The following is a 112,122-nucleotide window of genomic DNA, read 5'->3' on the forward strand; positions in this document are numbered from 1 at the left end:
TACCGCTCGGCCACCGCGCGGGCGACGCCGAGCTTGGAGCGGGCGAAGTCCAGGGCAGCAAGCAGGGCCGCACCGACACCGGCCGGGCCGACTGCCCGCCACCAGCCCGGGTCGAGCCAGAGGTCGACCAGGTCACCGTCGGTGTCGACCAGGCAGGTCACCGAGCCGGTGACGTCGGTGCCGGAGACCGGGCCGTACCCGCCGACGTCCTCACCGGGGCGCGCCTGGCCGAAGTGGCGCTCCATCCGGGCCAGGAACTCCCGGGCGTCGTCCAGGCGCGGGTCGTCCGCGCCGTGCTGCTCGTGGTAGGGCATCCGCTCCCCCGCTGGCCGGCACGGGTCCGGCGGCCGGCCACGCGACCGTGCGGCCACGCACCCCCGTGCTGAGTGACGCCGACGACCATAGTCGACCATCGCCACCGCGCGGTGCCCGCACCACCGATCAGGGGGCCGGATATCGCCGGCGCAGGAAGGCGACCAGCCCGCCCTGCTCCAGATTGACCAGCTCCCAGTTGCGGGTCTCCAGGAACTCCACGGCGGCGAGCAGCCGGTCGACCTCGGCGAGCGTGCCGGCGCCGAGGGAGAGGGTGTTGCTCACCATCGCGCCGGGTGACGGCGTCACCATGATGTACCGGAACGGGTACGGGTCGAGGTTCACCCGACCGCTGAGGATGTCGTCGGAGTGGAACCGGCGCGGCGGGCGCTGCGGTACGGGATGGGCCACCCCCCGAGCGTAGGACCCGGCCGCCCGCGGGCCGGCGCGGACGCACTTCCCGTCGACGGGCTTCGATCGCCGCAGCCTCTGGCGTCCGACCGCCGTTGGCAATATCCTCCACTGCACGCGTAGCTGTTGGAGTTCCTTTTCACGCACCCCGGCGTGCCCGCGCTGGCCACTGAGGAGACGTCATGCACTTCGACCACCCCGAACTCGACCGCCGGACCCTGCTGCGGGCCGGTCTCGGCGCCGCCGCGGTCGCGGTCGTCGGCAGCGAGCTCGCCCTTCCGTCGGCCGCCCGGGCCGCCGCGGGCGCCGACCTCGACTGGATCATCAGCTGCGACGAGTGGGGCGCCCGCCCGCCGGCCGACCCGCTGTCGATCAGCGCCATCGCCACCAACAAGATCATGCTGCACCACATGGCGTTCCCGAACGTCACCGACTACTCCGAGGAGCACGCCAAGCAGCTCGCCCGCGACTGCCAGGACCTGCACCTGGACGTCAACCACTGGTCCGACACCGGCCAGCACTTCACGGTCAGCCGGGGCGGGTACGTCCTGGAGGGACGGCACGGCAGCCTGGAGCGCCTCGGCGTCGGCGACCGGCAGATGATCTCGGCGCACTGCCCCGGCGAGAACGGCCGGGCGATCGGCATCGAGAACGAGGGCACCTACGTCACCGACACCCCGCCGCAGCAGCTGCTCGACTCGCTGGTCACGCTCTGCACCACCATCTGCCGGCAGTACGGGCTGCACGCCCACGACATCTTCGGCCACTGGGACTTCCGCGCCACCCAGTGCCCCGGCGCGATGTTCTACCGGGAGTTCCCCGCCCTGCGCCGCCGCGTCTTCACCGCCCTCGGCACCGACCTGGCCGACGTGCCCGCCCGGCGCTGGCCGGACATCTGGCGCTTCGTCGGCGGCCCGGTGGTACGGGTGGCGCAGTACCTGCTCACCTACCGGGGCTACCCCGTGCCGGTCACCGGCGTCTTCGACGCGGCCACCGTGGCGGCCGTGCAGGACTGGCAGTCCCGCAACGGCATCCCGGTCGACGTCGACGCGACCCTCACCGGCCCCACCTGGGAGACGCTCGCCCCGGAGCTGGGCAAGGACGCCACCGGGATCCCCGTGCAGGCGGTGCAGTTCATGCTCAACTCCAAGGGCTGGACCGATGTGGCGGTCACCGGCCAGTACGACTGGGTGACCAAGAAGGCCCTCCAGGACCTCCAGGAGCTGCACGGACTGGACACCAACGGCAAGGTCTCCACCACCACCTGGTGCGCCCTGGTCGGCGGGGTGGTGCGCCAGTCGTTCACCCAGGACTGACCGGGTGAGGCGGACGGCGGTGGGGGCGTCGACGAGGCCGCCCCCACCGCGTACAGCCGACGTGGCAGCCCTCGGGCCGATCCTGGCCCTGGGGACGGCCTGGCTCGGCGGCGAACTGGTCGAGCGGTTGGGCGTCGGGGTGAGCGACGAGGCGGGCGTCGACGCGCCGAGCTCACTGTCGCACCGGGCCGCCCGCCGGGCCTGAGCCGGACCGGTCAGCCCGCCGCGCCCTCCTCCGGCCGGGAGTCGGGGCAGCAGACGGTCAGCGCCCGCGGCACCACCCGGACCTTCAGCCGGTCGGTCTCGCCGCGGGCGCCCCCGTCCAGCTCATAGGTCATCGGCGCGCCGAACCGCACCGTGATCCGGCGGCCCCGGGTGATCCGCACGAACGGCGAGTCCTCCGACCGGCCGCCGGCCATCCGGCCCAGCGTGCGGGCCCACTGGATCGCGCCGGTCGCGGTGGTCACGCCGACGTCCAGGCATCCGTCGTCGGGACGGGCGTCGTCGAAGGCGGGGATGCCGCCGGTGATCGTGCCGACGTTGCCGAACAGCACGCAGGTGGCCTCGCCGTCGAACCAGTCGGCCCCGTCGACCCGGACCCGCATCCGCACCGGCTCGCCGCGCACGTGCCGCAGGCCGGTCCAGACGTACGCGAGACGACCCAGCCGGCCCTTGAGTTTGCGGTCCGCCTCGGCGATCATCTCCCCGTCGAACCCGGCGCCGGCCATCACCGCGAAGTGCTCGCCGTTGACCCGGCCCAGGTCCAGGGCGCGGCGCCGGCCGAGCAGGCCGATCCGGACCGCCTCGGTGAGGTCGTGCGGGATGCCGAGGTTGGTGGCGAAGAGGTTGGCGGTGCCCGCCGGCAGGATCGCCATCGTCGCCCCGGAGCCGGCCAGGGCGTCGGCGCAGCGCTGCACCATGCCGTCGCCGCCCCAGACGAAGACCAGCTCGGCGCCCTTGCGCACCGCCTTGCGGGCCGTCTTCGGCGCCTTGCGGCTCTTGGGGACCTCGTACCAGATCGGGTCGGTGATGCCGGCGTCGGCGAGCGTGGCGCGCAGCTCGGCCAGCCCACCGCCGAGGGTCTTACGGCGGTGGGCGACCACGGCGACGGTGCCCACCCGCTCGGCGGTCGACGGCACGGCGCGCGGGTCGGCCAGGCTGCTGCTCATGGCGGCCGTGGTACCCACTCGGCAAGGTCGGCAAGCCCGGGTGAGCCGTGCGGACCGCCACGATCACGGGGAGACTGACGGGCATGACCTGGGCCCGCCGAGCCGTACCCGTCGCCGCCGCCGCTCTCGCGGCCCTCGCCGCGCGCGACCTCACCCAGCGCGACCACGCGCTGCTGCGCAACTTCCCGCTGCTGGGCCGCGCCCGCTACCTGCTGGAGTCGATCGGGCCGGAGCTGCGGCAGTACATCGTCGCGGCCAACGACGAGGAGCGGCCGTTCACCCGCGACCAGCGCCGCTGGGTGTACGCCTCGGCCAAGCAGGAGAACAACTACTTCGGCTTCGGCACGGACAACGACATCGAGCACACCCCCGGATATCCGATCATCAAGCACAAGACGTTCGGCGCGGCGGTTCCGCCGTCCACGCCGGCCGCCGGGCACGACGTGCGGCTGCCCTGCGCCAAGGTGCTCGGCGGCGCCCGGGGCCGGGCGAGGGCGTTCCGGCCCGAGTCGGTGGTGAACATCTCCGGGATGAGCTTCGGCTCGCTGTCCGGCAACGCGATCCAGGCGCTCAACAAGGGCGCCGCGCTGGCCGGCTGCTGGCAGAACACCGGCGAGGGCGGCCTTTCGCCGTACCACCGCAACGGCGGTGACCTGGTCTTCCAGCTCGGAACGGCGTACTTCGGGTGCCGCGACGAGCACGGCCGGTTCAGCCTGGACCGGCTCAAGGAGGTCGTCGCCGGGGCACCGGTGCGGGCCCTGGAGGTGAAGCTCAGCCAGGGCGCCAAGCCCAGCCTCGGCGGGCTGCTGCCCGGGGCGAAGGTGTCGGCGGAGATCGCGGCGACCCGGGGCGTCCCGGCCGGCCGGGACTGCGTCAGCCCGTCCCGGCACGCCGAGTTCTCCGACTGCGACAGCCTGCTGGACTTCGTCGAGCTGCTCGCCACCGAGACCGGCCTGCCGGTGGGGATCAAGTCCGCCGTGGGTGACCTGGGCTTCTGGACCGAGCTGGCCGACCTGATGCGCGACACCGACCGGGGGGTCGACTTCGTGACCGTCGACGGCGGTGAGGGCGGCACCGGCGCCGCGCCGCTGATCTTCACCGACTCGGTGTCGCTGCCGTTCCAGCAGGGCTTCTCCCGGGTCTACCGGACCTTCGCCGAACGGGACCTGCACGAGCGGGTGGTCTTCGCCGGCGCCGGCAAGCTCGGCCTGCCGGACAACGCGATCGTGGCGTTCGCGCTCGGCTGCGACCTGGTCAACGTGGGCCGGGAGGCGATGCTGGCGATCGGTTGCATCCAGGCCCAGAAGTGCCACACCGACACCTGCCCCACCGGCGTGGCCACCCAGAACGCCTGGCTGGCCCGCGGCCTCGACCCGGCCAGCAAGTCGGTGCGCGCCGCCAACTACCTGCGGACCCTGCGGCGGGACCTGGTCAAGGTCGCCGAGGCCTGCGGCGTGGAGCACCCCGGGCTGATCGACACCTCCGCGGTGGAGATCCTCGACGGCCGCACCGGCTCCCGGCCACTGCACGAGGTGTACGGCTACCGCCCGGAGTGGGGGCTGCCGTCCGCCGCCGACCGGGCGGAGATCAGCCGGCTGATGGCCGGCGAGGCGCCGCGCGGCGGCAGCGCCCCTCCCTCGCCGACCGCGCAGCGCTGACCGGCCTGGGCCGATGGTGACCGAGCACCGGCGAGACCGTCCGCATCGGACGTCCGGAGCGGATGCCGCCGCGGGGCTTACCAGGAAGGCCCTGATCACGCAGAATGTGGGCACGTCAATGCGGGTGCCGCGTCATGGCCTGGCTACCCCCGGTTCGAGCTGCGGGACCGACGGGGCAATACTGCCGGAACCCGCACCCCGCTCACCAGGCCCGCGAGTGGCGTGGCCCGCGCACCACGGGCCGGCCGACCCGCCTGCCGACTGCGCTGGATCACCGCGACGCAGGCCAGCACCACCACCGCCGCCGCGACGGAGGCCGGCGTGACCCGCTCGCCGAGCAGCAGCGCCGACCAGACCAGGGTCAGCACCGGCTGCGCCAGCTGGACCTGGCCGACCCGCGCGATGCCGCCCCGGGCCAGGCCCGCGTACCAGGCGACGAAGCCCAGGAACATGGAGACGACGGTGAGATAGCCGAACGCCGCCCAGGTGGTGGCGTCGGCGGTCGGCGGGTGGGCGACACCGGCCAGCACCGTGACCGGCACCGTGACGGGCAGGGCCAGCAGCAACGCCCAGCAGATCGTCCTTGCGCCACCCAGGTCGCGGGCGAGCGCGCCGCCCTCGGCGTACCCGAGGCCACAGAGGACGACCGCCGCGAGCAGGAAAAGGTCGGCCGGGGACGGGCCGCCGTGGACCGCGCCGCTGGCGGCGAGGAAGGAGAGCACCGCCAGCAGCCCGCCGGCGCTGGCGAGCCAGAACGGTCGGGGTGGGCGCTCACCGGCGCGCAGCACCGCGAACACGGCGGTCACGGCGGGCAGCAGGGTGATGACGACCGCGCCGTGCGCGGAGCTCTGGTGCCGCAGGGCCAGCGACGTGAACAGCGGGAAGCCCACCACCACGCCGAGGGCGACGACGCAGAGCCGGCGCCACTGGTCGCGGGTGGGCCGGGCCGCGCCGACGACCCACAGGTACGCCCCGGCGAGCAGGGCCGCTCCGACGGCCCGGCCGAAGGCCACGAACCACGGGTCGAGCTGCTGCACGGCGACCCGGGTGGCCGGCAGGGACATGCTGAAGCCGACCACGCCCAGCGCCCCGAGGGCCAGGCCCGCCGCCCGGCCCGCCGTTACCGATCCGGGCGCAGTAACGCTACTCTCGTCTCTCATGGACCAGGGTAACGCGGCGGAACGCGTCGTCCAAGATCTGCTCCGCGTCGTGGCCGCCGCGACACCCGGGGCCCGGCTGCCCTCCGTACGCGAGTTGAGCGCCCGGCACCAGGCCTCCCCGGTCACCGTCACGGCGGCGATCCGTCAGCTGGTGGCCCGGGGTGTGGTGGAGGCGCGGACCGGCCGGGGCACCTTCGTGGCCGCCCCGCCGGAGCACCGCAGCGCCCCCGACCTGTCCTGGCAGACCGTCGCGCTCGGACCCCGCCCGGCCGGCGAGGCGGAGATGCAGGCGCTACTGGCGTTACCACCGCCGGGCGCGATCCCCCTCTCCGGCGGCTACCTCGACGCGGACCTGCAACCGGCCGCCGCGCTCGGCGCCGCCCTCACCCGTGCGGCCCGGCAGCCGGCGTCCTGGCAGCGGGGTCCGGCCGAGGGGCGGGCGGACCTGCGGGCCTGGTTCGCCCGCGAGGCCGGCGGCGGGTTGCGCGCCGACGACATGGTGATCTGCCCCGGCGGGCAGGCCGCGCTCTCCTCGGCGTTGCGCGCCCTCACCGCGCCCGGCGACACCCTGCTCGTCGAGTCGCCCACCTACCTGGGCGCGCTCGCCACCGCCCGGGCGGCCGGCCTGCGGATCGTGCCCGTGCCCGCCGATTCCGACGGGGTACGCCCCGACCAGCTCGCGGCGGCTTTCGCCCGCACCGGCGCCCGGCTGTTCTACTGCCAGCCGCTGCACGCCAACCCGCACGGCGCCACCCTGGCCCCGCACCGCCGGGTCGCGGTGGCCGAGGCGGTACGCGACGCCGGGGCGTTCCTGATCGAGGACGACTACGCGCGCGACCTGACCGTCGACGGCGAGCCACCGCCACCGCTGGCCGCCGACGACCCGGACGGACACGTCGTCCACCTGCGCTCGCTGACCAAGTCGGCCGCTCCCGGGCTGCGGGTGGCCGCGATCGGCGCGCGCGGCCCGGCCGGCGCCCGGCTGCGCGCGGCCCGACTGCTCGACGACTTCTTCGTCGCCGGCCCGCTCCAGCAGGCCACCCTGGAGTTCGTCACCTCCCCGGCGTGGGAGCGGCACCGCCGCGCCCTGCGTACCGCGCTGCGGGCCCGGCGGGAGGCGCTGCTGGCCGCGCTGCACAAGCACCTGCCCGACCTGCTCCCCCGGTCGGTCCCCCGCGGCGGCCTGCATCTCTGGGTCCGCCTGGCGGACGGCGCCGACGACGTCGCGGTGGCCGCCGCGGCGGCCGCCGCGGGCGTGATCGTCTTCCCCGGCCGACCCTGGTACGCCGCCGAGCCACCGGCCGCCCACCTGCGGCTGACCTACGCCGCGGCCTCGCCGGAGCAGATGGACGAGGCCGTGCGCCGCCTCGCCCGGGCGCTGTGACCGCTGGGCGGCCGCTCAGGCCGCCGCCCGGTCACCCGTCGGTCGGCGGCGCCGGGCGGCATCGACGAGAGCTGCGGGCTGCCACACCCCATCGGGCGGATAGATGTTGGCGCCGGGCGGGACGATGGCGTCGATGCGATCCAGCGTCGCGTCGTCGAGCCCGACGGTGGCGCCGTCGAGCAACCGTTCGAGCTGATCCATGGTGCGCGGTCCGATGATGGTGGCGGTCACCGCCGGGTGGGCGGAGGTGAAGGCGAGCGCCAGCTCCGGCAGGGTACGGCCCAGCTCGCCGGCCAGGTCGATCAGCTGCTCCACGGCGTCGTACTTGGCGACGTTGCCGGGCAGGTCCGGGTCGAACCGGCCGGGCGTGCGGGCGGGCCGACCGCTGGTCAGGTCGACCGGCCAGCCCCGGCGGTAGCGGCCGGTGAGGAAGCCCGAGGCGAGCGGGCTCCACACCAGCACCCCGATGCCGTACCGCTGGCAGACCGGCAGCACCGACGCCTCGATGCCGCGCGCCAGCAGCGAGTACGGTGGCTGCTCGGTGCGGAACCGGCCCAGCGCCCGCCGCTCGGCCACCTGCTGCGCCTCGACGATCTGCTCCGCCGGGAAGGTCGAGCAGCCGAACGCCCGGATCTTGCCCGCCCGGACCAGGTCGGTCAGCGCGGACAGGGTCTCCTCGATGTCGGTCCGGTCGTCCGGCCGGTGCACCTGGTAGAGGTCGATCCAGTCGGTGTCGAGGCGGCGCAGGCTCTCCTCCACGGCCCGCACGATCCAGCGGCGGGAGTTGCCGCCGCGGTTGCGTCCCTCCCCCATCGGGAAGTGGACCTTGGTGGCCAGCACGACGTCGTCCCGGCGTCCGCGCAACGCCTTGCCCACGATGACCTCGGACTCACCGGCCGAGTACATGTCCGCGGTGTCGACGATGTTGATCCCGCGGTCCAGGGCGGTGCGGATGATCCGGCCGCACTCGTCGTGGTCGGGGTTGCCGACGGAGCCGAACATCATGGTGCCCAGGCAGTAGGTGCTGACCTCGATGCCGGTGCCGCCCAGGGTGCGGTAGCGCATGACGGATCTCCCCCGATCGTCGTCCCGCGGCCGGCTCCGGCCACGGGGTCGGACGTGGACGGTAGGGGCTCCAGTGCACTCGAAGTCAACCGGTCGTGACGGACCCGCCGGGCTCAGGTCTCCAGCAGCCGCCGGATCGCCGCTTCGAGCACCGGGTCCACCGGGAACCGGGCCGCCAGCCAGTCCAGGGTGGTCCGGGCGGCCTCCCGGTTGCCCCGGTAGCCGGGGACCATCGCGGCCAGCGGCAGCACCTGCGCCGGCCACGCCTGCTCCACCCGCCGGCTCGGGTCGAACGGGTCGCGCCGGTGGGTGGCGTCGGTGGTCAGCCGCAGCAGCGAGATCACCCGGTCCACGGCGTACGACTGGATGAAGCGGGACGCGGTGAGCCGTTCGCCGCGCAGCTCCCGGTGCAGCCCGACGTAGAGGTTGGTCAACGCCTCGTTGAGGTGGAACTCGGCCGTGTCGTACGGCGTCGGGGCCGGTGGCGCCGGCCGGTCGGCCAGTCCGGTGGGGGCGTCGGGCCGCTGCCAGATGACCCGGGCGCCGGTGAACGGCAGCCCGGCCAGCTGCGCGACGGTGAAGACGGCGTACTCGACGAAGATGCCGTCGGCGTAGAGCGCCTTGCGGCCGTTACGCCCGTTGGCGAAGCTCCACGCCACCGGGTGCGGCGCGGCCAGCCAGGCGACGTCGTCGACGTAGCGGGCCACCGCGTCGTCGTCGACGATGAGGAAGAAGTCCAGGTCGGAGTGGTCGTCCAGGCGGTCGTGCTCGACTCCGGCGGAGCCCAGGCCGAGCAGGGCGATCACGTTCGGCCGGGTGGCGAGGTGGGCGGCGAGGTCGTCGAGTCGACGCAGCATCGGGTGCATGTCGTCGTCCCTTCCGTGAAGAGTCGACGTTTCATCCCGTACGGCCATGGTTTCCGCCGGGGTCGCGACACCGATCCCGCCATTCTGGCCGGGCCAGGGGCGATGGTTCAACCGACCAGCACGACGTGCAGGTTCCGCGGCCCGTGCCCGCCCTGCACCCGGTTCAGCTCGATGTCGCTGGTCGGCGGGGCCGCCGCCGCCCGGCGCGGCTCAGCCCGGGACGGTGATCAGGTAGTCGTCGGCCTCGTCGCTCCAGCGCAGGTCGACCGCGCCGCCGGTGGCGGCGGCCCGGCAGAACTGGAGGAAGCCCCGGTAGCCGAGCTTCTTCTCGCTGAAGTCCGGTCGTACCCGGCGGAGCTGGTTCTTCAGCCCGGACAACGCCACCGTGCCGTCCGCGCCGGCCAGGTCCTGCACCACGCTGCGGACCAGCGCGAAGGCCGCCTCCCGGTCGCCGTGCTCGGGGAGGGTGACCTCCGGGTCGCCCTTCGCCGGCCCCTCGGCCAGCTCGATCACGTTGCGGCCGGCGAGGTGCCGCAGCAGCTCGCCGAAGGTGCGGAAACCGTAGTCGGACTCGCTGAAGGTGGGGTCCTTGCGGCGCAGGGCGCGCTTGAGGGTGGAGGCGGTCACCTCGCCACCCGAGCTGCCCTGCATGCCGGCCACGGTCTGCGCGACCAGCACGGCGAGGCTGTCGACGTCGCGGGCCGGCTCCTCGGCGGCGGCCTGCGCCTCGATCTCCTGCTCCACCGGCTGCGGCTCCGGGCTGGGGGTCCGCGCCGGACGGCCGCGCTTCGGGCGGGCCGGCGGCACCTCCACCCCTTCCAGGCGGTCGTAGTAGAGGAACTCGTCGCAGGCCGGCGGCAGCAGCTTCGAGGTGGACTTCTCCACCCCGACGCCGATCACCCGCTTGTTGAGCTCGCGCAGCTTGTGCACCAGCGGCGTGAAGTCGCTGTCCCCGGTGCCGATCACGAAGGTGGAGATGTAGTCCCGTTCGAAGGCCAGCTCGATGGCGTCCACCGCCATCTTGATGTCGGCGGCGTTCTTGCGGGAGGCGCCCATCCGCTGCGGGATCTCGATCAGCTCGACGTGCGAGCGGGTCAGCATCCGGCGGTCCTCGTCGAAGTACGACCAGTCCGCGTACGCCCGGCGTACCACCACCCGACCCCGCTCGGCCAGCGCGTCGGCGATCGGGCGCAGGTCGAAGGTGCCGCCGCCGAGGTGCTCGCGGGCGCCGAGGGCGAGGTTCTCGTAGTCGAGAAACAGGGCGATCCGGTCTTCTTGATCCACCCGGTCAGCGTACGCCCGGGCCCGGCCGGACCGTCGGCGGCGCGTAAGGGTTTCGCAAGGTTCGCCGGCGGGGGTGGCCGCTACGCTGGCCGGCACCGGGGAGGAGGTACGCGTGGCGCAACGGGTGCTGGTCGTCGACGACGACCGGACGGTCGCCGACGTGGTCTGCCGCTACCTGGAGCACGCCGGCTACCAGGTGGAGCACGTCGGGGACGGCGCCGCCGCGCTGGCCGCGGTCGCCGCCGCCCCGCCGCAGCTGGTCGTCCTGGACGTGATGCTGCCGGTGCTGGACGGGCTGGAGGTGTGCCGGCGGCTGCGGCAGCGGCCGGACGGCGTACCCATCGTGATGTTGACCGCCCGCGGCGACGAGGCGGACCGGATCCTCGGCCTGCAACTGGGCGCGGACGACTACCTGGGCAAGCCGTTCTCCCCGCGTGAGCTGGTGCTGCGGGTCGCCTCGGTGCTGCGCCGCTGCGGCGGCGAACCGACCCCGGGTGCGGCGCGGGAGCTGACCGACGGTGGGCTGGTGGTGGAGACCGGCGCCCGGGTGGCCCGGCTGCACGGCCGGGAGCTGGCGCTGACCCTGCGCGAGTTCGACCTGTTGGAGTTCCTGATGCGGCACCCGGCGCGGGCGTTCCGCCGGGCCGAGCTGCTGGACCGGGTGTGGGGGTGGCGCTTCGGCGACCAGTCCACGGTCACCGTGCACGTGCGACGGCTGCGGGAGAAGATCGAGGCCGATCCGGCCGACCCGCGGCGGATCGTCACGGTGTGGGGCGTCGGCTACCGGTACGAGCCGGCCGATGGCTGACCTCGCGCTGATCTTCGGGGTGGCGCTCGCCGCGGCGTGCGGGGTGGGGCTGCTGGGCGCGGCGGCGTTGCGGCTGCTGCGCGGCCGGTCGATCACCGTACACATCTCGGTGCTGCTGGCCACCACCGTGACCGCGGTCGTCGCCGGCGTGGCGGTGATCGCCGAGGCGATGTTCCTGTCCCCGCACGACCTGGAGGTCGTGCTGATCACCGTGTCGGCGGCGGCGGTGGTCAGCGTGGCCGTCGGCTGGCTCTCCGGGCGCCGGCTGGCCGCCGCGGCGGTCTGGGCCGACCAGGCGCGGGAGCGGGAGCGGCGGATCGAGAAGGGGCGCCGGGACCTGGTCGCCTGGGTGTCGCACGACCTGCGCACGCCGCTGGCCGGGCTGCGGGCGATGGCCGAGGCGCTGGAGGACCGGGTGGTCGCCGACCGGGCGACGGTGGACGAGTACCACCGCCGGATCCGGGTGGAGACCGACCGGATGACCCGGCTGGTCGACGACCTGTTCGAGCTGTCCCGGATCAACGCCGGCGCGCTGCGGCTGTCGCTGTCGCCGGTCCCGTTGGGCGACGTGGTCTCCGACGCCCTCGCCGGGACCGCGCCGCTGGCCGCGGCCCGCCGGATCCGGCTGGTCGCCGCCGAGTCGGGCTGGCCGATGGTGGCGGCCAGCGAACCGGAGCTGACCCGGGTGGTGGGGAACCTGCTGCTCAACGCGGTCCGCTACACCCCGGCCGACGGAACGGTCCGGGTCGAGGCGGGCCGGGACGGCGAGCAGGCCTGGTTCGCGGTGGCGGACACCTGCGGCGGCATCCCCGAACCCGACCTGCCGCGGCTGTTCGACGTGGCGTTCCGGGGCGAGCCGGCCCGCACTCCGGCGCCGGGCAACGGCGGGCTGGAGGGCTCCGGCGGCCTGGGCCTGGCCATCGTGCGGGGGCTGGTCGAGGCGCACGGCGGCCGGGTGGAGGTGGGCAACGTCGGCGACGGCTGCCGGTTCGTGGTGCGGCTCCCCCTGGCCGCCTGACCCGCCTGACGTGAGCGTCGGGGCCGGCCCGGCGTCAGCCTCGGGCCAGCTCGGCGAACCACCGCCGGCCGGCCGCGAAGACCTCCCGCACCACCAGCCCGGCGGCGCCCGCCGGTTGCCCGACGGCGGCGGTGTCCAGGCCCGCCCAGCGGAACGCCGGCCCCCGCCGCCCGCCGGAGAGCACGTGCGCCGACCCCTGCCACGCGCCGGCGCCCGGCGGGTCGACCTCCACCAGGACGGTGCCCCCGGCCCCCAGCAGCGTCCGGCAGCGGCGCAGCAGCGCCACCGGGTCCCCGCCGATGCCGATGTTGCCGTCGAGGAGCACCAGGTGCGCCCATCGGCCCTCCGCGGGCAGCGGGTCGAACAGGTCGGCCCGTACCGCGACCGCGCCACGCGCCCGGGTCAGGGCGACCGCCCGGGCGGAGACGTCCACGCCCACGGTGGTCAGGCCGGCCCGGGTCAGGGCGGCGGTGAGCCGGCCCGGCCCGCAGCCGAGGTCCAGCGTCGGGCCGGTGCAGCGGGCGACGACCGGTGCGGTGGCCGGCTCGGCCGGGCCGTGCCAGCGTTCCACCGGCAGCCGGCGGCGCACCCCGTCCGGGCCGACCAGCCAGTGCCCGCCCTCCCGGTCGCGCAGCGCGGTGCCGAAACCGTCACCCGTCACCGCCGGCCGTCCCGGCGCGGTCGCCGTCGGATCGGCGAGCCGGTGCACCGGCGCGGGGTCGACCGGCCCGGGTCCCGGCGGGTTCGGCGCCGGCGCGGCCAGCCGCTGTCCCCGCCCGCTCACGGTCGGCCGCCGGTGAGCGCGCGCCGGCGGGGGACGGTGGTCGGGTGGCGCAGCGCGGCGACCTCCCGGGCGAACCGGCCGCCCGGCGCGAGCGCGGCCACGGCGAGAGCGTCGGCCCAGACGTCCACGTCGCGCAGCACCGGCAGCGGTGCCACCCGCAGGCCACGGCCGCGCAACGCCGCCCAGGTGAGCCGGCAGGTGTCCGGGGTCGAGGTGGGCACCGTGCGCAGCGCGCCGGCCTGCCGGGGGTCGCGCAGGCCCAGCCCCCACCAGCCACCGTCGGTGGCCCGGCCCAGCACCGCGTCACCGTCGGCGAGCCGGCGTACGGCGGCCGACAACCGGGCCGGGGTCAGTTGCGGGGTGTCCATGCCGATCTGGAACACCGGCCGCCCCGGCCAGGCGTCCGCCACGTCGGCGTGCGCGTGGGCGATCCGGTTCGCCAGGTCGTCCCCACGCTGCGGCAGGACCGGCCAGCCGGCGGTCGCCTCGGCCAGCTCGACCGCGCCGACGCCGTCGGACAGCCGGCCGGCCAGCGCCAGCACCGGGGTCACCGCCTCGGTGCCGTGGATCGCGTCGACGGTGTCCAGCAGCGCCGCGGCGGCGAGCCGGGCCGCCCGGCGGGGGGTGGCGGGCGGGCAGAGCCGGGTCTTCACCGCCCCGGGCACCGGCGCCTTGGCCAGCAGCAGCAGCACGGTCACCGGGGGCCGTCCACGGTGCGCAGCACGGCGGCGAAGTCCCGGGTGGCCCGCAGGGTGCCGCGGACCGAACCGGAGACCTTGGAGCGGGTGCCGGCCGCCCGGGGTGCGTAGCTGACGTCCAGCTCGTGGATCCGCCAGCCCGCCGCGGCGGCCCGGATCAGCAGCTCCAGCGGATAGCCGAAGGCCCGGTCGGTGACGCCCAGGCCGAGCAGCGCCTCCCGGCGGGCCACCCGGATCGGGCTGAGGTCGCGCAACGGCACCCCCCGGTGCCGCAGCAGGGCGGCGACCAGCGCCGTACCGGCCCGGGCGTGCCAGGGCCAGACACCGAGGCGTACCGGCCGGCGGCGGCCCACGGCCAGGTCGGCGACGCCCCCGGCGACCGGAGCGACCAGGGCGGGCAGCTGTCGGGGGTCGAACGAACCGTCGGCGTCGAGCACGCAGACCAGCTCGGTGTCGGCGGCCTCGATCCCGGCGTGCACGGCGGCGCCGTACCCGCGTCGGGGTTCGTGGACCACCCGGGCGCCGTGCCGGGCCGCCACCTCGGGCGAGCCGTCACGGGATCCGTTGTCCACCACGATCGCCCGGTAGCCGGGCGGCAGCGCGGTCAGCACCCCGGGCAGGGCGGCGGCCTCGTCGAGGCAGGGCAGCACCACGTCGATCTGAGTCGGCATGCCGCCGACGCTAGGTCCCGGCGGGACCGTCGGGACGCCGATCGGTCTTACGGAAGCCTTACCGCGCACCGATTCCTTACCGTCCGGTGACGAGCCGGTGATTCGGCGGACGGGAGCGCCACGGGGTGCGTACCGTCCGGTCGTCATGAGGCCCGCCACGCTGCCGCACCGCTCCCCCCCGCCCCGAACCCGGCCCCGCCGCGACCGGGGTGACCTGGTCGTGCTCGGCGTCGAGGCGGCCCTGCTGGCCGCCGCGGTGGCCGTCGGCGCGCTGCTCAACCACCGGGGCGTCGGCCTGCACGCCGACGCCGCGCCGCTGTACGCCACCTGGTGGCCGCACGTCGGCTGGGGCACCCCGGCCGCGGTGGCGGTGGCGGTGCTGGTGCTCGGTCCCGGACTGCGCTGGGCCGGCACCGCCCGCTGGGGTCCGCTGCTGGCCGCCGGCTGGGCGGCGTCGGTGGCCTGGACGCTCGCCCTGGCCCTGGTCGACGGCTGGTCGCGGGGGCTGGCGCGGCGGCTGACCGTGCAGGCGGAGTACCTGCACGAGGTGCCACGCGTCGGCGACGTCGGGGCCACCCTGGCCGGCTTCACCGACCGGATCCTGGACTTCCAGCCGGACTCGTGGTCCACCCACACCGCCGGGCATCCGCCGGGCGCGCTGCTGGTCTTCGTCGGCCTGGACCGGATCGGCCTGGGCGGTGGGACCGCGGCGGCCCTGGCCTGCGTGCTGGTCGGGGCGACAACCACCGTGTCGGTGCCGGTGACGCTGCGGGCCCTGGGTGCGCAGGCGCAGGCCCGGGCGGTGCTGCCGTTCCTGGTGCTGCTGCCCGGCGCGGTCTGGGTCGGCGCCTCCGGCGACGGCGTCTTCGCCGGGGTGGTCGCCGCCGGCCTGGCCCTGCTCGCGGTACGCGGACCCGTGACCGCGATGCTGGGTGGGCTGCTGCTCGGCTACGCCCTCTACCTGTCGTACGGTTTCGTGCTGCTCGGGCCGCTGGCCCTGGTGGTGCTGGCGCTGCGGCCGACCCGGCGGCGGGCCGCCCTGCTCGCCGGCGCGACCGGGGTGGCGCTGGTGGTCGCGGCGTTCACCCTCGCCGGCTTCTCCTGGTGGCAGGGGTACGACCGGGTGGTGGTCCGCTACTACCAGGGTTGGGCCACCGACCGCCCGTACGCCTACTGGGTGTGGGCGAACCTCGCGGCACTGCTGCTGTCGGCGGGGCCGGTGCTGGGCCCGGCGCTGCGTCGGGCCACCCTCGCCGGCCGGGACCGGTGGCGGTCGACGGCGCGGCGGTTCCCGGCGCGGGTGCGCGACCTCGGGCCGACCGTGCTGCTGCCGGCCGCCGCCGCCCTGGCGGTGGTGGCGGCCGACCTGTCCGGGATGAGCAAGGCCGAGGTGGAGCGGATCTGGCTGCCGTTCGCGGGATGGCTGCTGGTGGCCGTGGCGCACCTGCCGCAGTCCTCCCGACGCTGGTGGCTGGCCGGGCAGGCGCTGACCGCCCTGGTCGTCAACCACCTCCTGCTCACCGTCTCCTGACCTCCGCGACCTGCGGCGCGGACGACGGACCGGGCGGTCAGGCCGCCACGGCGGCCGGCTCGCGCAGCGGGTCGGTGGCGAACGCGGTCACCCCGTCGACGAAACCGACCCGGGCGGTGTAGCCGAGCAGCTCCCGGGCTCGCCGCGGATCGGCGGTGACGTGCCGGACGTCCGCGGCCCGGGCACCCCCGACCACCTGCGGCGGCGGTCCGCCCATCGCCCGGGCCAGCTGACCGGCCAGCTCACCGATGGTGTGCGGCTCGCCGGAGCAGACGTTGACCGGCACCAGCCCGTCCGGGGTGGGCGCGGTCAGCGCCAGGACGTTGGCCCGGGCCACGTCGGTGACGTGCACGAAGTCGCGCCGCTGCCCGCCGTCCTCGTACACCCGGGGTGGCTGCCCGGCGGCGAGCGCCGAACGGAAGATCGAGGCGACCCCGGCGTACGGGGTGTCCCGGGGCATCCGGGGACCGTAGACGTTGTGGTAGCGCAGCGCCCACACCCCGCCGCCGGTCTGCCGCGCCCACGCGCCGGCCAGGTGCTCCTGGGCGAGCTTGGTGGCCGCGTACGTGCTGCGCGGCTCCAGCGGGGCGTCCTCGGGCACCAGGTCGGGTCGCAGCGGGCCGGAACAGTCCGGGCAGGTCGGGTCGTACCGGCCGGCGGCCAGGTCGGCGGGGCGGCGCGGGGCGGGCCGGACCACGCCGTGCCGGTCGCAGCGGTAGCGGCCCTCGCCGTAGACGACCATCGAGCTGGCCAGCACCAGCCGGGACACCCCGGCCCGGTGCATGGCGGCGAGCAGCACCGCCGTGCCGTAGTCGTTGTGGCCGGCGTAGTCGGGGGCGTCCGACGGGTCGAGCCCGTGGCCGACCATCGCCGCCTGGTGGCAGACCGCGTCCACGCCGGGCAGCAGCCGGTCGAGCAGCTCGGCGTCGCGCACGTCGCCGATCACCGGGTCGTGCCGGCGCGACCAGTCGGGCAGCGTGCCGCCGTGCGCCTGGGGCAGCAGAGCGTCCAGGCAGACCACCTGGTGCCCCTCGGTGACCAGCAGGTCGACGACCTGCGATCCGATGAAACCGGCCGCGCCGGTGACCAGTACCCGCATTCCGGTCACGGTAGGGCAGGCCGGGGTCACCGGAGGCCGGTTCCGGGTGGACGTCAGCACTCCGTAAGACCCGCGCGGCGGTAAGGCTTCGGTAATGCGGCGAAGCGGACCGGCGGAGCGCGGCGGCGGCTAGCGTCCGGCGCAGGACCGCCGTACCGACGTGAAGGAGGGGCCCGTGTCACCGCACCCGCCACCCACCGGGTCCGACGAGCGGGCGACCGCCGGCCCGGCGTACGGCTTCCCCACGGGACTGTGGCGCGGCCTGGAGCGGCGCCGCCCGCCCGGGGTGGACGCCGTGGCCGCCGCCTGGCGCAGCCCGGTACGCGGCCCGTGGCTGACCTCCGTGCTCGGCGCCGCGCTACTGGTGGCGCTGCCGCTGGTGGTGGTGACCGGGCTGCTCGACTGGATCGCCTACGGGCCCCGGCTGGGGCAGGCCTTCCCCCGGGACGTGGGCTGGCTGCACCCGCCGGTCTTCGACTGGCCGACCCGGCCGGCGTGGCTGTTCCGGGTCACCCAGGGGCTGCACGTGACGCTGGGCATCGTGCTGGTGCCGGTGGTGCTGGCCAAGCTCTGGTCGGTGGTGCCGAAGCTGTTCGACTGGCCGCCGGCCCGCTCGCCGGCGCAGGTGCTGGAGCGGCTGTCCCTGCTGCTGCTGGTCGGCGGGATCCTGTTCCAGACGGCCACCGGCCTGCTCAACATCCAGTACGCGTACCTGTTCGGCTTCGACTTCTACACCGCCCACTGGTACGGCGGGTGGATCTTCACGGTGGCCCTGGTCAGCCACGTGGCGATCAAGCTGCCCCGGATGGTGACCGCGCTGCGCGGGCCGGGGTTCGCGCGTACCCCGGTGGCGGCGACCACGCCGGAGCCGCCGGATCGGGACGGCCTGGTGGCCCGCCGGCCCGGCCCGGCGACGGTCAGCCGGCGCGGCGTGCTGGCGCTGACCGGCGGCGGGGCGCTGCTGCTGGCCGCGCTGACCGTCGGGCAGAGCGTCGACGCGCTGCGCCGCACCGCGCTGCTGCTGCCCCGCGGCCGTCGACCCGGTCCCGGCCCGAACGGCTTCCCGGTCAACCGCACCGTTTCCGCGGCCGGTGTCGCGCCGGCCGACACCGGCGCCGGCTGGCGGCTGACCGTGCGCGGCGCCGACCGCACGGTGGCACTGGACCGGGCGGCGCTGCTGGCCCTGCCGCAGCACACCGCCCGGCTGCCGATCGCCTGCGTGGAGGGCTGGTCGACCGAGCAGACCTGGACGGGGGTACGCCTGCGCGACCTGGCCGCGCTGGTCGGCCCGTCCGACCCGGCCACCGCCCGGGTCCGGTCGCTGGAACGCGCCGGCCTGTTCAACCAGGCGGTGCTGCACGCCGGGCAGGTCGGCGACGGCGACGCGCTGCTGGCCCTGCGGGTCAACGGCGTCGACCTGGCCCCCGACCACGGCTTCCCGGCGCGGATCATCGTGCCGGCGCTGCCCGGCGTGCACTGCACCAAGTGGGTCCGGGAGATCACCTTCGGCGGGCGCGGAGATGCGTGACCTGCGCCGCGGCTACGGCGCCGCACCGTGGCACCTGCTGCTCCTGCTCGGCTGCTTCGCCGTCGCCGGCTGGATCGCGCTGCGGTTGGCCGGCGAGGCGTCCGCTCCCCGGATGCTGCTGTGGTTCCTCGGCGCGGTGGTCGCCCACGACCTGGTGCTCTTCCCGCTCTACGCCGTGGCGGACCGGGGTCTGCGCGCCGTCACGGCCGACCGGGTGCTGGTCAACCATCTGCGGGTACCGGCGCTCGGCGCCGGGCTGCTCTTCCTCGTCTACCTGCCCGGCGTGCTGGGTCTCGGCGACGGGACGTACGTCGCGGCGACCGGCCTGACGCCGCGGGTGCTGGTGGGCCGGTGGCTGGCGGTCAGCGCCGGGCTGTTCGCGGTCAGCGCCGCCGGGTACGCGCTGCGCCGACGACGGCGCTGACCGACCCCCGTCACCGGGCGATCGGCGGGCGGGTTCGACCGCGCTTGAGTTCGAAGAACCCGTCGGCGCCGGTCACCTGGAGCACCCCGTCCCAGAGCCCGCCGGCGTCCTCGCCGCGCGGGACGGGGGTGAGCACCGGCCCGAAGAAGGCGTTCACCCGCCCGTCCGGGCCGGCCACGTGGATTGTGGGCGTGCCCAGGTCCTCGCCGACCGGGTCCAGTCCGGCGTGGTGGCTGGCGAGCAGCGCCTCGTCGTGGTCGGTGGTGTCGGCCGCGTCGGCCAGCTCCACCGGCAGCCCCACCTCGGTCAGGGCGTCGGCGTACAACGGCCGGCCGATCGGGGTCCGCTGGTGGTGGATCCGGTTGCCCAGCGCCGTGTAGAGGTCGCGCAGCACGTCGCTGCCGTGGGCCACCTCGGCGGCGACGGCGACGCGGACCGGGCCGAGGCCGGGGCGCAACCACTCCCGGTACCACTCTTCCAGGCCCTCCCGGCCGTCGTTGAGGACGGTCAGGCTCATCACGTGGAAGCGCACCCGCACGTCGCGGACCCGTTCGACCTCGAGCAGCCAGCGGGAGGTGTTCCAGGCCCAGGGGCAGCGGGGGTCGAACCACATGTCGACGTCGGTCACGGCGTTCCTCTTCCTGTGTCGGGCGGTACCGGATCAATCTAGGAACGAGATTGGCACCAGCCAAGCGCCAATCAAAGGACCATCGGCTGGGCCAATGTAGGCTGCCGCCGTGGAGATCCAGATCAGCCTGGCGGGCCGGGGCGACCGGGCGGCCCGGATCTACCGGCACCTGCTCGAGGCGATCCTCGACGGGCGACTGCCGCCCGGGGACCGGCTCCCGCCGACCCGTGAGCTGGCGGAGCGGCTGGCCGTCTCACGCAACACCGTCGCCGCCGCGTACGACCGGCTGACCGCCGACGGCTTCCTGGCCGCACGGGTCGGGGCCGGCACATTCGTGGCCGACGCGCCGGTCGGGCCGGCGCGGGAGCGCCGGGCGCCGGCCGGGCAGGGCGTACGGCCCCGCGGGTACTGGCGCTCACCGTCCGGCGCGGCGAGCACCCCCGCCCCACCTGGGCGGTACGACTTCACCGTCGGCACACCCGACCCCCGGCTCTTCCCGCTGGACACGTGGCGCCGGTTGGTGGCGAACCAGTTGCGGGTCGGCGCGATGGGCGGGGGCGGCTACGGCGACCCGGCCGGCCACTCCGGGTTCCGCGAGGCAGTCGCCCGGTACGTCGGGGTGGCCCGCTCGGTGCGGGCCCGGGCCGACGACGTGCTGGCCACCACCGGGGCGCAGCAGGCGCTGGACCTGGTCGGCCGGGTGCTGATCGAGCCCGGTGACTGCGTGGCGGTCGAGGATCCCGGCTACCCGCCGGCCCGGGCGCTGTTCCGGTCCCTGGGTGCGGTGGTGGCCGGGGTGCCGGTGGACGACGAGGGGCTGGTGGTGGACCGGCTGCCCGCCTCGGCCGGACTGGTCTACACCACGCCGTCGCACCAGTTCCCGCTGGGCACCCCGATGTCGCTGCGCCGACGGGCGGCGCTGCTCGACTGGGCGCAGCGGCACGGAGCGGTGGTGGTCGAGGACGACTACGACAGCGAGTTCCGCTTCTCCGACCGCCCGCTGGAGCCGTTGCAGAGCCTGGACCGCGGTGGCCGGGTCGTCTACGTCGGGTCGTTCTCCAAGACGATGCTGCCGATGCTGCGGCTGGGTTTCCTGGTGGCGCCGGAGTCGCTGCGGCCGGCCCTGCTGGTCGCGAAGCGGCTCACCGACTGGCACGGTGACCTCACCACACAGGGCGCGATGGCGCAGTTCATGGCCGAGGGGCTGCTGGCCCGGCACATCCGGCGGGCCAGCCGGGAGTACGCCGCCCGGCACGAGGAGATCGCCGCCCGGCTGGACCGGGACTTCGCCGACTGGCTGGTCCGGGTACCGTCGGCCGCCGGCCTGCACCTGGCCGCCCGGCTCGCGCCGGGCACCGGCGTCGACGTGGCCGCGGTCGCGGTGGCGGCCCGCTCAGGTGGCGTCACCGTCGAGAGCCTGGACCGCTACCGGCTGGACGCGGACGTGTCGGGCCTGGTGCTCGGGTACGGGCGGGTCGACCCGGCCGGGATCGGGCCGGGGCTGGACCGGCTCGCCGCCGCATTCCGGGCGGTCGCGGACTGAGCGGTCCCGGCTCAACCGACGGTGTCGTCGGCGAGGATCGTCCGCAGCCGGGCTCGGCACTCGGCGACGAACTCCGGACAGGTGTGCCGGTAGGTGTTCCTCGGCCGGGTGCCGGGCCGGCGGGCGGGAGCCCGCCGGCCCGGGTGGCTCAGTGGATGGCGACCGGCACCGGCGGCTGCTGGCCGCCCGGCTCGCCGTCGAGCAGGTGCGACGGCTCGCTGCGCCGGGGCAGGAACGCCGCCGGGATGAAGGTGAGCAGCACCAGCGCGAAGCCGACCCAGAAGGTGGTGGCGAAGGAGTTCGAGGCGAAGTCCAGGCCGCGCTCGATCAGCGACGGCGGCACCGGGAACTGCTGGGCGAGCTCGGGCCGCTGCTGCACGGCGATGGCCAGCCCGGCCTCGCTGATCGGGTTGCCGCTCGGGTCGGTCGCCCCGGGGATCGTCGGAGAGCCGTTGAGCTCGTTGGTGAGGATCACCGACATCACCGCGGCCCCGATCGAGCCGCCGATCTGCTGGAGGATGTTGACCAGCGTCGAGCCGCGGGCGACCTCCTGGGCCTGGAGCGTCTTGAGCGCCGAGGTCATGATGGGCATCATCGTGCCGCCCATGCCCAGCCCCATCACGAACAGCGCCCCGCAGAGCAGCCAGTACGAGGTGTCCGGGTCGACCTGGGTGAAGGCGAAGAAGCCGGCGGCGATGAGCACCAGGGCGAACGGCACCGTGCGGCCGACCGGGATCCGGTCGGCGAGCGTGCCGGCGATCGGCATGGTGACCATCGCGCCGATCCCCTGCGGAGCCATCAGCAGGCCCGCGGTCAGCGTCGACTCGCCCCGGATCTGGAGGAAGTAGCTGGGGAAGAGCAGTCCGGCGCCCATGAACGCGATGATGAACACGAACATGGTGACCGAGGCGATGGTGAGGCTGCGGTTGCGGAACAGCCGCAGGTCGAGCAGCGGGTGCCGGGGCTTGAAGGAGTAGGCGACGAAGGCGATCAGCAGCGCGGCGCCGACCAGCATCGGCAGCCAGACCTCGGGGTCGGCGACGGTGCCCGCCTCGGGCAGCGACGAGACGCCGTAGAGGAACAGCGCCAGGCCCGGGGAGAGCATCAGCATGCCGAGGAAGTCGAACGACTCGGACGGCTCGGGGGCGTCCTTCGGCAGCGCCAGCGCGGCGTAGACCAAGCCGACCGCGCCGATCGGCAGGTTGATCAGGAAGATCCAGTGCCAGCTCGCGGTGTCGATCAGCCAGCCGCCGAGGATCGGGCCGGCGATCGGGCCGAGCAGCATGGGGATGCCGAGGACGGCCATCAGCCGGCCGATCCGCGCCGGGCCGGCGGCCCGGGTCATGATCGTCATGCCGAGCGGCATCAGCATGCCGCCGCCCAGGCCCTGGAGGACGCGGAAGCCGATCAGCTGGCCGATGGAGTCCGCGGTGGCGCAGAGCCCGGAGCCGATGGTGAACAGCGCCAGCGCGACCATGTAGAGCCGCTTGGTGCCGAACCGGTCGGCGGCCCATCCGCTCAGCGGGATCACCGTGGCCAGCGCGAGGGTGTACGCCGTCATCGTCCAGGCGACCCGGGCGTACGACGCGTCGAACTCGGTCTGGAACGTCGGCAGCGCGACGCTGACGACGGTCACGTCGAGGATCGACATGATCGCGCCCAGCACGACGACTCCGGCGATCTTGAGCACCGCCGCGTCGAGCTTGTCGGATGTTCCGATGGGTTGTGAGGTCACGGAAACGGTCTCCTGGTTTCGGTCCGGTCGCTGGCGGTGACGGCAGCACGCCGACGGGGGTGGGCGGTCACGCCTCGTGGCCGACGTCCGCAGGCAGACTAACGACCGCGACCGACACCCGACGCCCGAATTCCGGTTCCGTGGTCGCGCGACCGGCCCCGCGGGGCGTCACGCCGCCGGGATTGTCCCTTCGCACCCCGTTCGGCGCGGGCCGATGTGTTGGAGCGCACACTCCACTTCGCGCACCGCGTCCGACCACCATCCGGGCCCCGGACCGGGTTCCGGTTTGTCACGCGACTGTCATACCGCCGCGCGGTGACCGCCACACGGGCCGGTGAGGGTGGCATCCGGAAGAGCCCGCAACGGAGAGGACGGAGCCGTGACACCGCCACCGCCGCCGCGCCGGCTCGCGCTGGTCGAGGTGCGGATCGACGAGGACGACCTGCACCAACTGCGGGAGACCCGGGCCTGCCTCGACCGGTTGCTGGCCCTGCGGCCGGGCCGGGTGGAGGTCGACCTGTCCGGCTGTCGGCGCCTGGACCTCGCCGCGCTCCACCTGCTGCGGGACGTGCACCGGCGGCTGGCCGAGGTCCGGGCGGTGCTCGCCGTACGGGCCGCCGACCCCGAGGTACGCCGCTCGCTGCGAGCGGCCGGACTCGAGCCCTCGCTCCCGGCCCCGGCCGATCAGGAAGGAAGAGTGCGATGACCGTCGTGCCGAACGACGACCGGATGGCGCTGATCTGCGACAGCTGCGGCGACACCGTCACGGCCGCCGCCACCGTGCTGCCGGACCCCGAGGTCGTCTGGACCCTGATCGCCGAACTCGGCTGGAGCGGCTCGCCGTTCGCCACCGGGTCGCACCGCTGCCCGTACTGCAGCCTCAAGGAGCCGGCCGACGCGGGCCGAGCGGCCTGCGCCGGCCACGGGCCGGGCGGCATCGTCGGCATCGACCACCTCGGCGACGTCACCGTGGTCACCGCGACCGGCGACATCGACCTCGACAGTGGCGACACCCTGCGCGCCGCCCTGCGGCACGCCGCCGACATGGGCGGTGACGTGGTGGTCGACCTGAGCCGGGTGCACGTCATCGACTCGACCGGGCTCGGCGTGCTCGTGCGGGCCCACCGCGACGCCCGCGACCGGGGAGCCCGGGTCTGCCTGGCCGGACCGTCCCGGTTCGTGCGTACCGTCCTGCACACGATGCGCCTGGACGGGCTCTTCCCGGTCTTCGACACCCCGGCCGGCGCCGTCGCGGCCCTGTCGGCCACCGGAAGGTCGCCGGCGTACACCCGCTCCTGAGTTCCACCGCGCCGGCCCGGCGGCCCGTCGCGGCATCCGTCCCCGCTGCCGAGGAGGCTGTTCCCCGTGGTGGGTGATGTTCTGGCCTGGCAGGCCCCGGGCGTCGCCGACGTGTGCGACGCGCTGCGGGCGCCCCGTCGGCGGGCCTGACCGTCGCGGGTGGGTGGCCGCGACGACGCCGGCCACCGGCCGTACGCTGAAGAGATCATGGCAGAGCGCCGCACTCACAACCTTCGTGTCGTTCTCGGGGCGCCCGCGTTCCGCCGACTGCTGGGTGTCCGGCTCGGCGGACAGTTCACCGACGGGGTGTTTCAGGCCGCCCTGGCCGGCAGCGTGCTGTTCAACCCCGACCGGCAGGCCACCCCTACCGCGATCGCGCTGGCCGCGGCGGTGCTGGTGCTGCCGTACTCGCTGGTCGGCCCGTTCGCGGGGGTGCTGCTGGACCGGTGGAGCCGCCGGTCGGTGATCTGGTGGACGAACGTGCTGCGGGCCGGGCTGGTGCTGCCGATCGCCGCGCTGGTCCTCGCCGGTAACGAGGGCGGACTGTTCTTCACCGCCACGCTGGTGGTGATCGGCCTGGGCCGGCTGCTGCTCTCCGGCCTGTCGGCGGCCACCCCGCACGTGGTGACCGACGACCGGCTGGTCACCGCCAACGCGGTGGCCGGCACCGCCGGCTCGGTGGCGTACTCGCTGGGCCTGGGATGCGCGCTGGCGCTGCTGCGTACCGTCTTACCGGCCGGCAACCACGGCTACGCGGCCCTGGCCCTGCTGGCGCCGGTGGGCTACCTGGCCTGCGCCGCGGCGGCCCGGGCCTGCTTCACCCGTGGGCAGCTCGGCCCGGACGAGGTGGTGCCGCACCGGCCCGGACTGGCCGGGGAGGCCGGCGCGGTGCTGCGCGGCATGGTCGACGGGATCCGGCACCTGGGGTGGGCCCGCGGCGCCGCGTACGCGATGGCCGCGCAGGCCGGCTACCGGGTGCTGTTCGGGGCGCTGGCCCTGGCGCTGCTGCTGCTCTACCGCAGCGTCTTCGGCGCCGACGACCTGACCGGGGTCTCCACGCAGCTCGGGCTGGTCTTCGCCGCCGGGGCGCTGGGGGTGCTGGCCGCGGCCACGGTCACCCCGCCGGTGTCCCGGCGGATCGGTGGCTGGCGCTGGGTGACCGGGCTGCTCGCCGCGGTCGCGCTGGCCGTACCGGTCTTCGGCCTGCCGTTCGCTCCACCGCTGCTGATCCTGCTGGTCCTCGTGGTCAACGTGGCGGGGCACGGAATCAAGATCGTGGTGGACACGATGGTCCAGCACGAGTGCGCCGACGCGTTCCGGGGCCGGGTCTTCGCGGTCAACGACACCGTGTTCAACCTGGCGTACGTGGTGGGCATGGTCGGCGCGTCGAGGATCCTGCCGCTGGACGGGCGCTCGCCGGCGCTGCTGGTCGCCGCCGCCCTCGGCTACGCCGCGCTGGCCGGGGCGTACGCGCTGGCGGCGGGACGGTGGGCCCGGCGGGCCGGGGACGACATCGCCGACCCGGAGCGGACGGCGGCGCTCAGCCACCGCTGAGCCGTCGCGGCCGGTCAGGGACGGTCGCGGCAGGCTTCGCCGGGGGTGGCGACGCGGGCCAGCAGGCCGACCAGCAGGTCCCGCTCGGCCGGGGTGACGGCTGCGACCCGCCGTCCACGCCGAACTGCCGTTGACCGCCGCCGCCGAGGCGCACCGGGGCATCGAGGGCCGGACCAACCTCGGCAAGGTAATCCTGCGCCCCCGACCACCGGTCCGGTCAGCGCGGCACCGCGTACGCCAGTGCCGTCGACCGGCCGTCCCAGCTGCCGGTGAGCCGGGCGCCCCGCAGGCCGGGGTCGACGCCGAGTCGCCGTAGCACCGACAGCTCGACGGTGTCGGCGACAACCCGGGTCGGATCGCCGTCGTCCACCCGCTCGACCGTTGCCACCCGGGGCGCGTCCGCCCCGGCGCCCTCGACGGCGACGGTCATGCTGGGGGTCCGCGCCTCCAACCGGCCGTCGACCTCGAAGTGCTCGTCGGCCTGGCCGCCGTCGGCGAGGATCGCGTGGGCCAGCGCGGCGGCGTAGACCGGGTCGCCGCAGGCGTCGTACACCCAGCGCCGGCCCAGCACCGAGTGCTCGCAGGTGCCGACCAGCCATTGGTCCGCGCCGGCCAACGGCGCCCCCCGGTAGGTCAGCGGCACCTGGTGGACCGGCCCGTCGCCGGCGCGCACCAGCATGGTCTCGATGCCGACCTCGCCGGCCGGGTCGTCGAACCGGTACGCCGCCACCCGCTCGACCGGGCCGTCACCGCCGGCGAACCAGGACCGACGGGGCAGCCAGGCCGCCAGGAGTTCGAGCTTGGAGGGGCGCAGTTCCGCGCGGTGCAGCAGGGCCATGACCGCGATCCTAGATCCGGTGCGGCCGCCCCGACCGCCCGCGTCCGGCGGTTGTCGGGGCCGGGACCGGCGTGGTCGAGTCCGGTGTCAGCCCCCGGTGCCGGCGAACCGCCCGGCCAGGTGCTCGGCGAGGACCGTCAGCTGCCGGACCCGCTCGTGGTACGCCGGGTCGGGGATCAGGTCGGGAAAGTCGACGAGGACGGTACGGCCGTCGGGCACGTCCGTCGAGTGCCGCTCCAGCTCGCCGTCCGGACCGGCGGGCAGGGTGGTCCAGTTGCCGGTGGAACCCGGCAGGATGTGGATGTCGGCACCGCCCAGGGCAACGAGGGCGTCGACGCAGGGCGGCACGGCCTCGGCCGGCACCTCGATTCGGTACGTGTTCCGCCGGGGCGACGCCTCGGGGTACGGGTCGTCGCCGTCGCCCATCGCCCAGTGCATCCGCTGGGCCAGGTCTTCCAGGAGGAGGGCCAACTCCCCGGCCGACGCGCCCGGCCGCAGCGGCCCGTGCTCGGTCAGCCGCCGGACCAGCCCGTCGACGAGGCCGACGGGGAGCGCGCCGGCCATCAGGTGGCCGGACAGGATCGACAGTACGCCGAGCAGGGCCGCGTGATCGGATTTCGGCAGGGCACGTCCCGACGGCTCCACCGGCTCACTGTATCCGCGGGGTCAGTCCTCGGTGACCGGGCCGATCAGCCGGATCTCCTCGATGTCCAGGGCCGCCTGCACCTCCCGCAGCACCACGTCGTCGATGGCGTTGGTGTCGCGCAGCCGGGTGACCTCGCGGCGCTTGTGTTCCAGCACGCCGAGGCGCAGCCGCCGGGCGACCTCCCGTTCCTGTTCGGTCTCCTCCCCACCGGAACGACGGACGTCCTCCAGGTGGTCCTGGTAGTCGGCGCGGAGCCGTTCGACGGCCTCGGGCGCCGCGCCGACCTCGGCGGCGACCTGCGGCAGGGCGGCCAGGCCGGCCTCGGTGGCCCGGATCCGGGTGGCCCGCAACTCGTCCTCGCGCCGGCGGTCGCCCTGCAGGCCCGCCCAGCCGACGACCGCCGGCAGGGTGGTGCCCTGGATCAGCATGGTCAGCACGATGACCGTCACGGTGACGAAGATGATCAGATCGCGCTCGCGCACCGGCCCGCCGGTCGTGGTGGTCATCGGCACCGCCAGGGCGGCGGCCAGGGAGACCGCGCCCCGGAAGCCGGCCCAGCCCATCGCCGTACGGACCCGGCCGTCGAAGCGGCGTTCCTGCCGGGAGGGGCGCCGGTCGACGCCCTGGAGGGTGGCCAGCGCCAGGTGCACCCAGCCCATCCGCACGGCCACCACGACCACCGTGACGACGGCCGCGATGCCCAGCGACTCCGTCGGCGAGTGGCTGGTGATGCCGCGCAGGGAGCGGGGCACCTGCGTGCCGAGCAGCACGAAGAGACTACCGTTGATCATGAAGGTGGAGATGTCCCAGAAGGCGTAGGCGGCCACCCGGGAGCGGGCCCGGATGATCCGTGGGCCGGTCCAGGACAGGATCAGTCCGGTGACCACCACGGCGAGCACGCCGCTGGCGTGCACGCTCTCGGCGAGCAGGAACGCGATGAACGGCACCAGGGCGCTCAGCCCACCCTCGCGCAGCGGGTCGTCGAGCCGGCGGCGGATGAGCACGACGACGCCGCCGACCAGCAGGCCGGCGGCGATCCCGCCGGCCGCCGAACCGCCGAACCGGCCGGCCAGCCGGAAACCGCCGGGCACGGCGCCGCCGACGATCACCGCGACGGCGACGGCGTAGAGCACCAGGGCCGTGCCGTCGTTGATCAGGCTCTCGGCCCGCAACGTGGTCAGGATGTTGCGGGGCATCCGCTTGGCCAGGCCCGCCACGGCGGCGGCGTCGGTCGGTGCGAGCACCGCGCCGAGCACCCAGGCCGCGGCCGGTTCCACCCCCAGGGCCTGGGCGGCGTACGACACGGCGGCCATCGTCAGGACCACCAGCGCCACCGCCAGCAGCGTGATGACCAGGAAGTTCGACCGGATCTCCCGGATGCTGGTCACCAGGGTCTCGCGGTAGAGGATGGCCGGCAGGAAGAGCAGCAGCACCACCTCCGGCTCGAGGCTGATCCGGTCGAAGGGCGGCACCAGCCCGATCAGGGTGCCCAGGCCGATCAGCAGGACGGGCGGCGCGACGCTGTACCGGCCGCCGAGCGTGGTGCCGATCAGCACCGTCACGCCCAGCACCACGATCAGTTCGAGCCCGACCACGTCACCCCCGTCAGCTGCGCGGTCCCCGCCGTGCCCGCCTCCACATGGTCGTACCGGCCGGACCGCACCGGTGGGCGAAACAACCGAATTGCCGGTCGCCCCGGCCCGGGTACGGGAGATTTTTTCCGACGGCAGGTTTCGGGCCGGACCCGGCTGGAAACTGGAGGTGCCGTTGAAAGAGGGGGGACCACGCGTGTCCAGTTCCAAGTCTGAGCAGCCGCGCCAGGGCGACGAACGTCCGGCCGAGGTGCGAGACCCGCTGCTGTGGAAGCTCGCCCTGGGGGTCGCCGACGCCCACGGGCCCGACGACGACGGCACCTGCAACAACCTCGGTTGCGCCGGCCAGAGCTGGCCCTGCACGGCCTGGAACAACGCGCAGCACGCGTTGAAGATGGCCCGGACCGAGCCGGCCGGGCAGTCCCCGGCGACCCCGGCCGAGCCGCCCGCCCAGCGCCCCGAGCCGATCATCGGCTGGTCCACCGACCTGACCAGCCGGCCGGCGTCCCGCGACGAGCGTGCGGTGGTCGTCAGCTCCGCGGCGTAGCACCCCACCGCCGCCCGGCCACCTAGAGTGACCGGGCGGACGGCACACCGCCGGCCGTACCCGTCTCGACAGGGGGCCCGGCCGTGTCCGAAGCCGTCGGCGTCTCCACCCGCACCGGCAAGGACCGGGCCGCCCGGCTGGTGACCGAGGTCTTCGCCCCGGCCGTCTGGGCCGCCGCGATGCCGCTGGTCGTCGCCGTGCAGGCCGCCGGTTGGGTACGCGGACCGCTCTGGGGCCTGCTCGCCGTGTTCTTCTCCGCCGCGCTGCCGTACGCGGTCGTCCGGCTCGCCGTACGCCGGGGGCGGTTGACCGACCACCACATCGGCGTACGCGAGCAGCGCCGCGGCCCGCTGCTGTTCGGCATGGTCTGCGTGCTGGTCGGCCTGGCGCTGCTCACCGCGTTCGACGCGCCCCGGCAGCTGGTCGCCATGGTGGTGGTGATCCTGGCGGTGCTGGCGGTGGTCACCGCGGTCAACCAGGTCTGGAAGCTCAGCGTGCACTGCGCGGTCGCCGCCGCCTCGGTGACCGTGCTGGCGGTGCTCCTCGGACCGGCCCTGCTGGCCGGGTACCCGCTGGTCGCCCTGGTGGCGTGGTCCCGGGTCCGGCTCGGTGACCACACGAGGGCGCAGGTCGTGGCGGGGACGGTCGCCGGTGTGGCGGTCGCCGCGCCGGTCTTCCTCGCCCTGGTGTGATGGCGGCGTCGTCCCCGCCTAGGCTGCACGGGTGACCGAGCCCGCACTGACCCGCCTGGACGTCGAGCCCTCCGGCCTGGCGGTGCTGACCATCGCCGCCGGCCCGCTCAACCTCTACACCGCCGAGCTGCACGACGCGTTCGACGCCGCCCTGGACCGGTTGCCCGCCGACACCCGGGCCCTGCTGCTACAGGCGGAGGGGCGGGTGGTCAGCGCCGGCGTGGACGTCAACCTGTTCGCCGCCCAGCAGACCCCCGAGCAGGCGAAGGTGCTCTTCGACCGGATGTTGGAGCTGCCCCGGCGGATCGCCGACCTGCCGGTCCCGACCGTCTTCGCCGCGCACGCGCTCTGCCTGACCTGGGCGTTCGAGGTGGCGGTGGCCTGCGACCTGATCGTGGCCGCCGAGCGGGCCAGCTTCGGCCTGGTCGAGAAGGTGGTGGGGCTGACCCCCACGATGGGCGGCACGCAGCGGCTGGCGGCCCGGGCCGGGGTGGGCCGGGCCAAGGAGTTCGTGATGACCGGGGACCGCTACCCGGCGTCCGTGCTGCACCAGTGGGGTGTGGTCAACCAGGTGCTGCCGAACGAGGGGTTCGACGCGGCGGCCCGGGACTTCGCCGCCGGGCTGGCGGCCGGGCCGACCCGGGCGCACGCCGCCACCAAGCGGGTCCTCGACCACTTCGGCGACGGCGGGGTCGAGGCGGCGGACCGGGCGGTCACCTCGATCGCCGCCGACCTCTACCGGACGGAGGACCTGCGCAACGCCGTCCGCTCGTTCCTCGCCGACGGTCCGGGCAGGGCGACGTTCACCGGCCGCTGACCGGCCCGCGCGGCGCGCCGGCCTGACCGGGCGTCACCAGGCGCAGGGGGCGTAGTCCTTGAGGAAGCAGCCGTAGACGTCCTCGCCGCGCTCGCCGCGCACGATCGGGTCGTACACCCGGGCGGCGCCGTCGACCAGGTCAAGCGGGGCGTGGAACCCCTCGTCGGCGAGGCGCATCTTGGTCGGGTGCGGCCGTTCGTCGGTGATCCAGCCGGTGTCGACGCTGGTCATCAGGATCCCGTCGGCGAGCATCTCCTCGGCGCTGGTGCGGGTCAGCATGTTCAGCGCAGCCTTGGCCATGTTGGTGTGCGGGTGGCCCGCACCCTTGTAGCCGCGGCCGAACTGCCCCTCCATCGCCGACACGTTGACGATGTAGGTGCGCCGGGCCGGCGACGCGGCCAGCGCCGGACGAAGTCGGCTGACCAGCACGAACGGCGCGGTGACGTTGCACAGCTGCACCTCGAGCAGCTCCACCGGGTCCACCTCGTGCACCCGCTGCACCCAGCTGTTGACCGGCCCGAGGTCCGGGGCCAGGCCACCGGCGTCGACGGCGGTGGCCGCGGCGATCCGCTCCGGCGAGGCGGAGCCGGTGGTCAGCGCCAGCGCGGTGAGGGCGTGCGGGGTGATCGTCGGGGAGCCGGTCAGGGCGCCGGCCGGGGTCTGTCGGTCGGCGCCGGGCTTGGCGAAGGTGAGCAGTTCCGGCAGCGGACCGTCCGGCAGGGCCGCGGACTCCGCGGCGACCAGGTGGGCGTACGCCCCGGGGGTGCGCCGGACGGTCTGCGCGGCGTTGTTGATCAGGATGTCCAGCGGTCCCTGCGCGCTCACCGAGTCGGCGAGGGCGACCACCTGGGCCGGGTCGCGCAGGTCGATGCCGACCACCCGCAGCCGGTGCAGCCACTGGTCGCTGTCGGGCATCGCGGTGAAGCGGCGGACGGCGTCGTGCGGGAAACGGGTGGTGATGGTGGTGTGGGCGCCGTCGCGGAGCAGCCGCAGCGCGATGTACATGCCGATCTTGGCGCGGCCGCCGGTGAGCAGCGCGCGCCGGCCGGTCAGGTCGGTACGCGCGTCGCGGCGCTCCCGGTTGAGCGCGGCGCAGGCCGGGCAGAGCTGGTGGTAGAACGCGTCCACCTCGCGGTAGCGGACCTTGCAGATGTAGCAGCCGCGCGGGTTGATCAACGTGCCGGCGCTGGCCCCGGCGGTGGCGGAGACGAGCGGGATGCCCCGGGTCTCGTCGTCGATGCGGCCCGGCGCGCCGGTGGCGGTGGCCGCGGTGACCTGTCGGTCGTGGGTCAGGACGGCCTCCCGCCGTTCCTCGCGCCGCCGCTGCTTGATCACCTTGTACAGCCGTGCGGTGGCGCGCTGGACCCGCACCACGTCGGGATGGTCCGACGGCAGCGCCTCCAGCGCCTCGAAGACGCTCAGGCAGGTGGCCAACTGCTCCGGACCGATGCCCCCGTCCGGTCCCGACTGTCCGACCTTGTCCTCAATCATCCCGCTACCGTCTCGCCCTCGTCACCGCGCCGATCGACCCGGGAACTCTACGCACCGAGGGCCCCGACGCGCGACGCCCGGGACGGTGATCTCGCCCGCACCGGCCGGCCGGCCGCGCCGCCACCCGGGCGGCCGGGTCACCGGGTGGCGGTCACCAACCGGACCACTGCACGGGCGGCACGACGGCCAGGTTCGGCTCGCCGCTGATCGGCTCCAGGGCGTACCTGATGCGCAGCTCACCCTCCTCGTCGGTGAGCACGAGGCCGCTGCTGCCGTCGGCGGCGACGAGGATCCACCGGTCGGGGTGGCTGCTGTGGTCGTCGACCAGCGCCCGCACCCCGAACACGGGTGCCAGGGCGGTGGCCAGCTCCCACTCGTCCTGACCGGTGGCCTCGAACAGGTCACGGTCGCCGGCCAGCAGCCAGCCGAAGTTCTCCCCGTCGCGCGGCGGCGTGCACATCACCACCGGACGCGGGTCGCCGGGCGGCCGGTCCTCGATCCGGCCGCAGTACACGTCCTGCGGCCGGATGCCGTACCGGTCCCGCAGCACCTGGCGCAGCCGCTGCGCCGGCAGTTCTTCCTCGAAGTGGATCTGATAGAGCATCCCCGCACCTCACCGCCTCGTCCGCCGCTTCGTACAGTGTGGAGCAGGTCGGCCACCGCGGCGCGGGCATCACCATCCCGGGGGTGTCGTCCACCCCGCGAAGCGTCCGGCTGCTCACGCCGGCCCGGCGACAGTGGACGGTCACTCCTCGATGGCGCCACCGATCGCGCGCAGATGCTCACGGAAGGTCAACGCCGGGTCGCCGGTCCGGGCGGCCAGGAAGGCGGCGAAGCCCACCTGCTCGCGCAGCGGCACCCCGGCGCGGATCCGGTCGGCCTGCCGGCGTTCGGTGCCCCGGATCGACTCGGCGACCTCGAACAGTTCACCGGCCCGACTCACCGGCAGGAAGAGCACCCCGTCGTCGTCGGCCACCGCCAGGTCGCCGGCGTCGACGGTCCACTCCCCCACGGTCGCGCTGGTCAGGGCGGACGCCGCCCGGGGGTCCAGCCGCTGCGGCCCGGTGGGGACCGCGCCGAGGCTGAACACCGGCAGGCCGACCGCGCGGATGTCGGCGGTGTCGCGGTGCAGGCCCCAGATCACCACGCCGGCCAGGCCGGCGGCGGCGGCCTCCAGCACCACCAGGTCGCCGACGCAGGACTCGTCGACGCGTCCGGCGTTGTCGACGACCAGGACGGCGCCCTGCCGGGCGCCGTCGATCGCCTCCAGGAAGACGTCCACGCTGCCCGCGTGCCGGGCCGGCGCGACCCGCCCGAACAACTGCCCGCCGGGTACGACCGGTCGCAGCGCGGCGGGTCCGCAGCGCACCGGCACTCCGGCGCGCAGGCAGGCGTCGGCCAGGTGGGCGGTGGTCAGCGTGGCGCGGCGGCGTCGCAGGTCGTCGAGGTCCATGGGCCGACCGTAGTCAGCCGGAGCCTGCCGGTGGCGGGCCACTTCGCGGCCGGTGGCCTGCCGGTGGGCGGCGTCCCGGGCGGCTGCGTCGCCGGGGGGCGGGCCGGCGGGGTCGGTCCAACCGCGCCCGCGCTGGCGGATGGGCCGAGGCCTCCCCCACGCCGGCGGCCCGCCGCACCATCCGGTTCGCGTCGTCCGGATCGCAGCCGGTGGCGCGCAGCAGCTCACTGTCGGCGGTCCTCAGGTCGATGATCAGACCGTCGCCGTAGGGACGTACCCCCGCTGCCCAGGCCTGTCCGGCGAGCTCGGCGCTCTCGCGGACCCGCCGCCTGCTGTCGGGGAAGTCGGTGTCGCCGGCCCGGCACTCGCGCCGCAGGTCCTGCACGGCCACGCCGAGCCGCTCCACCGCCCGGGACAGCTGAGCCGGAACGGGCTCGCCGTACTGGAGGGCGGTGGCGGACCGGCGGGCCAGCGACCGGACGTAGAGGGTGAGGCGTTCCAGGTGTGCCGCGCCGTTGGCGTAGCGGTGGTACTGCTGCCGGCGGTGCCAGCGAGCCGGTGCGATGGTCACCACCTCCTCGGCGCCGCTGAGCGCCTCGTTGAGCCGGCCGATGTCGGCGTCGAGGCCGCGAAGCTCCTCGAGCACGCGTACGGCGGCGTCGGCGTCACGGGTCTCCAGCGCCCGGGCCACCGCGCCGAGCTGGGCGGAGAGGGCCGCGTAGATCGGTTCGGACGCCCGGTCGAGCACCCGCAGCGGGTTGACCGGTAGCAACAGTCCGACCACCAGCAGGCCGATCACGCTGCCGACCAGCGCGTCGAAGATGTGGGGCGCCTCCAGACCGCGCTGGTGCGGCGCCAGGGTGGCGAACAGGACCGCCGTGCCCCCGGCCTGCCCGACCAGGGGGCCACCACGGCCCGCCACCAGCAGTGCCACCGCGATGGCCAGGCTGACGATCAACCCGGTCTGCCAGGCGCCCGACCCGATCAGGTAGCGCAGCACGTCCCCGACGGTGATGCCGAGCCCCACCCCGGCCAGGAGTTCGACGGTGCGTCGGGCCCGTTGACCGATGGCGGCGGCGATGGTGCCGACCGCCGCCGCCGGCGCGAACACGTGCGCGCCGGGGCCGAGCAGGCGGTTCGCCACCAGGGCGGCGAGCGCGGCAGCGAGCCCGGCCTGCACGGCGATCACGACGGTGATCTCCAGCTGGCGCAGCCGGAGCCGGCCGGCCTGCTCGCCCTCCCGTCTGGCCCGGGTCACCGCCTCGCGCCCGCGCCCGGCGACCGCGCCCAGCGGTGACCGGGCAGGATCCGGGTCACGGCGTTCCTCGGTCATGGCGGCGGTTACCCGACGAGCGGCGGGCGAACCGTCGCCGGCCGCAGGGGCGGCTCGCCGGTCGCGCGTAGCCGGCGCTGTCGCGGGTAGGCGGGGCGTCCGGGACGTGACCGTGACCGCGGAGGGCCGGGATGACCGAATGGGACGAGCAGGCGGATCCGCTGCGGCGACCGCCGGAAGCCGACGCGCAGGAGCAGAACCAGGACCTGACGGTGGTGGGTCCGCCCGACGCCGTCGGGTCCGCCGTCGCGGAGGCGGCCGAGGCGGACCTCGCCGAGCAGGGCAAGCTGGTTGCGCCGAGTGCCGGGGCCGACCTGGCCGCGTCGGTGCACGGCGGCACCGATGCGGCGGACGCGCTGGAGCAGAACCAGGAGATCCCGGTACCGGACGAGGACCGCCGGGGCTGAGGACCGGGCCGGCCGGTCAGTGCGTGGCCACCACCACGGCGGGCGGGTCCAGCTCGGCCAGGCGCGCCGGTCGGACGACCAGCAGCAGCACGGCCACGGCGGCGACCATGCCGCCGGCGACCACCACGGCCATCGCCACGGCGCCGGTGCCGAGCACGCCGACCAGCGGCGCGGAGAGGGCGCCCACCCCGAACTGCACGGCACCGAGCAGCGCCGCGGCGGTGCCGGCGGCCTCGCCGTGCCGGGACAGGGCCAGCGCGGGGGCGTTGGGCATCGCCAGGCCGGCGGCGGCGAGCACCACCCACAGCGAGGCGAGGACGGCGGCGAGACCGCCGACGCCGGTGGCGGCGAAGGCCACCAGCACGAGCCCCGCGACGGCGCCCACGGCCAGGGCGGTGACCAGGATGCGCTGCGGCGTGAAGCGGCGCAGCAGGCGTACGTTGAGCTGGGTGGCGGTGATCAGGCCGACCGCGCCGGCGCCGAAGGCGAGGCCGAACTGCTGCTCGTCCAGGCCGTACTGCTGCTGGAAGACGAACGACGACCCGGCGACGTACGCGAAGAGCGCGGCCATGGCCAGGCCGGCGACCAGGACCAGTCCGACGAACGTCCGGTCGCGCAACAGCGTGCGGTAGTCGCGCAGGGTGCCGGCCACGCCACCGTGGCGGCGGCGGTGCGGCGGCAGGGTCTCCCTGATCCCGACCGCCGCGACCACGACCAGCAGGGCGCCGAAGACGGCGAGGGCGGCGAAGACGCCCCGCCAGTCCGACCAGCGCAGCAGCGCGCTGCCGAGGGTTGGGGCGAGGATCGGGGCGGCGCCCATGACCAGCATCAGGCGGGAGAAGAGCCGGGCGAAGGCGGAGCCGCTGAACAGGTCGCGGACGATCGCCATGGCCACCACGGAGGCGGCGGCGACGCCGAGGCCCTGGAGCACTCGCAGCACGCCGACGGTGGCGATGGTCGGGGCGACCACGCAGAGCAGCGAGGCCACGATGTGCAGGCCGATGCCGGCGAGCAGCGGACGGCGACGGCCGACCGCGTCGGAGAGCGGTCCGATCAGCAGCTGGCCCAGGGCCAGTCCGGCGAGGGTGCCGGTGAGGGTGAGCTGCACGGCCGCGGAGGTGGTGTCCAGGTCGGTGGCGATGGCCGGCAGCGCGGGCAGGTACATGTCGATGGTCAGTGGGCCGATCGCGATCAGCGAGCCGAGGACGAGCACCAGCCGCAGGCGTTCCCGCCCGGTCATCAGGTCACCGGGGGTCTCCACGGTCTCGGCGGCGGCGGTTGTCGGGGCTGGTCCGGGCGGACCTCGGCGAGCAGACTGGGCAACGGTCACACCTGGCAGCAAATCCTCGTCTCGCTGATCCATTCCCGCCGGTGGGTCAGCTCACACCGGTCAGTCGGTGTGGTCCTCGGGCTCGCTGTCGGCGGTCAACGCCCCGGTGCCGGGCTCGGCGGGCAGGAAGACGTGGGCGTGGCCGAAGCCCGCGTCGACGTTGACGGCGTCGAGTTGGGTGGCGGCGGTGGACCAGGTGGCCACGGCGGTCCGGCACGGCTGCACCTGTCGTTCGAGGGGGTGGCCGGGGCGCGCCCGTGCGCCCCGGCCACCGCACCGGTCACTCGTTCGGTTCGCAGTTGAACTTCGCCTGCCCGGCGGCCATCCTGATGCTGCCGAGCAGGTGGGTCAGGAAGAACGGCTCGGAGTACGAGGCGTCGGTGTGGCCCAGCGCCGTGTAGACGGCACGGCCGCCGTCGTAGTTGTGGCACCACGCCATCGGGTGGTCCTCGCCCATCGACCCGCCGGTGTAGCCGACCGGGTTGTAGGTCGACTCGTCGATGCGGGCCAGCACCCGAACCTCACCGCGCGGGTTGGTGCGGAAGTTGTACCACTCGTCGGTGCGCCACCACTTGCTCGGCAGTCCGCGGGTGGCCTCGGTGCCCTGCCCGACGACGCGGACCAGGGCCGGCTGGATGGCCGGGTGGTCCCGGAAGTACGCGCCGACCAGGCCGCCGTACCAGCTCCAGTTGTAGCCGCTGTCCGAGGCGGCGTGGATGCCGAGGTAGCCACCGCCGGCCTCGATGTAGCGCTGGAAGGCGGCCTTGGACTCCGGCCGGGTCACCGGGTCACCGGTGGTGGACAGAAAGATGACGGCGTCGTACTTCGCCAGGTTGGCGTCGGTGAACTGGGTGTCGTCCTCGGTGGTGTCCACCCCGAAGCCGTTCTCCGCGCCGAGTTCCTTGATGGCGGCGATGCCGACCGGGATGGAGGCGTGGCGGTAGCCGGTCGTCCTGGAGAAGACGAGGACCTGGTAGTCGCCGCCGTCGGCCGCGGCCGGGACGGCGGGCCCGACCAGCCCGACGACGAGCGCCAGTACGGCGAGCGCTCTGGACGATCTCTTCATGGCTCTCCTTCGGCGTGCCGGGATTATGCCTGTCGGCTGAACAAACTATTCGCTGGTCAGCGCGACCACAAGGGATTCGTGCGAACTTTTGTTGATGTAGAGAAAAGTTGAGCGCGGTTCACCGGAAGGTATGGACACATCGACGCCGGTTTTGTAGCGTCGCCCGGGTGACGAACCCGTTTCGTCGATGTGAACCGCTGATCGCCTGCCGCGCGGCCTCCACAGCGGACCCCATCCCTCCGACGGCACCGCACGTCCCGACCCTGCCCCGTTCCCCTCAAGAGAAAGAGAGGCAGATGAAGAGACGACTCGCGCTCGCCGTGGCCGGCCTGACCGCCACGGCGCTCGTCGCCACGCCCACCCCGTCCATGGCGGAGCCCACCGTGGCCGCCGCCCCCGCGGACGCGGACTTCCAGAAGGTCACCCTCAACGACCACCCGGGCGAGCCGATGGACCTCGCCGTGCTGCCCGACCGCCGGGTGCTGCACGTGACCCGGGCCGGCCAGGTGTGGATGCACCACCCGGACAGCGGCCGCAACTCCCTCGCCGCCACCCTGGACGTCTACCGCCACGACGAGGAGGGCCTGCAGAACGTCGCCATCGACCCGAACTTCGGCAAGGGCGGCAACAACTGGGTCTACCTGTACTACTCGCCGCCCGGGAACACCCCGGTCGACGACCCGGCCACCCCGAACGTCAACGAGGGCGACGCGCCGACCACCGGCACCGCCGCCGACTTCGCCAGGTTCAAGGGCGCCCTGCAACTGTCCCGGTTCCGTCTGGTCAAGGACACGCTGGACCTGAGCACCGAGCAGAAGATCCTCCAGGTGCCGGTCGACCGGGGCATCTGCTGCCACGTCGGCGGTGACATCGTCTTCGACTCCAAGGGCAACCTGTACCTGTCCACCGGGGACGACACCAACCCGTTCGAGTCCGACGGCTACGCGCCGCTCGACGAGCGGGCCAACCGCAACCCCGCGTTCGACGCCCAGCGCAGCGCGGCCAACACCAACGACCTGCGGGGCAAGATCCTGCGCGTCAAGCCGGGCGCCAACGGCGGCTACACCATCCCGGAGGGCAACCTCTTCCCGGTCGGCACGGCGAAGACCCGCCCCGAGATCTACGTGATGGGGCTGCGCAACCCGTACCGCATCGAGCTCAACCGGGTCACCGACGAGCTCTACATCGGCGACTACTCCCCCGACGCCCGCCAGCCGAACCCGCAGCGCGGGCCGGCGGGTCAGGGCCGGTGGATCGCCACCCGGAAGGCGGCGAACTTCGGCTGGCCGTACTGCGTCACGCCGGACCAGCCCTACCAGGACTGGGACTTCGCCACCAACACGTCCAAGGGTCCGTTCAACTGCGCCGCGCCGGTCAACGACTCGCCGCACAACACCGGGCTGCGGGAGCTGCCGCCGGTGGCGCAGCCGGACGTCTGGTACGGCTACGGCCTGTCGCCGCGGTTCCCGGAGCTGGGTACCGGTGGCATCGGCCCGATGGCCGGGCCGGCCTACCGGTTCGACCCCAGGACCACCAAGGGTCGCGCCCCGGTCGCCTGGCCGGAGTACTACGACGGCAAGCCGCTGTTCTACGAGTGGACCCGCGACTACGTCAAGGCGTTCACGCTGGACGCGCAGCGCAACCTGGTCGGCATCGAGCCGGTGGTGCCGTCGATCGTCACCGACAACCCGATGGACATGGAGTTCGGCCCCGACGGCGCGCTCTACGTCCTGGAGTACGGCGACGGCTACTTCAGCGAGAACCCCGAGGCGCAGCTCGCCCGGATCGACTACATCGGCTGGAAGGGCAACCACACGCCGGTGCCGCAGGTCTCCGCCGACCCGCTCAACGGGACCACGCCGCTGACCGTGCGGTTCTCCAGCGAGGGCACCACCGACGCCGACGGCGACACGCTGAGGTACGCGTGGGACTTCGACAACGACGGGAAGGTCGACTCCCGCGAGGCGAGCCCGACCTTCACGTACACCGAGAACGGCCGCTACGACGCGACCCTCAACGTCAGCGACCGGGGCGGGCTGTCCGCGTCGGCGTCGGTGCAGGTCGTGGTCGGCAACGCCGCCCCGGTGGTGGAGCTGGTCAAGCCGACCGAGGGGCAGCCGTTCCAGTTCGGTGACACCGTCGCGTACGAGGTCAAGGTGACCGACGACCAGCCGGTGGACTGCGCCAAGGTCACCGTCACCTACATCCTCGGCCACGACCAGCACGGTCACCCGCAGACCACCGCGACCGGCTGCACCGGCACCATCCAGACCACCGTGCCCGGCGGTCACGACCCGGCGAACGACAACCTGTCCGCCGTGTTCGTCGCCTCCTACACCGACCCGGGCGGCGACGGCCTGCCGTCGCTGACCGGCACCGACCAGGTCCGCCTGGTCCCCTCCGCGTAAAGCAAAGGAGACCCACCATGTGTTACGGATTCGACGGGGAGGCCGCGCTGCGGCGGTCCGTCATGGACCGGCGGAGCCTGCTGCGCGGCTCGCTGGCCGCGGCCGCCGGGGTCGGGCTCGCCTCGGCCGGGCTCGGCGTCACCCCGGCGTCGGCCACCACCCGGCACACCGGTCGGCACCTCGTGCCCCCGGGCCTGATCAGCATCCAGCTCTGGACGATGCGCGACGCCCTGTGGGGCGCCCCCGGGTACGACGCCACGCTGACCCGGCTCGCCCAGATCGGCTACCCGAAGGTGGAGTTGGCGCTGGGTTACTTCGGGCGCACCGCCGCCCAGTTGCGGCAGTTCCTCGACGGCATCGGCATCCACGCCAGCTCCAGCCACGACGGGATCGCCGAGAACGCCGCCGGCCTGGAGCAGAAGATCCAGAACGCGGTCACCCTGGGCCAGCGGTACATGGTGGTGCCGTACCTGAACTCCGACAAGGCCGACGACTGGAAGCGCTGGGCGGAGCAGATGAACGTCGAGGCCGCCGCGGCGGCCCGGGCGGGCCTGCGCTACGGCTACCACAACCACGCCCACGAGTTCACCATCGACCTGGGCGGCGGTCGTCGGCCGTGGGACATCCTGACCTCGGAGCTCGACCCGAGGCTGGTGCACCTGGAGGTCGACCTGTACTGGGCGGTCACCGGCGGCATCAACTCCGGTGACGGCGTCGACGACCCGGAGGGCTTCGCCCTCGACGTCATCCGCGGCGCCCCGCAGCGGGTGCTCCAGTACCACGTCAAGGACCGGCACACCGCCGACGGCGACATGGCCGACCTGGGCACCGGGCACATCGACTTCGCCCGGATCTTCCGGGAGCACTCCGTGCAGGAGTACATCGTCGAGAACGACACCCCGGACGTGACGCCGCAGCAGACCGCCGAGGTCGGCTACCGGTACCTGCGCAGGATCCGCTTCTGATCCACCCGTACGGCGAGGCGGCCGGGCCCGGCAGGGTCCGGCCGCCTCGGCGCGTCCCCCCGGGGCCAGGAGGTCGGGCGCGTGCCGGAGGGCTTCGTTTACCGGCGGATCGGCCGGGTAGCGCTGGTGGAGAGCTTCGGACGGTGCCGGGGCGGAACGTCCACCAGCGCTGGTCGAGGAGGCGAACGAATGCGAGCGATGGTCTACCGCGGTCCGTACCGGGTGCGGGTGCAGGAGAAGGACCGACCGGTGATCGAACACCCCAACGACGCGATCGTACGGGTGACCCGGGCGGCGATCTGCGGCTCTGACCTGCACCTCTACCACGGCATGATGCCGGACACCCGGGTCGGGCAGACCTTCGGTCACGAGTTCGTGGGCGTGGTCGACGAGGTCGGGCCGTCGGTGCGCAACCTCAAGCCCGGCGACCGGGTGATGGTGCCGTTCAACGTCTACTGCGGGTCCTGCTTCTTCTGCGCCCGGGGCCTGTACAGCAACTGCCACAACGTCAACCCCAACGCCACCGCCGTCGGTGGCATCTACGGCTACTCGCACACCTGCGGCGGCTACGACGGCGGGCAGGCCGAGTACGTCCGGGTGCCGTTCGCCGATGTCGGCCCGTCGCTGATCCCCGAGTGGATGGACGAGGAGGACGCCGTCCTGCTCACCGACGCGCTGGCCACCGGCTACTTCGGCGCGCAGCTCGGCGACATCGTCGAGGGTGACGTGGTGGCGGTCTTCGGCGCCGGCCCGGTCGGGCTCTACGCGGCGAAGTCGGCGTGGCTGATGGGCGCCGGCCGGGTCATCGTCATCGACCACCTGGACTACCGGCTGGAGAAGGCGGCGTCCTTCGCCCACGCCGAGACGTTCAACTTCGCCGAGTACGACGACATCGTCGTGCAGATGAAGAAGACCACCGACCATCTCGGCGCCGACGTGGTGATCGACGCGGTCGGCGCGGAGGCCGACGGCAACTTCCTCCAGCACGTCACCGCCACGAAGCTCAAGTTGCAGGGCGGCTCCCCCATCGCGCTGAACTGGGCGATCGACTCGGTACGCAAGGGCGGCACCGTCTCGGTGATGGGCGCGTACGGGCCGATGTTCTCCGCCGTGAAGTTCGGCGACGCGATGAACAAGGGGCTCACCCTGCGGATGAACCAGTGCCCGGTCAAGCGGCAGTGGCCGCGGCTGTTCGAGCACATCCGCAACGGCTACCTCAAGCCCAGCGACATCGTGACCCACCGCATCCCGCTGGAGCACATCGCCGAGGCGTACCACATCTTCTCCGCCAAGCTGGACGGCTGCATCAAGCCGCTGATCGTCCCGACCGCAGCCTGACCCGAACGGGGGCCCGACCATGCCGTACACACCGGACAAGCCGAAGCTGGCCGAGACCAGCGACGAGCTGCGCGCCCGGATCCCCGGGTGGGGTGTCGACCTGGACCCGAAGGACCGCCCCTCGGTGCCCCGGGAGCGGTTCGATCCGAACCTGGGCGGCGCCCACTGGGAGTTCCCGGAGCGGCAGCCGGAGACGTTCCCGCGGGAGCGGTCCATCGAGCACAGGTTCCTCACCCCGGTCTTCGGCACCGCCTGCCCGCCCAAGGGTCTGTCCGGGGTGATCCGCCGCTACTCCTACCGCAGGTACAGCGAGGGCAGGGCCGCACACTGGCTGCTCCTGCTGGCCGCCGACCGGGTGGACACGGTGGAGAGCACCCTGCGCTCGTTCCTGACCCGGCACCCCGACAACCCGGTCACCGAGACCGGGGTGGTCAGCGAGGTCACCCACCACGGGCTGGCCTCCCGGCTGCGGTCCAGGCGGGTGGACAAGGCGCACCAGCCACTGGACCCGATCATCGTGGCGGCCCCGTGGGTGCTCGCCGGCGGGGCCGCGTACCTGGCGGTGCGGAAGGTCGCGCGGAGCCGGCGGCGCTAGTCCCGCTCCGCTCGGGGGCGTCGGACGCGGCAGCTGGCCGCGCCCGGCGCCCCGATGCAGTCGAGGTCGAGGCTTCCCGCGACATCGGAGCGGGTGGTGGCACCTTCCCCTGCTGTTCTTCGCCTCGATCACCCGCACCGCCGCCGGTCGGACCGCCCCGTGCGACGAGATCGCCCACCTCAAACAGCTCATCCTCGGCGACGAGCAGGCGGAGACGGCGCCGAGCGCCGACCGGTGAACAGCGGCCCGGTAGCCATCGACATGCCTTGACGGGTGTGGGGCGGCTGTCTAGCGTCGGTGGGCATGACCCGGCCGAGGTTCCTGCCGCTGCTCGTCGCCCTGATCGTGACCCTCTCCAGTGGTGTCGCACCCGGCACCGCCGCCTCCGCCACGCCGGCCACCAGGCCCGGAGCCGTGCTGCTGGTCGGCGGGGCCCTCGCCGACGACAACGCTGCCGTCTACGGCGAGTTCGTCCGCCAGGCCGGCGGCGCGAACGCTCGGATCGGCGTCCTCAGCGCCTCGTCGGCGGTCCCGCACTCCAGCGCCAACGCCGTGGCCAAGGTCCTCAAGCGGTACGGCGCCGCCGAGGCCACCTGGATCCCGGTGACCACCAAGAAGGACGGCAGTGGCGACGACCCGGCGTACGCCGCCCAGGCCGCGTCGATGACCGGCTTCTTCTTCACCGGCGGCGACCAGTTCCGCTACGTCCAGTCGATGATCCACACCGACGGCTCGGACGGGGCCGTGCTGGCCGCGATCCGGCAGCGCTTCGCCGCCGGCGCGCCGGTCGCCGGCACCAGCGCCGGCATGCAGATCCTCGCCGGCCCCGACATGATCACCGGCGGGTCCAGCTACTACGGCGTCCGGGACGGCGCGAAGCCCGGCTACTACGACACCGACGCCACGCTCGGCTACTGGCCGGCCGGCGGCTTCGGCTTCGTCACCTCCGGCCTGGTCGACACCCACTTCGACGCCCGAGGGCGCGAGGGTCGCTCGCTGCGGCTGGCCGCCGACACCGGCCACGACCGGGTGTACGGGGTGGGCGAAGACACCGCCCTGATCGTCACCGGCGCCGGCACGGCCACCGAGTCCGCCCGGGTGGTGGGCAGCAACGGGGTGTCGATCCTCGACCTGCGCTCGGCCGAGGTCGGCCAGGTCGGCGGGCACTGGTCGATCGACGGGGTGCGGTGGAGCTACCTCACCGACGGCGACGGCTACGACCCGGTCCGCTGGCAGGTCACCAAGGCCCCGGACAGCGCACCGGTGGTGCCGCAGGAGCGGGCGGTGGCGTCGCCGACCACCGACGTCTTCGGCTCGTACGCGCTGCGCGACGCGGCCCTGGACCTGGCCGGCGCCGGCCGGTCGACCACGACGACGGGCACGACGGCGGAGACCGACCCGCGGTTCGTGGTCGGACTGACCGAGGGTGCCGGCTTCCGGGCGTACGCGGCGGGCGGCGCCACGCCGACGTCCTTCACCGATCTGACGCTGTCGGTCCAGGCCGGCTGAGTCCCGGTCGCCGCAGCGGTCGCGCGGCCGACGCGCCACGCCAGGTCCTGGCGTGGCGCGGGCCGGTGATGTCAGTGGCCCGTCGGCGGCACCGCGGACGACTTGTCGGCGTGCTTGGCCTTCTTGGCCGCCCGCTTTTCCTTCAGCGTCATGGCGGGCTTCTTCAGGCTGTTCTTCTGGGGAGACTTGTCGGACATATCGACCCTTCCCACGCGACCTCGGGGCGGCGGTCCGCACCGGCGACCCCGACGCCCCGACCAGGGCTGCCGCCGGATGGAACCGCTGGGGCAGCGGGCGACGCCCGCCGCGGGCACCCTCGGGTCCATGAACATGGTCAGACGACCACGCCCCCAGCCTAGTCCCCCGACGACTCCCTGGGCCGTTTCTCGCGACCGGGAGATGCGCCGGCGGCGCAGCTGGCCCGCTATCCCCCGGCCATCGCGCCGAGGATGATGAACGGTTCCCTGCCCCCCACGACCTCGTCGGGAAGCGGCGTGTCGGGCGGATCGTTGGACAGGTCCTCCTCGCAGGCGTAGAAGCGGACAAAGGCGCGCCGCCTGCCGCTCTGCCGGTCGCGGATCGTGCCGAGCAGCATCGGGTAGCGCGCCTCCAGGGTGTCCAGCACCAGCCGCTGGGTGGCGACCGGTCCGATCACGTCGAGCCGCACCTCGCCGGTCACCTGCGCCAGGTTCTTCAGGTGGGCCGGGAGGACCACCCGGATCACGGCAGCACCTGAACTTCCACCGACAGCACCGCCGGCAGGTCCCGGACGATCGGCGCCCAGGTGTCGCCCCCGTCGGCGGAGCGGTAGACCTGCCCGCCGCTGGTGCCGAAGTAGATCCCGCACGGGTCGAGGGTGTCCACGGCCATCGCGTCGCGCAGCACGTTGACGTAGCAGTGCGACTGCGGCAGGCCGGCGGTCAGCGGCTCCCACTCCTCGCCGCCGGTGCGGCTGCGGTAGACCCGCAGCTTGCCCTCCGGCGGGTAGTGCTCCGAATCGCTCTTGATCGGCACCACGTAGACGGTCTCCGGCTCGTGGGCGTGCACCGCGATCGGGAAGCCGAAGTCCGACGGCAGGTTGCCGGAGACCTCCCGCCAGGTCGCGCCGGCGTCGTCGCTACGCATCACGTCCCAGTGCTTCTGCATGAACAGCGTGTCCGGCCGGGACGGATGCTGGGTGATGTGGTGCACGCAGTGGCCGACCTCCGAGTCCTGGTCGGGGATCTCCCCCGAGCGCAGGCCCTTGTTGATCGGCAGCCAGCTGGCGCCGGCGTCGTCGCTGCGGAACGCGCCCGCCGCCGAGATCGCCACGTAGATGCGGTCCCGGTGCGCCGGGTCCAGGATGATCGTGTGCAGGCACATGCCGCCCGCGCCGGGCTGCCACGCCCCACCGGTCGGATGGGTACGCAGGGCGGTGCGCTCGGTCCACTTCTGACCGCCGTCGGTGCTGACGTAGAGGGCGGCGTCCTCGGCGCCCGCGTACACCGTGTCCGGGTCGTCGCGGGACGGCTCGAGGTGCCAGATCCGCTTGAACTCCCACGGGCGCGGGGTGCCGTCGTACCAGAGGTGCTCGCCGACGTCGCCGGCGTAGGCGAAGTCGTTGCCCACCGGGTTCCAGCTCTTGCCGCCGTCGTCGGAGCGCTGGATCAGCTGCCCGAACCAGCCGCTGGACTGGGAGGCGTAGAGCCGGTCCGGGTCGGCGGGTGACCCGGTGAGGTGGTAGATCTCCCAGCCGCCGAAGTGCGGGCCGTCGACCGTCCAGTCGTCGCGCCTGCCGTCGGAGGTCAGGGTGAAAGCGCCCTTGCGTGTGCCGACCAGCACCCGTACGCCGCTCATAGACTCATCCTTCCACTCGTTCGTGCTGGGTAGGACCGACCGTCACGCCGAAACTCATCGGTCCACGTCAGTCGTATCCCGTCGGTGTGACGATTGCGGGGACGCGGACCGGCGGGGTCACGGGAAACTTCTTGTCGGAGGGCGCGGGTAGCTTCGCCGACGTGACCGGCCCCCAGGACGTCCCGCCCGAGATCCTCGACCGGCTCCGGCCCGTGTGCCTCGGGTTGCCGGAGACGCACGAGGAGCCGGCGTGGATCGGGACGCGTTGGCGGATCCGCCAGCGCACGTTCGCCCACGTCTACACCGTCGACCCCGACCACCCGGCCGCCCACGCCCAAGCCGCCGACGGCGACGAGCCGGTCTGCGTGCTGACCTTCCGCTCCTCCGGCGACGAGCTCGCCGCGCTGGTCGGCGGCGGCCACCCCTTCTTCAAACCGGACTGGGGCGCCGACGTCATCGGCATGCTGCTCGACGACGGTGTCGACTGGGCGGAGGTCGGCGAGCTGCTGACGGAGAGCTACTGCCTGCGGGCGCCGAAGAAGCTGGCCGCCCGGGTCGACCGGCCGGCCGAGCTCGGCGCCTCCTCCGATGGCCCGCTCGGATGACGACCAAGGTCGACTTCAGGAAGGCCCTCGACGCGTACCAGGCGCAGCAGGGTCGCTTCCGGGTCGTGGACGTGCCGGACCTGACCTACCTGATGATCGACGGCCACGGCGACCCGAACACCTCGGCCGCCTTCGGCGAGGCCGTGCGGACGCTCTATCCGGTGGCGTACAAGCTCAAGTTCGCCAGCAGACGGGAGCTCGGTCGGGACTACGTCGTCCCGCCGCTGGAGGGGCTGTGGTGGGCCGAGGAGATGGCCTCCTTCACCGCGGCGCGGGACAAGTCGCGGTGGGACTGGACGCTGATGCTCATGGTCCCGGCGTGGATCAGCCACCCCCTGGTCAGCACCGCGATCGAGCAGGTCCGGGCGAAGGACGCGCCGGCGCGGCTTCCCGACGTGCGGTTGGAGACCCTGTCGGAGGGGCGGTGCGTGCAGACGCTGCACGTCGGCTCCTTCGACGACGAGGCGGACGTCCTCGCGCACCTGCACCACGAGGTCATCCCCGAGCTGGGGTTCCGGATGACGGGCATCCACCACGAGATCTACCTCAGCGACTTCCGCCGGGTCACGCCCGAGCGGCGACGGACCATCCTCCGGCAACCGGTCACCGTCGGAGCGGTCCATGGCGGGTGGGGGCGGGGTGCGTGATGCGGCGGCACCCCTTCCATCTGCTGTTGTGGAGCCTGCCATGGTGATGAGCGACCAGGACGTCGTGCACCTGATCGAGTCGGACGCGGAAGCGATGGCGGTGCTGCGGGCCGCGGCCGGCCTCGACCTGCCGGACTGGTGGATCGGCGCCGGCTTCGTTCGCAACCGCGTCTGGGACGCGATCAGCCACCTGCCGCCGGCTCCGGCGCGCGACGTTGATCTGGCCTACTTCGACCCGGTGAGGAGGGACCCACGCGACGACGCCCGCGCCGAAGCCCGAGCCACGGCGGCCCTGCCCGGCGTGCCGTGGGAGATCCGGAACCAGGCGCGGATGCACCTGCGCAACGACGTCGAGCCCTACCCGAGCACGCTGGACGCGATATCGCGCTGGCCGGAGACCGCGACGTGCGTCGCGGTCACGCTGCGGGGCGACTCTGTCCGCCTGGTGTCCTGTCACGGGTTGGCTGATCTCGTCGGCATGGTGGTTCGGCCCTCCCCCGCCTTCCGCAACGCTGCGGGCCGCGCGCTGGTACGGCGCCGCGTTGAGGTCAAGGGGTGGCGGGACCGGTGGCCCGAACTACGGCTGGAGATCTAGTAATGACCCACATCCATCAGCGCGCCAGCCCACCGGGGTTCGCACCCCACACCGTCAACTGCGCGTGGTGCGACGGCGACCCCGCAGTCGAGTTGGCCGTCGGCCCTCCGGCCAGCCTCGCGCCCGGGGGTGCGTCACTTCTCCACCAGGACGCTCGACCAGTTGAACCGCTCGCCCCACTCCCCGTAGGCGTACTCCCAGCGGAGCGGCTCCAGATACAGCGTGGGTGTATAGGAGGTCACCTGCGTCGAGACCCGGGTCAGCGTGCAGTAACTGTTGTAGGTCCCGGAGTCGGCGCTCAACGGATAGGCGACACAGTTCCAGTCGTAGTCGTCACCGGCGAGCGTGATGTCGCGACTGTTTCCTTTTGGATACACCCCGTCCCATTTGTTCGACCAGTTGTAGGTGCCCGACCGCAGGGTGATCCGTCGGTTGTAGATCGGCAGAAGAATGACCGTCCCGTGGGACGACTTGTCCTCGGCGCCGAGGAACAGGTTGTTCCGGGTGATGATGGGATTGGCGGCGTAGGCTGGCGCGACCGCCCCTGCGAGCACTGCTACGAGCACGGCGGTGACAGCAGCCACCCTGGCCATGAACCTCTTCACGCTCTTACCCCCCGTAGTTCGGGTCACCTTTTTTGATCGACACCGGACACTGTAGAGGCGAGCTTAACCGGAACCTGCCGTCGACGGGGACCGACAAATCGACGTAAACCATTTTTCTGGTGTCACCGAAATGCCACCGCTTCCGTCCACCGCGGCAACGTCCACCCATTGTCGCTCAAGGCGCGGCAACTCCCGGCGGGTCGCCCGGCAGGTGCGGAGATGGATGGGTCTGGTTGACCGCCGGTACGACGTCGGTCTCGGCCAGCAGGTTCTCCGGCGCCCGGCAGGAGGCGATGGTCCGGTCGAAGACGGTCGGCACGGCCTGGTGCGGGATGAGCAGGTCGATCTGCTCGACGCCCAGCTTCCGGGCGCTCCGGTCGAAGGCGTGCAGGGTGGCGTCGTACCCGTGGTCGGTGACCCAGACCCTGGTCTCGACGAAGATCTCGTCGCGGGCGATGCCGGGGAGGCGGATGGCCTCGCCGGTGAGTGTCGGGGTCACGGATGCTCTCGCTCTCTGCGTGGGGTTGTCAGTGCTGGTTGGCCCGCTGGTACGGGCCGTCGGTGACCGGTTCGAGCCAGGTGGTGGGGTCCTGGCCGCCGGGCAGCGCCTCGAGCATCGCCAGGTGGCTCATGAACGTGTCCGCCGTGGCGCCGTGCCAGTGCTCCTCGCCAGGCGGACAGACGACGGTCTCGCCGGCGTGGATGCGTAGCACCGTCCCGTCGCGGGTGCCGACCAGGCCGACGCCCTCGGTGACGTGCAGGGCCTGGCCGACGGCGTGGGAGTGCCAGTTCGTGCGGGCGCCCGGGGTGAACCGGACCAGCGAGACGCTCATCCGGGACGGCTCGGTGCCGGTGTGGATCGGGGTCAGGTAGACGTCGCCGGTGAAGCGGGAGGCGGGCGTCTTCACCGTCGGGCTGACGGGCCTGAGTTCCATGGTGCGCTCCTTGTCTGTCGGTGGGGGTCAGGGGCGCAGCAGCGCCTTGACGGCGCGCCGCTCGTCCATCGCCCGGTACGCCTCGGCGGCCCGCTCCAGCGGGAGGTGGAGGTCGAAGACCCGGCCGGGGTCGATCTGCCGGTTCATGATCCGGTCGACGAGGTCGGGCAGGAATCGGCGCACGGGCGCGGGACCGCCGTGCAGGTGTACGTGGGAGAAGAACAGTTCCATGCCGGGCAGCTGCACGTCGTGGGCGACACCGACGTAGCCGACATGTCCACCGGGGCGGGTGGCGTGGATGGCCTGCATCATGGCCTCCTGGGTGCCGACGGCCTCGATGACCGAGTGCGCGCCGAGCCCGTCGGTGAGGTCCTTGATCCGGGCCACCCCGTCGGCGCCGCGCTCGGCGACGATGTCGGTGGCGCCGAAGTCGGTGGCGAGCTTCTGGCGCGCGGCGTGCCGGCTCATCGCCATGACGCGTTCCGCGCCGAGCTGCCGGGCCGCGAGCACGCCGAGCAGCCCGACCGCGCCGTCGCCGACCACCGCGACCGTCCTCCCCGGCCCGGCCTGGGCGGCCACCGCGCCGAACCAGCCGGTGCCGAGCACGTCGGAGGCGGCCAGCAGGCTCGGGACGAGGTCGTCCGAGGGCATGCCGCCGGTGGCGACCAGGGTGCCGTCGGCCAGGGGTACGCGCATGTGCTGCGCCTGCGCGCCGCCCACGCCCTCGCGGTGTACGCACGAGCTCTGGTACCCGGAGCGGCAGATCTCGCAGGTGTTGTCGGAGGCGAAGAACGACCCGATCACGAAGTCGCCGACGGAGACGGTCCGTACCTCGTCGCCGATCTCCTCGACCACCCCGACGTACTCGTGCCCCATCGGCCGCGGTCCGTCGATCTTCTCGATCCCCCGGTACGGCCACAGGTCGGAGCCGCAGACGCAGGCGGCGGCCAGCCGGATGATCGCGTCGGTCGGGGCGAGGATCCTCGGGGCGTCGAGATCCTCGACCCGGACGTCGCCGGGGGCGTGCAGGACAGCGCCTCGCATGATGGTTCTCCTTCGGTCGCAGGGACGTCGAGCGGACGCCGTCCAGGTAACCCCGTTCGCGGACCGGCAGGGAGTTCCTGTGGAGAGGTGTACCGACAGGGCACCCCTGCCGCCCGCGCGGCCACGTACGGTCGAGGTCATGGACAACCGCACCGAGGTCCGCGAGTTCCTCGTCTCGCGGCGCGCCAAGATCAGCCCGGAGCAGGCCGGCCTGCCGGCCGGCGGGACCCGCCGGGTGCCGGGGCTGCGCCGCAGCGAGGTCGCCCTGCTGGCCGGCGTCAGCATCGAGTACTACTCGAAGCTCGAACGCGGCAACCTCGCCGGGGTCTCCCCCTCCGTGCTCAACGCCATCGCCCGCGCGCTCCGACTCGACGACGCCGAACGCGCCCACCTGGTCGACCTCGCCCGCGCCGCCGACGGCAGCAGCGCGCTGATGCGCCCCCGCCGCCGTACCCCGAAGCAGTGGACGGTGCGGCCCAGCCTCCAGTGGGCCCTCGACGCGGTCACCGCCGGCCCCGCGTTCGTGCGCAACGGCCGGATGGACCTGCTCGCCACCAACCAGCTCGCCCGGGCCTTCTACGACGAGGTGTACGCCCCGTCGCACCAGCCGCCCAACCTGGCCCGGTACACCTTCCTCGACGACCGGGCCCGCCGCTTCTACCCGGAGTGGGACCTGGTCGCCGACATCAGCGTCGCCATCCTGCGCACCGAGGCCGGCCGCGACCCACACGACAAGGACCTGCACGACCTGGTCGGGGAGCTCTGCACCCGCAGCGACGAGTTCCGGCGGCGCTGGGGTGCCCACGACGTCCGCCACCACGGCAGCGGCGCCAAGACCTACCACCACCACATCGTCGGCGACCTCACCCTGGCCTACGAGGGTCTGGAGATGGCCGCCGAACCCGGGCTCACCCTCACCGTCTACACCGCCGAACCGGGCTCACCGTCCGAGGACGCGCTGCGTCTGCTCGCCTCGTGGGCGGCCTCCCGGGAAACGGACATCAAGGCCGACACGGCGCGCTGACCCGGCGCGTACTCCCTGGGGCGCCCTGCCGATACACCTCTTCACCGAGACTTCCTCGGGTGCGGACCCCGCCGTTGACTGGTGGGGCCGGCCAGCTCGGTTCACGTCCGGGCGCCGGCGAGCCGATCAGCATCGAAAGGACACCATGAACCCCCGCTACGACTTCACCGGACAGGTAGCCCTGGTCACCGGCGCCGGCTCCGGCATGGGCCTGGCGACCGCCCGCGCGTTCGCCGCGGCCGGCGCCGCCGTCGCCCTCACCGACGTCAACCGGGACGCGCTCCAGCAGGCCACCGCGACGCTGAGCGCGGCCGGCCACCGGGTGCTCGGCGTGCCGTGCGACGTCGCCGACGAGGCCGACGTCGCCGCCGCCGTCCGGGCCACGGTCCGCGAGTTCGGCCGGCTCGACATGGCCTTCAACAACGCCGGCATCCAGGCGCCGCCCACCGACGCCGCCGACGAGGACGCCGCAGTCTTCGACCGGGTCAACGGCATCAACCTGCGGGGCGTGTGGGCCAGCATGAAACACGAGCTCGTCCAGATGCGGTCCCAGGGCAGCGGCGCCATCGTCAACTGCTCGTCGCTCGGCGGGCTGGTGGGGCTGCCCGGACGCGCCGCGTACCACGCCGCCAAGCACGGCGTGATCGGCCTGACCCGCAGCGCCGCCCTGGAGTACGCGCCGCGCGGCGTCCGGATCAACGCGGTCTGCCCCGGCACCATCGCCACCCCGATGGTCACCGACATGATCGACAAGGGTGAGCTCGATCGGGCCCAGGCCGTCGCCGACCAGCCGATCAACCGGCTCGGCGAACCGGAGGAGATCGCGGCGGCGGTGCTGTGGCTGTGCAGCCCCGGCGCCAGCTTCGTCGTCGGTGTCGCCCTGCCCGTCGACGGCGGCTACACCGCCCGGTGACGTCCACCTTCGGCGCCGGTCAGGACGGCGCCAGCGGCGAGCCACCAGGGACCGGGTGCGGGGTTGCTAGTCTCCGGATATGCCGGTCATCGATCGCCCCGCGCCCGCGCCCGACATCGCGTGACGCCCAACCTGCGCCGGTCCGTCCGGGCCATCGTGCTCGACGAGGACGACCGGATACTCCTGTGCCGGTTCGTCCTCCCGCACCCGGTGGTGCCGGATCAGACGACGGCCGTGTGGGCGGCACCCGGCGGCGGCATCGAACCGGGCGAGGACCCGCTGACCGCCCTGCGTCGAGAACTTCGCGAGGAGACAGGCCTCACGATCCCCGTGGACCCACCGCACGTGTGGCACCAGACAGTCGTCGCCGCCGACCACGCGCCTGGATTCGACGGCATCATCAACGACTACTTCCTCGTCCGCGCGAGCCACTTCCAGCCGCGCGGCGAGCTGACCGACGATCAACTCGCCGCCGAGAACCTGGACGGGTTCCGCTGGTGGCAGCTCTCGGAGATCGTCGGCTACGCCGGCGGTGAGCTGTTCTCGCCCCGCGACCTCGCCACCCCGCTGACGGCGCTCCTCACGAAGGGTCCACCGACGCATCCGGTCCGACTCGGCCTCTGAGGGATGTCTCCTAACTGCCCTACCGGCAGGACTGGCTGAAGTTCTCCGGGGGCGGAGACCTCGACCAGATGCGTGCCCCTGGTCTGAAAGCCCTGGGGCAGGTACGCCCGGCCACGGCCTGTAGGCCGGTGGCGCTCGCCAGAGCCGACGCAGCGGAAGCCAGGTCGACCAACGGCCCGGCGACGAGGGCCCCGTTGGGCATGTGCACTCCCGCGTTGGTGGCTACGAAGCGCCAAGCCAGCAGCACCGGTGGCCAAACTCCTGGCAGCCGAATGCCGGTCGCCCGATCCACCGCCACTGGGCCTCGACCGCGTGCAGCTTCCGGAGCGCGTCCTGCCGACAGGCGCCACATAGAGTCGCTTGCATGGATCTTGATGCAGAGCTCGTAGCGGCCGTCCGTGCGGCCGATCCGTCGGCTGTGGCGAAAGCGCTCGCGGACGGCGCCGATCCTGACTCCGCCGCCAGCCGCTTCACGACCACCGTGCTGTCCGAGGCGGCAGGTACGGGGCTGTTGGAGATCGCCAGGTTGCTGGTGGACGCCGGGGCGTCGCTGCGGGCAAGGAGGCCGCGGTACCAGTCGCCGCTGCGGTCGGCGGTGAGCAATGGCCACCTCGACGTCATCCGACTCCTCGTCGACCGTGGCGCCCTCGATGTCGAGGGCACCGACCGGGGCAGCCTTCTCGCCACCGCGCTCGCCGCCACCTGGCACCGACCCCGGGCCGCGGCCGTGGAGGTTCTGCGCTACCTGCTCGAACTCGGTGCCGGGGCCGCGCCCGGCGAGGAGGTCCCGATCGTGCAGGCGCTGCTGGGATCGGCCGCTCCCGCCACGATCCGCGTGCTGCTCCACCATGGCGCTGACCCGAACTCGCGGCGTTCCGACGGCACCCCGGCGCTCGTCCTGGCCGCGCGGCGCGGTGACCACGCCGCCGTTGACGTGCTACTCACCGCAGGCGCTGATCCGAACGCGGCCGACGGCCACGGGCATACCGCGCTGATGCACGCCATCGAACGGAACGAGCGGGCCGTGAGCACCGCGCTGTTGCTGGTCGGCGCCGACCATGTCGGCGCGCTCGACATCGCGCGGGGCTGGCAGCGGCAGAACGTCCAGTTCCAACTTGGCGAGATGAGCGTTGGCCTGGACGACATACCGATCATCCGGACGGCCGTGCGGCTGCATCCCACCGGGTACGAGCTGCGCGGCGATCCGGTGGAGTTCCGCCGCTGGGGGCGGCTTGTCGCGTGTGCGGCCGAGGAACTGGGCGATGACGAGTGGGATGCGCGGACCGGCACCCCGTACGCGCTGGCCCAGGCCGTTGCCCGCAGGCTCGTCGCCGATCCCGCCAAGTGCCCCACGGCATCCTGGCACCGCGTCGAGCTGTCCCGGGCCGAGCTGGCCACCGTACGGCAGGCATTCGTGGAGCTCGCCTACGCGGTCCGGGTCCCACTGCCGGACGGCCTCGGGCAGGAGTATGTCCACGATGCGCTCGACGAGCTTGATGCCCAGTTGCCCTGACGCGCGTCCGAGGCCGGCGTTGACACTGGACCAAAGGCCGCCGCCGACGAGGCCGGCCGGCAGCGCAAGGACGAGGTGGTACGCGTCAGCGGTCGCGGCGGCAGCCGACGAGCAGCCGGGCCACCATGTCCTGCGCGTGCGCCCGCTCGTAGCCCGGCCCGAGGATGCACAGGTTCCCCACGGCGCGCATCAGCGTGTGCGCCGTGACCCCGGGATCGATCTCGTCGGCCGCCACGCCCGCGGCGATCAACGACGCGCAGGCCGGAACGAGCTTGTCGAGCATCAGGGTGTGCAGCGCGAGCAGGCTCGGATCCTCGGACTGCAGGGCGACGCCGAGCCCGTGCTTGGTCACCAGGAACTCCACGAACGCGTCGATCCAGCGGGCCAGCGCCTCGGCGGGCGCGATCGGCTCCCGGCGCAGCGCGGCGGCCAGCTCCACGCACTCCTCGATCTGGTGGCGGTACACCGCGGTGACCAGTTCGGCCCGGTTCGGGAAGTGCCGGTAGACCGTGCCGAGGCCCACGCCGGCGCGGCCGGCGATGTCGCGGATGGGCGCCTGTACGCCCTGCTCGACGAAGACGGCGGCGGCAGCGGCGAGCAGCGCCTCGCGGTTGCGTCGCACGCCCGCCTGCCGGGTGCCTGACGACTCGGTCACAGTCCTCCCCCTTGTTGGCGGAACATTGTTCCGCTAAGTTTGGCGGAACAGTGTTCCGGCCAAGTATGGCAGAACTCCCCTGGCCACAGAAGGCAGGCGTCAGCATGCGCAGCGCAGCACCCGCACCGCGGATCGTCGCGGTCAAGCCCATCTCCGTACCCACCACCGGACGGGACATCGACCTCCAGGTCAAGGTCACCGCCCCGGCGTCCGGCCACGACCTGCCGGTGATCGTCTTCTCCCACGGCAACGCCTGGTCGATGGACGGATACGAGCCGCTGGTCGACCGGTGGTCGGCCGCCGGCTTCGTCGTCGTACAGCCGACCCACCTCGACTCCCGCCGTTACGGCATCGGGTTCGACGACCCGCGCTTCGGCACCATCTGGCGGGTCCGGATCGCCGACCTGCACGCCGTCCTGGACAACCTCCGCGACGTCCTGACCCAGGCCGGACTGTCCGACCGCGTCGACCTGGACCGTGTCGCCGCCGTCGGGCACTCCTGGGGCGGGCAGACCGTCGGCACCCTCCTCGGCGCCCGCGTCCTGGACGCCGACGGCGTGCCCGGCGAGGAATTCACCCATCCCGCGGTGAAGGCCGGTGCGCTCATCGCGGCGACCGGCACCGGTGACTCGCTCACCCCGTTCGCCGCGGAGCACCTGCCGTTCATGCGGCCGGACTACTCCACGATGACCACGCCGGCCCTCGTCGTCGCCGGCGGCCGGGACCAGTCGGCGATGTCCACCCGCGGGCCGGACTGGTTCACCGACGCGTACCACCTCAGCCCCTCCCCCAAGAGCCTGCTCACCGTCACCGACGGGGAACACACCCTCGGTGGGGTCGCCGGTGAGAAGGTCGCCGAGACCAGCGACGAGGATCCGACCCGGGTCGCCCTGGTCGCCGACGCGGTCTCCGCGTACCTCCTCGACGCCCTCGACCTCGACGGCGCCGCCTGGAAGACGCTCGTCGAACGTGCCGGGGCCAGCGACGGGGTCTACCACGTCGAGCACCGGTAGGACCGGGGCCCGCCGGGCCGGGGACCACCCCGGCCCGGCGGGCCTGGTCGATGCAGCGGCCGGGCCGGTTCAGTACGGTCCAACGACCCGCCCTCCCCGACCAGCGCGACCGTGGCGCCCTCCCTCCCGCCGGTGGGGCCGCGACGATCGCACAGTGATCGATCGGACCACACGATGACCGACGCCGCCTGGCAACCGTTCGCCACCCCGCTGCACTACCTGGGACTACCGGCCAGCCTCACGCCGCCGATCTGGCGGGAACGCCGCGCCGGCGCCGAGCTGGCTGCCCTGATCGCCGCGCGTCCCGCCCCACCGGCCCCACCCGAGCCGGGCGCGCCGGTGCTGGTCGTCCCCGGCTTCGCCGCCGGTGACGACAACGTGTCGCTGCTGCGCGACTGGCTGCGCGACGGTGGCTGGGACGCTCGGCCGACCGGGCTCAGCGACGGACGGCGCTGCTCCAGCCGTGACCTGGCCGTGGTCGAGGACACGTTGGTACGCGTGCACGCCGAGACCCGCCAGCCCGTCACCCTGGTCGGTCACAGCCGCGGCGGCATGTTCGCCAAGGCCCTCGCGGTGCGCCACCCGGACCGGGTGCGGGCGCTCGTCACCCTCGGGGCGCCGCTGACCGACCCGTTCGGCGTGCACCTGGCGGTACGACTGTTGACCATCTGGATGGCGATGATGACCCGCCTCGGCCGCCGCGACTGGGTTCGCAACTGCCCCTTCGGTGAGTGCTGTCGCCAGGTCCACGACGACGTCCTGGCAGCCGTCCCGGCCCACCTGCCGTTCACCTCCATCGCCAGCCGCAGCGACGGCATCGTCTCGTGGCGCGCCGCCCAGGACCCCGGTGCGCACTGCGTCACGGTGGACAGCTCCCACGGCGGGATGGTCGCCCACCCGGGCGTCTGGGCGGCTGTCGCGGAGGCGCTGACCACCTGCGGACCGGCGCGTCGACCCCGGTGACCAGCACGTCGCGCTGACTGGACGGCCCGTCGACTCGTCACCGGTCAACCGTGGCGGGCCGGCGGGCCGCGTCCGGGGCGAACAGCGAGCCATGGACGACGACCCCGAGGATTGCCTGCTCGGTTGCCCCGCTCTGGCCGCCGGCGTGCCGTGGCCTCTCGCGGTCTTCCCCGGCGGGCTGCTGCTGCGTCACCACGGCGCCATCGCCGCCGGCGGCAGCGTCGATCCCGCCGACGACGCGGCCGCCGGGACCGCCGCACACGCCCGTCAACCGCAGGCTTCGGCTCGGCCCTCGACACCTCGTCGAGCATCACGTGCCCCATCCCGGGACTCTCCAACCCCCCGACATGCGAATCGCTAGACGTGATGCATAATTCATGCAAACCTGTTCGTGTGTTGCTGTTGTGGGAGGGCCGCCGACGATGACCACGCCGGAGCTGTCGAAGACCAACGGATCGACCGGCACGACGGGGGCGCCCGTGCCGGTGACGGTTGCCCGGGGCGACGGGATCGGCCCGGAGATCATGGACGCCACCCTGCGGGTGCTGACCGCCGCCGGAGCGCGGCTGGCCGTGGAGGAGATCCAGATCGGGGAGGCGGTGTACGCCCGGGGCCACAGCGCCGGCATCGAACCGGGCGCGTGGGAGTCGCTGCGCCGCACCCGGGTGTTCCTCAAGGCACCGATCACCACCCCGCAGGGCGGCGGGTTCAAGTCGCTGAACGTGACCATCCGCAAGTCGCTGGGGCTGTTCGCCAACGTGCGCCCCTGCGTGGCGTACCCACCCTTCGTGCCGACCCGGCATCCGAAGATGGACGTGGTGATCGTGCGGGAGAACGAGGAGGACCTCTACGCCGGCATCGAGCACCGACAGACCGACGAGGTCACCCAGTGCCTGAAGCTGATCTCCCGTCCCGGGTGCGAGCGGATCGCCCGGTACGCCTTCGAGTACGCCCGCCGGCACGGCCGGTCCAAGGTCACCTGCATGACCAAGGACAACATCATGAAGCTCACCGACGGGCTGTTCCACCGGGTCTTCGACGAGGTGGCCGCCGACTACCCCGACCTCGTCGCCGAACACTGGATCGTCGACATCGGCACGGCGAAACTGGCCGACACCCCCGAGGCCTTCGACGTGATCGTCACCCCCAACCTCTACGGCGACGTGCTCTCCGACGTCGCCGCGCAGATCGCCGGCTCGGTAGGGCTGGCCGGTTCGGCCAACGTCGGCGAGCACGCGGCGATGTTCGAGGCCATCCACGGCTCCGCCCCGACCCTTGCCGGCCAGGACGCCGCCAACCCCTCCGGGCTGCTGCTCGCGGCGGTGATGATGCTCGTCCACATCGGTCAGCCCGAGGTCGCCGAGCGCGTCCACAACGCCTGGCTGGCCACTCTGGAGGCGGGCGTCGCGACCGCCGACGTCACGGGACCCGGCGTCGGTCCGGTCGGCACACGGGCGTTCGCCGACGCCGTCATCGACCGACTCGGCCAACAGCCGACCACCCTGCCGGCCGTCACCTACCCGGCCGGGCAGCCGCAGCTCGCCGTCCCGACGGCCACCGCCCGCCCGGCGCCGGCCAAGACGATGGACGGGGTGGACGTCTTCCTGCACCACGACGACCGCGACCCGGACGCGCTGGCCGCCCTGCTGCGCGAAGCCGGCGACGGCGTCGGGCTGGACCTCACGATGATCACGAACCGTGGGGTGAAGGTGTGGCCCGACGGGCTCCCCGAGACCTTCTGCACCGACCACTGGCGGGCCCGCTTCCAGTCGTCCCGGCCGGGCGCGGCGTCCCGGGCCGAGGTGGTTGACCTGCTGCGCCGTCTCGACCGCGCCGGGCTCGACTTCGTCAAGACCGAGGGCCTCTACCGCTTCGACGGCGAACCTGGCTACTCCCTCGGCCAGGGCCAGTGATGACGGCCGGTGACCGGCTCCCCCTGTCGATGGCAGGGGGCGGAACCCTTGTCGGATTCGCGTCGCTGACCTGCGATTTCTTGTCCAGTGGCAAGGGTCGCGGACGCCCCGGGTACTAGTAGCGTTCACGTCGTGGATGACAACATGGGGGCATCCCGGTCGGGCCGCACAAGGCGCCCCGCCGCGACGGCGACCATCCTGGCCGCCGATTTCACCGCCGCGACCGTCACCGCCCTCCGACATCGGCTGAAGGCGTCGGTGACCACCGCGGGACTCACCGGCGACAGCGGCGACGACTTCGTCCTGGCCGTGCACGAGCTGGTCACCAACGCCGTCCGCCACGGCGGCGGTCGGGGCCGTCTCACGCTGTACCGCACCGACGACGTGCTCGTCTGCGAGGTCAGCGACGATGGCGACAGCGCCGCGGAGCTCCCGGTGCAGCTGCCCGCCACGGACATCCCCGGCGGACGAGGGCTGTGGCTCGCCCATCGGTTCACCGAAGGGCTCATCCTCACCCGCGGCGTGTCCGGCGTCACCGCCACCGTGACCGCCTGCCTCACCCCCGCCGAGCACCCCCGTCTTCCCGGCGACGAAGCAGCCGACCCGGTCCCGAGTACGCAGGAGGACGAGAGGTGCTGAACGGCGACCCCACCTGGCAGCACCGGCTCCTCGCCGAGCAGGACCACACGGTGCTGGCGCTGAGCGGGGAGATCGACGTCAACGGAGCCGGTCAACTCCTGGACCTCCTGCTGCACGCGACGGCCCGCAGCGCACGCGTGGACGTCGACCTGCAGGCCGTAGAGTTCATCGACTCCACCGTGATCAGCGCCCTCATCACCGCCCACCGCACCGCCTTGGCGGCCGGGAGGCAACTCGCCGTCGTCAACCCGACCGGGCACGTCGCGCGCACCCTGCGCATCACCGGCGTGCTCGCCGCACTCTCGGGTGACCGGGAGAACCAGAGCTCGACCGAGGCACCTGCCGGCGACAAGGGGGGCTCACCGTCGCGCTGACGGGGCCCGCCTCAGTCCTCGCCGCGTCGCGCCTTGGCGCGGCGGGTCGCGGCGCTGGCCAGGTGGAGCGCCACACCGAGGGCGATCAGCATCAGCCCGCGCAGCCACACGTCGCCGTCCTGGCGGGCCAGCAACACGCCGCACGACGCCAGGGCTAGCACCGGCAGCACCACGGGCGTACGGAAGTGCTCGTGGTCGACCCGGTCACGCCGCAGGACGAGCACGGCGACGTTGGTGCTGACGAACACCACCAGCAGGAGCAGGACCACGGTGTTGGCGAGGGTCTCCAGGTCGCCGGTCAGCGCCAGGGCCATCGACGCCGCGGTGGTGACGAGGATGGCGAGCCAGGGGCTGCGTCGGCGGGGCAGCACGCGGGCCAGCGGCCGGGGCAGCAACCCGTCGGTGGCCATCCCGTACGTCAGGCGGCTGGTCATGATCGAGGTGAGCAGCGCGCCGTTGGCCACGGCGATCAGCGCCACCAGGCTGAACACCCAGGTCGGCAGCCCGATGTCGGCCACCCGCACCACCTCGAGCAGCGGGCCGGACGACTCCGTGAGCTGCCGGGTCGGCACGACGGCAGAGACGGCGAGCCCGACCAGGACGTAGACGACACCGGCGGTGAGCAGACCGCCGAAGAGCGCCCGGGGGTAGTTCCGCGTCGGGTTCACCGTCTCCTCGGCGACGTTCGCCGAGGTCTCGAACCCGACGAAGGAGTAGAAGGCGAGCAGCGCCGCGCCGAGCACCGCGGGCAGCGCCGAGGTGCCCTCGGGCAGCTGAACCACCCGACCGAGGTCGCCGTCGCCGCGGCCGAGCACCAGGGCGCCGAGGGCGATGATGAACAGCAGACCGGACAGCTCGATCACGGTCATCACGACGTTGGCGCCCAGAGACTCGGAGATGCCCCGCAGGTTCAGCGCCGCCACCACGGCCAGGAACACCAGCGCGGCCGGCACGGCGGGCACGTCGAGGAACGAGGTGAGGTACTCGCCGGCGAACGCCAGCGCCAGTCCCGCCACGCTGACCAGCCCGGCCGCGAGCATGCAGAAACCGACGACGAAGGAGACCAGCCCGCTGCGGTACGCCCGGTGGGCGAAGACCGCCGCCCCACCGGCCTTCGGATACTTGGTGACCAGTTCGGCGTACGACGCGGCGGTCAGCAGCGCGAGCAGCAGGGCCACCGCGAGCGGCAGCCAGATCATGCCGCCGGCCTCGGCGGCCATCTCACCCACCAGGGCGTAGATGCCCGCGCCCAGCACGTCACCGAGGATGAACAGGTACAACAGTCTGCCGCTGATCGCCCGCTTGAGCGTGGTGCCCCGCTCATCGGCCTGCACCGCGCGGGCGTCCGCTGTCATCGCCATGCCCGACTCCCTACCCGGGGGTGCGGTGGTGAGTCGGCAACATTCTGTGGCGTCGGGCACTGCGCTCGTCCCGCGCCGGCCACGTCTCCGGCAGGGGTGGCGGGCGGCGGGCTCCGTCCAGAATCATCGATCCGCTCAATGTCACGTGGGGGCCATCGTCATGACCGGCCCGTACCCGGGTCAACAGCCGCAGCCGCGAGGCCCGGGAAGGCGGTGTGACCTGCGCTCGGACCGGCGCGATATGGTCCGAAGTCCCGGCCCGGCCGGTCACGGGCGGGACGGGCAGGCGCGACGCGGCTCACCGCGCCCGCCCGGATTCGGCGAGCGGAACAGGGGGTACCGGGTGCGGGTGTCTCATACCGGTAACTACGACCATGGCGCCGGCACACCCGGCTACGGCGGTCAGCCCGCCCGTGCGGCGGCGAAACCGCGCAAGCGGCGCCGGCTGCCCGTCGTGCTGGCGGTACTGGCGCTGCTGCTCGGCTCCGGACTGCTCGCCGGCACCTACTACGTCGACAGCGTGCCCACCCCGACGGATCTGAAACTGCCGGAGTCGACCACCGTCTACTACGCCGACGGCAAGACCCCGATGGCGACGTTGGGGGCGGAGAACCGGACGATCGTGCCGTACGACCAGATGAACGACTCCGCCAAGGAGGCGATCGTCGCCGCGGAGGACCGGACGTTCTGGAAGAACCAGGGCATCGACTTCTCCGGGGTGCTCCGCGCCGCCTGGTCGAACGTGACCGGCGGCCAGCGGCAGGGCGCGTCGACCATCACCCAGCAGTACGCCCGGGTGGCCGCCGACCTCAAGGGCGTCACCTACTCCCGGAAGCTGCGGGAGGCGGTGGTCGCCTGGAAGCTCGACGACAAGTACTCCAAGGAGGAGATCCTCGGGTTCTACCTGAACACGGTGCCGTTCGGCCGGGGCGCGTACGGGATCGAGGCCGCCGCGCAGGCGTACTTCGGCAAGACGGTACGCAAGGACGCGCCCGCGGCCCGGCAGCTGACCGTGTCGGAGGCGATGGTGCTCTGCGCGATGGTCAAGCAGCCCGAGGCGAACCCGGACGACCCGCAGGGCCAGCCCGGTTACGACCCGGCGCGCGGGCCGAAGGCGAAGCAGAACTCGATGGACCGGTGGGGATACATCCGCGACGGCATGGTCAAGCTCGGCTACCTCAGCCCGCAGGAGGCGGCGAACCTGGCGTACCCGGACTCCGTGAAACCGATCGACCGCAAGGCCCGGCAGTCCGACGGCGCCCGGCCCACCGGCCTGGTGGTCAAGCACGTGCTCAGCGAGCTGCGGCAGACCCCGCAGTTCAAGGACAAGCCGGCCGACTACATCCGCGACGGCGGGTTCAGGATCGTCACGACGATCGACAAGCGGGTCCAGACCGCCGCCGAGAACGCCGCCGACATCCGCCGGGACACCGCACCGGAGCAGGTCCGCGGCCAGCCGAAGAACTGGCAGGCCGCGCTGGTCTCCGTCGAACCCGGCACCGGTCGGGTGCTCGGCTACTACGGCGGCAACGACGGCGAGGGCGCCGACTACGCCGGCTGGTACTACGACGAGGACGGCCAGGCCGTCGGCTTCGGCGCCCATCCGCCGGGCTCCTCGTTCAAGGTGTACGACCTGGCGGCGGCGGTGGAGAACGGCGTCTCGGTCAGGAAGCACTTCGACTCCCCCGACACCAAGGAGTTCCCCGAGTCGGGACGGACCAAGGCCAGCCCTGCCGGCCCGATCCGCAACGCCGAGAAGGCCCCCTGCCAGCCGGACTGCGCGCTGTGGGAGGCCACCGTCGCCTCCCTGAACGTCACCTACTTCGAGCTGACCGAGCTGCTCGGCGTCGACAAGGTGATCGACATGGCGACCAAGGCGGGCGTCGAGTCGATGTGGGCCAACGTCAAGGGTGAGAAGCAGCCCAAGCGGGTGGACCTGCGCGGCAGGAGCGGCGCCGACGTCGCCGGGCAGTTCACCACCGAGGTGGGCCTCGGCCAGTACGGCATCACCGTGGCCGACCACGCCAACGGCATGGCCACCTTCGCCGCCGGCGGCAAGCGCGCCGAGGCGCACTTCGTCCGCCTGGTCACCAAGGGCGACGAGAAGCTTTACCAGGAGAAACTGGTCACCACCGACATCGGCCTCGACGAGGAGGCCCAGGCCCAGCTGGACTGGACGCTGCGCCAGGTCCGGGCCGCGAAGCTGGACAACGGCTGGGACTCCGCCGGCAAGACCGGCACCTGGCAGTCGGGGCAGAGCCTGACCGAGAACGCCCACACCTGGATGGTGGGCTGGACGGGCGCCCTGTCGGCCGCCGTGTGGTTGGGCACCACCGACGGCAAACCGCTGCGCACCACCGACGGCAACAACAACGTCTTCGGCTCCGCCGGCGCGGCGCCGATCTGGCGGCAGTTCCTGGAGCAGGCGACCGAGGCCATGAAGCTCGACCCGGACAAGTACCGATTCGTCGAGCCGAAGTTCCCCGACGACGCTCCCCCGCCGAGCACGTCGACGCCGCAGCCCAGGCCGAGCACGGCCGAGCCGACGCCGAGCAGCGCGTCACCGACGCCGTCGACGTCGCCGCGTACCCCGTCGCCGACGCCGTCGCCGAGCAGCGCGTCGCCGTCGCCCCGGACGACCAGCCCGTCGCCGACGAACAAGCCCCGGCCGAGGCCGTCGACGAGCCGGTCGTCGTCGCCGAGCCCGTCGGCCACCGCGGAGCCGACGCCGCTGCTGCCGCTGCCCCGCTGACCGGCCCGTCGGTGGTGGCCGCCCTCCGCGGCGGTCGCCACCGGCGGGTGCGGTTGCTGGGAAACGTCGGTGGGGCGTGGCACGATCAGGCAGGTGAGCAGCCGAACCGACGAGGCGCAGCGACTGCGCGACCTGGCGCTGCTGCGCCGGGTCCGCGACCGGATGGACCGGGAGTACGCGCAGCCGCTGGACGTGGAGGCCCTCGCCCGTGGCGTGCACATGTCGGCCGGGCACCTGAGCCGCGAGTTCCGCCGCGCGTACGGTGAGTCGCCGTACGGCTATCTGATGACCCGGCGGATCGAGCGGGCGATGGCGCTGCTGCGCCGGGGCGACCTGAGCGTCACCGAGGTCTGTTTCGCGGTCGGTTGCGCCTCCCTGGGCACCTTCAGCTCCCGCTTCACCGAGTTGGTGGGCGTGCCGCCGAGCGTCTACCGGGCGCAGATGGCGGAGGCGACGGCCGAACCGCCGGCCTGCCTGACCAAGCAGGTGACCAGACCGGTCAGGAATCGAGAAGCCAGGTCCGGCACGCCGGAACTAGCGTGACCGGCATGGACGTCACCATTCACTACAGCTTCCTGCCGCACACCGACCCGGATGCCTCGCTGGCCTTCTACCGCGACGCCCTCGGCTGGGAGGTGCGCAACGACGTGGGCCGGGGCACGATGCGGTGGATCACGATCGGCCCGAAGGGGCAGCCGGGCACCTCGGTCGTGCTGACCCCGCCGGCCGTGGACCCGGGGATCACCGAGGACGAGCGGCGTACCGTCGCCGAGATGATGGCCAAGGGCACGTACGCGATCATCGCCCTGGCCACCGATGACCTGGAGGGCGCCTTCGAGCGGCTGGTGGCCAGCGGCGCCGAGGTGGTCCAGGAGCCGACCGACCAGCCGTACGGGGTCCGCGACTGCGCCTTCCGCGACCCGGCGGGCACCCTGATCCGCATCAACCAGCTGCGCTGAGACCGACGGCCCCGGCGGCCGCGAGGAGATGGAGATTCGATGAGTACGGCCCCCGCCACCGACCCGCGGTCGCCGGCAGCGCACGTCGCGGACAGCCACGACCTGATCCGTGTGCACGGCGCACGGGAGAACAACCTCAAGGACGTCAGCGTCGAGATCCCGAAGCGCCGGTTGACGGTGTTCACCGGGGTCTCCGGGTCGGGCAAGAGCTCGCTGGTGTTCGACACGATCGCCGCCGAGTCGCAGCGGATGATCAACGAGACGTACAGCGCGTTCGTCCAGGGGTTCATGCCGTCGCTGGCGCGACCCGAGGTCGACGTGCTCGACGGGTTGACCACCGCGATCATCGTCGACCAGCAGCGGATGGGGGGCGATCCCCGCTCCACCGTCGGCACGGCCACCGACGCCAACGCCATGCTGCGCATCCTGTTCAGCCGCCTCGGCGTGCCGCACATCGGCTCGCCGCAGGCGTTCTCCTTCAACGTCGCCTCGATCCGGGGGGCCGGCGCGGTCACCATCGACCGTGGCGCCGGCGTGACGAAGGAGCGCCGGGAGTTCAGCATCACCGGCGGCATGTGCCCGCGCTGCGAGGGCCGGGGCAGCGTCCAGGACTTCGACCTGACCCAGCTGTACGACGACAGCAAGAGCCTCAACGAGGGCGCGCTCACCGTCCCCGGCTACAGCGTCGACGGCTGGTACGGGCGGATCTTCCGCGGCTGCGGCTTCTTCGACCCGGACAAGCCGATCCGGAGGTTCACCAAGCGGGAGCTGCACGACCTGCTGCACAAGGAACCGACCAAGATCAAGGTCGACAACGTCAACCTGACCTACGAGGGACTGATCCCCAAGATCAAGAAGTCGTTCCTGGTCAAGGAGGTCGACGCGCTCCAGCCCCACGTACGGGCGTTCGTGGAGCGGGCGATCACCTTCTCCACCTGCCCCGACTGCGCCGGCACCCGGCTCAACGAGGGCGCCCGGTCGTCGAAGATCAGGGGCGTCAACATCGCCGACGCCTGCGCCATGCAGATCAGCGACCTGGCCGAGTGGGTACACGGCCTTGACGACCGCTCCGTCGCGCCGCTGCTGACCTCGTTGCAGCACACCCTCTCCTCGTTCGTGGAGATCGGGCTGGGCTACCTCAGCCTCGACCGCCCGGCCGGCACCCTCTCCGGCGGCGAGGCGCAGCGGGTCAAGATGATCCGACACCTCGGGTCGGCGCTCACCGACGTCACCTACGTCTTCGACGAGCCGACCATCGGCCTGCACCCGCACGACATCCGGCGGATGAACGACCTGCTGCTGCGCCTGCGGGACAAGGGCAACACCGTGCTGGTGGTGGAGCACAAGCCGGAGACCATCGCGATCGCCGACCACGTCGTCGACCTCGGCCCGCGCGCCGGCACCGAGGGCGGCGAGGTGGTCTTCGAGGGCACCGTCGACGGGCTGCGGGCCAGTGGCACGCTCACCGGCCGGCACCTCGACGACCGGGCCCGCCTCAAGCCCTCGGTGCGTACGCCCTCCGGCGCGCTGGAGGTGCGCGGCGCGAGCACCCACAACCTGCGCGACGTCGATGTCGACCTGCCGCTGGGCGTGCTGGTGGTCGTCACCGGAGTGGCCGGCTCGGGCAAGAGCTCGCTCATCCACGGCTCGGTCGCCGGCCGCGACGGGGTGGTGGCCGTCGACCAGGCGCCGATCCGCGGTTCCCGGCGGAGCAACCCGGCCACCTACACCGGGCTGCTGGAGCCGATCCGCAAGGCGTTCGCCAAGGCCAACGGGGTCAAGCCCGCGCTGTTCAGCGCCAACTCCGAGGGCGCCTGCCCGACCTGCAACGGCGCCGGGGTCGTCTACACCGACCTGGCGATGATGGCCGGCGTGGCCACCACCTGCGAGGAGTGCGAGGGCAAGCGGTTCCAGGCCGAGGTGCTCGGCTACACCCTGGGCGGCAAGGACATCAGCGAGGTGCTCGCCATGTCGGTCACCGAGGCCGGCGAGTTCTTCGGCGCCGGCGCGGCGAAGCTCCCGGCGGCGCACGCGATCCTGACCCACCTGGCCGACGTCGGGCTGGGCTACCTCAGCCTCGGCCAGCCGCTCACCACGCTCTCCGGCGGGGAACGGCAGCGGCTCAAGCTGGCCACCCGGATGGGCGACAAGGGCGGCGTGCTGGTCCTCGACGAGCCGACCACCGGCCTGCACCTGGCCGACGTCGAGCAGTTGCTCGGCCTGCTGGACCGGCTGGTCGACGCCGGCAAGTCGGTGATCGTCATCGAGCACCACCAGGCCGTCATGGCGCACGCCGACTGGATCGTCGACCTCGGTCCGGGCGCCGGACACGACGGGGGCCGGGTGGTGTTCGAGGGCACTCCGGCCGACCTGGTGGCCGCCCGGTCCACCCTCACCGGGGAGCACCTGGCCGCGTACGTGCAGGGCTGAGGGCCTACCGTGGCGGCGTGCCGCGCATCGAGTTGACCACGGACGTCAAGGCAGTCCCGGAAGCCGTCTTCGACGCCTGCCTCGACGTCGACCTGCACACGAGGTCCATGGGGACCAGCCGCGAACGGGTGGTCGGCGGCGTGATGACCGGCCAACTGAAGGCCGGCGACGCCGTCACATGGGAAGCCAGGCACTTCGGCCTTCCCTGGCGGATGACCGTTCGGATCACCGAGCACCGAAGGCCGTACGGCTTCACCGATGAGCAGACCGAAGGCCCGTTCGGCCGGTGGCGCCATGAGCACAGCTTCACGCCGAACCCGGGCAACCCGTCGGCGACGGTGATGCGGGACGTCATCGACTTCACCGCGCCGATGGGACCCCTCGGCCGCCTCGTGGCTCACCTCGTCCTGCGGCCGTACCTGCAACGCCTCATCGCACGCCGCAACGCCTGTCTCGCCGCCAGCCTGGCAGAGCTTCCACTCCCGGCCGGTGAGGAGGCGAACACGTGAGGTCGCCGCACAGCGAGCAGCTGTGCCGGAGTTCCGCGTCTTCTGGATCTTGGTAGCCGCCGGTCGGGTGGGGTGAGTAGGGTGCTCGCCATGATCGAGGACGCCGGATGCCGTTGACCAATCCGTGGCTGGCCGGGCCCACGCCGACCGGACGGCTCGACCGTGACCGGCTCGAGGAGCGCATTCTCCACCTACTGTCGTCGCAGAACATGTGCGTGCTCGCGACCACGGGGCCGGACGGGCCGCTGGCCACCCCGGTGCGGTACTACCCCCTCGGCTTCGCCGTGCTGTTCACGGCCGCGCCGCGTTCACCGAAGATGCGCAACATCGCCCCACTGGCTGCGACGTGAGGGGTTCGCGCCCCGGCAGTTCTGGAAGCGCTGAGGATCCTCGACCACCCCGTCGTCAGGTCGACTTGACGTCAAGGAAGCCTGACGGCAGGATGGGTCGCATGGTGACTCCCGACAGCATTGAGCGTGACTTCACCCTCCTGACCGCGGTCGCCCGCTACGAGCAGCTCCGGACCCGGGACGCCCTGGCCCCGGCCTTCGACGCCACCTCCGACGACGACCAGCCCTACGACGCGGAGGCCGCGCCGCTCACCCGGGACGAGGCCCTGGAACTGCTCGCCCTCGGCGAGTTGATCGCCCGCAAGGCCGCCTACGGCCGGCAGCTGGGAGTGCGTACCGCCCGGGCGACCGGTGCCTCCTGGTCGCAGATCGGCGGTGCGCTGGGCACCAGCAAGCAGTCCGCCTGGGAAACCCACACCCGCTGGATCGACGAGCAGGCCGCCCAGCAGGACAGCGACGACGGATGGCCGGATGCCGCCCGTACCCCCGCCGGGGTGTGACGGATGCGCCGCAGAGACCAGGAGGGACCGGGTGCGGCGGGTGGCGGTCCTCAGTCGGTGGACAGGCCATAGCGCGCGGCGATGTCCTCGGAGCGGGACCAGCGGCTGTAGGTGGGCGACTGCGGCCAACCCGCCGGGGAGTCCTGCCACTCCTCCTGCCGGCCGTAGGGCAGCAGATCGATCAGCGGGAAGGTGTAGTTGAGCTGCTCGGTTCCACGGCCGGTGGTGTGCCAGGTGCGATACACCGCATCGCCATCGCGGAGGAAGACATTGACCGCGAACCCGCCGCCGGGTGGCGCGCCGACGTCACCGCCGAACGGACTGTCCGCGGTGGAATACCAGGTCATCACGTTGCCGACCCGACGCTTGTACGCCAGCGCCTCGTCGATCCGGCCCTGCGTGACGATGACGAACCGGGCGTCGTAGGCGTCCAGCGCCTCCAGCCGGGTGAACTGCGAGGTGAACCCGGTGCAGCCGGGGCACTGCCACCGCTGGCCGGGAGACCACATGTGGTTGTAGACGATCAGTTGCGCCCTGCCGTCGAACACGTCGACCAGCCGAACCGGGCCCTGCTCGCCCTCCAGGACGTAGTCGGGCATCCTCACCATCGGCAGCCGTCGGCGCTGGGCGGCGATCGCGTCCAGTTCCCGCGTCGCTGCCTTCTCCCGGACCCGCAACGCGTCGAGTTCACGCTGCCAGGTGGCGGCGTCGACGACGGGGGGCAATGCTGCGGCGGTCATGCTGTCTCCCTACTGGTCATGGGTTCGACCTTCCGCAGAGGTTGACCGCCCACGCCCGTCGAACTAATCGGTACGCAGACATCCGATCCCCGCGCGCCCGCAGCCGGGCCCGACGGTCGCCTACCATCCCTTGCATCGGCAGGTTCGAGCGGACCGGGGTCGCCCATGATCGGTCGGTTGCACCACGTGATCCTCGACTGCCCCGACCCCGCCGCGCTCGCCGAGTTCTACTCGGCGCTGCTCGGTCTGCCGGTCACCTACCGCAGCGCCGACTTCGTGGTGGTGTCCCGCAACGACACCACCTCCGGCATCGCGTTCCAACTCGCCCCCGGCCATCGGCCACCCCGCTGGCCGGATCCGGCGCAGCCACAGCAGATCCACTTCGATGTCATGGTCGACGACCTCGGCCAAGCCGCCACGGCCGTACTGGCGCTCGGCGCCACGGAACTGTCGGGCCGAAACCACGTCTACGCCGACCTGGCCGGCCACCCCTTCTGCCTGATCAACCGGCCGTCCTGGGCACCGCCGGTCCGCCCGGAACGGGACGGCCCACCGCCGGTCGATGCCTCCTCATGGGCCGAGCCGCGGTGAGCGCCGAGAGAGGGCCCTGGCCTCCTGCTCCACGCAGGCGCTGCCAGGGCCCTCTCCTCGCCGGTCAGAGCTGCCGCACCCGCACGTCCCGGAACTCGATCAGGTCGTTGGTGCCGTGATTCTGCAACCCGATGAACCCGCTGAGGAACTGGCGCAGGTCCGTCGACGGGTCACCGGCCCGCGACGACGCCTTGCCCGGGGTGTTGTCGAACTCGTTGATCACCACACCGTTGCGGGTGATCGTGTAGTGCTGCCCGACCACCCGGACCTCGAAGTCGTTCCACTGCCCCTTCGGCGTCGGCCGGGCCTGCTCCAAGCCGACCGGGTCGAAGTTGTAGACGGAGCCGGTCTTCTGCGGCTCACCGGTCGGCCCGTCGTAGATCTGGTTCTCGTGGCCGCAGTAGATCGCCACCCAGGCCGACGAGTTGGCGGCTGAACCCACCTTGCCGCAGGCGGGCCGCTGGTCCACCGGCGTACGCGGGTCCGGGAACCGGGTGAACACGCCGCTGTTGGCGTACGTGCCCTCGGGTGAGACGTCCCGGAACTTCACCCGCACCGAGAAGTCGCCGTACTCCCTGCCGGCGTACCAGAGCATGCCCAGCCCGCCGGAGCTGCGGATCGACCCGTCGGTGCGCAGGGTGAACATGCCGCTGGGTGCCTGCCGCCAGTCCGCCAGGGACCCGGCGGTGCCGTCGAAGATGGTCTCGTACCCGGGGACCTTGCCGATCGGCGACTGCGCCGCCGCCCTGTTCAGCGCCGCGGCGGTCCTGTTGTCGATCGCCCCGGATCCGCGGGCCTCGTTGACCACGGCGGCGACGTGGCTGACGAACCCGCCGTGGTCGGCCCAGTTCCGCTCGTCGTCGATCAGGTCGTTCAGGGTGCAGCCGCCGCCGACCTCGACGTTGGCCACGCCGGTGTCGGTGTCGAGCAGGTGGACGGTCTTGCCGGTGTCCGGCGCGGTGCAGCCGGCGAGCACGGAGATGGTCTCGGTGGCCACCTCGCCGTCGGCGTAGGTCACCTTCACGGTGACCTGGTAGGTGCCGTAATCGGCGTAGGTGTGCACCGGGTTCGCCTCGTGCGACACCGCGCTGCCGTCACCGAAGTTCCACTCCCAGGCCACACCGCCGATCCTGGCGCTGGAGAACTGGATGGTCCTCGGCTGGCTCTGCGCCACGGCCCGCACCCCGACGTCCTTCGGGTTCGGGGTGGCCGGCCCGCCGGTGTAGGCGACCCGGATCAGCTTCTGGTTGCCGTGCAGGCTGAAGAAGCCGCCCGCGTAGTCGAGCATGTAGAGCGCACCGTCCGGGCCGAACTTGGCGTCCATCCAGGACTGGAGCTGGTTGCCGCCGCTGCCGGAGCGGATGATCTGCCGCAGGTCCTCGGCGAAGGCCGGGGCGCCCTGAGTGGGCACGTTCTTCTTGTCGACGGTCACCGCCACCCGGTTGTTGGCGTTGGACTGGTCACCGATGAACCACTTGTCGTCCCAGTACTGCGGCCAGGCCACGCCGCTTTCGGTGTCGACCTTCTCCCGCTGGTAGGTGGGGCCGTCCATGACCGCCTGGCCGCCGCCCTTGAGCCACGGGCGGGTGAAGGTCTCCTCGCCCACCTGGTAGCTGGGCAGGCCGCTGCCGTCGGCGCGCTCGGGGTAGACCGGGCCACCGCCCTGCGGCGAGTACCAGATCATGTTGTCCCGGGCCGGCGGGAGGTCCACCAGGCCGGTGTTGCGCGGCGAGGTGTTCTTCAGGTTGTCGCAGTCGTACCAGCCGGTGAGCTGGGTGGCGTCGGTGTTGCTGCGGTCCCGGTACGGCTGCCGGTTGCCCATGCAGTACGGCCAGCCCTGGTTGCCCGCCGAGGTGATGATGGTGGCGGTCTCGTACTTCGCCGGGCCCAGCTCCGGGTCGGGGGCGCCGGCGTCCGGGCCCACCCAGGCGGCGGTGAGCCAGTGGTTCACCGGGTCCCAGGCGATCCGGGAGATGTTACGCACGCCCATCACGTAGATCTCCGGGCGGGTCTTGCCGCCACCCTCCTCCCTGCCGGTGAACAGGTTGCCCGCCGGGACGGTGTACGTGCCGTCGGCCTCCGGGTGGATCCGCAGGATCTTGCCGTTGAGGTCGTTGGTGTTGCCGGAGGTGCGTCGGGCGTCCTGGAAGGAGGTGCCCTTGTAGTCCTGGGTCCAGTTGTTGCCGGAGTAGCCGCTCGACCCGCCGGAGGAGTTGCTGTCACCGGAGCCGACGTAGAGGTTGCCGCTGTCGTCGAAGGTCATGCCGCCACCGGCGTGGCAGCAGCTGTGGATCTGGGTGTCCCAGGAGAGCAGGTCCTTGCGGGTGCCCTGGTCGATGGTCTGCTTCGCGGCGTCGTAGGTGAACCGGGAGACGGTCCGCTTGCCGATCCGCCTGTCCCGGTCGATCGACTCGTGCGGCATCCAGTAGACGTAGACCCAGCCGTTCTGGGCGAACTTCGGGTCCAGCGTGATGCCGACCAGACCCTCCTCGTTCTTGACCAGCTCGCTGCCGCTGCCCCGGTTGCCCATCACCGGCAGGGTGGTGAGCAGCTTGACCTGCTTGGTCTTCGGGTCCCACCGGTGGACGGTGCCGCAGCCCAGGCCCACCTTCGGGTCGTCCCAGCTGACGATCGGACCGGTCGGGCAGGCCGCCTTGCCGATGTAGAAGACCGTGCCGTCGGGCGCGACGGTCAGGCCGTGCGGCTCGCCGATCTGGTCGAGCTGGCCGGGCTGGTTGGCCGAGGTCAGCCGGTCAATGCGGTAGTTCGAGGCGATGGTGGCCTGGCAGTCGCCGCGCACCATGCCGGTGGTCCACTTGATCGCGCCGGTCAGGTGGCTGGCGAACTGCTCGTCGCCCGCCCAGCTGGCGTCGGTGCGGCCCATGCCGGTGTAGAACGACCGGCCGCCGTCGTAGTCCTGGCACCAGGAGACCGGGTGGAAGGCGCCGTTGCCGCTCAGCCCCGGGTTGTAGCTGCTCTCCTCGACCTGGGCGACGGTGTGCACCTTGCCGATGGGGTTGGCGTCCCAGTTGATCCACTGGTCGGAACGGCTGATGGTCAGCGGCAGGCCGGCGTTGGCCGGGTGCTGCCGGTCGGTGAGGTCGACCGTCGCCTTCTGCACGACCGAGTCGGGGGCCGGGCCGGAGTCCGGGCCGATCAGCCACAGCTCGGCGAGCTGGATCAGCGGCTCCCCGCTGTTCGCGGTGACGGTGAGCCGGTAGTGCTGGTAGGCGGCGGTGTTGGTGAAGCTGTACTGCTTGGTCTGGAACCGCTGCGCGAAGGTCTCGTTGCTGCGGGTGTCCAGGTCGACCCAGGTGGCGCCGTCGGTGGAGCCCTGCAGGGTCCAGTTCTTCGGGTCCCGGCCGGGGAAGTCGTTGGCCGAGGTCAGCGCGTACCGGGACACCACGACGGGCTTGGCGAGCTTCGCGGCCAGCCAGCCGGTCGGGTTGAACGTCAGCCACTTCGTGCCGGTCGACCCGTCGACGGCCTTCGCGGCGGTCTCGTTCGGCGGGTTCTCCGCGCTGGCGGTGGCCGAGACGACCTTCTCGGCGTTGGGCAGGCCGGCCGCCGGTCGGGCCCCGATCAGGCCGGTGAACCAGGCCGAGTCCGGTTGGGCGCGGGCCGCGTCGTGCACGCCCACGAAACCGCCACCCCCCTTGACGTACGCCTGGAAGGCGGCCTCCTGGGCGTCGGTGAGGGCGACGCCGTTGGCGGAGAGGAACACCACGCCCCGGTAGCGGGCCAGGTTGGCGAAGGTGAACGCGCCCGGGTCGGCGGTGACGTCGACGGTGAAGCCGTTCTCCGCGCCGAGGCCCTTGATCGCGGCGGCGGCCCGGGTCACCGGGTCGTCCTGCTTGTCGACCGGGCCGTGGAAGACCAGCACCTTCACCGCGGCGGCGGCGGGCGCGGCGGGCGCCTTCTCCCGGGTGGGGGTGGCCGCCTGGGCGGGCAGGGCGAGCACGCCGAGGGTCAGGGCGGCGCTGGAGGCCAGGGCGGCGACCCGGCGTCGGGTCGACGCGCCGCGGGTGGGCGGTGGTGTCGGGGATCCCGTCGGGTCGACGCCGAGGCGGGCGACCCATCGGGAGATCCGGGAATGGCGACTGTGGGCCATCTCGACTCCTCTGTTGCTGGTGTGAGGCGGGTGGTGCCGGATCGGTCGCACCGCCGCCGGTCGCGGCCCGCGCCCTGGTTCAGGGCGTACGCCGCCGCCGGCGCCACCCGTCGAGGGCGGCCGGTGCGTGGGGTGCAGGGGGTGGTGCCGGTGGTGGCCGCCGGGCGGCGGCCACCACCGGGGGTCAGTTGTGCTGGTGCGCGCCGCCGTCGGTGCCGGTCGCGCCGGTCATCGCCGAGTGGTCGTGGCCGCCGGGCGGCATCTGCCCGTTCTCGTCCAGGACGTGCAGCATGGTGGACATGCCGGCGTCGGAGTGGAACTGCATGTGGCAGTGCAGCATCCAGTGGCCGGGGCCCACCGAGTCGCCGGCGATCACCTGCACGCCGAACGAGTCGCCGGGGCCGAGGGTCTTGTTGTCGATGATCGGCACCTGGTCGGCGAAGGGTTGACCGTTGCTCACCGTCCCGGTGCGGGTGTCGGCCCAGTTGTGGCCGTGCAGGTGGAAGGTGTGCATGTCGTTGCCGGTGCCGACCACCACGAACTCCACCCGCTCCCCCTTGCGGGCGACCAGGCAGCTCGGGCCGGGCTGCGGGTTGACCGGGTCGCAGGTGTCGGTGGCGGCGCCGCGGCGCAGGTTGATGCTCTGCCGGTCACCGAAGACGACGGTGTAGGTGCGGTCCGGCTTCGGGTCACCCGGCCGGCGGACCACCACGCCGCCGAAGAGGCCGGCGCCGAGACCCTGGGTGCCGTGCGGGCCACCCACCACGTGGTCGTGGTACCACCAGTAGCCGGCGGTGCCGGGGCTGCCGGTCTTCTTGTCGGCCGGCTTGGCGTACCAGGTGTAGGTGCGGGACTGGCCGGGCGGCACGAACGAGCCGCTCTGCACGGTGCCGTCGGAAAGCTGGGTGTACTTCACCCCGTGCACGTGCAGCGAGACACCGAGCGGGTGAGCCGGGTCGGTACGCAGCTTGGTCAGCGTCTCGACCGACACCTGGTTGTGCAGGGTGATCGCCAGGCACTCCCCCTCGGTCATCTCCATCGTCGGGCCCGGATAGGACGCCGTCTGCGGGGTCAGGCCGTAACCGAGCCGCACCTGGGTGCCGTCCGACGGCAGCTCCACCGCGTACAGCTGGAGGCTGCGGTCGGGCTTGGCGCAGCCGTCCGGCTTCTCCGGGAAGAACGCGTCCATCGCGCCACCCGCGACGGCGAGGCCGCCGGCACCGACCAGGGTGAGCAGCACGGTGGCCGCCACCACCAGCATCCGCCGGGCGCCGGTCACCGCCCGCGGGGCGGCCGGCTCCGCCGCGGGTGGCTGCCCGTCGGGTACGGTCTCCGGCAGCCGCCAGGCGCTCATCGCCCGCTCCGCAGCTCACGCATCCGCTGGTAGCTGCGTTCGGCGGCGCCCAGCGAGCCGGGCGGGTTGGGCTGGGCGTTCGGGGCGGAGTCCTGCTCCCAGAGGTATTCGAACCGGCCGCCGCCGTTGAGCTCGGTGAAGAAGTCGGTGAACGGGATCTGCCCGGCGCCGAACTCGACGTCCAGGTAGGAGTTGCCCTGCTGCGGGTCGGGCAGCGGGACACCATCCTTGACGTGGAACAGCGGGTAGCGCTCCGGGTGGGCGTTGACGTAGTCCACCGGCCGGAAGCCCGGGTACTTCCGGGCCCCGCCGTACGCCCAGAGGATGTCCATCTCCAGGAACACGTAGCGGGGGTCGGTCAGCTCCAGGAACAGGTCGTAGAGGCGTACCTGCGGCGCGTCCGTGGCGAAAGCGAACTCGATGGTGTGGTTGTGCTGGTAGAGCTTGATGCCCCGAGCCGCGGCGGCCGCGCCCCAGGCGTTGAACTCCGCGGCGGCCCGCTGGTAGCCGGCGATGGTCCGGTCGCCGGTCGGGGCCGAGGCGGTGCCGACCGCCGGCATCCCGAGGATCTGCGCGACGTCGAGCTCCCACTCCAGGTTGGTGCGGAAGTCGTTCAGGCCGCGGTGGCTGCCGGCGGCCTTGAGGCCGTTGTCGTCGAGCAGCCGGCGGATCTGCTCCGGGGTGATCGCGCCGACGCTGCCCTGGGTGTAGCCGGCGAACTCCACCTCCCGGTAGCCGATGCGGGACAGCTCCTCGAAGACGGCCGCGAAGCCGAGCTGGGAGATCTTGTCCCGGACGCTGTAGAGCTGGATGCCCAGGTGTCCCTGCGGGATGAGTCGGGCGCCGGTCTCGCTCTCGGTGGCCGCCGTCGCGGGCAGACCACCGGCGAGGGTGGCGGCGCCGACCGCGACGGTGGAGCCGGCCAGGGTACGCAGCAGCGCCCGGCGGTCGATCTTCTGCTTTGCCATGATGTGTCGTCTCCCTGCGGATCAGTTGGCCGGGGTCAGCGGCGCGATGCGGACGTTGCGGAAGCTCACGAGGTCGGTGGTGCCGTGGTTCTGCAGGCCGACATAGCCGGTGGCCTGCTGCCGTCCGGCGCCGCCCGGGTCGTCCGCGCGGGGCGGGCTGAACACGGCGTCCGGCGTGTTGACGTACTCGTTGATCAGCTCGCCGTTGCGGTAGATCTGGTAGTGCTGCCCGACGACGCGGATCTCGTAGTCGTTCCAGGTCCCCTTCGGGGTGACCCGGGCGCCGGCCAGGTCGACCCGGTCGAAGCCGTACACCGATCCGGTCTTGTAGGCGTCGCCGTCGGTGCGGTCGTGGATCTGGAGCTCGTGGCCGTACTTCACGGCCACCCACTCCGGGCGGGACTCCCGCGGGTCGTGACGCGGGTCGGGGAAGCGGACGAGGACGCCGCTGTTGGCCCGCCCGTCACCCGGAGCGTCGTCGCGCCACTGGAGCTTCAGCGAGAAGTCGCCGTAGGCGGTGGCGGGGAACCAGAGCATGCCCATGCCGGGCACGGCGCGGCTGCTTACCGACCCGTCGGCGTTGCGGGTGAAGCCGCCCGCGCCGACCTGCTCCCACCTGGCGAACGACGTCACCGAGGAGTCCAGCAGCGGCTGGTAGCCGTTCTTCACGTCGGGCCTGCCGACACCGGAGCGGGCCGCGGCGCTGGTCAGCCTGCCGTGCTCGGCGTGGTCGAGCAGGCCGAGGTGGTGCAGGTGCTCGGCGACCTCGTTGACGTGGCTGACGAACGCGCCGTGGTTGGGCCAGGTCCTCGCGTCGCCGATCAGGTTGTTGATGGTGCAGTCGCCGTCGACCTTGCGGTTGGGCACGCCGCTGTCGACGGTGCCCAGCCACACGGTGGGCCGGGTGTCCGGCACGGCGCAGGCGTCGTGACCGCCGCTGGCGACCACGGTGAAGGTGACCGAACCGGCGGTGGAGACGTTGCCGGCCTTGTCGGTGGCCCGGTAGCTCAGCGTGTGCGCACCAGCGGCGTTCACCGTCACCGGCGCCGTGTACGCGGTCCAGGCGCCACCGTCGAGGGCGTACTCGATCGTGGCGATGCCGGAGCCGGAGTCGGCGGCGGTGAGGGTGACGGTGGCGCTGCCGACGTACCCGCCGTCGGCGTCGAGCTGGCCGGCGACGGTGGCCGCGGCGGTCGGCGGCGTGGTGTCCGGGGCCGGCGGGTCGACCACGGTGAAGGTGACCTGTTGGGCGGTGGAGGTGTTGCCGGCCTTGTCGGTGGCCCGGTAGCTCACCGTGTGCGGGCCGGTCTGGTTGACGGTGACGGGGGCGGTGTAGGTGGCGTAGGGCTGCCCGTCGAGGGAGTACTCGATGCGCTCGACGCCGGAGCCGGTGTCGGTGGCGGTCACGGTGACCGTCGCCCCGCCCACGTACCGCCCGTCGGCGTCCCTGGTGCCGGCAACCGTCGCGGTGGCGGTCGGCGCGGTGGTGTCGGTCGGCGCGGGCGCCACCACGGTGAAGGCGACCTGCTGCGCGGCGGAGGTGTTGCCCGCCTTGTCGGTGGCCCGGTAGCTCAGCGTGTGCTGTCCGGCGGCGTTCACGGTCACCGGCGCGGTGTACGCCGTCCAGGCGCCGCCGTCGAGCGCGTACTCGATCCTCTCGACGCCGGAGCCGGAGTCGGTGGCCGCGAGGGTCACCGTCGCCGAGCCGACGTAGGCGCCGGTGGCGTCCTTCTGGCCGGTCACCGCGGCGGTGGCGGTCGGCGGCGTGCCGTCCGTCGGCGCCGGCTCGGCCACCGTGAAGGTGACCTGCTGGGCGGCCGAGGCGTTGCCCACCTTGTCGGTGGCCCGGTAGCTCAGCGTGTGCGCGCCCGGCTGGTTCACCACGACCGGGGCGGAGTACGCCGCGTAGGGCGCCCCGTCCAGGGAGTACTCGATCCTGTCGACACCGGAGCCGGCATCGGTGGCCGCCAGGGTGACGGTCGCCGAGCCGACGTACGCGCCGGCGGCGTCCCTGGTGCCGGTGACGGTCGCGGTGGCGGTCGGCGGGGTGCTGTCGGTCGGCGCCGGCGCGGCCACGGTGAACGTCACCTGCTGGGCGGTCGAGGTGTTGCCGGCCCTGTCGGTGGCCCGGTAGCTCACGGTGTGCTGCCCGACGGCGGTCACGCCCAGCGGCGCGGTGTAGGTGGCGTAGGCGCCGCCGTCGAGGGAGTACTCGACCTTCGCCACGCCCGACTCGGTGTCGGTGGCCGAGACGGTCACCGTCGCCGACCCGACGTACGCGCCCGCGGCGTCCTTCTGGCCGGTCACCGCGGCGGTGACCGTCGGCGCGGTGGTGTCCGTCGGGGCCGGCTCGACCACCGTGAACGACACCTGCTGGACGGTGGAGGTGTTGCCCGCCTTGTCGGTTGCCCGGTAGCCGACCGTGTGCAGGCCGGCGGCGTTGACCGTCACCGGCGCGGCGTAGACGCCCCAGGCGCCGCCGTCGACGGCGTACTCGACCTTGTCGACGCCGGAGCCGGCGTCGGTGGCGGAGAGGTTCACGGTCGCGCCGCCGACGTACGCCCCGGCGGCGTCCTTCGTGCCGGTCACCGCGGCGGTCACGGTCGGCGCCGTGGTGTCCGAGGTGCCGCCGGAGACGACCAGCAGGCCGGTCATCCCGCCGTGGCCCGGGATCGAGCAGAAGTAGCGGTAGGTGCCGGCGGTCAGCGTCACGTCCACGGTCCAACGGCCCCCGTTGGCGTCCGTCGGATCGGCGAGGATGTTGACGTCGACGTCGCTGTTGTACCGCGGGTCGCCGGTCTCGAAGGTGAGGGTGTGCTGCATGCCGGTGGTGTTGCCGGTGGCCCGGCTGTTCTCGAAGACCAGCGTGGCCGGCCCGGCGACCGCGGTGGTCGGCGCGGAGAGGTACGACGTGAAGTTGTCGCCGGCGGTCCAGGTGAGCACCTGGGCCTGGACCTGCGTCGACGAGGCGGCCACGGTCCGGTCCGGGTCGGCGGGGCGCGCGGTGGCCGGCGCCCCGGTCAGCGCGGCGGTGACGAACAGCAGCAGCGCCGTGACGGTCGCGGCGACCGGTCGTCGGGACCGGCGCGCCGGCGGGCGGCCGGGCGGACCGCCCACCGGTGGTGGGGCGGGTGGTGAGAAGCCGTTCATGGAGGTCCCTTTCACGGTCCGATGAGGCTCGTCGGCGCAGCGTGCGGCGCCACGTCGGGTGTCGTGGATGGCGGCGGTCGCACCCCCCTTCGGGCGCGCTACCGCGCGGCCGTGGTGAGGCGCCACGGTCGTCGGTGTTCGGCTGGTCGGGTGACGCGCCGGCTGGAGGGCGCGGGGAGCGAGCGCGTCGCCGCGCCCGGAGCTGGGTCGATCGCCGGGACACCGGTCGGCCGAGGCGGGCCGTCCGTGCGCGGTGTCGGTCGGGGGCTCGTCGTCGGGTGTGCCGCCCGACGCGACCGGTGACACCGGAAGCGGGTTGCGCCGCCCGGCGTCGCGGTCGAAAGCTACCTACACTGCGACGTCATCTCGGTGAAACATATCGACAGTTCCCGACCCTACTGACTTGCCGAGGGACTGTCCAGACCTTTCGTCGCCTACTCTCGTACTTTCCTCTGAGTAAACAAAAGTGGCGGATGCGGGCCCTGCGGGACCACGTCAGGGTCGCCAGGTGACCTACCATCGCCGGATGCCCGTACCGTCGCCACTGGGGACCGACCGGCTCGTGCTGCGCCGCTGGCGGTCCCAGGACCGTGAACCCTTCGCCGCGCTGAACGCCGATCCCGAGGTGATGGAGCACTTCCCCGCCACGATGACCCGAGCCGAGAGCGACGCGCTCGTCGACCGGATCGAAGCCGGCTTCGACGAGCACGGGTTCGGCCTCTGGGCGGTCGAGATCGCCGACACCGGGCAGTTCATCGGCTTCACCGGCCTGTCGGTACCGAACTTCCGGGCGCACTTCACCCCGGCCGTGGAGATCGGCTGGCGGCTGTGCCGGTCGAGCTGGGGACACGGCTACGCCAGCGAGGCCGCCCGCCGCGCGCTCGACTTCGCCTTCGACGACGCGGGGCTGCCCGAGGTCGTCTCCTTCACCAGCACGACCAACCTCGGGTCGCAGGCGGTGATGCGGCGGATCGGGATGGCCCACGACCCCGCCGACGACTTCGACCACCCGCGCCTGGCCGAGGGGCACCCGCTCCGGCGGCACCTGCTGTTCCGGATCCGCGCCGCGGGCCGGCGCGTCCCCTGAGACCGCTCAGCCGGCCAGCACCAGCTCCCTGAGCCTGGCGTCGAGGGTGGACGCGTCCACCCCGCCGGTCCAGCCGCGCAGCAGCTTGCCGCCCCTACCGACCAGCACCACCGCCGGTGGCTCCCGCACCGCGTACGACAGGGCGACCCGGCCGTCGTCGTCGAGCAGCACCGGATAGTCCACCCGGTGCGCCCGCAGGAACCGCTGCACGTCCGCCGGCTTGTCCTCCCCCGCCACCCCGACGAAGACCACCCGGTCGGCGTGGTCGCGGGCCAGCTGGCTCAACGCGTCCTGACGCTGCTCGCAGGCCGCGCACCAGGACGAGAAGAAGACCAGCACCACCGGCCGGTCCGCCCAGAGCCTCGCCAGCTCGACCGCGCTGCCGTCGGTGAGCCGGCCGGCAACCGCCGGCGCGGCCGGCACCCCGGCGGGGACGGGCCGCAGCGCCAGGCCGGTGGGCGCCGGCCTGGGCAGCGCCGCGACGCCACCGGCCACCGGCTCGGACCGCGCCGGTTCCTCCTCCGCCGCGGAACAGCCGGTGGCGGCCAGCGCCGCGGCCAGGGCCAGGGCGGCCAGGCGTACGCCGATCCTCACGACGGCACCACCGCGACCAACGCCGGCCCCTCGCTGTCGTTGGCGGTCAGCGGGATCGGCGCCCGCCCGTCGACCACCAGCCGGTACGCGTCCCGCCGGGCCAGCTGCACCGGCATCCGGAACTCGCAGTACGTCGGCACCTTCGCCACCTCCAGGTCCTCCTCGAACGCCGGCACCGACCGGCCCCCGCTCAGCGCGCCCTCGGCGAGGGTGGCGCCGCCGCCGTCCTCCACCCGGAACGGCGCCCGGTTGTGGAAGTGGGTGTACGGGCCGGTGCCGGCGCAGTCCACGCCGACCGGCCGGATGTTGATGTCGCGCACGAGCACCCGCACCGTCGTCGCCGACCTGGTCTCCTCGGCGTCACTGCCGCACCCCGCCGCGCCGCCGGCCAGCACCGGCGCCAGGCACAGCGCCACCCACAGCCGTCGCATCCGTCGTCCTCCGCTCAACCGGGGGCCGGGGCGGTGCGGGAAGGCACCGCCCCGGCCGTGGTAGGTCCTGCTCAGCGCAGCGCGCGGGGCCGCTCGACCCGGCACTGGCTGGTGACCGTCCTGGTCGGGTCGCTCTCCGAGGTGGCGGTGAGGGTGACCAGGGTGGTGGCCGTCGCGTCGGCGGCGGCGCCGACCGACACGTCCACCGTGGTGGACTTCCCGAACTCGGCGGTGGCCAGCTCGTTGGGCAGCTCCACCTGCCAGCCCGTGCCGCCGACGCTGGCCGACAGCCGGTACACGTCGGAGCGCAGGTGGTCGGTGACGTCCTCCGGGTGCTGGGCGTCGGCGGCCACGTACCGACCGGTGTTGGTCAGGTCGAAGGTGCAGGTCGACCCGCCGGGGTTCGGCATGTCCCGGGTGGCCAGCTTGCCCTTGGACAGGGCCACGCCGCGCCGGCTGGGGCCGGCGCCGTCGAGCGAGCGGACCGCCACCGTGTACGACAGCACCCCGTCGCCGTCGCGGCGCAGGTTCAGCACGTAGAAGTGCAGCCGGTTGGCCTCGTCGACGTACTCGTACTCGCTTCCGGAGCGGGCGCCGGCGTGGAACAGGGCGTCGGAGAGCTGCCGGTAGTCACCCATGGTGATCTTCTGCGGGGTGCCGTCCGGCCGGTAGAAGTCCACCATGTCGATGTCCTGCGGATTGGCGTCGACGACCCACTGGAACGGCGCGCTGTCGGTGTTCTTGGTCTTGCTGATCAGCACGCCGCTGTCCGGGGTGAAGGAGTCCGCGCCCATCCGGTCGACGACCTCGACGGTGTAGTTGTTGAACCGGCCGCCGTCGCAGAGCGGGTCGGCGCTGGTGCTGCACGCCGGGGACCGGTCGGCGTTCATCGCGATGTTCACCCCGGTCAGCCCCTGCCCCGCGTCGACCGCGCGGGCGGTCACGTCGGCGACGACCAGGCCGGAGGCGCCGAGCGTCTCGCGGGACAGCCGCAGCACGTTCTCCTCCCCCACCAGGCCGATCTTCATCTTGTCCCGCAGGGTGTGCAGGGAGCCCATCGAGCCGCCGTTGACCGGCGGGATCTGCCAGCGGCTGTGCGGGCCGCCCGGGCCGTTGAACGACCCGCGCGACATCATGCTCCAGATGCCGGTGTACGCCCGCCGCAGCGGCACCCCGTACGGGTTGTTGTAGTTGTCGCCGATGCTCAGCAGGTGGCTCAGCTCGTGGGCGTACACGCCCATGCCCGAGCTCTCCGCCTGGGTGGAGGAGCCGCCACCGGCGTTCGGCCAGATCGTGGCCGCCGCCTTCCACGACGTCCAGTCGACGTAGCGGGTCTTCGCCCAGTTCGGCAGGGTCGGGTCCGGCGGCCCCCAGGCGTCCGGCACGTCCTCCTTGTTCTGGAACATCATCTGCCCGAACTCCTGCCAGGTCGACGACTCGTCCTGGCCGGCGGAGAGGATGAAGACCAGCTCGAAGGAGTCGGCGACCTCCTGGCCCACCGCGGCCCGCCAGGCGCCCAGCCCGTCGGTGCGGATGTTGCGGGCGCAGGCCTCCCCGGTCGGGCAGGCCCCCGGGTTGAAGCCGTTGTCGATGCCGTACTGGTAGGACTTCGACGGCATCCGGTACGGCCCGAACCCGGTCAGGTCCACCCCGTAGCGGCCTCCTGAGTCCTGCATCCAGTACTCGTGCAGGGTGTGCCCCCGGTTCAGGTCACCAGGGGAGTTGAGGAAGTCGGTGTAGAAGCCGGCGACGTCCTCCCGGGGCACGTTCGCCGCGCTGGCCTGCGGGTTGCCGAAGACCGACGACCCGGCCGGCTGGGTGATCTCGAACGGCTGGTCGGTGTAGTCGAGCGTGACCAGGGCGATCTTGAAGTTGCGGACCGAGCCCTTCACCGACGGGTCGGCCCAGTTCCGGTTCGGCACCGCCCGGTAGTCGTCCCAGGTCATCGTGTCCGGGTTCTGCCAGCGCTGCGGGTCGAGCACCTGGAACGGCGCGCTCCCGCCGGTCGTCTCGTCGGGGGCGGCCAGGGCCGGGCCGGCTGCCGTGGACGCGACCAGTGCGGACGCCAGCGCGGCGGCCAGCACCGATCGCCGCACCGCGGGTCTGGTGGGCAGAAGGTGCATCGAGTCACCTCTCATCGTGGATCCAGGGGGCGGGGGCCGAACGTGATCTCCCCGCCCCGACCCTAGGAGCGCCTCCGCCGCTGGTCACCGTGCAGATGTCGGCACGTCCACCGGCCCGTTCCGACACGTGCAGGAGGCATGATCAACCGGCCGGCCGGTTGCGCCCCGGCGAACCCCGTCGGATGGTAGGCGGACGGTCCTGCCGAAACCGCGCGCCGGGCCCGATCTTCGGCGGTGTCGTGGGGACACCGGGATGACCGGGGGAAGCACAGTGCACACAGACCTGCAACGCATCGTCGACACCATGGCCGCCCGGGTCGGCCGGCCCGCCCTGATCGAGGACCGCCGCCAGCGCGTCGTCGTCTACAGCGAGCACACCGGCCTGATCGACGACGTACGGCGCAGCTCGATCCTGCGCCGGCACACCACCCCCGAGGTGATCGCCTGGTTCCGGCAGGTCGGCATCTCCGACGCCCGCCGGCCGGTGCGTACCCCCGCCTCACCGTCGCTGGACCTGCTCCCCCGGGTCTGCGTGCCGATCCGCCACCAGGACCTGCTGCTGGGCTTCGTCTGGTTCATCGACGCGACCGGCGACATGACCGACGAGGACATCGCCACCGTCACCGAGGCGGTGCCCGACCTGTCCCTGGCCCTGTACCGGGAGAACCTGCTCGGCGAGCTCACCTCGCAGCGGGAGGCGGAGGCCGCGCGTACCCTGCTCTCCGACGCGCCGGAGACCCGCGCCGAAGCCGTCCGGTCGCTGCTCGCCGACGGGATCGTCGGCGCCGACGGCGAGGTCACCGCCCTGGTCGCCAAGCTGGTCGGCGGCCGGGGGCAGCCGCTGGACGACCCGGCGCGGGTGGCGCTGGAGCACACCCTGGTCGCCACCCGCCGGTGGATCGGGCCGCGCGAGGCGCTGCACCTGGTCCGGCACGACCACGGGGTGCTGCTGCTGTGCTGTGGGCGGGGCAGCAACCGGGTCAGCACCGAGGCCGTCGCCGAGCACCTCGGGGCGAGCCTGCGCAGCGCCGGGCACGGCCTGCCGTCGGTGGCCCGCAGCGTGGTCGGCGTCGGGCAGCCCCGCGCCCGGCTGCACGACACCGTCGCCTCCTACCAGGAGGCCCTCCAGGCGGCCCGGGTGGGCGTCCAACTGCCCGCCCTCGGCCCGGTGGTGACCTGGGCGGACCTGGGCATCTACCGGGTGCTGGCCCGGATGGACGCCCAGCAGCTCGGGGTGGCCGGCGTGCATCCCGGCCTGGAGCGGCTGCTGCACGACGAGGCGAACCAGGTGCTGCTGGAGACCCTGGAGACCTACCTCGACCTGGCCGGCAACGCCCACGCCACCGCCCAGCGGTTGCGCCTGCACCGCACCACCCTCTACTACCGGCTGCAACGCGTCGAGCAGCTCGCCGAGACCGACCTCAAGGACGGCAACGAACGGCTCTGCCTGCACCTGGCGCTGAAGCTGGGCCGGCTCACCGGGCACTACCGGCCGGCCCGCTGAGCGGCGGCGGGGGCGCCGGACGCCCCCGCCCCGCCCGCGTTACAGGCCCGCCGCCACCGCGGCGGTACGCCCGCCGACCACCGGCAACTCGATCCGGCTGCGGTCGAAGTGCACGGTGATGTTCGCCCGGGTCTGCTTGGCCCGGCTGCTGTAGCCGGAGTACGAGCCGAGCAGCACCACCCCGACCTGGTGACCGGCGTCGAAGACGTAGTCCTCCGGCATCAGCCGGACGTCGACCTCGTTCTTCGCCCCCGGCACCAGCGGCGTCGACACGCTCACCGAGTCGAGGTTGAGCCCGTCGACCACGCCCTTGGTGACCAGCTCCTGCGGGTTGCTGGCGACGTTCTTCGCCACCTGCCTGTAGCAGGCCTCCTCGACCTGACCACCCCAGGTCGCCTCCGCGCCCCAGCAGTCCTCGGTGGTCAGCGTCCGCACCCCGTCACCGGCGGTGCTGAACCGCTCCTTGGTTCCGTAGTCGACCAGCAGGCCGGCGAAGCTGGTGTCCTCGCCGTCGACCGTGGCGTTGATCCGCACGTACGGCGTGCCGGAGATGTGCAGCGGCGCGGTCAGCGGCTGCGACAGGAACACCAGCCGGTTCGCGGTGTTCGCCAGCGGGTCCGACGGGTGCCGGATGGCGGTGGTCTGGCTCATCACCGGGGTGTCCTGGAAGGTGCGGGCCGCCTTGCCGGCGGACGGCTTGACCGACAGGCCACCGGCCGGCTGCAACCACACCTGGGTCGGCCGGGCGCCGGGCAGCGGCCAGGTCGGCGCGGTCTCCCACACGTCCGGCGCCCGCTCGACGTCGGCCATCGGCTCGGTCATGATCCCGTTGTCGACGCCCTGCAACCAGAAGTCGAACCAGCGGTGCAGGGTGTCCACCCACGGCCCGCGTCGGAAGTCGAACGGGTCGACGTGCCCGGTGCCGGTCAGCCACAGCTTGCGCGGCACGTCCCGCTCGGCGAGCGCCGCCCACCACCTGCTGAAGTGGTCGGCCCGCACGTTGTCGTCGTTGATCCCGTGCACCACGAACACGCTGGCCCTGACCTGGTCGGCGTGCGGCAGGTAGTCCCGCTCGGCCCAGAAGTCGTTGTAGTCGCCGGTGACGTCGTCGCCGTCCTGGCCGAGCTTCGCCCGCACCGGCGCGCAGTACGCCCGCCGGTCCGGGTTCGTCACCGTGTTGGCCAGGCTGCCCGAGTAGTTGTTCGCCCGGGTGACCAGGCCGTTGCTGCGGGAGTAGTCGTACCAGCTGGAGATCGCCGAGATCGGCACGATCGTGGTGAGCCCGTCCACCCCGCTGGCCGCCGCCGCGTTCGCCAGGGTCCCGTCGTACGACTTGCCGATCATGCCGGTCCGGCCGTTGTGCCAGCCGGCGGTGACCTCCCGACCGTCGGCGTCGAAGCCCTTGCGCCGGCCGTTGAGCCAGTCGATCGCGGTGGGCGCGCTGAGGTTGTCCGCCCGGCCACCGGTCACCGGGCAGCCGGTGGAGTTGTTCGTGCCGATCATGTCCAGCAGCACGACCGCGTACCCGCGGGGCACGAAGTAGTTGTCGTAGAACAGCGGCCACCTGTCGAGCAGGCCGTCACCGTCGACGTCGGCCTTGCACTCTCCCTCGTTGCCCCGGCACACCGTCGAGTAGTACGGGCTGGCGTCCATCACCACCGGCACCCGCAACCCCTGGTCGCTGGCCGCCGGCCGGATGATGTCCAGGGCCACCTTGTCCAGCGCACCGTCGCCGTCGGTGTCGACGTCGGAGGTCACGAAGACCCGCTGCCGGACGGCGTCGGCGTAGCCGAACACCGGCTGGGTCACCCCGTCGGCCACCACGATCGACTGCTCGGCTACGGCCGGCTGCGCCAAGGCGCCGGTCGCCGGCACGCCGGCGACCAGGGTCACCGCCGCCACCACCGCTGCCCGCCACCGGATCCGATATCCACGCATGTGCGGCTCCTCCTCCCCGCACCGGCCCGTGGGCCTGCACGCCCCGGCGCTGACCGGGAAGAACGTGCGCCGCCGGCGCGGCAGTTGGAAAGAACCTACGAACCGCGCCCGGGCAGGTCATCGGACACCTGTTCCAGATGCGGCCGGCCCGCTCCTACGCCTGTCGCAACCCGTCCGCGCATCGCCGTCCATCGTTGACAGACCTCGCGCGGCCCGTCCAGGATGGGCCCACCCCGGTGGTCAGGACCGCACCGGATGACCGCCGCAGGCGTCCGCGGCCGCCGACCACGCACCGCGTCACCGTCCTCGGGGAACACCACGCCGACCGCTCCGGCGTTCCGTGCTGCCCGCATCCGCCGACCGAGAGGGCCGCCATGCGAACGCCCCACCTGCCCGACCCGACCGACCGTCCCTGGCGACGGCGGGTGCCCGCCGTCGTCGCCGCCGCCGTCTCCACCCTCCTGCTGGTCACCCCCGCCGGCGCGGTCACCCTGCCCGCCGCCGTGCCCGTCGGGCCCGCCGGACCGGCCGTCGACCTGGGTCGGACCGCCGACGAACAGGCCAGCGTGGTGGAGGTGCTGCTGGCCGACACCGCCGAACTGGACCGGCTGGTCGCCACCGGCGTCGACCTGGACCACGAGGTCTCCCGCACCGATGCGGGCATCGTCGCGCACGCCGTGGTCACCCCGACCGAGGCCGCCACCCTCACCGGGCTGGGCTACCGGCTCGGCGCGACCGTCTTCGCACCGCGGGACTCCGCCGACCGGGTCGCCGAGCGGCAGGCCACCATCGCCGAGCACGTCGCCGAGAACCGGGCCTTCACCGCGACCCTGGCGGCCGACCCCGACACCGCCGACGTGAAGATCATCCGGGCGGACTACTACACCTCCGGCACCAACCAGGTGCTCTCCGTCGAGGCCAAGTGGGCCCGGGGGCAGACCTCCACCAGCGTGCTCACCGTCGCCCGGGACAGCGGACCGGGCACCGCCATCGGCTCCGGCGGCACCCAGAACATCAGCCGCTTCGTCGACGCCGGCGTCTACCTCTACCACCGGGGCGCCGCCACGGTGACCGCCCGGCCCGACCGGATCCAGATCACCAGCCCCACCGGCGACGTCGCCACCGCCACCGTCACCGACTGGCTGCCGATCCCGGCGGACAACCCGGAGGGCCCCGGCTACGAGAAGGACTTCGTCGCCAGCTACCTCACCCCCACCGACCTGTACGCCCGGATCAAGCAGCTCGCCGCCGCGTACCCGGGTCTCGCCGAGATCGTCGAGCTGCCGTACAAGACCAACGGCTACCGGCGCAAGGCCCAGGCCCTCTTCGGCGCCGCCAACGCCAGCCGGGTCGGCGTGGACTCCCGCGCCTGGGGCCACCAGGGCGGCAACGACCTGGCCGTCACCCTCACCGACCCCGGCGCCGCCGACCGCCCGCTGACCGTCACCGTCACCGGCACCGACATCCGGGTCGAGCTGGCCACCGACGCCACCGGCGCGGTCACCAGCACCGCCGCCGAGGTGGTCGCCGCCCTCAACACGCGGGCCGGCACGCTCGTGCAGGCGTACACCTTCCGTGGCAGCCCGGGCACCGGCGTGGTCGCCCCCGCCGCGCGCACCCCGCTCACCGATGGCCTGAAGGCGCCGGCGAGCGTCTCCCGCGACCCGCACCCGGTGTACGCCATCCGGATCGGCAAGCACCGCGACGGCACGAAGACCGGGGTGCTCGCCTACGCCCAGGAGCACGCCCGAGAGTGGGTGCCGCCGCTGGTCACCGTGGAGACCGCCGAGCGGCTGCTGCGCAACTACGGCCACGACGGCCGGACCAGGCAGCTCCTCGACAACCTCGACATCTGGATCGCCCCGTCGATCAACCCGGACGGCGGCCACTACTCGTTCTACGACTTCAACTCGCAGCGCAAGAACATGACCAACCACTGCCCGCTGACCGGGGCGGCCGACGCGCTGTCGCGCAACTCGTGGGGCGTGGACAACAACCGCAACTACACCGAGTACAGCCTCTTCGACGGCTACTCCGGCGCCTCGGACAGCTGCACCAGCGGCAGCTACGCCGGGCCGAGCGAACTGTCCGAACCGGAGGACCGCAACGTCGACTGGCTGGCCAGCCGGCCGAACATCAGGTTCTCGATGAACCTGCACTCGTCCGGCAACTACTTCATGTGGAGTCCCGGGGCGTACACGCTGCCGGACCGGACCTCCGCGCCGCGACCGACCCTGGCCCAGGAGTCGTACTTCTGGGGCGCCTCGTCGCGGATCCTCACCGCGATCAAGCGGCACCGCAACATGGCCGTCACCCCGGCCCGCACCGGCCCGATCTCCGACGTGCTCTATTCCGCGGCCGGCAACTCCGGCGACATGCTCTGGTACAAGTACGGCATCTACGCCTGGAACTTCGAGGTGGGCACCGCGTTCCAGCCCGACTGGGACGAGGCACACGAGGAGACCATGGAGTTCGCCAACGGCCTGGTCGAGCTGCTCCGGGTCGCCCGGGACTTCTCCACCGACAGGCAACGGCCGGAGAGCACCCTCGTGGTGCAGCCCAGCGCCACCCCCGGCATGGTGAACGTGACCTTCCGGACCAGCGAGGCCGCCGGCGTCTTCTACACCCTCGACGGGTCGGCGCCCACCTACTCGTCCACCCTCTACGCCTCCGCCGGGATCCGGGAGGGCGGCGAGACGCTCACCGTGCCGGTCGGCACCACCGTGGGCTGGTTCTCCGTCGACGCCGCCGGCAACGTGGAGAACAACTACACCCCCGACGGTACGGCGAGGAACTACCGCAAGGGCAGCGCGGTCCTGCCCGTGGGCTGAACCACCCGGTGGGGCGCGGCGTCAGCGTCGACGTCGCGTCCCACCGCGGTCAGCCCCGGTCGGCGGCCCGCCGGTGCCCGTCCTCCCGGCCGACCCGCAGCTCCCGTTCCAGCTCGCCGATCACCGCCCGCAGGTCGTCCAGGCGTTGGCTGATCGCGATCCGGTCCAGCTCGTCCGGCACGCCGTCGCCGTCGGCGTCGTAGTCCGGGGCCAGCCGCTCGGTCATCTCCAACCGGCGGGCCTCCTCCATCGAGTTGACGATGACCGCGATCAGGATGTTCAGCAGCAGGTTCACGGTGATCAGCACGTAGCTGACGTAGTAGACCAGCGTCCAGCGGGACACCTCCAGGCCCTGCTGGATCAGGTCCGGCAGCGTCTCCAGCGACAGCAGCACGAACAGCGTCAGCAGGGACCGGCCGATGTTGCCGTACTCCTCCGGATGGGTCTGCCCGAAGATCAGCCAGCCGGCCATCCCGTAGACGTAGAGGGTCACCGCGGCCAGGGCGAGGAAGCCGCCGACGCCCGGCAGGCTGCGCAGCAGCGCCGTGACGATGGTGCGCAGCCCCGGGGAGAACCGCACCAGCCGCAGCACCCGGGCGACCCGCACCACCCGCAGCAGCGCCGAGTCCCCGTGCAGGCCGGGCAGGAAGATCGCCACGGTCACCACCAGGTCGAAGACGTTCCAGCCGTGCCGGAAGAAGTCCTGCGGCCGATGGCCGTACGCCAGCACCCGGATGGCGATCTCCGCCACGAACATCGCCCGGAACGCCCACTCCAGCCAGCGCAGCACCGGCCCGGCCGCCCCCAGGTGCGGGTAGGTCTCCAGGCCCAGCACGGTGGCGTTCGCCCCGATCAGCACGATGATGACGATCTCGAACGGCCGCGACCGCGCCAGTCGCGCGCAGCAGCCGGCCACCCCGCGCGGTCGCGGCCCGCCGGGCACACCCCGCTGTTCGGGTACGACCGAACCGCTCACCACGCGCGCGCCCTCACCCCGGCATTCGTGACGCCTGAGTTGGCGACCGGGTGGGCAGGGCGGGGCGGGGATCCGGCGGGCATGCGGCTCAGCCTAACCAGCGTTCACGCCCCGCCCGGTATCCGCAGAAGCCACGCACAACTGCCGCAATGGAGGCGGGAATATACGTTGCCATTCCCTGATGGCCCGTCTAACGTGGATCGGGCAGGCAAGGACCGCACCGATCGAGGGAGTCACCGTGAAGCAGTTCACCGGCGCCGAGACGCTACGGCTGATGCCGTGCGGCCCGGGCATGCTGCTGCCGGTCGGGCGATCCCGTGATCTGCTCGCGGGCCGACGACTCCGCAGCTCAGGGTGGTGGCGCAGCTAGCGCCGGCGTCAGCGACGCAGCCGCCCTCCCCACCGGGACCGGGCGGCTTTTCCGTGTCCGACGACCTGTCGGGAAACGTCACTCCACCCGGCGGGGAATCGCTTCCACGACCATTACTGCTTCGCTTTCTCTCCGTTCCGGAATGGCAGGTGACGCAATTCCAGCCCTCGTGGCCCAATCCGGCAGAGGCGCCAGGCCGAGGTCCTGGTCACGTGCGCGTTCGAGTCGCGCCGAGGGCACTGCCGCGCCACGGCGCGGCCTCGCCGACGTAGCTCAGCGGTAGAGCATCGGGCTCATCTCCGCCAGGGCACCCGGATCGACACCGGGCGTCGGCACCACGCGCTCGTGGTGGAACAGGTATACACGCCGGCCTCAGGTGCCGGTGCCCCGCGAGGGGCGTGGGGGTTCGACTCCCCCCGAGCGCACGACGGCCGGGGCCATCCCGGCCGGGCAACGCCCCCGTAGCTCAGTGGACAGAGCGTCCGGCTACGAACCGGAATGTCGCGCGTTCGAGTCGCGCCGGGGGCACGAGCCGCCCGCCTTCGTCGATATTCGGTGGCGGTACGGCGGCGACGCGCGCAGGCTGCACCACCATGACGAGCAGTGACCTGTGGGACGAGGAGACCGCGGCGGCGTACGACGACGCCTCGGCGCAGATGTTCGCACCCGACGTGCTCGATCCGGCGGTGAGCTTCCTCGCCGGGCTCGCCGGCGACGGGCCCGCCCTGGAGTTCGCGATCGGCACGGGGCGGGTGGCGGTGCCGCTCGCCGCGCGCGGCGTACCGGTCTCCGGGATCGAGCTCTCCCAGCCGATGGTCGACCAGCTGCGCCGCAGGGCGTCCGCGCGGGAGCTGCCGGTGGCGGTCGGCGACATGGCGACCACGGTCGTCCCGGGCCGCTTCGCGCTGGTCTACGTGGTGTGGAACAGCATCAGCAACCTGCGTACGCAGGACGAGCAGGTGGAGTGCTTCCGCAACGCCGCCCGGCACCTGTCACCGGGGGGCCGGTTCGTGGTGGAACTGTGGGTGCCGGGGATCCGGCGTTTCCCGCCGGGCCAGGCGGCGGTGCCGTTCGCGGTGAGCGACCGGCACGTCGGCTTCGACACGTTCGACATGGTCACCCAGCAGGGGACCTCGCATCACTACCGTCGGCTGGACGACGGCAGCGCCCGGTACGCCGCCAGCAACTTCCGCTACATCTGGCCGGCCGAGTGCGACCTGATGGCGCGGCTGGCCGGGTTGGCGTTGGAGCGGCGGGTGGCGGACTGGAGCGGGGCGCCGTTCACCTCGGACAGTGAGAGCCATGTGTCGGTCTGGCGTAAGCCGCTCGATGCCTCCGACCAGGACTGAGCGACGCCGGGAGCGATGGTGATCGGGCGGCCGGGCGGCTAGATCTGCTCTCTGGCCTGCGCGACCTGCCGCACCACGGCGTGGGCGTGGTGCGCCCGGGCGATGCTGTTCGCCTCGTCGAGGGCGTCGAGCGCGTCCGCGTGGCGTCCCTGGGCGGCGGCGATGTAGGCCAGGCCGACCAGGTTGGCGGCCACGCCCGGCAGCGCCCCCACCTCTCGACGCAGCCGTGACGACTCCTCCAGCCGCTCGCGTGCCTCGTCGAGTCGGCCGGCCGTGTGTGCCGCGATGCCCAGGTGCCGCAGCGCCTCGGCCCGGGTCGGCGGGTCCCCGGCTGCGGTGGCCAGCTGGGCGGCCAGCTCCAGGTGTGGGACCGCGATGTCGTCGTCGCGTCGGATGACCTGGTGCAGGCAGCCGATCCAGAACTGCGCCTCCGCCTGACCGCGCGGGTCACCCACAGCTTGGTACAACGCGGCGGCGCGCTCGAACAGTGGCAGTTCGGCCGGGTCCTCCGCGGGCGGGGCGCCGGTGTCGGCGCGTTCGTTGAGGAACCGTGCGTGCAGGATCCGTCCCCGGGCCAGTGCGGTGTCGGCTTCGACCGCGTCGAGGCCCCGCTCGGCGTCGGCCAGCACGTCGGCGTCGCCGCCGAACACGGCCTGCTCGTAGAGTTTCCTGGCCCGTTCGATGCGATCTTCGGCGTTCATCGCCGCCCCCGTCCCCGGCCCCACGACGGAGGTGCCGGGACAGCAGTCTAGTGGCCCTGCTCGGGACCTTGTGGACCCTCGGGAACGGATGGGCGGCGGGTCAGAGCACGGCGAGCCGGTCCACCAGCAGCTTCACCCGCGCCTCGGTGTCCTGCGGCGGCAGCCGTCCGGCGCGGGTGAGGGTGGCCAACCCGTGCAGAGCGGCCCAGAACAGCTCGGTGAACAGCGCCGGGTGGACCCCCTCCCCGGCGACCTCGCCGAGGCTGTCCAGCAGCGCGGCGAAGGCGTCCTTGAGGGGTTGCGGGGTGTCCTCGTGTGCGAAGGGCAGGCCACCGTCGAGGGCGAACAGGGCGTCGTAGACGGCCGGGTTGCGGGCGGCGAAGTCGAGGTAGGTGCGGGCGAGCGCGGTGACCCGGGCGCGCGGCCCGTCGGCGGCGGAGGTGGCGGCCCGCAACGCCATGGCCATCTCGGCGGCGCCCTGGAGGGCGACTGCGCCGATGATCTCCCGCTTGCCGCGGAAGTGGCTGTAGAGGACGGGCTGGCTGTACTCGATGCGTTCGGCGAGCCGGCGGGTGGTGACCGCGTCCCAGCCCTGCTGTTCGGCGAGCTCGCGGGCCGTCGCGACGATCAGGCGCTCGCGGTCCTCACGTTCGCGGTCCCGGCGTTCGTGTACCGACATGTCCGCAGCCTAGCACCGCTAGACAGACGAGCATTGCTCGGTCTAGCGTTACTTCGACAACTAGCAGCGCTAGATCTGAGGAGCGGTCTTCATGCTCAACGCACTCCAGGTGCTCACCACCGTGGTCGTCGGCCTGATGGTGGGGGTGGAGCTCTCCGTCGCCGTCGTCATCAACCCGATCCTCGACGCGCTCCCCGGCGACGCCGGTCAGCTCGGCCGCGCCCACGGAGGCCGGATGCTCGGCGCCGCCATGCCGGTCTGGTACATCGGCTCGCTGGCCCTGGTCACGGTCTGGGCCGTCGCCGGATGGCGGCACCCCGGCAACACGCTCGTCGTCGTCTCCGGCGGGCTGCTCCTGCTCAGCGTGGTCATGTCGGTCCTGCTGCTCGTCCCGATCAACAACCGGGGCAAGACGTGGACGCCCGACAACCGGCCCGCCGACTGGAAGCAGCAGATGAGGCGCTGGGACCGCCTGCACCTCGTCCGCATCGCGGTCATCATCGCCGCCTTCACCCTGCTGGTCACCGCCCTGGCATGACGAGCGGCGGCGCCACACCGCGCGGGCGGTCCGGCAAGGTTCGGCGAACGTTCAGTCGACGACCACGCCAAGGCCACGCGGACGGAGCGGCCGCCGCACTAGCGTCGCGCCGTCCACGTGAACCGCAGGAAGCCGAGGTCCCCCTGATGTCCGTCCGTCGCGTCCTGGCCAGCCTGGCCGTGGTGCCCGCGCTCGCCACCCTCGCCGCACCCACGGCCGCCTCCGCGACCGCCGCCGGTCGCCCCGGCGTCGTACTGCCGCAGAAGACCCACTTCGACCTCCAGGCCCACCGCGGTGGCATCGGCATGACCACCGAGGAGTCCCTGGAGGGCTTCGCCAAGGCGTTACGCCTCGGGGTCAGCACCCTGGAGCTGGACACCCAGATCACCAGGGACGAGCGGGTCGTCGTCACCCACGACCGCCAGGTCAGCGCCCAGAAGTGCCGCGACACCGGCCCGGTCGTGCCGGGAGACCCGACGTATCCGTACGTCGGCAGGTACATCAAGGACCTGACCCTGGCCCAGATCCGGACCATGGACTGCGGCTACCAGCAGCTGCCCGGCTTCCCGGAGCAGGAGCAGGTCAAGGGCTTCCGGATGGTCGAGCTCGCCGACGTGCTCGACCTGGTCAAGAGCTACCACGCCAACCAGGTCACGCTGAACGTCGAGACCAAGGTCGAGGCGGGCGCGCCGGAGCAGACCGCGCCGCGTGAGCTGTTCGTCCGCCGGGTCTTCGAGGAGATCCGCGCCTCGGGCATCGAGGAGCAGGTCACCGTCCAGTCCTTCGACTGGGGCGCGCTGAGGGAGATGCACCGGCTAGCGCCGACCTGGCCGCTGGTGGCGCTGACCAACTACGACTTCCTCCAGGTCGGCAGGCCGGGCGCCTCCCCCTGGCTCGGCGGCATCGACGCCGACGACTACGACGGTGACTTCGTCAAGGCCGCCGCCGCCATCCCCGGCGTCACCGCGCTCTCCCCCGTGTACGGGATGCCGCAGAACGGCACGGTGGGCGACCCGGGCTTCCGCTTCTACGTCAGCGCGGCGATGGTGTCCCAGGCGCACGACCGTGGCCTGAAGGTCGTCCCGTGGACCTGCGACGACCCCGCCACCGTGGCGGCCCTGATCGACATGGGCGTCGACGGCGTCATCACCAACTACCCGAACCGGGTACGGCAGATCATGGCCGACCGCGGCATGCGCCTGCCGAAGGCGTACCAGCCGCGCTGACCGCTCGCGCGTGCGCTCCGGGTGGGAACGGCCCCGCCATCGCCACCCGGAGCGTTCAGGCCGGTCAGCCGCAGCAGGGTGCCGGAGTCGAAACGACGGGGCTCTTCTTGATGTCGGGCCGGACTACGGGGTGTCGATCTCCGCGCGGACCTGCCGCTGGAACGCGCGGGCCTCGGCGCCTCCCGGCGGGGTGCCACCGGCCCGGGCGGCGATGGCGCGGTCGATCAGCTCCGGCGCGTACCCGCGTCCGGCGAGCCGCCGGCCGGCATCGGCCTTGGACAGCCACACCCCTTCGCGGACCCGGACCAGGGAACGGCAGGCGCCCAGCACGGCGTCCTCCGCGCCCGGGGCGGGCGTGTCGCCGGGCGGGACCGGTCGGGCCAGCCACCAGGCCAGCGCGTCGACCAGCAGCCGGCGCAGGTCGGTGGGGGCCAGGTCGGCGAAGGTGTCGGCGGCAGGCGGCCCGAGGAGGGTACGTCCGTGCTGGTGCAGGATGCTGCGGTCCAGCCCGTACCAGAACAGGCCGTCCTCGGCGGGCCGGTCGGCGACGCGCAGCGTCTGCCGGAACGGCATCCGTGCCCCGGTGTTCAGCTCCAGCTCGAAGCCCGGCTCGGGGGTGCCGGAGCGGGCCGCGGCGGCGGTGTAGGCGACGAGTTCCAGGCCGCGGGCCGGGCAGGGCAGGGCCTCGTGGCGCAGGGCGGCGACCAGGGCTGACTTCTCCGCGTCGGCGAGCGGCCGGGCGCTGACCAGCGCCACGTCGACGTCGCTGCGCCCGGGCCGGTACGCGTCGAGCGCGACCGACCCGGCGGCGTACGCCCCGGTCAGGGCGTCGCCGAGCACGGCGCGCGCCGCCGCGACCAGGTGATCGAGGTATCGCCGCACGTCGGTGTCCACCGTTCCATCCTGGCGGGACCTCCGCGCCCGCCGACGGCCGGGGCCGCTCAGGCGGGCTGGTCCTCCCGGGTCGCCCCCGGGTCGTCGACCGGCGGGCCCGGGGCACGGGCGGCGTCCTTGACGATGGCCACCCCCTTGGTCAGCCAGGCGGCGCCGAAGGCGAGCACGGCGACCGTCTCGCACCAGAACAGGGGACGCAGCTCGTCCTGCGTGGGACCGGGCAGCGCGTTGCTGGCCAGCGCCAGCCCGATGGCGGCGAGGATGACCACCCCGCAGGTCCGGTAGATCCCGTGGTGGCCGCGCTTCTCCGCGGGCAGGCGGGGCCGGCTGGGGCTGCTGCGGGCGAAGAGGAAACAGAAGAGCGCCAGCAGCACGAAGAGCACTGCGGCGCAGACCTGGTGGGCCCGGCCGACCAGCCGCTCGGTCGGATCCGCGCCGGGGGGCGCGACCGGCAGCAGCGCCACCGCGATCGCCAGCGCCCCGGCGACGGTGCTGAGCAGGTCGTCGAGGCGGGCGTAGCGGTAGCAGACCAGGAAGACCCCGATGGCGCACAGGCTGCCGACGAAGACGTCGCGCATGCCGGTGCGGTGGTAGGCGCTGATCGAGTCGAGCACCGTGAACCGGCCGGTGAGCAGCGCCTCCCCGGCCACCAGCACGAACGGCAGGGCGATGCCGAGCACGCCGATGCCGAGGCGCAGCCGGCGTACGGTCGACGCGTCCTGCGAAGGGATGACGGCCATCCGACCGACTCCTTCCCTGCCGGCGCCGGGCAGGGGTTGCGCCGGCTCCTTCCACGATACGTCCGCGCAGGTCACCGGTCACCTACGCGCAGTCACCGAGCCGGGGCGGGAGATCACCGGAACCGAGGGACGGGACATCGTGGATTGCCCGGCGGGACTACCGTGGACGCAGCTCCGCTCGTCCACCCGGACCGCCGTCCGGGGGCGTCCACCAGCGGGTAAGGAGATCACCATGTCACCCCCCACCAGTCGCGTCCGCCGCGCCGCGGCCCTGGTCGCGCTCGCGACCACCGGCGGGCTGCTGCTGCCCGTCTCGACGGCGCAGGCCGCGCCCCGCCAGCAGGCCCCGGTCACCGCGCAGGTGACCGCCCCGGTCACCGCCCAGCTCGGCGCGACCGCCACCGCCCGCTACGCGCTCGCCAGCACGCAGCCCACGTTGCGGCAGGGCTCCCGTGGCGCCGCGGTGACCACGCTGCAACGGCGGCTGGCCGCCCTGCACTACGACCTCGGCACCGTCGACGGCGACTTCGGGCCGTCGACGTTCCACGCGGTGGTCGCGTTCCAGAAGGTCAACGGGCTCTCCCGGGACGGCATCGTCGGCCCGAACACCTGGGCGAAGCTCAGCAGCCCGGTCATCCCGAAGCCGCGGTACCGGCACTCCGGGCTGTCGGTGGAGGCGAACCTGACCCGGCAGGTCCTCTACCTGGCCCGCGACGGGCAGGTGATCCGCATCCTGGACGCCTCCAGCGGCAAGGCGAGCACCCCGACCGTGCGGGGCAACTACTCGATCACCCGGCGGATCGACGGCTGGCGGCAGAGCGACCTCGGCCTGCTGTGGAAGCCGAACTACTTCTACCGCGGGTACGCCATCCACGGCGCCACCTCGGTGCCGAACTACCCGGCCAGCCACGGCTGCGTGCGGGTGACCATCCCGGCGATGAACCGGCTCTGGGGCACCATCAAGGTCGGCCTGCCGGTCCACGTGTACGCCTGACACCGCGACGCGACGAACGCCCGGCCGGGAACCCCGGCCGGGCGTTCGTCGTTGCCACCACCGGGCGCCACCGCGTGTGCGGTGCCCGGCACCTGGGCCCGGTGTGCCGGGCCGAGGTGGGGTCAGAGGCTGAGCCGCTGACCCGGGAAGATCAGGTCGGGGCTGTCGCCGACGACGCGCTTGTTGCGCTCGTACAGCGCCTCCCAGCCACCCGCCAGGTCGCGGGCGTCCGCGATCAGCGAGAGGGTGTCACCCGGCTGCACCAGGTAGGTGTCGCCGGTCGACGCCGACCGGGTCTGGCGGGTCTCGTGCCGCTCGGTGCCGCGCGAGGCACGCTGCTCGCCACGGTCCCCACGGGAGGACTTCGCCTCGGAACGCCGCTCGGACTTGCGCTCCGACCGGTCCTGGGACTTCCGCTCCGAGCGCTGCTCGGACTTGCGCTCCGACCGGTCCTCCGACTTGGTGGAGTAGCTCTTCGTCGAGCCACCCTTCTTGCCGCAGACCGGCCAGGCGCCGATGCCCTGACCATCCAGCACCTTCTCGGCGATGGCGATCTGCTCGCTGCGGCTGGCCAGGTCGGCCCGCGCGGCGTACTTCTGACCGCCGTACCCGTTCCAGGTGCTCCGGGTGAACTGCAGGCCTCCGTAGAAGCCGTTCCCGGTGTTGATGTGCCAGTTGCCACCGGACTCGCACGCGGCGACAGCGTCCCAGTTGACACTGGACGCCTGCGCCGCGGTCGCCGGACCGAACAGCGCCACGGCACCGGTGACGGCACCGGCGGCCAGCGTGCCCACGGCGACGCGACCGGTGATCTGACGCGTACGGGCCCGACGGTGACGGGCCTGGTATTCAGTTGCCATCTGTCGTTTCCTCCACGCCGACGAGGTGAGCTGTCGGGTTCGGGCCGAGGAGCCCGGCCGCACTGGGCGGCTTCACCCCGAGGTGACATGCACCGAGGAACGTGTGGGTCCCCCGCTCTCTGCCTGAGGTCCAGGTACCACGGTCGGCGGCAGGATTAGGCGTTACCGTCCGTGGTGTCCGCGAGGAGCGGACGCATTCGACGCTAGGAGCGGTTGGTGCCGATTGCCCACTTCTTGTGAAGTTCTTCACCCGGACGGGCGATCGGGAGTTTTCCTCGCCATGGCCGGTTCCGGCCGGTGCATCCGACCCCGGAGCGTCCCACCAGGACGGTCGCTGAAGCTGCCCTGAGCTGGGAAGACGCACGGAAACGAGGAGCCGTTGTGGACGGCGGTGAAGGCCGTCGCGACCCCCTTCGAGGGGCGGGAAGGGCCTGCGGCGAAGCAGCCGAGCGGCGGGGTCCGCACCGGACCTTCGGCGACCGTCGGTGACCGTTCATAGACGGTCGGCGCACCCTTCGACAACGATCGGACGACCCGTGCCGTCACCTTCGGTGACACCGTGAATCCTGAGCGTCCATCCGGGAAGGGCGGGCTGCACCACCGGTCAGCGGTGGTCGGGCCGGCCGGCGGTGTCGGTCCAGAGCCGGGCGAGCGCCTCGACCGGGTACGGCGTCGTCTTCGGACCGTTCACCAGCGCGGCGTAGAAGTCGTTCATCCGCTCGGCGACCGGCCCGTAGCGGCGGATGATCCGGGCGGCGCGCTCGGATCGTTCCGACATCGGGTCACCGGTCATCACGGCGCGGATCGCCGCCGCCCGGTCCTCTCCCGGTCGCAACCCGGCCACCAGCCAGTTGACCAGGTACCGCGCCGTGTCATAGCGGTCGAAGTCGCGGTGCGCCGCAAGGAACCGCCGCTCGTCGGCGGCGAGGTCGAACGAGGGGTGCAGGGCCAGCCCGAAGTCGGCGACGTAGACACCCTCGCCGTCGGTCAGGACGTTGAGCGGGTGGGCGTCGAAGTGGACCATCCCCCGCGTACGCATGTCGGCGACCGCCGCCGTCCACCCGGCGGCGACCCGCTCGATCGCGGCGTCCGCCACCGCACCGCCCTCGGCGACCCGGGCGGTCAGCCACTCGTGCACCGTGTACGGCAGGTGCTCCATGACGAGCACCAGACGAGCCCGCGCCGCGGCGAGCTGGCGCAGCCGTTCGGCGACGGGCGCCGACCCACCCCAGTAACGCACGGAGCGGTCGAGTTCCGCCGCCGGGACCGGCGGGGACGCCTCGGCGGACAGCGCCCGCCAGTGGTGCAGCAGCGGGAAGGCGCTCGCCTCACCGGCCAGCACCCAGCCGGTGGTCAGCCTCTGCGCCGCCAACTCCCGCCAGGCGCCGAAACCGGTGGAGCCGACACCGTACTGGTAGTACAGCGGCAGCCCGAAGACGTTCGCGGTGGACCCGCGGTGAACGGCCTGCCGCTCCAGGTCGGTCAGTGGCACCTGCTTGACGAAGACCTCGACGCCGTCGACGGTCGATCGTGCGGTGCGACCGCCGATGCCCGTACCCGCCGGGGTGGCCGCGTCGACGAACGCCCTGAAGCGGACGTCGTCGAGGGCGGACAGCGCGGCTGACACGCGGTGGTGGCGTGCGGCCCGGCCGGTGGCCTCCGACGGACCCCCGGAGGTCGTTCCCCCGCCGTCACCCCACACCCGGGTGATCATGCCAGCCCGCGGCGGATCACGTCGTCCCCACGGGCCCGGCGGGACGTCAGGGCGTCGGGCTGGCGGCGTTCGGGGCAAGGCCACCGGCGGCCGCCGCTGGCACCCGTCGGCCGGCCGGGCCGTCGGGCAGCAGGGCGGCCACCTCGGCGACCAGGCCGTCGAGGTCGTCGCCGACGGTCTGCGAGCACACCCGCAGGCTGCGCCGGTCGGCCAGGGCCCGGATGTCCTCCGGCAGCGCCTGCGCGTCGGGCAGCGGCGTGTCACCCAGCAGGACCGGGATCACCGTGATCTCCCGCCGCAGCGCCCGGCGGATCTCCCGCCGCACGTAGTCGCGGGGGTTGTCCAGCCGGCGGCGGCCCTGGTCGTCGGTCACGGTGAGCCAGTACGGGCCGATCAGCACCAGCAGGACCCGGCTGTCCTGGAGCCGGTGCCACAGCTCCGGCGGGAACGCGGTGCCCGGGCGCAGCGCCCGGTGGTCGCGGAACACGTTGCGCGCCCCGAACTCGGTGCGCAGCCGTGCGTCGATCAGGTCGGCGCAGTACATCGCGTCCTGCGTCCGGTAGTTGAGGAAGATTCCCGTCACGTTACTGCCTCCGCTCCGGCGGACGGGTGCCGCCGCCTTCCGGCCGTCGCCGGTCCGCGGCTCGGACGATTGTCGACCGGGTGAATGATCCGCCGGGGAAGGCAACACTGCAATTACCGACGGGGTAGCCGATCGAATATGCCCACTCGGCTGGAGGGTAACCATCCAGGCCGGTCACAGGTCGGTGATTGGACGAATTTCCTGCCAGCCGGAAAAGGCCGACTCACCATCTCCGCCGGTGACGCGGGGGTGACGTTCAGCGCCGCGGCATCCCCGGAGGATCGGCGCAACAACGGCACCGACCTGCCGACAGCACGACGCAATCTGCCGACGCCGGGAGGTGCCCGGGCGGGCGACGGCACACGGGTGGCCGGCCGACGGAACCGGCCGGCCACCGCGTCGGCGGGTCAGAGCGTACGGGCCAGCCGATCGGCGAGCAGCCGGGTGAACCGGGACGGGTCGGCCAGCTCCCCACCCTCGGCGAGCAGGGCAAGGCCGTGGAGCAGCTCGGCGGTCTCGGTCAGCGCCGCGGACTCACCCTCGGCGTCGTACGCCTGGCGCAGCCCGGTCACCAGCGGGTGTCCCGGGTTGAGCTCCAGGATCCGCTTGACCTGCGGCACCTCGTGCCCCATCGCCCGGTACATCTTCTCCAGGGTGGGCGTCATGTCGTGTGCGTCGCCCACCACGCAGGCCGGGGAGGTGGTCAGCCGGCTGGAGAGGCGGACCTCCTTGACCTGGTCGGCCAGGGCGCCGCCCAGCCAGGTCAGCAGCTCGGCGTACTCCTTGCGGTCGGTCTCCTGCTTCGCCTTGTCCTCGTCGGTGTCCAGGTCGACCTGGCCCTTGGCGATCGAACGGAGCTGCCGGCCGTCGAACTGGCCGACCCGCTCCACCCAGACCTCGTCCACCGGGTCGGTGAGCAGCAGGACCTCGTACCCCTTGGCCTGGAACGCCTCCATGTGCGGCGAGTTCTCGATCATCGACCGGGACTCGCCGGTGGCGTAGTAGATCTCCTCCTGGCCGTCCTTCATCCGCTCGACGTAGCCGGCCAGGGTGGTCAGCTCCGCCGGGTCGTGGGTCGAGGCGACGGAGACGACGTCGAGGATCGCGGACTGGTTGTCGGCGTCGTCGACCAGGCCCTCCTTGACGACCGCGCCGAACTCCCTCCAGAAGGTCAGGTAGCGCTCGGCGTCCCGCTCACGCATCTCCTTGACGGTGGACAGGACCTTCTTGACCAGCCGGCGGCGGACCACCCGGATCTGCCGATCCTGCTGGAGGATCTCCCGGGAGATGTTCAGCGACAGGTCGTGGGCGTCGACCACGCCCTTGACGAAGCGCAGGTAGTTGGGCATCAACGCCTCGCAGTCGTCCATGATGAAGACGCGCTTGACGTAGAGCTGCACGCCGCGGCGGCCCTGCGGGGAGAACAGGTCCAGCGGGGCGTGCGAGGGCAGGAAGAGCAGCGCGTCGTACTCGAAGGTGCCCTCGCCCCGCATGTGGATGGTCTCCAGCGGGTCGGCCCAGTCGTGGCTGACGTGCTTGTAGAACTCGTGGTATTCACTCTCGTCGACCTCGGCGCGCGACCGGGCCCAGAGCGCCTTCATCGAGTTGAGCGTCTGCGTCTCGGTGGCGGTCGCGCCGTCCTCCCCGGGCCGCTGCACGGTCATCCGGATCGGCCAGGCGATGAAGTCCGAGTATCGCTTGACGATCTCCCGGATCTTCCGGTCGGAGGTGTAGTCGTGCAGGTTGTCCTCGGCGTCCTCGGGCTTGAGGTGCACCGTGACCGACGTGCCCTGCGGCGCCTCGTCGACCGCCTCGACGACGTACGTGCCCTCGCCGGTGGACTCCCAGCGGGTGCCGCCGGACTGCCCGGCCCGGCGGGTGAGCAGGGTGACCCGGTCGGCGACCATGAAGGTGGCGTAGAAACCGACCCCGAACTGCCCGATGAGCTCCTGCGACGCCCCGGCGTCCTTGGACTCGCGCAGCTTGCGCAGCAGCTCGGCGGTGCCCGACTTGGCGATCGTGCCGATCAGCGACACCACGTCCTCGCGGGACATGCCGATGCCGTTGTCCCGCACGGTCAGGGTGCGGGCGTCCCGGTCGACCTCGATGTCGACGTGCAGGTCGGAGACGTCGGCGTCGAGGTCCTTGTCGACCATCGACTCCAGGCGCAGCTTGTCCAGCGCGTCCGAGGCGTTCGAGACCAGTTCCCGCAGGAAGACGTCCTTGTTCGAGTAGATCGAGTGCACCATCAGCTGCAACAGCTGACGCGCCTCGGCCTGGAACTCCAGCGTCTCACTCCGGTTGCCCACGGCGACCTCCCTGTTACGTCACGGATCCGCAGAAAGGATACGAGCCGGCCCGGTGGTCGGTGCAGGCGGCGGCGAGCGGTGGGGCGTCGGTTGCCGGGCGAGCCGGACCGGCCGTTCACTTTCGCAAAGAGCTGGAAACTCTTTCTTATCGCGTCTGTCCACTTGCAAGTCTTGAAAGGCTCTTCATTGCCTCCTAGCGTGGAGCCGGCCCCGCGGTTCGCGGGGATCCGCGTCCGAGTGCGAAGGAAGACACGTGTCCGTCCGTACCCCGATGCACCTCGCGGTGGCGCTCGCAACCGCCACCGCCCTGCTGCCCGCGGCCTCCGCCGCGGCGGCGCCGCCCGGCGCCCCGCAGCCCGCGACGTTCGCCGAGCCGTCCGCGGCGACCAGCACCTTCCTCGTCGGCGTGCACCCGGCCGGCGACCGGCGCGGCGCCACGGCGCCGGCCCGGCTCGCCGACGACCTGACCGCCGTCGGCCGCGCCACCGGCCGCACCCTCACCGTGGCGCGGGTGCTGGCCACCGGCGACCTGGTGGTCCGCGCGGATCGGCCGCTGGCCGCCGACCGGAGCACGGCCGTGCTCGACCAGCTCCGCCGCCGCGCCGACGTCGACTGGGCCACCGCCGACCATCGGGTCCACGCCGACACGGAGGCGCCCGCCGCGCAGTGGGACCTCGACGACCCCGTCGGCGGCGTCTACCTCGCTCCGGCCCGGGCCAACGGGGCCACCGGCGCGGGCGTCACCGTCGCCGTACTGGACACCGGCATCACCGCCCACCCCGACCTGGCCGCCAACGTGGTGCCGGGCTACGACTTCGTCAGCTCCGCCGCCGACGCCCGGGACGGCGACGGGCGCGACGCCGACCCCACCGACCAGGGTGACTGGCAGGAGCCGGGCGACTGCGGCGACCAGTTCCGGCCCAGCAGCTGGCACGGCACCCACGTCGCCGGCACCATCGCCGCCCGCGACGACCGGGCCGGCACCGTCGGCGTCGCCCCGGAAGCCCGCCTCCAGCCGGTGCGGGTCCTCGGCCGCTGCGGCGGCACCACCGCCGACCTGGTCGACGCCATCGTCTGGGCCTCCGGCGGCAGCCTCCCCGGGGTGCCGGACAATCCCACCCCGGCCCGGGTGCTCAACCTCAGCCTCGGCGCGCCCGGCAGCTGCGATCCGGCCACCCAGGCCGCCGTCGACGCCGCCGTGGGCCGGGGCGTAACCGTCGTGGTCTCGGCCGGCAACGCGAGCGCCGACGCCGCCGGGTTCAGCCCGGCCGGCTGCGCCGGGGTGGTCACCGTCGCCGCCAGCGACGGCGCCGGTGAGCGGGCCGGCTACTCCAACCGGGGTACGGCCGTCGAGCTGGCCGCCCCCGGCGGGGACCGGGAGCGCGGGGTGCTCTCCACGGTGAACACCGGCCGCACCGTCGCCGAGGACGCCGGCTACGCCGCGTACGCCGGCACCAGCATGGCCGCCCCGCACGTCGCCGGGGCGGCGGCGCTGCTGCTCGGCGCCCGGCCCGACCTCTCCCCCGACCGGCTCACCGAGCTGCTGCGCCGCACCGCCCGCCCGGCCGTACGCCCCGACGACTGCGCCTGCGGCGCCGGGGTGCTCGACGTGGACCTGGCGCTGCGGGCCGCCACCGGGCACCCCGGGAACACCGCCCGGGTGCTGCTCACCGCCGGCGTACGCCCCGGGGAGCCGTTGGTCGACGCCGCCGGGGTGCACCTCGCCGGCACGCTGAGCCGGCTCGGCACCGGGCTGCCCGACTGGGATCCCGCCGCGCTGCGGCTGCGCCGGGTGGGCCCGACCGGCCCGTACCGGACGGTGCTCACCGTGCCCGCCGGCGCCGAACTGGAGTACAAGTACACCCTCGGCGGCTGGGACCACGTCGAGCAGGACTACACCGACAGCGACGCCGGCTGTCTCGACGTCCGCAACCGGCACCTCACCGCCACCGCGGCCGGCGCCGTGCAGGCCGTCGACGACCTCACCGGCAGCTTCCGCGGCCTCTGGCCGTGCGACCCGTGAGCACCCGCCGGCGCCGGTGCCCCACCGGCGCCGGCGGGTATCCTGCTTCCCGGCGCACGGCACGGGAGGTGGGGCGTGGCCAGGGAGAACGAGCGCAAGCTCATCGCCTCGAACAAGAAGGCGCGACACGACTACGAGATCCTCAAGACCTACGAGGCGGGGCTGGTGCTGGCCGGCACCGAGGTGAAGTCGCTGCGCGAGGGGCGGGTGTCGCTGGTCGACGCGTTCGCCCAGGAGCACGACGGCGAGCTGCTGCTGCACGGGCTGCACATCGCCGAGTACGGCTTCGGCAGCTGGACCAACCACGCGCCGCGGCGCACCCGCAAGCTGCTGCTGCACCGGGTCGAGATCGGCCGGATCCTGGAGAAGCTGCGCGAGGGCGGCTACGCCCTGGTGCCGTTGTCGATGTACTTCGCCAACGGCTGGGCGAAGGTCGAGTTGGGGCTGGCCCGGGGCAGGAAGTCGTACGACAAGCGGCAGGCACTCGCCGAGCGGGACGCCAAGCGGGAGATCGCCCGGGAGCTGGGCCGCCGCCTCAAGGGTCGCAGCCCCGCCCGCCCCCGGCCCTGACCGGTCAGCCGAGCGTCGTCGGGGCGCCGGTCGGCACCCGCCAGCCGGTGTCGCGGGGCGGGCGGCGGCGGCCGGCGCGCCACTCCAGCAGCAGCCAGCCCAGCCCGACCAGGGACACCAGCGCCATCCCGCTCCACTCCAGGGTCGGCAGCAGCCGCAGCTGGGCGGCGCTGGGCGACACCAGCCAACCGTTCGGCGTCGACCGGTACGACTCCCCCTCGGTGAAGATCAGCGTCAGGTAGAGCGCGATGCTGTGCATCGAGTCCCAGAGGGCGTGCAGCAGGGAGACCCCGAGGAAGGTCAGCAGCAGCCGCCAGCCGAGCTTGAAGTGGGTACGGGTGCTGGGGGCGAAGAGCACGCCACCGAGGATGGCGGTCCAGAGGCCGTGGCCGACCGGGGCGAGCAGCCCGCGCAGGATCTCCGTCTGCACCACCTGGATCAGCGACAGGCCGTTGACGGTGAACAGGGCGGTGAAGGCGTACCCGGCGGACTCGAAGGCGGCGAACCCGAAGCCGACCGCGGCGCCGAGAATCATGCCGTCCCGGATCGACTTGTGCGCCAGGTGGCGGGTGAGCAGGGCCAACGCGGCCAGCTTGGCGGCCTCCTCGATCAGGCCCACCCCGACGAAGAGCCACGCCGAGGGGCGCAGCAGGTAGCTCTCCAGCACGGAGGCGGCGAGGACGCCGAGCACCCCGCCGGTGATGAAGGTGCCGAAGACCAACCCGGCGTCGATCTCCCCGGTGTCGCGCCGGCCGAACGCCCAGGCGACGAAGGTGACCGGCACCAGGAAGCTGCCGAGCAGCACCAGGGTGGGGATCAGGTTCGGGTTGCCGGTCACGAAGATGATCACCACGGTGGCGAGCCAGAGCGCCAGCCCGACCAGGAACATCCGCAGCCACTGGCGCCGCGGACGGTGCCGTGCCGACAGGGTCGTCCGATCCATCTGGTCCTCCCCGGGGAAGCGGTCCGCGGGCCACGGTACCCCCGGACGGCGGAGGTCAACCCGTCCGCGCCCAGCGGATCGACACCGGCCAGTGAAAGCGCTCTCTTGACAGACGCCACCCTTCGTTCATAACTTGATTGAAGTTCATCTTTTTATTGCCGTACCCCGGCACCCCGCACCGCCCTCCGCCGGTGCCCTCCCCACCCCGGCGGAGCCACCCCCACCACCGCAGGGAGGCACCACCGTGCGCAGCATCCGTACCATCGCCGCCGTGGCGCTGGCGAGCGTCGGCCTGACCGTCGCGCTCACCGCCACCACCGCCACCCCGGCCGCGGCCGGCCCCGGCGCCGTCACCTGGTCCGACGAGTTCACCGGCGCCGCCGGCTCCCCGCCGGACGCCGGCCGCTGGCGCTACGACACCGGCGGCACCGGCTGGGGCAACAACGAGTTGCAGTACTACACCACCAGCACCCGCAACGCCGCCCTGGACGGCAACGGCAACCTGGTCGTCACCGCCCGCAAGGAGAACCCGTCCGGCTACGGCTGCTGGTACGGCAGCTGCCAGTACACCTCGGCCCGGCTGCTCACCCGCGGCACCTTCGCCCAGGCGTACGGCCGGTTCGAGGCGCGGATCAAGATCCCCCGCGGCCAGGGCATGTGGCCGGCGTTCTGGATGCTCGGCAACGACATCGCCACCAACCCGTGGCCCAACAGCGGCGAGATCGACGTCATGGAGAACGTCGGCAACCAGCCGTCCACCGTGTACGGCACCATCCACGGACCCGGCTACTCCGGCGCCGGCGGGCTCGGCGGCTCCACCTCCCTGCCGGGCGGGCAGGCCCTCGCCGACGCCTTCCACACCTACACCGTCGACTGGGCGCCGGACTCCATCACCTGGTACCTCGACGGCGTCGCGTACTCCCGCAAGAGCCCGGCCGACGCGGGCGGCAACAAGTGGGTCTTCGACCACCCGTTCTTCATGCTGCTCAACGTCGCCGTCGGCGGCAACTGGCCCGGCTCCCCGGACGCCGGCACGTCCTTCCCGCAGACCATGGTCGTCGACTACGTCCGGGTCCAGGCCTGGGACACCGGCGGCGGCGCCACCGCCGGCCCGATCGTCGGGTACGGCGGCAAGTGCGTCGACGTGGCCGGCGCCAACCCCGCCAACGGCACCGCCGTGCAGCTGTGGACCTGCAACGGCACCGCCGCGCAGGCATGGACCTGGGCGTCCGACGGCTCGGTCCGCGCCCTCGGCAAGTGCCTGGACGTCACCGCCGGGTCCACCGCCAGCGGCACCAAGGTGCAGCTCTACGACTGCAACGGCACCGGCGCCCAGAAGTGGGTGTTCAGCTCGGCCGGCGACATCGTCAACCCGCAGGCCAACAAGTGCCTCGACGCCACCGGGGTCAGCTCCGCCGACGGCACCCGGCTCCAGATCTGGGACTGCACCGGCGCCGCCAACCAGAAGTGGCGGCGCTGATCTCCGTCCCGATGCGTTAAGAAGGGCCCCTTCCTATGCCTGAGGCGTTAAGAAGGGGCCCTTCCTTGCGGGTCAGTCGGTGCAGGACGGGGTGTGCAGCCGCACGTCGTTGAACCCGCCGCACGCCGCGTTGCAGTGGGTGAACAGGTTGTACGCGCCGTTCCAGTCGAAGAGCCGGTCACCGTTGTTCGGCCCGTTCTGCGTCACGTCGCCCTGCAAGCACGGGCAGCGCCGTCACCCGCTCCACCACCTACGGGCTCGACGTCAACGGCCGCACTGGAACCTCAAGGTCTCCGACATCGCCGTCGGCGACCAGGGCCACCTGGATCGCTGGACGCTGTCGCTCTGAGAGACGCGCCGGGGCCGGCCGTCGACGGCCGGCCCCCGGAAGCCCCTACTGTGGCGGCGGGTGCGACGAGGGCGGGTGACGATGGATCCGATCGTGGTGGCGGCCGGCACGGCCCTGGTGTCGGCGATGGCCACCGACGTGTGGCAGCAGGCCCGCGACCAGCTGGTCGGCCTGTGGCGGCGGGTCCGCCCCGAGCAGGCCGAGGTGATCGGCGGGGAGCTGGCACAGGCCCGCGACGACGTGCTCGCCGCCCGGCGGGCCGGCGACCCGGACACCGAACGGGCGTTGGCCGGCGCCTGGCAGCTGCGGCTGCACCGGCTGCTCGCCGAGGACCCGGCGCTCGCCGGCGAGCTGCGCCGGGTGCTCGACGAGGCGCTGACCCCGGCGCTGACGGCCGACGAGCGCACCGCGATCGGCTCGGTCGTCATGAACGCCACCGCCACCGGGCAGGCCCGGATCTACCAGTCGGGCCGGGACCAGCACATCACCGAACGGTGAGCGGGGAGCACCACGGACCGGGCGGCATGGCGGCCGAGGGGCACGACCACGCCCGGATCTACCAGGCCGGCCGGGACCTGCACGTCGGCCACGCCCCGGTCGCCCGTTCCGGCTACCGGTACCAGGTCGAGCGGCTCGCCCCGACGGTGCTGCGGGACCGGGACGCGGAGCTCGCCGAGCTGGCCGCCTTCTGCACCGCCGCCGACGGCCCCCCGTACGCCTGGTGGCGGGCCGGCCCGTGGGCCGGCAAGTCCGCGCTGCTGTCCTGGTTCGCGCTGCACCCGCCGCCCGGGGTACGCCTGGTGCCGTTCTTCGTCACCGCCCGGTTCGCCGGCAGCAGCGACCGGGGCGCGTTCCTCGACGTCCTGTCGGTGCAGCTCGCCGAGCTGCTCGGCGAGCCGGCGCCCACCGGGCTGCCGGAGGCGGTGCGCGAGGGCGCCCTGCTCGACCAGCTCGACCGGGCGGCGGCCCGGTGCGCCGAGCGGGGCGGGCGGCTGGTGCTGCTGGTCGACGGCCTGGACGAGGACCGCGGCGTCCGCGCCGGCCCGGACGCGCACAGCATCGCCGCGCTGCTGCCGGCGCGCCCGGCGCACGGCATGCGGGTGCTGGTCGCCGGGCGACCCAATCCGCCCATCCCCGGCGACGTGCCCGACCGGCACCCGCTGCGCGACCCCGCGGCGATCCGGGAGCTCGCGGCCTCCCCGCACGCCGAGGCGGTACGCCACGACGCCAACCGGGAGCTGCGCCGCCTGCTCGACGGCACCGACCTGCAACGCGACCTGCTCGGCCTGCTCACCGCCGCGGTCGGTGGGCTCGGCGGCGCGGACCTGGCCGAGCTGACCGGCGCCGACCAGTGGGAGGTGGAGGAGCACCTGCACACCGTTTCCGGTCGCACCTTCCTCACCCAGGCAAGCCGGTGGCGGCCCGAGGACGGGCCGCAGGTGTACGTGCTCGGCCACGAGGAACTCCAGCAGAGCGCCCGCCACTACCTGGGCCCGGTGCGGCTGGCCGGCTACCGGGAACGGCTGCACGGCTGGGCGGAGGGCTATCGGCGGCGGGGCTGGCCGGAGAAAACGCCGGAGTATCTGCTCCGCGGGTGGTTCCGGCTGCTGCGGGCCACCGGCGACGTGGACCGGATGGTCGCCTGCGGCACCGACGCGGCCCGGCACGACC

At 73.0% G+C, this 112,122-nt stretch carries 105 protein-coding genes, 4 tRNA genes, 2 pseudogenes and 1 riboswitch (2 of these 112 running past the window's edge); of the genes and pseudogenes, 59 read left to right on the top strand and 52 right to left on the bottom strand.

The window, feature by feature from the left end; translation table 11 throughout:
* A protein-coding gene (locus GA0070564_RS07655) for a hypothetical protein (protein WP_091604886.1) crosses the window boundary here: on the bottom strand, positions 1 to 314 show its 5' end (the start). It extends 361 nt beyond the left edge of the window; 314 of the gene's 675 nt are visible here — the first part of the coding sequence; it begins with the start codon at positions 312 to 314; the stop codon falls past the left edge of the window.
* 127 nt (positions 315 to 441) lie between these two features.
* The gene (locus GA0070564_RS07660; protein ID WP_141714718.1) at positions 442 to 723 is read right to left on the bottom strand and encodes a hypothetical protein; all 282 of its coding nucleotides are present in this window, start codon (positions 721 to 723) and stop codon (positions 442 to 444) included.
* A 182-nt stretch (positions 724 to 905) separates the two neighbouring features.
* On the opposite strand from GA0070564_RS07660, the gene GA0070564_RS07665 reads away from it, so the two are divergent.
* Both GA0070564_RS07665 and GA0070564_RS29220 read left to right on the top strand, forming a co-directional pair.
* Positions 906 to 2,039 (top strand): peptidoglycan recognition protein family protein, encoded by a 1,134-nt coding sequence (locus GA0070564_RS07665; protein ID WP_091604892.1) that lies wholly within the window; start codon positions 906 to 908, stop codon positions 2,037 to 2,039.
* Between the two features lie 94 nt (positions 2,040 to 2,133).
* A pseudogene (locus GA0070564_RS29220) lies at positions 2,134 to 2,244 on the top strand (DUF2231 domain-containing protein); the annotation flags it as partial.
* Between the two features lie 10 nt (positions 2,245 to 2,254).
* Here the strand turns inward: GA0070564_RS29220 and GA0070564_RS07670 are convergent.
* Positions 2,255 to 3,208, bottom strand: a complete 954-nt coding sequence (locus GA0070564_RS07670; protein WP_091606894.1) for a diacylglycerol/lipid kinase family protein — start codon at positions 3,206 to 3,208, stop codon at positions 2,255 to 2,257.
* Positions 3,209 to 3,291: 83 nt separating this feature from the next.
* On the opposite strand from GA0070564_RS07670, the gene GA0070564_RS07675 reads away from it, so the two are divergent.
* Positions 3,292 to 4,866, top strand: a complete 1,575-nt coding sequence (locus GA0070564_RS07675; protein ID WP_091604894.1) for an FMN-binding glutamate synthase family protein — start codon at positions 3,292 to 3,294, stop codon at positions 4,864 to 4,866.
* A gap of 143 nt (positions 4,867 to 5,009) precedes the next feature.
* On the opposite strand, the gene GA0070564_RS07680 is transcribed toward GA0070564_RS07675, so the two are convergent.
* Positions 5,010 to 6,026 (bottom strand): DMT family transporter, encoded by a 1,017-nt coding sequence (locus tag GA0070564_RS07680; RefSeq protein ID WP_091604897.1) that lies wholly within the window; start codon positions 6,024 to 6,026, stop codon positions 5,010 to 5,012.
* On the opposite strand from GA0070564_RS07680, the gene GA0070564_RS07685 reads away from it, so the two are divergent.
* A complete protein-coding gene (locus GA0070564_RS07685) occupies positions 6,025 to 7,410 on the top strand; it encodes an aminotransferase-like domain-containing protein (protein WP_091604900.1) in 1,386 nt (461 codons plus the stop codon). The two genes, GA0070564_RS07680 and GA0070564_RS07685, sit on opposite strands and share 2 nt — an antisense overlap.
* 15 nt (positions 7,411 to 7,425) lie before the next feature.
* Here GA0070564_RS07685 and GA0070564_RS07690 read toward each other — a convergent pair whose 3' ends face one another.
* From GA0070564_RS07690 to GA0070564_RS07700, 3 genes are all read right to left on the bottom strand, one after another.
* A complete protein-coding gene (locus GA0070564_RS07690) occupies positions 7,426 to 8,475 on the bottom strand; it encodes an aldo/keto reductase (protein ID WP_091604903.1) in 1,050 nt (349 codons plus the stop codon).
* Between the two features lie 113 nt (positions 8,476 to 8,588).
* The gene (locus GA0070564_RS07695; RefSeq protein WP_091604906.1) at positions 8,589 to 9,341 is read right to left on the bottom strand and encodes a hypothetical protein; all 753 of its coding nucleotides are present in this window, start codon (positions 9,339 to 9,341) and stop codon (positions 8,589 to 8,591) included.
* Positions 9,342 to 9,551: 210 nt separating this feature from the next.
* Positions 9,552 to 10,625 (bottom strand): NYN domain-containing protein, encoded by a 1,074-nt coding sequence (locus GA0070564_RS07700; protein ID WP_091604909.1) that lies wholly within the window; start codon positions 10,623 to 10,625, stop codon positions 9,552 to 9,554.
* Positions 10,626 to 10,737: 112 nt separating this feature from the next.
* On the opposite strand from GA0070564_RS07700, the gene GA0070564_RS07705 reads away from it, so the two are divergent.
* A complete protein-coding gene (locus GA0070564_RS07705) occupies positions 10,738 to 11,433 on the top strand; it encodes a response regulator transcription factor (RefSeq protein ID WP_091606897.1) in 696 nt (231 codons plus the stop codon).
* On the top strand, positions 11,426 to 12,451 hold the full coding sequence (locus tag GA0070564_RS07710; RefSeq protein ID WP_091604912.1) for a sensor histidine kinase: 1,026 nt from the start codon (positions 11,426 to 11,428) through the stop codon (positions 12,449 to 12,451). The genes GA0070564_RS07705 and GA0070564_RS07710 overlap by 8 nt, the downstream gene beginning before the upstream one ends.
* A 34-nt stretch (positions 12,452 to 12,485) precedes the next feature.
* Here the strand turns inward: GA0070564_RS07710 and GA0070564_RS07715 are convergent, their stop codons facing one another.
* Genes GA0070564_RS07715 through GA0070564_RS07725 form a run of 3 tightly spaced genes read right to left on the bottom strand, consistent with a single transcriptional unit; the run spans position 12,486 to position 14,604 of the window.
* Complete coding sequence (locus tag GA0070564_RS07715; RefSeq protein WP_425412429.1) at positions 12,486 to 13,235, bottom strand: class I SAM-dependent methyltransferase; 750 nt, start codon at positions 13,233 to 13,235, stop codon at positions 12,486 to 12,488.
* Complete coding sequence (locus GA0070564_RS07720) at positions 13,232 to 13,933, bottom strand: TIGR04282 family arsenosugar biosynthesis glycosyltransferase (protein WP_091604915.1); 702 nt, start codon at positions 13,931 to 13,933, stop codon at positions 13,232 to 13,234. The genes GA0070564_RS07715 and GA0070564_RS07720 overlap by 4 nt, the downstream gene beginning before the upstream one ends.
* Entirely contained in the window at positions 13,930 to 14,604 is a 675-nt protein-coding gene (locus tag GA0070564_RS07725) for a glycosyltransferase family 2 protein (RefSeq protein ID WP_091604918.1), read from the bottom strand. Before GA0070564_RS07725 ends, GA0070564_RS07720 begins: the two co-directional genes overlap by 4 nt.
* A gap of 145 nt (positions 14,605 to 14,749) precedes the next feature.
* On the opposite strand from GA0070564_RS07725, the gene GA0070564_RS07730 reads away from it, so the two are divergent.
* On the top strand, positions 14,750 to 16,135 hold the full coding sequence (locus tag GA0070564_RS07730) for a hypothetical protein (protein WP_425412430.1): 1,386 nt from the start codon (positions 14,750 to 14,752) through the stop codon (positions 16,133 to 16,135).
* A 37-nt stretch (positions 16,136 to 16,172) separates the two neighbouring features.
* Here the strand turns inward: GA0070564_RS07730 and GA0070564_RS07735 are convergent, their stop codons facing one another.
* Positions 16,173 to 17,234, bottom strand: coding sequence for an NAD-dependent epimerase/dehydratase family protein (locus GA0070564_RS07735; RefSeq protein ID WP_091604921.1), 1,062 nt, complete (start codon positions 17,232 to 17,234; stop codon positions 16,173 to 16,175).
* Positions 17,235 to 17,409: 175 nt separating this feature from the next.
* Between GA0070564_RS07735 and GA0070564_RS07740 the strand changes: the two genes are divergently transcribed.
* Positions 17,410 to 18,762 (top strand): molybdopterin-dependent oxidoreductase, encoded by a 1,353-nt coding sequence (locus GA0070564_RS07740; protein WP_091604924.1) that lies wholly within the window; start codon positions 17,410 to 17,412, stop codon positions 18,760 to 18,762.
* Positions 18,755 to 19,186, top strand: coding sequence for a hypothetical protein (locus tag GA0070564_RS07745; protein ID WP_091604927.1), 432 nt, complete (start codon positions 18,755 to 18,757; stop codon positions 19,184 to 19,186). The genes GA0070564_RS07740 and GA0070564_RS07745 overlap by 8 nt, the downstream gene beginning before the upstream one ends.
* Before the next feature lie 10 nt (positions 19,187 to 19,196).
* Here GA0070564_RS07745 and GA0070564_RS07750 read toward each other — a convergent pair whose 3' ends face one another.
* A complete protein-coding gene (locus GA0070564_RS07750) occupies positions 19,197 to 19,799 on the bottom strand; it encodes a mycothiol-dependent nitroreductase Rv2466c family protein (protein WP_091606906.1) in 603 nt (200 codons plus the stop codon).
* Positions 19,800 to 19,923: 124 nt separating this feature from the next.
* On the opposite strand from GA0070564_RS07750, the gene pdxR reads away from it, so the two are divergent.
* Complete coding sequence (gene pdxR, locus GA0070564_RS07755) at positions 19,924 to 21,357, top strand: MocR-like pyridoxine biosynthesis transcription factor PdxR (RefSeq protein WP_091604930.1); 1,434 nt, start codon at positions 19,924 to 19,926, stop codon at positions 21,355 to 21,357.
* Between the two features lie 148 nt (positions 21,358 to 21,505).
* Here pdxR and GA0070564_RS07760 read toward each other — a convergent pair whose 3' ends face one another.
* The gene (locus tag GA0070564_RS07760; RefSeq protein ID WP_091604933.1) at positions 21,506 to 23,092 is read right to left on the bottom strand and encodes a DHA2 family efflux MFS transporter permease subunit; all 1,587 of its coding nucleotides are present in this window, start codon (positions 23,090 to 23,092) and stop codon (positions 21,506 to 21,508) included.
* 379 nt (positions 23,093 to 23,471) lie between these two features.
* Between GA0070564_RS07760 and GA0070564_RS07765 the strand changes: the two genes are divergently transcribed.
* The 3 genes from GA0070564_RS07765 (at position 23,472) to GA0070564_RS07775 (ending at position 25,945) form a co-directional block, all read left to right on the top strand.
* Positions 23,472 to 23,798 carry an STAS domain-containing protein gene (locus GA0070564_RS07765; RefSeq protein ID WP_091604936.1) on the top strand — a complete coding sequence of 109 codons (327 nt, stop codon included), beginning with the start codon at positions 23,472 to 23,474 and terminating at the stop codon, positions 23,796 to 23,798.
* A complete protein-coding gene (locus GA0070564_RS07770; protein ID WP_091604939.1) occupies positions 23,795 to 24,391 on the top strand; it encodes an STAS domain-containing protein in 597 nt (198 codons plus the stop codon). Before GA0070564_RS07765 ends, GA0070564_RS07770 begins: the two co-directional genes overlap by 4 nt.
* A gap of 207 nt (positions 24,392 to 24,598) precedes the next feature.
* Positions 24,599 to 25,945: an MFS transporter gene (locus tag GA0070564_RS07775; RefSeq protein ID WP_141714719.1), complete on the top strand. Its 1,347-nt coding sequence runs from the start codon at positions 24,599 to 24,601 to the stop codon at positions 25,943 to 25,945.
* Positions 25,946 to 26,162: 217 nt separating this feature from the next.
* On the opposite strand, the gene GA0070564_RS07780 is transcribed toward GA0070564_RS07775, so the two are convergent.
* The 3 genes from GA0070564_RS07780 to GA0070564_RS07790 all read right to left on the bottom strand — a co-directional run bounded on the left by GA0070564_RS07780 (position 26,163) and on the right by GA0070564_RS07790 (position 29,024).
* Positions 26,163 to 26,783: a CG0192-related protein gene (locus tag GA0070564_RS07780; protein WP_091604945.1), complete on the bottom strand. Its 621-nt coding sequence runs from the start codon at positions 26,781 to 26,783 to the stop codon at positions 26,163 to 26,165.
* 87 nt (positions 26,784 to 26,870) lie between these two features.
* A complete protein-coding gene (locus tag GA0070564_RS07785; RefSeq protein ID WP_091604948.1) occupies positions 26,871 to 27,428 on the bottom strand; it encodes a hypothetical protein in 558 nt (185 codons plus the stop codon).
* A 21-nt stretch (positions 27,429 to 27,449) separates the two neighbouring features.
* Positions 27,450 to 29,024, bottom strand: a complete 1,575-nt coding sequence (locus GA0070564_RS07790) for a Na+/H+ antiporter (protein ID WP_091604951.1) — start codon at positions 29,022 to 29,024, stop codon at positions 27,450 to 27,452.
* Between the two features lie 193 nt (positions 29,025 to 29,217).
* Between GA0070564_RS07790 and GA0070564_RS07795 the strand changes: the two genes are divergently transcribed.
* From GA0070564_RS07795 to GA0070564_RS07805, 3 genes are all read left to right on the top strand, one after another.
* Positions 29,218 to 29,568 carry a hypothetical protein gene (locus GA0070564_RS07795; RefSeq protein ID WP_245669859.1) on the top strand — a complete coding sequence of 117 codons (351 nt, stop codon included), beginning with the start codon at positions 29,218 to 29,220 and terminating at the stop codon, positions 29,566 to 29,568.
* A gap of 83 nt (positions 29,569 to 29,651) precedes the next feature.
* Positions 29,652 to 30,260, top strand: coding sequence for a phosphatase PAP2 family protein (locus tag GA0070564_RS07800; protein WP_091604954.1), 609 nt, complete (start codon positions 29,652 to 29,654; stop codon positions 30,258 to 30,260).
* Between the two features lie 31 nt (positions 30,261 to 30,291).
* Positions 30,292 to 31,077: an enoyl-CoA hydratase/isomerase family protein gene (locus tag GA0070564_RS07805; RefSeq protein WP_218104895.1), complete on the top strand. Its 786-nt coding sequence runs from the start codon at positions 30,292 to 30,294 to the stop codon at positions 31,075 to 31,077.
* Positions 31,078 to 31,110: 33 nt separating this feature from the next.
* Here GA0070564_RS07805 and GA0070564_RS07810 read toward each other — a convergent pair whose 3' ends face one another.
* The 4 genes from GA0070564_RS07810 to GA0070564_RS07825 form a co-directional block, all read right to left on the bottom strand.
* Entirely contained in the window at positions 31,111 to 32,568 is a 1,458-nt protein-coding gene (locus tag GA0070564_RS07810) for an SDR family oxidoreductase (protein ID WP_091604957.1), read from the bottom strand.
* 151 nt (positions 32,569 to 32,719) lie between these two features.
* Positions 32,720 to 33,172, bottom strand: a complete 453-nt coding sequence (locus GA0070564_RS07815) for a hypothetical protein (protein ID WP_245669860.1) — start codon at positions 33,170 to 33,172, stop codon at positions 32,720 to 32,722.
* A gap of 141 nt (positions 33,173 to 33,313) precedes the next feature.
* On the bottom strand, positions 33,314 to 34,021 hold the full coding sequence (locus GA0070564_RS07820) for an RraA family protein (protein WP_091606916.1): 708 nt from the start codon (positions 34,019 to 34,021) through the stop codon (positions 33,314 to 33,316).
* Between the two features lie 13 nt (positions 34,022 to 34,034).
* Positions 34,035 to 35,354, bottom strand: coding sequence for an FUSC family protein (locus GA0070564_RS07825; protein ID WP_245669861.1), 1,320 nt, complete (start codon positions 35,352 to 35,354; stop codon positions 34,035 to 34,037).
* Positions 35,355 to 35,485: 131 nt separating this feature from the next.
* On the opposite strand from GA0070564_RS07825, the gene GA0070564_RS07830 reads away from it, so the two are divergent.
* A complete protein-coding gene (locus tag GA0070564_RS07830; protein WP_091604960.1) occupies positions 35,486 to 35,761 on the top strand; it encodes a hypothetical protein in 276 nt (91 codons plus the stop codon).
* A 16-nt stretch (positions 35,762 to 35,777) separates the two neighbouring features.
* On the opposite strand, the gene GA0070564_RS07835 is transcribed toward GA0070564_RS07830, so the two are convergent.
* The 3 genes from GA0070564_RS07835 to GA0070564_RS07840 form a co-directional block, all read right to left on the bottom strand.
* The gene (locus tag GA0070564_RS07835) at positions 35,778 to 37,001 is read right to left on the bottom strand and encodes a multidrug effflux MFS transporter (protein WP_091606918.1); all 1,224 of its coding nucleotides are present in this window, start codon (positions 36,999 to 37,001) and stop codon (positions 35,778 to 35,780) included.
* A 150-nt stretch (positions 37,002 to 37,151) separates the two neighbouring features.
* Positions 37,152 to 37,295, bottom strand: coding sequence for a hypothetical protein (locus GA0070564_RS29225; RefSeq protein WP_176730595.1), 144 nt, complete (start codon positions 37,293 to 37,295; stop codon positions 37,152 to 37,154).
* A gap of 76 nt (positions 37,296 to 37,371) precedes the next feature.
* Positions 37,372 to 38,157 (bottom strand): ThuA domain-containing protein, encoded by a 786-nt coding sequence (locus GA0070564_RS07840; RefSeq protein WP_091604963.1) that lies wholly within the window; start codon positions 38,155 to 38,157, stop codon positions 37,372 to 37,374.
* A gap of 296 nt (positions 38,158 to 38,453) precedes the next feature.
* Here GA0070564_RS07840 and GA0070564_RS07845 point away from each other — a divergent pair, with 296 nt between their 5' ends.
* The 5 genes from GA0070564_RS07845 to GA0070564_RS07865 all read left to right on the top strand — a co-directional run bounded on the left by GA0070564_RS07845 (position 38,454) and on the right by GA0070564_RS07865 (position 44,972).
* Positions 38,454 to 40,565: a PQQ-dependent sugar dehydrogenase gene (locus tag GA0070564_RS07845; RefSeq protein WP_091604966.1), complete on the top strand. Its 2,112-nt coding sequence runs from the start codon at positions 38,454 to 38,456 to the stop codon at positions 40,563 to 40,565.
* Between the two features lie 17 nt (positions 40,566 to 40,582).
* Positions 40,583 to 41,530 carry a sugar phosphate isomerase/epimerase family protein gene (locus GA0070564_RS07850; protein ID WP_091604969.1) on the top strand — a complete coding sequence of 316 codons (948 nt, stop codon included), beginning with the start codon at positions 40,583 to 40,585 and terminating at the stop codon, positions 41,528 to 41,530.
* Between the two features lie 189 nt (positions 41,531 to 41,719).
* Positions 41,720 to 42,868 (top strand): zinc-dependent alcohol dehydrogenase, encoded by a 1,149-nt coding sequence (locus GA0070564_RS07855; protein WP_091604972.1) that lies wholly within the window; start codon positions 41,720 to 41,722, stop codon positions 42,866 to 42,868.
* 19 nt (positions 42,869 to 42,887) lie between these two features.
* Positions 42,888 to 43,463 (top strand): hypothetical protein, encoded by a 576-nt coding sequence (locus GA0070564_RS07860; RefSeq protein ID WP_091604975.1) that lies wholly within the window; start codon positions 42,888 to 42,890, stop codon positions 43,461 to 43,463.
* A 303-nt stretch (positions 43,464 to 43,766) separates the two neighbouring features.
* Positions 43,767 to 44,972, top strand: a complete 1,206-nt coding sequence (locus GA0070564_RS07865) for a cyanophycinase (protein ID WP_091604978.1) — start codon at positions 43,767 to 43,769, stop codon at positions 44,970 to 44,972.
* Between the two features lie 71 nt (positions 44,973 to 45,043).
* On the opposite strand, the gene GA0070564_RS30165 is transcribed toward GA0070564_RS07865, so the two are convergent.
* From GA0070564_RS30165 to GA0070564_RS07875, 3 genes are all read right to left on the bottom strand, one after another.
* A complete protein-coding gene (locus tag GA0070564_RS30165) occupies positions 45,044 to 45,169 on the bottom strand; it encodes a hypothetical protein (protein ID WP_281182117.1) in 126 nt (41 codons plus the stop codon).
* Between the two features lie 227 nt (positions 45,170 to 45,396).
* The gene (locus GA0070564_RS07870; protein WP_091604981.1) at positions 45,397 to 45,696 is read right to left on the bottom strand and encodes a MoaD/ThiS family protein; all 300 of its coding nucleotides are present in this window, start codon (positions 45,694 to 45,696) and stop codon (positions 45,397 to 45,399) included.
* Positions 45,693 to 46,808: a WD40/YVTN/BNR-like repeat-containing protein gene (locus GA0070564_RS07875; RefSeq protein WP_091604984.1), complete on the bottom strand. Its 1,116-nt coding sequence runs from the start codon at positions 46,806 to 46,808 to the stop codon at positions 45,693 to 45,695. Before GA0070564_RS07875 ends, GA0070564_RS07870 begins: the two co-directional genes overlap by 4 nt.
* Positions 46,809 to 46,969: 161 nt before the next feature.
* Between GA0070564_RS07875 and GA0070564_RS07880 the strand changes: the two genes are divergently transcribed.
* The 3 genes from GA0070564_RS07880 to GA0070564_RS07890 are packed head-to-tail and all read left to right on the top strand — an operon-like array spanning position 46,970 to position 48,655.
* Complete coding sequence (locus GA0070564_RS07880; RefSeq protein WP_091604987.1) at positions 46,970 to 47,413, top strand: MmcQ/YjbR family DNA-binding protein; 444 nt, start codon at positions 46,970 to 46,972, stop codon at positions 47,411 to 47,413.
* Positions 47,410 to 48,060, top strand: coding sequence for a GyrI-like domain-containing protein (locus GA0070564_RS07885; RefSeq protein ID WP_091604990.1), 651 nt, complete (start codon positions 47,410 to 47,412; stop codon positions 48,058 to 48,060). Before GA0070564_RS07880 ends, GA0070564_RS07885 begins: the two co-directional genes overlap by 4 nt.
* A 40-nt stretch (positions 48,061 to 48,100) precedes the next feature.
* On the top strand, positions 48,101 to 48,655 hold the full coding sequence (locus tag GA0070564_RS07890; RefSeq protein ID WP_091604992.1) for a nucleotidyltransferase family protein: 555 nt from the start codon (positions 48,101 to 48,103) through the stop codon (positions 48,653 to 48,655).
* A 134-nt stretch (positions 48,656 to 48,789) separates the two neighbouring features.
* Here the strand turns inward: GA0070564_RS07890 and GA0070564_RS07895 are convergent, their stop codons facing one another.
* The 4 genes from GA0070564_RS07895 to GA0070564_RS07910 all read right to left on the bottom strand — a co-directional run bounded on the left by GA0070564_RS07895 (position 48,790) and on the right by GA0070564_RS07910 (position 51,239).
* On the bottom strand, positions 48,790 to 49,260 hold the full coding sequence (locus GA0070564_RS07895) for a hypothetical protein (protein ID WP_091604996.1): 471 nt from the start codon (positions 49,258 to 49,260) through the stop codon (positions 48,790 to 48,792).
* A gap of 175 nt (positions 49,261 to 49,435) precedes the next feature.
* Positions 49,436 to 49,759 carry an aldo/keto reductase gene (locus GA0070564_RS07900; RefSeq protein ID WP_091604999.1) on the bottom strand — a complete coding sequence of 108 codons (324 nt, stop codon included), beginning with the start codon at positions 49,757 to 49,759 and terminating at the stop codon, positions 49,436 to 49,438.
* Positions 49,760 to 49,787: 28 nt separating this feature from the next.
* On the bottom strand, positions 49,788 to 50,195 hold the full coding sequence (locus tag GA0070564_RS07905; RefSeq protein ID WP_091605002.1) for a (R)-mandelonitrile lyase: 408 nt from the start codon (positions 50,193 to 50,195) through the stop codon (positions 49,788 to 49,790).
* A 27-nt stretch (positions 50,196 to 50,222) separates the two neighbouring features.
* Positions 50,223 to 51,239, bottom strand: a complete 1,017-nt coding sequence (locus GA0070564_RS07910) for a zinc-dependent alcohol dehydrogenase family protein (protein WP_091605005.1) — start codon at positions 51,237 to 51,239, stop codon at positions 50,223 to 50,225.
* Positions 51,240 to 51,378: 139 nt separating this feature from the next.
* On the opposite strand from GA0070564_RS07910, the gene GA0070564_RS07915 reads away from it, so the two are divergent.
* From GA0070564_RS07915 to GA0070564_RS07930, 4 genes are all read left to right on the top strand, one after another.
* Complete coding sequence (locus GA0070564_RS07915; protein WP_091605008.1) at positions 51,379 to 52,263, top strand: helix-turn-helix domain-containing protein; 885 nt, start codon at positions 51,379 to 51,381, stop codon at positions 52,261 to 52,263.
* A gap of 145 nt (positions 52,264 to 52,408) precedes the next feature.
* On the top strand, positions 52,409 to 53,176 hold the full coding sequence (locus tag GA0070564_RS07920) for a glucose 1-dehydrogenase (RefSeq protein ID WP_091605011.1): 768 nt from the start codon (positions 52,409 to 52,411) through the stop codon (positions 53,174 to 53,176).
* 120 nt (positions 53,177 to 53,296) lie between these two features.
* Positions 53,297 to 53,800 carry an NUDIX hydrolase gene (locus tag GA0070564_RS07925; RefSeq protein WP_091605014.1) on the top strand — a complete coding sequence of 168 codons (504 nt, stop codon included), beginning with the start codon at positions 53,297 to 53,299 and terminating at the stop codon, positions 53,798 to 53,800.
* Between the two features lie 364 nt (positions 53,801 to 54,164).
* A complete protein-coding gene (locus GA0070564_RS07930; RefSeq protein ID WP_091605017.1) occupies positions 54,165 to 55,313 on the top strand; it encodes an ankyrin repeat domain-containing protein in 1,149 nt (382 codons plus the stop codon).
* 85 nt (positions 55,314 to 55,398) lie between these two features.
* Here the strand turns inward: GA0070564_RS07930 and GA0070564_RS07935 are convergent, their stop codons facing one another.
* A complete protein-coding gene (locus GA0070564_RS07935) occupies positions 55,399 to 55,968 on the bottom strand; it encodes a TetR/AcrR family transcriptional regulator (RefSeq protein WP_091605020.1) in 570 nt (189 codons plus the stop codon).
* A gap of 104 nt (positions 55,969 to 56,072) precedes the next feature.
* Here GA0070564_RS07935 and GA0070564_RS07940 point away from each other — a divergent pair, with 104 nt between their 5' ends.
* The 5 genes from GA0070564_RS07940 (at position 56,073) to GA0070564_RS29230 (ending at position 60,870) form a co-directional block, all read left to right on the top strand.
* The gene (locus tag GA0070564_RS07940) at positions 56,073 to 56,981 is read left to right on the top strand and encodes an alpha/beta hydrolase family protein (protein WP_091605023.1); all 909 of its coding nucleotides are present in this window, start codon (positions 56,073 to 56,075) and stop codon (positions 56,979 to 56,981) included.
* Between the two features lie 174 nt (positions 56,982 to 57,155).
* Entirely contained in the window at positions 57,156 to 57,944 is a 789-nt protein-coding gene (locus GA0070564_RS07945; protein ID WP_091605026.1) for an alpha/beta fold hydrolase, read from the top strand.
* Positions 57,945 to 58,366: 422 nt separating this feature from the next.
* Positions 58,367 to 59,857, top strand: a complete 1,491-nt coding sequence (locus GA0070564_RS07955; RefSeq protein WP_091605031.1) for an NADP-dependent isocitrate dehydrogenase — start codon at positions 58,367 to 58,369, stop codon at positions 59,855 to 59,857.
* Positions 59,858 to 60,001: 144 nt separating this feature from the next.
* On the top strand, positions 60,002 to 60,496 hold the full coding sequence (locus GA0070564_RS07960) for an ATP-binding protein (protein ID WP_091605034.1): 495 nt from the start codon (positions 60,002 to 60,004) through the stop codon (positions 60,494 to 60,496).
* On the top strand, positions 60,490 to 60,870 hold the full coding sequence (locus tag GA0070564_RS29230) for an STAS domain-containing protein (protein WP_176730596.1): 381 nt from the start codon (positions 60,490 to 60,492) through the stop codon (positions 60,868 to 60,870). Before GA0070564_RS07960 ends, GA0070564_RS29230 begins: the two co-directional genes overlap by 7 nt.
* Before the next feature lie 11 nt (positions 60,871 to 60,881).
* Here the strand turns inward: GA0070564_RS29230 and GA0070564_RS07970 are convergent, their stop codons facing one another.
* Complete coding sequence (locus GA0070564_RS07970; protein WP_091605037.1) at positions 60,882 to 62,231, bottom strand: APC family permease; 1,350 nt, start codon at positions 62,229 to 62,231, stop codon at positions 60,882 to 60,884.
* A 349-nt stretch (positions 62,232 to 62,580) separates the two neighbouring features.
* On the opposite strand from GA0070564_RS07970, the gene GA0070564_RS07975 reads away from it, so the two are divergent.
* The 7 genes and pseudogenes from GA0070564_RS07975 to GA0070564_RS08005 all read left to right on the top strand — a co-directional run bounded on the left by GA0070564_RS07975 (position 62,581) and on the right by GA0070564_RS08005 (position 69,731).
* Complete coding sequence (locus tag GA0070564_RS07975; protein WP_245669863.1) at positions 62,581 to 64,983, top strand: transglycosylase domain-containing protein; 2,403 nt, start codon at positions 62,581 to 62,583, stop codon at positions 64,981 to 64,983.
* 162 nt (positions 64,984 to 65,145) lie between these two features.
* Positions 65,146 to 65,526: a helix-turn-helix transcriptional regulator gene (locus GA0070564_RS07980; RefSeq protein ID WP_218104912.1), complete on the top strand. Its 381-nt coding sequence runs from the start codon at positions 65,146 to 65,148 to the stop codon at positions 65,524 to 65,526.
* Between the two features lie 5 nt (positions 65,527 to 65,531).
* Complete coding sequence (locus GA0070564_RS07985; protein WP_091606926.1) at positions 65,532 to 65,942, top strand: VOC family protein; 411 nt, start codon at positions 65,532 to 65,534, stop codon at positions 65,940 to 65,942.
* A gap of 39 nt (positions 65,943 to 65,981) precedes the next feature.
* A complete protein-coding gene (locus GA0070564_RS07990) occupies positions 65,982 to 68,372 on the top strand; it encodes an ATP-binding cassette domain-containing protein (RefSeq protein WP_091605046.1) in 2,391 nt (796 codons plus the stop codon).
* 17 nt (positions 68,373 to 68,389) lie between these two features.
* Positions 68,390 to 68,881 carry an SRPBCC family protein gene (locus tag GA0070564_RS07995; protein WP_091605049.1) on the top strand — a complete coding sequence of 164 codons (492 nt, stop codon included), beginning with the start codon at positions 68,390 to 68,392 and terminating at the stop codon, positions 68,879 to 68,881.
* 107 nt (positions 68,882 to 68,988) lie between these two features.
* Positions 68,989 to 69,213 (top strand): annotated as a pseudogene (locus GA0070564_RS08000) (pyridoxamine 5'-phosphate oxidase family protein); the annotation flags it as partial.
* A gap of 119 nt (positions 69,214 to 69,332) precedes the next feature.
* Positions 69,333 to 69,731, top strand: a complete 399-nt coding sequence (locus GA0070564_RS08005) for a hypothetical protein (protein WP_176730597.1) — start codon at positions 69,333 to 69,335, stop codon at positions 69,729 to 69,731.
* A gap of 50 nt (positions 69,732 to 69,781) precedes the next feature.
* Here the strand turns inward: GA0070564_RS08005 and GA0070564_RS08010 are convergent, their stop codons facing one another.
* The gene (locus tag GA0070564_RS08010; RefSeq protein WP_091605052.1) at positions 69,782 to 70,471 is read right to left on the bottom strand and encodes a DUF899 domain-containing protein; all 690 of its coding nucleotides are present in this window, start codon (positions 70,469 to 70,471) and stop codon (positions 69,782 to 69,784) included.
* Between the two features lie 165 nt (positions 70,472 to 70,636).
* On the opposite strand from GA0070564_RS08010, the gene GA0070564_RS08015 reads away from it, so the two are divergent.
* The gene (locus GA0070564_RS08015; protein WP_091605055.1) at positions 70,637 to 71,062 is read left to right on the top strand and encodes a VOC family protein; all 426 of its coding nucleotides are present in this window, start codon (positions 70,637 to 70,639) and stop codon (positions 71,060 to 71,062) included.
* A 64-nt stretch (positions 71,063 to 71,126) separates the two neighbouring features.
* On the opposite strand, the gene GA0070564_RS08020 is transcribed toward GA0070564_RS08015, so the two are convergent.
* From GA0070564_RS08020 to GA0070564_RS08035, 4 genes are all read right to left on the bottom strand, one after another.
* Entirely contained in the window at positions 71,127 to 75,173 is a 4,047-nt protein-coding gene (locus tag GA0070564_RS08020; RefSeq protein ID WP_091605058.1) for a ThuA domain-containing protein, read from the bottom strand.
* Positions 75,174 to 75,357: 184 nt separating this feature from the next.
* A complete protein-coding gene (locus tag GA0070564_RS08025; RefSeq protein WP_218104896.1) occupies positions 75,358 to 76,527 on the bottom strand; it encodes a multicopper oxidase domain-containing protein in 1,170 nt (389 codons plus the stop codon).
* Entirely contained in the window at positions 76,524 to 77,495 is a 972-nt protein-coding gene (locus tag GA0070564_RS08030) for a sugar phosphate isomerase/epimerase family protein (RefSeq protein WP_091605062.1), read from the bottom strand. The genes GA0070564_RS08025 and GA0070564_RS08030 overlap by 4 nt, the downstream gene beginning before the upstream one ends.
* Before the next feature lie 21 nt (positions 77,496 to 77,516).
* Entirely contained in the window at positions 77,517 to 80,645 is a 3,129-nt protein-coding gene (locus GA0070564_RS08035) for an OmpL47-type beta-barrel domain-containing protein (RefSeq protein WP_176730598.1), read from the bottom strand.
* 526 nt (positions 80,646 to 81,171) lie between these two features.
* Between GA0070564_RS08035 and GA0070564_RS08040 the strand changes: the two genes are divergently transcribed.
* Positions 81,172 to 81,732 carry a GNAT family N-acetyltransferase gene (locus GA0070564_RS08040; protein ID WP_091606936.1) on the top strand — a complete coding sequence of 187 codons (561 nt, stop codon included), beginning with the start codon at positions 81,172 to 81,174 and terminating at the stop codon, positions 81,730 to 81,732.
* Positions 81,733 to 81,738: 6 nt separating this feature from the next.
* Here GA0070564_RS08040 and GA0070564_RS08045 read toward each other — a convergent pair whose 3' ends face one another.
* From GA0070564_RS08045 to GA0070564_RS08050, 3 genes are all read right to left on the bottom strand, one after another.
* Positions 81,739 to 82,326, bottom strand: coding sequence for a TlpA family protein disulfide reductase (locus GA0070564_RS08045; protein WP_176730599.1), 588 nt, complete (start codon positions 82,324 to 82,326; stop codon positions 81,739 to 81,741).
* Entirely contained in the window at positions 82,323 to 82,757 is a 435-nt protein-coding gene (locus GA0070564_RS29235) for a hypothetical protein (protein WP_176730600.1), read from the bottom strand. The genes GA0070564_RS08045 and GA0070564_RS29235 overlap by 4 nt, the downstream gene beginning before the upstream one ends.
* Before the next feature lie 71 nt (positions 82,758 to 82,828).
* The gene (locus GA0070564_RS08050; RefSeq protein WP_091605068.1) at positions 82,829 to 84,880 is read right to left on the bottom strand and encodes a M6 family metalloprotease domain-containing protein; all 2,052 of its coding nucleotides are present in this window, start codon (positions 84,878 to 84,880) and stop codon (positions 82,829 to 82,831) included.
* A gap of 271 nt (positions 84,881 to 85,151) precedes the next feature.
* Between GA0070564_RS08050 and GA0070564_RS08055 the strand changes: the two genes are divergently transcribed.
* Entirely contained in the window at positions 85,152 to 86,384 is a 1,233-nt protein-coding gene (locus GA0070564_RS08055; RefSeq protein WP_091605070.1) for a PucR family transcriptional regulator, read from the top strand.
* Positions 86,385 to 86,423: 39 nt separating this feature from the next.
* Here GA0070564_RS08055 and GA0070564_RS08060 read toward each other — a convergent pair whose 3' ends face one another.
* A complete protein-coding gene (locus tag GA0070564_RS08060; RefSeq protein ID WP_091605073.1) occupies positions 86,424 to 88,322 on the bottom strand; it encodes a Xaa-Pro dipeptidyl-peptidase in 1,899 nt (632 codons plus the stop codon).
* Between the two features lie 374 nt (positions 88,323 to 88,696).
* Here GA0070564_RS08060 and GA0070564_RS08065 point away from each other — a divergent pair, with 374 nt between their 5' ends.
* Entirely contained in the window at positions 88,697 to 91,153 is a 2,457-nt protein-coding gene (locus GA0070564_RS08065; RefSeq protein WP_091605076.1) for a M14 family metallopeptidase, read from the top strand.
* 49 nt (positions 91,154 to 91,202) lie between these two features.
* Here the strand turns inward: GA0070564_RS08065 and GA0070564_RS08070 are convergent, their stop codons facing one another.
* Positions 91,203 to 92,129 (bottom strand): ion transporter, encoded by a 927-nt coding sequence (locus GA0070564_RS08070; protein ID WP_245669864.1) that lies wholly within the window; start codon positions 92,127 to 92,129, stop codon positions 91,203 to 91,205.
* Between the two features lie 238 nt (positions 92,130 to 92,367).
* Between GA0070564_RS08070 and GA0070564_RS30170 the strand changes: the two genes are divergently transcribed.
* The 6 genes from GA0070564_RS30170 to GA0070564_RS08095 all read left to right on the top strand — a co-directional run bounded on the left by GA0070564_RS30170 (position 92,368) and on the right by GA0070564_RS08095 (position 93,848).
* Positions 92,368 to 92,499 carry a hypothetical protein gene (locus GA0070564_RS30170; protein WP_281182118.1) on the top strand — a complete coding sequence of 44 codons (132 nt, stop codon included), beginning with the start codon at positions 92,368 to 92,370 and terminating at the stop codon, positions 92,497 to 92,499.
* A 163-nt stretch (positions 92,500 to 92,662) separates the two neighbouring features.
* Positions 92,663 to 92,738 (top strand) — tRNA-Leu (locus tag GA0070564_RS08075).
* Between the two features lie 23 nt (positions 92,739 to 92,761).
* Positions 92,762 to 92,837: transfer RNA gene (locus GA0070564_RS08080), tRNA-OTHER, on the top strand.
* 1 nt (position 92,838) lies between these two features.
* A tRNA-Leu gene (locus GA0070564_RS08085) sits at positions 92,839 to 92,924 on the top strand.
* Positions 92,925 to 92,954: 30 nt separating this feature from the next.
* Positions 92,955 to 93,027: transfer RNA gene (locus tag GA0070564_RS08090), tRNA-Arg, on the top strand.
* A 65-nt stretch (positions 93,028 to 93,092) separates the two neighbouring features.
* On the top strand, positions 93,093 to 93,848 hold the full coding sequence (locus GA0070564_RS08095; RefSeq protein WP_091605082.1) for a class I SAM-dependent DNA methyltransferase: 756 nt from the start codon (positions 93,093 to 93,095) through the stop codon (positions 93,846 to 93,848).
* Positions 93,849 to 93,886: 38 nt separating this feature from the next.
* On the opposite strand, the gene GA0070564_RS08100 is transcribed toward GA0070564_RS08095, so the two are convergent.
* Together GA0070564_RS08100 and GA0070564_RS08105 are read right to left on the bottom strand one after the other, a co-directional pair.
* Entirely contained in the window at positions 93,887 to 94,549 is a 663-nt protein-coding gene (locus GA0070564_RS08100) for a tetratricopeptide repeat protein (protein WP_091605085.1), read from the bottom strand.
* Between the two features lie 100 nt (positions 94,550 to 94,649).
* Positions 94,650 to 95,228, bottom strand: a complete 579-nt coding sequence (locus GA0070564_RS08105; RefSeq protein WP_091605087.1) for a TetR/AcrR family transcriptional regulator — start codon at positions 95,226 to 95,228, stop codon at positions 94,650 to 94,652.
* A 91-nt stretch (positions 95,229 to 95,319) separates the two neighbouring features.
* On the opposite strand from GA0070564_RS08105, the gene GA0070564_RS08110 reads away from it, so the two are divergent.
* Both GA0070564_RS08110 and GA0070564_RS08115 read left to right on the top strand, forming a co-directional pair.
* Positions 95,320 to 95,766, top strand: coding sequence for an anthrone oxygenase family protein (locus tag GA0070564_RS08110; RefSeq protein WP_091605089.1), 447 nt, complete (start codon positions 95,320 to 95,322; stop codon positions 95,764 to 95,766).
* A 146-nt stretch (positions 95,767 to 95,912) separates the two neighbouring features.
* Complete coding sequence (locus GA0070564_RS08115; RefSeq protein WP_091605093.1) at positions 95,913 to 96,992, top strand: glycerophosphodiester phosphodiesterase family protein; 1,080 nt, start codon at positions 95,913 to 95,915, stop codon at positions 96,990 to 96,992.
* Between the two features lie 123 nt (positions 96,993 to 97,115).
* Here the strand turns inward: GA0070564_RS08115 and GA0070564_RS08120 are convergent, their stop codons facing one another.
* Positions 97,116 to 97,886 carry a nucleotidyltransferase gene (locus GA0070564_RS08120; protein ID WP_091605096.1) on the bottom strand — a complete coding sequence of 257 codons (771 nt, stop codon included), beginning with the start codon at positions 97,884 to 97,886 and terminating at the stop codon, positions 97,116 to 97,118.
* Between the two features lie 47 nt (positions 97,887 to 97,933).
* Complete coding sequence (locus GA0070564_RS08125) at positions 97,934 to 98,626, bottom strand: DUF998 domain-containing protein (RefSeq protein WP_141714721.1); 693 nt, start codon at positions 98,624 to 98,626, stop codon at positions 97,934 to 97,936.
* Between the two features lie 232 nt (positions 98,627 to 98,858).
* On the opposite strand from GA0070564_RS08125, the gene GA0070564_RS08130 reads away from it, so the two are divergent.
* A complete protein-coding gene (locus GA0070564_RS08130) occupies positions 98,859 to 99,620 on the top strand; it encodes a L,D-transpeptidase family protein (protein ID WP_176730601.1) in 762 nt (253 codons plus the stop codon).
* Between the two features lie 122 nt (positions 99,621 to 99,742).
* On the opposite strand, the gene GA0070564_RS08135 is transcribed toward GA0070564_RS08130, so the two are convergent.
* The 4 genes from GA0070564_RS08135 to htpG all read right to left on the bottom strand — a co-directional run bounded on the left by GA0070564_RS08135 (position 99,743) and on the right by htpG (position 105,086).
* Positions 99,743 to 100,480 (bottom strand): LysM peptidoglycan-binding domain-containing protein, encoded by a 738-nt coding sequence (locus GA0070564_RS08135; protein WP_091605107.1) that lies wholly within the window; start codon positions 100,478 to 100,480, stop codon positions 99,743 to 99,745.
* Positions 100,481 to 100,652: riboswitch (cyclic di-AMP (ydaO/yuaA leader) on the bottom strand.
* A gap of 432 nt (positions 100,653 to 101,084) precedes the next feature.
* A complete protein-coding gene (locus GA0070564_RS08140; protein ID WP_141714722.1) occupies positions 101,085 to 102,107 on the bottom strand; it encodes a BUD32 family EKC/KEOPS complex subunit in 1,023 nt (340 codons plus the stop codon).
* 133 nt (positions 102,108 to 102,240) lie between these two features.
* Entirely contained in the window at positions 102,241 to 102,777 is a 537-nt protein-coding gene (locus GA0070564_RS30175) for a TIR domain-containing protein (RefSeq protein ID WP_176730602.1), read from the bottom strand.
* Positions 102,778 to 103,184: 407 nt separating this feature from the next.
* Positions 103,185 to 105,086 carry a molecular chaperone HtpG gene (gene htpG / locus GA0070564_RS08150; RefSeq protein WP_091605120.1) on the bottom strand — a complete coding sequence of 634 codons (1,902 nt, stop codon included), beginning with the start codon at positions 105,084 to 105,086 and terminating at the stop codon, positions 103,185 to 103,187.
* Positions 105,087 to 105,339: 253 nt separating this feature from the next.
* Here htpG and GA0070564_RS08155 point away from each other — a divergent pair, with 253 nt between their 5' ends.
* Together GA0070564_RS08155 and smpB are read left to right on the top strand one after the other, a co-directional pair.
* On the top strand, positions 105,340 to 107,109 hold the full coding sequence (locus GA0070564_RS08155; protein WP_091605124.1) for a S8 family serine peptidase: 1,770 nt from the start codon (positions 105,340 to 105,342) through the stop codon (positions 107,107 to 107,109).
* 75 nt (positions 107,110 to 107,184) lie between these two features.
* Positions 107,185 to 107,679 carry an SsrA-binding protein SmpB gene (smpB, locus tag GA0070564_RS08160; protein WP_091605128.1) on the top strand — a complete coding sequence of 165 codons (495 nt, stop codon included), beginning with the start codon at positions 107,185 to 107,187 and terminating at the stop codon, positions 107,677 to 107,679.
* A 4-nt stretch (positions 107,680 to 107,683) separates the two neighbouring features.
* Here smpB and GA0070564_RS08165 read toward each other — a convergent pair whose 3' ends face one another.
* Positions 107,684 to 108,622, bottom strand: a complete 939-nt coding sequence (locus GA0070564_RS08165; RefSeq protein WP_091605131.1) for a PrsW family intramembrane metalloprotease — start codon at positions 108,620 to 108,622, stop codon at positions 107,684 to 107,686.
* Positions 108,623 to 108,866: 244 nt separating this feature from the next.
* Between GA0070564_RS08165 and GA0070564_RS08170 the strand changes: the two genes are divergently transcribed.
* Positions 108,867 to 110,102, top strand: a complete 1,236-nt coding sequence (locus tag GA0070564_RS08170; protein WP_091605134.1) for a glycoside hydrolase family 16 protein — start codon at positions 108,867 to 108,869, stop codon at positions 110,100 to 110,102.
* A gap of 72 nt (positions 110,103 to 110,174) precedes the next feature.
* Here the strand turns inward: GA0070564_RS08170 and GA0070564_RS30180 are convergent, their stop codons facing one another.
* Positions 110,175 to 110,309 (bottom strand): hypothetical protein, encoded by a 135-nt coding sequence (locus GA0070564_RS30180; protein WP_281182119.1) that lies wholly within the window; start codon positions 110,307 to 110,309, stop codon positions 110,175 to 110,177.
* Positions 110,310 to 110,526: 217 nt separating this feature from the next.
* On the opposite strand from GA0070564_RS30180, the gene GA0070564_RS08175 reads away from it, so the two are divergent.
* Both GA0070564_RS08175 and GA0070564_RS08180 read left to right on the top strand, forming a co-directional pair.
* Positions 110,527 to 110,949: a hypothetical protein gene (locus GA0070564_RS08175; RefSeq protein WP_218104897.1), complete on the top strand. Its 423-nt coding sequence runs from the start codon at positions 110,527 to 110,529 to the stop codon at positions 110,947 to 110,949.
* Positions 110,946 to 112,122, top strand: partial view of a hypothetical protein gene (locus GA0070564_RS08180; RefSeq protein WP_141714723.1) — the 5' end (the start) only. It continues 2,501 nt past the right edge of the window; the window shows 1,177 of its 3,678 coding nt (coding positions 1–1,177); its start codon is at positions 110,946 to 110,948; the stop codon falls past the right edge of the window. The genes GA0070564_RS08175 and GA0070564_RS08180 overlap by 4 nt, the downstream gene beginning before the upstream one ends.

Origin of the sequence: Micromonospora mirobrigensis, assembly GCF_900091555.1 — a bacterium.
Classification (GTDB): Bacteria; Actinomycetota; Actinomycetes; order Mycobacteriales; family Micromonosporaceae; genus Micromonospora; species Micromonospora mirobrigensis.

Coding starts and splice junctions, on each gene's coding strand:
- GA0070564_RS07780 (WP_091604945.1), bottom strand. CDS start 26,783: ATGGCCCTGCTGCACCGCGCGGAACTGCGCCCCTCCAAGCTCGAACTC.
- GA0070564_RS08025 (WP_218104896.1), bottom strand. CDS start 76,527: ATGAGCGCCTGGCGGCTGCCGGAGACCGTACCCGACGGGCAGCCACCC.
- GA0070564_RS07930 (WP_091605017.1), top strand. CDS start 54,165: ATGGATCTTGATGCAGAGCTCGTAGCGGCCGTCCGTGCGGCCGATCCG.
- GA0070564_RS07810 (WP_091604957.1), bottom strand. CDS start 32,568: ATGATTGAGGACAAGGTCGGACAGTCGGGACCGGACGGGGGCATCGGT.
- GA0070564_RS08100 (WP_091605085.1), bottom strand. CDS start 94,549: ATGAACGCCGAAGATCGCATCGAACGGGCCAGGAAACTCTACGAGCAG.
- GA0070564_RS08020 (WP_091605058.1), bottom strand. CDS start 75,173: ATGGCCCACAGTCGCCATTCCCGGATCTCCCGATGGGTCGCCCGCCTC.
- GA0070564_RS08030 (WP_091605062.1), bottom strand. CDS start 77,495: ATGGCAAAGCAGAAGATCGACCGCCGGGCGCTGCTGCGTACCCTGGCC.
- GA0070564_RS07750 (WP_091606906.1), bottom strand. CDS start 19,799: ATGTGGTTCGACCCCCGCTGCCCCTGGGCCTGGAACACCTCCCGCTGG.
- GA0070564_RS07985 (WP_091606926.1), top strand. CDS start 65,532: ATGGACGTCACCATTCACTACAGCTTCCTGCCGCACACCGACCCGGAT.
- GA0070564_RS07775 (WP_141714719.1), top strand. CDS start 24,599: ATGGCAGAGCGCCGCACTCACAACCTTCGTGTCGTTCTCGGGGCGCCC.
- GA0070564_RS07690 (WP_091604903.1), bottom strand. CDS start 8,475: ATGCGCTACCGCACCCTGGGCGGCACCGGCATCGAGGTCAGCACCTAC.
- GA0070564_RS07680 (WP_091604897.1), bottom strand. CDS start 6,026: ATGAGAGACGAGAGTAGCGTTACTGCGCCCGGATCGGTAACGGCGGGC.
- GA0070564_RS07910 (WP_091605005.1), bottom strand. CDS start 51,239: ATGCGAGGCGCTGTCCTGCACGCCCCCGGCGACGTCCGGGTCGAGGAT.
- GA0070564_RS07860 (WP_091604975.1), top strand. CDS start 42,888: ATGCCGTACACACCGGACAAGCCGAAGCTGGCCGAGACCAGCGACGAG.
- GA0070564_RS08130 (WP_176730601.1), top strand. CDS start 98,859: ATGTCACCCCCCACCAGTCGCGTCCGCCGCGCCGCGGCCCTGGTCGCG.
- GA0070564_RS07980 (WP_218104912.1), top strand. CDS start 65,146: ATGGACCGGGAGTACGCGCAGCCGCTGGACGTGGAGGCCCTCGCCCGT.
- GA0070564_RS07855 (WP_091604972.1), top strand. CDS start 41,720: ATGCGAGCGATGGTCTACCGCGGTCCGTACCGGGTGCGGGTGCAGGAG.
- GA0070564_RS07885 (WP_091604990.1), top strand. CDS start 47,410: ATGACGACCAAGGTCGACTTCAGGAAGGCCCTCGACGCGTACCAGGCG.
- GA0070564_RS08065 (WP_091605076.1), top strand. CDS start 88,697: ATGCGAACGCCCCACCTGCCCGACCCGACCGACCGTCCCTGGCGACGG.
- GA0070564_RS07825 (WP_245669861.1), bottom strand. CDS start 35,354: ATGACCGAGGAACGCCGTGACCCGGATCCTGCCCGGTCACCGCTGGGC.
- GA0070564_RS08105 (WP_091605087.1), bottom strand. CDS start 95,228: ATGTCGGTACACGAACGCCGGGACCGCGAACGTGAGGACCGCGAGCGC.
- GA0070564_RS07665 (WP_091604892.1), top strand. CDS start 906: ATGCACTTCGACCACCCCGAACTCGACCGCCGGACCCTGCTGCGGGCC.
- GA0070564_RS07905 (WP_091605002.1), bottom strand. CDS start 50,195: ATGGAACTCAGGCCCGTCAGCCCGACGGTGAAGACGCCCGCCTCCCGC.
- GA0070564_RS07955 (WP_091605031.1), top strand. CDS start 58,367: ATGACCACGCCGGAGCTGTCGAAGACCAACGGATCGACCGGCACGACG.
- GA0070564_RS08125 (WP_141714721.1), bottom strand. CDS start 98,626: ATGGCCGTCATCCCTTCGCAGGACGCGTCGACCGTACGCCGGCTGCGC.
- GA0070564_RS08110 (WP_091605089.1), top strand. CDS start 95,320: ATGCTCAACGCACTCCAGGTGCTCACCACCGTGGTCGTCGGCCTGATG.
- GA0070564_RS08015 (WP_091605055.1), top strand. CDS start 70,637: ATGATCGGTCGGTTGCACCACGTGATCCTCGACTGCCCCGACCCCGCC.
- GA0070564_RS07915 (WP_091605008.1), top strand. CDS start 51,379: ATGGACAACCGCACCGAGGTCCGCGAGTTCCTCGTCTCGCGGCGCGCC.
- GA0070564_RS07945 (WP_091605026.1), top strand. CDS start 57,156: ATGACCGACGCCGCCTGGCAACCGTTCGCCACCCCGCTGCACTACCTG.
- GA0070564_RS07815 (WP_245669860.1), bottom strand. CDS start 33,172: ATGCTCTATCAGATCCACTTCGAGGAAGAACTGCCGGCGCAGCGGCTG.
- GA0070564_RS08035 (WP_176730598.1), bottom strand. CDS start 80,645: ATGAACGGCTTCTCACCACCCGCCCCACCACCGGTGGGCGGTCCGCCC.
- GA0070564_RS07890 (WP_091604992.1), top strand. CDS start 48,101: ATGGTGATGAGCGACCAGGACGTCGTGCACCTGATCGAGTCGGACGCG.
- GA0070564_RS08010 (WP_091605052.1), bottom strand. CDS start 70,471: ATGACCGCCGCAGCATTGCCCCCCGTCGTCGACGCCGCCACCTGGCAG.
- GA0070564_RS07850 (WP_091604969.1), top strand. CDS start 40,583: ATGTGTTACGGATTCGACGGGGAGGCCGCGCTGCGGCGGTCCGTCATG.
- GA0070564_RS07745 (WP_091604927.1), top strand. CDS start 18,755: ATGCGTGACCTGCGCCGCGGCTACGGCGCCGCACCGTGGCACCTGCTG.
- GA0070564_RS07830 (WP_091604960.1), top strand. CDS start 35,486: ATGACCGAATGGGACGAGCAGGCGGATCCGCTGCGGCGACCGCCGGAA.
- GA0070564_RS07940 (WP_091605023.1), top strand. CDS start 56,073: ATGCGCAGCGCAGCACCCGCACCGCGGATCGTCGCGGTCAAGCCCATC.
- GA0070564_RS07920 (WP_091605011.1), top strand. CDS start 52,409: ATGAACCCCCGCTACGACTTCACCGGACAGGTAGCCCTGGTCACCGGC.
- GA0070564_RS07670 (WP_091606894.1), bottom strand. CDS start 3,208: ATGAGCAGCAGCCTGGCCGACCCGCGCGCCGTGCCGTCGACCGCCGAG.
- GA0070564_RS29235 (WP_176730600.1), bottom strand. CDS start 82,757: ATGCGACGGCTGTGGGTGGCGCTGTGCCTGGCGCCGGTGCTGGCCGGC.
- GA0070564_RS07695 (WP_091604906.1), bottom strand. CDS start 9,341: ATGCACCCGATGCTGCGTCGACTCGACGACCTCGCCGCCCACCTCGCC.
- GA0070564_RS08135 (WP_091605107.1), bottom strand. CDS start 100,480: ATGGCAACTGAATACCAGGCCCGTCACCGTCGGGCCCGTACGCGTCAG.
- GA0070564_RS07710 (WP_091604912.1), top strand. CDS start 11,426: ATGGCTGACCTCGCGCTGATCTTCGGGGTGGCGCTCGCCGCGGCGTGC.
- GA0070564_RS08095 (WP_091605082.1), top strand. CDS start 93,093: ATGACGAGCAGTGACCTGTGGGACGAGGAGACCGCGGCGGCGTACGAC.
- GA0070564_RS07960 (WP_091605034.1), top strand. CDS start 60,002: ATGGGGGCATCCCGGTCGGGCCGCACAAGGCGCCCCGCCGCGACGGCG.
- GA0070564_RS07820 (WP_091606916.1), bottom strand. CDS start 34,021: ATGGACCTCGACGACCTGCGACGCCGCCGCGCCACGCTGACCACCGCC.
- GA0070564_RS07725 (WP_091604918.1), bottom strand. CDS start 14,604: ATGCCGACTCAGATCGACGTGGTGCTGCCCTGCCTCGACGAGGCCGCC.
- GA0070564_RS07770 (WP_091604939.1), top strand. CDS start 23,795: ATGACCGTCGTGCCGAACGACGACCGGATGGCGCTGATCTGCGACAGC.
- GA0070564_RS08165 (WP_091605131.1), bottom strand. CDS start 108,622: ATGGATCGGACGACCCTGTCGGCACGGCACCGTCCGCGGCGCCAGTGG.
- GA0070564_RS07735 (WP_091604921.1), bottom strand. CDS start 17,234: ATGCGGGTACTGGTCACCGGCGCGGCCGGTTTCATCGGATCGCAGGTC.
- GA0070564_RS08005 (WP_176730597.1), top strand. CDS start 69,333: ATGGTGACTCCCGACAGCATTGAGCGTGACTTCACCCTCCTGACCGCG.
- GA0070564_RS08050 (WP_091605068.1), bottom strand. CDS start 84,880: ATGCACCTTCTGCCCACCAGACCCGCGGTGCGGCGATCGGTGCTGGCC.
- GA0070564_RS07835 (WP_091606918.1), bottom strand. CDS start 37,001: ATGACCGGGCGGGAACGCCTGCGGCTGGTGCTCGTCCTCGGCTCGCTG.
- GA0070564_RS07845 (WP_091604966.1), top strand. CDS start 38,454: ATGAAGAGACGACTCGCGCTCGCCGTGGCCGGCCTGACCGCCACGGCG.
- GA0070564_RS07730 (WP_425412430.1), top strand. CDS start 14,750: ATGAGGCCCGCCACGCTGCCGCACCGCTCCCCCCCGCCCCGAACCCGG.
- GA0070564_RS07675 (WP_091604894.1), top strand. CDS start 3,292: ATGACCTGGGCCCGCCGAGCCGTACCCGTCGCCGCCGCCGCTCTCGCG.
- GA0070564_RS08040 (WP_091606936.1), top strand. CDS start 81,172: ATGCCCGTACCGTCGCCACTGGGGACCGACCGGCTCGTGCTGCGCCGC.
- GA0070564_RS07865 (WP_091604978.1), top strand. CDS start 43,767: ATGACCCGGCCGAGGTTCCTGCCGCTGCTCGTCGCCCTGATCGTGACC.
- GA0070564_RS08060 (WP_091605073.1), bottom strand. CDS start 88,322: ATGCGTGGATATCGGATCCGGTGGCGGGCAGCGGTGGTGGCGGCGGTG.
- GA0070564_RS07990 (WP_091605046.1), top strand. CDS start 65,982: ATGAGTACGGCCCCCGCCACCGACCCGCGGTCGCCGGCAGCGCACGTC.
- GA0070564_RS07875 (WP_091604984.1), bottom strand. CDS start 46,808: ATGAGCGGCGTACGGGTGCTGGTCGGCACACGCAAGGGCGCTTTCACC.
- GA0070564_RS30165 (WP_281182117.1), bottom strand. CDS start 45,169: ATGTCCGACAAGTCTCCCCAGAAGAACAGCCTGAAGAAGCCCGCCATG.
- GA0070564_RS07970 (WP_091605037.1), bottom strand. CDS start 62,231: ATGGCGATGACAGCGGACGCCCGCGCGGTGCAGGCCGATGAGCGGGGC.
- GA0070564_RS08115 (WP_091605093.1), top strand. CDS start 95,913: ATGTCCGTCCGTCGCGTCCTGGCCAGCCTGGCCGTGGTGCCCGCGCTC.
- GA0070564_RS07685 (WP_091604900.1), top strand. CDS start 6,025: ATGGACCAGGGTAACGCGGCGGAACGCGTCGTCCAAGATCTGCTCCGC.
- GA0070564_RS07840 (WP_091604963.1), bottom strand. CDS start 38,157: ATGAAGAGATCGTCCAGAGCGCTCGCCGTACTGGCGCTCGTCGTCGGG.